At 59.3% G+C, this 110704-nt stretch carries 102 protein-coding genes, 2 tRNA genes, 6 pseudogenes and 1 riboswitch (1 of these 111 cut by a window edge); of the genes and pseudogenes, 53 read left to right on the top strand and 57 right to left on the bottom strand.

Translation table 11 applies throughout. The annotated features are described in order from the left end of the window. Window positions 1-527: 527 nt before the first annotated feature. Complete coding sequence (locus tag PSEUDOMOFG3G_RS19810; RefSeq protein WP_139050933.1) at window positions 528-1739, top strand: hypothetical protein; 1212 nt, start codon at window positions 528-530, stop codon at window positions 1737-1739. A gap of 94 nt (window positions 1740-1833) precedes the next feature. Here PSEUDOMOFG3G_RS19810 and PSEUDOMOFG3G_RS19805 read toward each other — a convergent pair whose 3' ends face one another. Further along, window positions 1834-2826 carry a TerC family protein gene (locus PSEUDOMOFG3G_RS19805; RefSeq protein WP_139050932.1) on the bottom strand — a complete coding sequence of 331 codons (993 nt, stop codon included), beginning with the start codon at window positions 2824-2826 and terminating at the stop codon, window positions 1834-1836. 208 nt (window positions 2827-3034) lie between these two features. Between PSEUDOMOFG3G_RS19805 and PSEUDOMOFG3G_RS28150 the strand changes: the two are divergent. Next, window positions 3035-3649: pseudogene (locus tag PSEUDOMOFG3G_RS28150) on the top strand (tyrosine-type recombinase/integrase). Between the two features lie 294 nt (window positions 3650-3943). On the opposite strand, the gene PSEUDOMOFG3G_RS19795 reads toward PSEUDOMOFG3G_RS28150, so the two are convergent. Then, the gene (locus tag PSEUDOMOFG3G_RS19795; protein ID WP_139050930.1) at window positions 3944-4723 is read right to left on the bottom strand and encodes a nucleotidyltransferase domain-containing protein; all 780 of its coding nucleotides are present in this window, start codon (window positions 4721-4723) and stop codon (window positions 3944-3946) included. Between the two features lie 125 nt (window positions 4724-4848). After that, window positions 4849-5470 (bottom strand): annotated as a pseudogene (locus tag PSEUDOMOFG3G_RS19790) (tyrosine-type recombinase/integrase). Between the two features lie 115 nt (window positions 5471-5585). On the opposite strand from PSEUDOMOFG3G_RS19790, the gene PSEUDOMOFG3G_RS19785 reads away from it, so the two are divergent. Continuing rightward, window positions 5586-5891, top strand: a complete 306-nt coding sequence (locus PSEUDOMOFG3G_RS19785) for a hypothetical protein (RefSeq protein WP_139050929.1) — start codon at window positions 5586-5588, stop codon at window positions 5889-5891. Window positions 5892-6346: 455 nt separating this feature from the next. After that, complete coding sequence (locus PSEUDOMOFG3G_RS19780; protein WP_139050928.1) at window positions 6347-6793, top strand: NUDIX hydrolase; 447 nt, start codon at window positions 6347-6349, stop codon at window positions 6791-6793. Window positions 6794-6839: 46 nt separating this feature from the next. Here the strand turns inward: PSEUDOMOFG3G_RS19780 and PSEUDOMOFG3G_RS19775 are convergent, their stop codons facing one another. From PSEUDOMOFG3G_RS19775 to PSEUDOMOFG3G_RS19715, 13 genes and pseudogenes are all read right to left on the bottom strand, one after another. Further along, on the bottom strand, window positions 6840-7202 hold the full coding sequence (locus PSEUDOMOFG3G_RS19775) for a DUF6124 family protein (RefSeq protein ID WP_139050927.1): 363 nt from the start codon (window positions 7200-7202) through the stop codon (window positions 6840-6842). Window positions 7203-7736: 534 nt separating this feature from the next. Next, window positions 7737-7810: transfer RNA gene (locus tag PSEUDOMOFG3G_RS19770), tRNA-Gly, on the bottom strand. 162 nt (window positions 7811-7972) lie between these two features. Then, on the bottom strand, window positions 7973-8857 hold the full coding sequence (locus PSEUDOMOFG3G_RS19765) for an alpha/beta fold hydrolase (RefSeq protein ID WP_139050926.1): 885 nt from the start codon (window positions 8855-8857) through the stop codon (window positions 7973-7975). 309 nt (window positions 8858-9166) lie between these two features. After that, a complete protein-coding gene (locus PSEUDOMOFG3G_RS19760) occupies window positions 9167-9859 on the bottom strand; it encodes a pseudouridine synthase (protein WP_139050925.1) in 693 nt (230 codons plus the stop codon). 36 nt (window positions 9860-9895) lie between these two features. Beyond that, a complete protein-coding gene (locus PSEUDOMOFG3G_RS19755; RefSeq protein ID WP_047227993.1) occupies window positions 9896-10114 on the bottom strand; it encodes a cysteine-rich CWC family protein in 219 nt (72 codons plus the stop codon). Then, window positions 10107-10712: pseudogene (locus PSEUDOMOFG3G_RS19750) on the bottom strand (GGDEF domain-containing protein); the annotation flags it as partial. The gene PSEUDOMOFG3G_RS19755 and the pseudogene PSEUDOMOFG3G_RS19750, both read right to left, overlap by 8 nt. A gap of 307 nt (window positions 10713-11019) precedes the next feature. Further along, window positions 11020-12804, bottom strand: a complete 1785-nt coding sequence (gene atzF, locus PSEUDOMOFG3G_RS19745; RefSeq protein ID WP_139050924.1) for an allophanate hydrolase — start codon at window positions 12802-12804, stop codon at window positions 11020-11022. 22 nt (window positions 12805-12826) lie between these two features. Next, entirely contained in the window at window positions 12827-16456 is a 3630-nt protein-coding gene (gene uca / locus PSEUDOMOFG3G_RS19740) for an urea carboxylase (protein ID WP_139050923.1), read from the bottom strand. A 292-nt stretch (window positions 16457-16748) separates the two neighbouring features. Next, entirely contained in the window at window positions 16749-17390 is a 642-nt protein-coding gene (locus PSEUDOMOFG3G_RS19735; protein ID WP_139050922.1) for an urea amidolyase associated protein UAAP2, read from the bottom strand. 11 nt (window positions 17391-17401) lie between these two features. Beyond that, window positions 17402-18127 carry an urea amidolyase associated protein UAAP1 gene (locus PSEUDOMOFG3G_RS19730; RefSeq protein WP_107322079.1) on the bottom strand — a complete coding sequence of 242 codons (726 nt, stop codon included), beginning with the start codon at window positions 18125-18127 and terminating at the stop codon, window positions 17402-17404. A gap of 13 nt (window positions 18128-18140) precedes the next feature. After that, entirely contained in the window at window positions 18141-18929 is a 789-nt protein-coding gene (locus PSEUDOMOFG3G_RS19725; protein ID WP_047227987.1) for an ABC transporter ATP-binding protein, read from the bottom strand. After that, window positions 18926-19741, bottom strand: coding sequence for an ABC transporter permease (locus PSEUDOMOFG3G_RS19720; RefSeq protein WP_047227986.1), 816 nt, complete (start codon window positions 19739-19741; stop codon window positions 18926-18928). The genes PSEUDOMOFG3G_RS19725 and PSEUDOMOFG3G_RS19720 overlap by 4 nt, the downstream gene beginning before the upstream one ends. Before the next feature lie 15 nt (window positions 19742-19756). Next, the gene (locus tag PSEUDOMOFG3G_RS19715) at window positions 19757-20824 is read right to left on the bottom strand and encodes a putative urea ABC transporter substrate-binding protein (RefSeq protein WP_139050921.1); all 1068 of its coding nucleotides are present in this window, start codon (window positions 20822-20824) and stop codon (window positions 19757-19759) included. 60 nt (window positions 20825-20884) lie between these two features. Continuing rightward, window positions 20885-20986: riboswitch (guanidine-I (ykkC/yxkD leader) on the bottom strand. Window positions 20987-21291: 305 nt separating this feature from the next. Between PSEUDOMOFG3G_RS19715 and PSEUDOMOFG3G_RS19710 the strand changes: the two genes are divergently transcribed. Next, window positions 21292-21696, top strand: a complete 405-nt coding sequence (locus tag PSEUDOMOFG3G_RS19710) for a hypothetical protein (protein ID WP_107322081.1) — start codon at window positions 21292-21294, stop codon at window positions 21694-21696. Between the two features lie 215 nt (window positions 21697-21911). On the opposite strand, the gene PSEUDOMOFG3G_RS19705 is transcribed toward PSEUDOMOFG3G_RS19710, so the two are convergent. Then, window positions 21912-23024 carry an enoyl-CoA hydratase/isomerase family protein gene (locus tag PSEUDOMOFG3G_RS19705; RefSeq protein ID WP_047227984.1) on the bottom strand — a complete coding sequence of 371 codons (1113 nt, stop codon included), beginning with the start codon at window positions 23022-23024 and terminating at the stop codon, window positions 21912-21914. A gap of 131 nt (window positions 23025-23155) precedes the next feature. Between PSEUDOMOFG3G_RS19705 and ung the strand changes: the two genes are divergently transcribed. Next, the gene (gene ung / locus PSEUDOMOFG3G_RS19700; protein WP_047227983.1) at window positions 23156-23848 is read left to right on the top strand and encodes a uracil-DNA glycosylase; all 693 of its coding nucleotides are present in this window, start codon (window positions 23156-23158) and stop codon (window positions 23846-23848) included. A 111-nt stretch (window positions 23849-23959) separates the two neighbouring features. Here ung and PSEUDOMOFG3G_RS19695 read toward each other — a convergent pair whose 3' ends face one another. From PSEUDOMOFG3G_RS19695 to PSEUDOMOFG3G_RS28145, 5 genes are all read right to left on the bottom strand, one after another. Further along, window positions 23960-24997: an AbrB family transcriptional regulator gene (locus PSEUDOMOFG3G_RS19695; RefSeq protein WP_047227982.1), complete on the bottom strand. Its 1038-nt coding sequence runs from the start codon at window positions 24995-24997 to the stop codon at window positions 23960-23962. Next, window positions 24990-26504: a tripartite tricarboxylate transporter permease gene (locus PSEUDOMOFG3G_RS19690; RefSeq protein WP_139050920.1), complete on the bottom strand. Its 1515-nt coding sequence runs from the start codon at window positions 26502-26504 to the stop codon at window positions 24990-24992. The genes PSEUDOMOFG3G_RS19695 and PSEUDOMOFG3G_RS19690 overlap by 8 nt, the downstream gene beginning before the upstream one ends. A 1-nt stretch (window position 26505) precedes the next feature. Further along, the gene (locus PSEUDOMOFG3G_RS19685; RefSeq protein WP_092397315.1) at window positions 26506-26964 is read right to left on the bottom strand and encodes a tripartite tricarboxylate transporter TctB family protein; all 459 of its coding nucleotides are present in this window, start codon (window positions 26962-26964) and stop codon (window positions 26506-26508) included. Between the two features lie 57 nt (window positions 26965-27021). Continuing rightward, window positions 27022-27999 (bottom strand): tripartite tricarboxylate transporter substrate binding protein, encoded by a 978-nt coding sequence (locus tag PSEUDOMOFG3G_RS19680; protein ID WP_047227979.1) that lies wholly within the window; start codon window positions 27997-27999, stop codon window positions 27022-27024. Window positions 28000-28090: 91 nt separating this feature from the next. Next, complete coding sequence (locus tag PSEUDOMOFG3G_RS28145) at window positions 28091-28216, bottom strand: hypothetical protein (RefSeq protein ID WP_256676726.1); 126 nt, start codon at window positions 28214-28216, stop codon at window positions 28091-28093. 235 nt (window positions 28217-28451) lie between these two features. Between PSEUDOMOFG3G_RS28145 and PSEUDOMOFG3G_RS19675 the strand changes: the two genes are divergently transcribed. After that, window positions 28452-29123 (top strand): response regulator, encoded by a 672-nt coding sequence (locus PSEUDOMOFG3G_RS19675; protein WP_047227978.1) that lies wholly within the window; start codon window positions 28452-28454, stop codon window positions 29121-29123. Next, window positions 29116-30507, top strand: a complete 1392-nt coding sequence (locus PSEUDOMOFG3G_RS19670) for a sensor histidine kinase (RefSeq protein ID WP_047227977.1) — start codon at window positions 29116-29118, stop codon at window positions 30505-30507. The genes PSEUDOMOFG3G_RS19675 and PSEUDOMOFG3G_RS19670 overlap by 8 nt, the downstream gene beginning before the upstream one ends. A gap of 135 nt (window positions 30508-30642) precedes the next feature. Here PSEUDOMOFG3G_RS19670 and PSEUDOMOFG3G_RS19665 read toward each other — a convergent pair whose 3' ends face one another. Together PSEUDOMOFG3G_RS19665 and PSEUDOMOFG3G_RS19660 are read right to left on the bottom strand one after the other, a co-directional pair. Then, entirely contained in the window at window positions 30643-31464 is an 822-nt protein-coding gene (locus PSEUDOMOFG3G_RS19665; RefSeq protein ID WP_047227976.1) for an HDOD domain-containing protein, read from the bottom strand. 36 nt (window positions 31465-31500) lie between these two features. Continuing rightward, entirely contained in the window at window positions 31501-32442 is a 942-nt protein-coding gene (locus PSEUDOMOFG3G_RS19660; RefSeq protein ID WP_139050919.1) for a folate-binding protein YgfZ, read from the bottom strand. Between the two features lie 149 nt (window positions 32443-32591). On the opposite strand from PSEUDOMOFG3G_RS19660, the gene PSEUDOMOFG3G_RS19655 reads away from it, so the two are divergent. Together PSEUDOMOFG3G_RS19655 and PSEUDOMOFG3G_RS19650 are read left to right on the top strand one after the other, a co-directional pair. Then, the gene (locus tag PSEUDOMOFG3G_RS19655; protein WP_007930227.1) at window positions 32592-32846 is read left to right on the top strand and encodes a succinate dehydrogenase assembly factor 2; all 255 of its coding nucleotides are present in this window, start codon (window positions 32592-32594) and stop codon (window positions 32844-32846) included. Next, entirely contained in the window at window positions 32830-33282 is a 453-nt protein-coding gene (locus tag PSEUDOMOFG3G_RS19650) for a protein YgfX (protein WP_107322084.1), read from the top strand. The genes PSEUDOMOFG3G_RS19655 and PSEUDOMOFG3G_RS19650 overlap by 17 nt, the downstream gene beginning before the upstream one ends. On the opposite strand, the gene nadB is transcribed toward PSEUDOMOFG3G_RS19650, so the two are convergent. Beyond that, the gene (gene nadB / locus PSEUDOMOFG3G_RS19645) at window positions 33251-34867 is read right to left on the bottom strand and encodes an L-aspartate oxidase (protein ID WP_139050918.1); all 1617 of its coding nucleotides are present in this window, start codon (window positions 34865-34867) and stop codon (window positions 33251-33253) included. The two genes, PSEUDOMOFG3G_RS19650 and nadB, sit on opposite strands and share 32 nt — an antisense overlap. Window positions 34868-35421: 554 nt before the next feature. Here nadB and rpoE point away from each other — a divergent pair. The 4 genes from rpoE (at window position 35422) to PSEUDOMOFG3G_RS19625 (ending at window position 39232) form a co-directional block, all read left to right on the top strand. Continuing rightward, a complete protein-coding gene (gene rpoE, locus PSEUDOMOFG3G_RS19640) occupies window positions 35422-36003 on the top strand; it encodes an RNA polymerase sigma factor RpoE (protein ID WP_003172477.1) in 582 nt (193 codons plus the stop codon). 30 nt (window positions 36004-36033) lie between these two features. Further along, window positions 36034-36621, top strand: coding sequence for a sigma-E factor negative regulatory protein (locus PSEUDOMOFG3G_RS19635; protein WP_047227972.1), 588 nt, complete (start codon window positions 36034-36036; stop codon window positions 36619-36621). 9 nt (window positions 36622-36630) lie between these two features. Further along, complete coding sequence (locus tag PSEUDOMOFG3G_RS19630; protein ID WP_139050917.1) at window positions 36631-37578, top strand: MucB/RseB C-terminal domain-containing protein; 948 nt, start codon at window positions 36631-36633, stop codon at window positions 37576-37578. A 226-nt stretch (window positions 37579-37804) separates the two neighbouring features. Further along, entirely contained in the window at window positions 37805-39232 is a 1428-nt protein-coding gene (locus PSEUDOMOFG3G_RS19625) for a DegQ family serine endoprotease (RefSeq protein ID WP_076385959.1), read from the top strand. A gap of 63 nt (window positions 39233-39295) precedes the next feature. Here the strand turns inward: PSEUDOMOFG3G_RS19625 and PSEUDOMOFG3G_RS19620 are convergent, their stop codons facing one another. After that, on the bottom strand, window positions 39296-40729 hold the full coding sequence (locus tag PSEUDOMOFG3G_RS19620) for a M48 family metalloprotease (protein ID WP_076385958.1): 1434 nt from the start codon (window positions 40727-40729) through the stop codon (window positions 39296-39298). Window positions 40730-40827: 98 nt separating this feature from the next. Here PSEUDOMOFG3G_RS19620 and PSEUDOMOFG3G_RS19615 point away from each other — a divergent pair, with 98 nt between their 5' ends. Both PSEUDOMOFG3G_RS19615 and PSEUDOMOFG3G_RS19610 read left to right on the top strand, forming a co-directional pair. Continuing rightward, complete coding sequence (locus PSEUDOMOFG3G_RS19615) at window positions 40828-41067, top strand: sulfurtransferase TusA family protein (RefSeq protein WP_047227968.1); 240 nt, start codon at window positions 40828-40830, stop codon at window positions 41065-41067. A 29-nt stretch (window positions 41068-41096) separates the two neighbouring features. Beyond that, entirely contained in the window at window positions 41097-42167 is a 1071-nt protein-coding gene (locus tag PSEUDOMOFG3G_RS19610; protein WP_139050916.1) for an AI-2E family transporter, read from the top strand. A gap of 135 nt (window positions 42168-42302) precedes the next feature. Here PSEUDOMOFG3G_RS19610 and PSEUDOMOFG3G_RS19605 read toward each other — a convergent pair whose 3' ends face one another. Together PSEUDOMOFG3G_RS19605 and PSEUDOMOFG3G_RS19600 are read right to left on the bottom strand one after the other, a co-directional pair. After that, entirely contained in the window at window positions 42303-42776 is a 474-nt protein-coding gene (locus tag PSEUDOMOFG3G_RS19605) for a peroxiredoxin (protein ID WP_139050915.1), read from the bottom strand. Window positions 42777-42786: 10 nt separating this feature from the next. Beyond that, window positions 42787-43347, bottom strand: a complete 561-nt coding sequence (locus PSEUDOMOFG3G_RS19600) for a glycine cleavage system protein R (protein WP_047227965.1) — start codon at window positions 43345-43347, stop codon at window positions 42787-42789. A gap of 316 nt (window positions 43348-43663) precedes the next feature. On the opposite strand from PSEUDOMOFG3G_RS19600, the gene dapA reads away from it, so the two are divergent. The 5 genes from dapA (at window position 43664) to PSEUDOMOFG3G_RS19575 (ending at window position 47353) form a co-directional block, all read left to right on the top strand. After that, window positions 43664-44542 carry a 4-hydroxy-tetrahydrodipicolinate synthase gene (gene dapA / locus PSEUDOMOFG3G_RS19595; protein WP_076385956.1) on the top strand — a complete coding sequence of 293 codons (879 nt, stop codon included), beginning with the start codon at window positions 43664-43666 and terminating at the stop codon, window positions 44540-44542. A gap of 17 nt (window positions 44543-44559) precedes the next feature. Continuing rightward, window positions 44560-45675 (top strand): outer membrane protein assembly factor BamC, encoded by a 1116-nt coding sequence (gene bamC, locus PSEUDOMOFG3G_RS19590; RefSeq protein ID WP_047227963.1) that lies wholly within the window; start codon window positions 44560-44562, stop codon window positions 45673-45675. Window positions 45676-45679: 4 nt separating this feature from the next. After that, complete coding sequence (locus tag PSEUDOMOFG3G_RS19585; RefSeq protein WP_047227962.1) at window positions 45680-46438, top strand: MBL fold metallo-hydrolase; 759 nt, start codon at window positions 45680-45682, stop codon at window positions 46436-46438. A gap of 28 nt (window positions 46439-46466) precedes the next feature. Beyond that, complete coding sequence (purC, locus tag PSEUDOMOFG3G_RS19580) at window positions 46467-47180, top strand: phosphoribosylaminoimidazolesuccinocarboxamide synthase (RefSeq protein WP_025212375.1); 714 nt, start codon at window positions 46467-46469, stop codon at window positions 47178-47180. Between the two features lie 83 nt (window positions 47181-47263). Continuing rightward, window positions 47264-47353: transfer RNA gene (locus PSEUDOMOFG3G_RS19575), tRNA-Ser, on the top strand. A gap of 170 nt (window positions 47354-47523) precedes the next feature. Here PSEUDOMOFG3G_RS19575 and PSEUDOMOFG3G_RS19570 read toward each other — a convergent pair. Then, entirely contained in the window at window positions 47524-47940 is a 417-nt protein-coding gene (locus PSEUDOMOFG3G_RS19570) for a type II toxin-antitoxin system YafO family toxin (RefSeq protein WP_047227961.1), read from the bottom strand. Between the two features lie 286 nt (window positions 47941-48226). Beyond that, the gene (locus PSEUDOMOFG3G_RS28140) at window positions 48227-48493 is read right to left on the bottom strand and encodes a hypothetical protein (RefSeq protein WP_047227960.1); all 267 of its coding nucleotides are present in this window, start codon (window positions 48491-48493) and stop codon (window positions 48227-48229) included. Between the two features lie 496 nt (window positions 48494-48989). Between PSEUDOMOFG3G_RS28140 and PSEUDOMOFG3G_RS28440 the strand changes: the two are divergent. The 3 genes and pseudogenes from PSEUDOMOFG3G_RS28440 to PSEUDOMOFG3G_RS19560 form a co-directional block, all read left to right on the top strand. Further along, a pseudogene (locus tag PSEUDOMOFG3G_RS28440) lies at window positions 48990-49766 on the top strand (MCP four helix bundle domain-containing protein); the annotation flags it as partial. Between the two features lie 69 nt (window positions 49767-49835). Beyond that, entirely contained in the window at window positions 49836-50624 is a 789-nt protein-coding gene (locus PSEUDOMOFG3G_RS28435) for a methyl-accepting chemotaxis protein (protein ID WP_373685099.1), read from the top strand. A gap of 14 nt (window positions 50625-50638) precedes the next feature. After that, complete coding sequence (locus PSEUDOMOFG3G_RS19560; RefSeq protein ID WP_257220851.1) at window positions 50639-51409, top strand: phytanoyl-CoA dioxygenase family protein; 771 nt, start codon at window positions 50639-50641, stop codon at window positions 51407-51409. 32 nt (window positions 51410-51441) lie between these two features. Here PSEUDOMOFG3G_RS19560 and PSEUDOMOFG3G_RS19555 read toward each other — a convergent pair whose 3' ends face one another. The 3 genes from PSEUDOMOFG3G_RS19555 to PSEUDOMOFG3G_RS19545 all read right to left on the bottom strand — a co-directional run bounded on the left by PSEUDOMOFG3G_RS19555 (window position 51442) and on the right by PSEUDOMOFG3G_RS19545 (window position 53058). Further along, window positions 51442-51813 carry a cupin domain-containing protein gene (locus tag PSEUDOMOFG3G_RS19555; protein ID WP_076385948.1) on the bottom strand — a complete coding sequence of 124 codons (372 nt, stop codon included), beginning with the start codon at window positions 51811-51813 and terminating at the stop codon, window positions 51442-51444. Window positions 51814-51915: 102 nt separating this feature from the next. Next, complete coding sequence (locus tag PSEUDOMOFG3G_RS19550; protein ID WP_139050912.1) at window positions 51916-52722, bottom strand: AraC family transcriptional regulator; 807 nt, start codon at window positions 52720-52722, stop codon at window positions 51916-51918. A 144-nt stretch (window positions 52723-52866) separates the two neighbouring features. After that, window positions 52867-53058, bottom strand: coding sequence for a DUF1508 domain-containing protein (locus tag PSEUDOMOFG3G_RS19545; protein ID WP_047227955.1), 192 nt, complete (start codon window positions 53056-53058; stop codon window positions 52867-52869). 337 nt (window positions 53059-53395) lie between these two features. Between PSEUDOMOFG3G_RS19545 and PSEUDOMOFG3G_RS19540 the strand changes: the two genes are divergently transcribed. From PSEUDOMOFG3G_RS19540 to PSEUDOMOFG3G_RS19520, 5 genes are all read left to right on the top strand, one after another. After that, complete coding sequence (locus tag PSEUDOMOFG3G_RS19540; protein WP_139050911.1) at window positions 53396-54364, top strand: glycosyltransferase family 2 protein; 969 nt, start codon at window positions 53396-53398, stop codon at window positions 54362-54364. 2 nt (window positions 54365-54366) lie between these two features. Next, on the top strand, window positions 54367-55074 hold the full coding sequence (locus PSEUDOMOFG3G_RS19535; RefSeq protein WP_139050910.1) for a bifunctional 2-polyprenyl-6-hydroxyphenol methylase/3-demethylubiquinol 3-O-methyltransferase UbiG: 708 nt from the start codon (window positions 54367-54369) through the stop codon (window positions 55072-55074). Further along, entirely contained in the window at window positions 55071-55454 is a 384-nt protein-coding gene (locus PSEUDOMOFG3G_RS19530) for a GtrA family protein (protein WP_076385942.1), read from the top strand. The genes PSEUDOMOFG3G_RS19535 and PSEUDOMOFG3G_RS19530 overlap by 4 nt, the downstream gene beginning before the upstream one ends. Continuing rightward, window positions 55451-57535 carry a DUF6311 domain-containing protein gene (locus PSEUDOMOFG3G_RS19525; protein WP_139050909.1) on the top strand — a complete coding sequence of 695 codons (2085 nt, stop codon included), beginning with the start codon at window positions 55451-55453 and terminating at the stop codon, window positions 57533-57535. Before PSEUDOMOFG3G_RS19530 ends, PSEUDOMOFG3G_RS19525 begins: the two co-directional genes overlap by 4 nt. A 228-nt stretch (window positions 57536-57763) precedes the next feature. Further along, a complete protein-coding gene (locus PSEUDOMOFG3G_RS19520; RefSeq protein WP_047227950.1) occupies window positions 57764-58129 on the top strand; it encodes a 5-carboxymethyl-2-hydroxymuconate Delta-isomerase in 366 nt (121 codons plus the stop codon). 106 nt (window positions 58130-58235) lie between these two features. On the opposite strand, the pseudogene PSEUDOMOFG3G_RS19515 reads toward PSEUDOMOFG3G_RS19520, so the two are convergent. Next, window positions 58236-58538: pseudogene (locus PSEUDOMOFG3G_RS19515) on the bottom strand (LysR family transcriptional regulator); the annotation flags it as partial. Window positions 58539-59060: 522 nt separating this feature from the next. On the opposite strand from PSEUDOMOFG3G_RS19515, the gene PSEUDOMOFG3G_RS19510 reads away from it, so the two are divergent. The 8 genes from PSEUDOMOFG3G_RS19510 to PSEUDOMOFG3G_RS19475 all read left to right on the top strand — a co-directional run bounded on the left by PSEUDOMOFG3G_RS19510 (window position 59061) and on the right by PSEUDOMOFG3G_RS19475 (window position 67570). After that, window positions 59061-60443, top strand: a complete 1383-nt coding sequence (locus PSEUDOMOFG3G_RS19510) for a glutamine synthetase family protein (RefSeq protein ID WP_139050908.1) — start codon at window positions 59061-59063, stop codon at window positions 60441-60443. Between the two features lie 191 nt (window positions 60444-60634). Then, on the top strand, window positions 60635-62284 hold the full coding sequence (locus PSEUDOMOFG3G_RS19505) for a phosphoethanolamine transferase (RefSeq protein WP_139050907.1): 1650 nt from the start codon (window positions 60635-60637) through the stop codon (window positions 62282-62284). A 70-nt stretch (window positions 62285-62354) separates the two neighbouring features. After that, window positions 62355-62996 carry a class I SAM-dependent methyltransferase gene (locus PSEUDOMOFG3G_RS19500; protein WP_047227946.1) on the top strand — a complete coding sequence of 214 codons (642 nt, stop codon included), beginning with the start codon at window positions 62355-62357 and terminating at the stop codon, window positions 62994-62996. 121 nt (window positions 62997-63117) lie between these two features. Beyond that, a complete protein-coding gene (gene rnd, locus PSEUDOMOFG3G_RS19495; protein WP_139050906.1) occupies window positions 63118-64251 on the top strand; it encodes a ribonuclease D in 1134 nt (377 codons plus the stop codon). Then, window positions 64248-64541 (top strand): YcgL domain-containing protein, encoded by a 294-nt coding sequence (locus PSEUDOMOFG3G_RS19490; RefSeq protein ID WP_047227944.1) that lies wholly within the window; start codon window positions 64248-64250, stop codon window positions 64539-64541. The genes rnd and PSEUDOMOFG3G_RS19490 overlap by 4 nt, the downstream gene beginning before the upstream one ends. A gap of 123 nt (window positions 64542-64664) precedes the next feature. Continuing rightward, complete coding sequence (locus PSEUDOMOFG3G_RS19485) at window positions 64665-65597, top strand: D-2-hydroxyacid dehydrogenase (protein WP_047227943.1); 933 nt, start codon at window positions 64665-64667, stop codon at window positions 65595-65597. A gap of 262 nt (window positions 65598-65859) precedes the next feature. Continuing rightward, complete coding sequence (locus PSEUDOMOFG3G_RS19480; protein ID WP_047227942.1) at window positions 65860-66309, top strand: YcgN family cysteine cluster protein; 450 nt, start codon at window positions 65860-65862, stop codon at window positions 66307-66309. A gap of 31 nt (window positions 66310-66340) precedes the next feature. Next, on the top strand, window positions 66341-67570 hold the full coding sequence (locus PSEUDOMOFG3G_RS19475; RefSeq protein ID WP_139050905.1) for a hypothetical protein: 1230 nt from the start codon (window positions 66341-66343) through the stop codon (window positions 67568-67570). A gap of 98 nt (window positions 67571-67668) precedes the next feature. Here PSEUDOMOFG3G_RS19475 and PSEUDOMOFG3G_RS19470 read toward each other — a convergent pair whose 3' ends face one another. From PSEUDOMOFG3G_RS19470 to PSEUDOMOFG3G_RS19455, 4 genes are all read right to left on the bottom strand, one after another. Further along, window positions 67669-68046, bottom strand: a complete 378-nt coding sequence (locus tag PSEUDOMOFG3G_RS19470) for a DUF2892 domain-containing protein (RefSeq protein ID WP_047227940.1) — start codon at window positions 68044-68046, stop codon at window positions 67669-67671. A 76-nt stretch (window positions 68047-68122) separates the two neighbouring features. Further along, a complete protein-coding gene (locus PSEUDOMOFG3G_RS19465) occupies window positions 68123-68593 on the bottom strand; it encodes an RNA methyltransferase (RefSeq protein WP_003198862.1) in 471 nt (156 codons plus the stop codon). Between the two features lie 253 nt (window positions 68594-68846). Further along, the gene (locus PSEUDOMOFG3G_RS19460; RefSeq protein WP_003184246.1) at window positions 68847-69221 is read right to left on the bottom strand and encodes a YajD family HNH nuclease; all 375 of its coding nucleotides are present in this window, start codon (window positions 69219-69221) and stop codon (window positions 68847-68849) included. Window positions 69222-69269: 48 nt separating this feature from the next. Beyond that, window positions 69270-69956: a spermidine synthase gene (locus PSEUDOMOFG3G_RS19455; RefSeq protein WP_047227938.1), complete on the bottom strand. Its 687-nt coding sequence runs from the start codon at window positions 69954-69956 to the stop codon at window positions 69270-69272. 78 nt (window positions 69957-70034) lie between these two features. On the opposite strand from PSEUDOMOFG3G_RS19455, the gene PSEUDOMOFG3G_RS19450 reads away from it, so the two are divergent. Next, window positions 70035-70319, top strand: a complete 285-nt coding sequence (locus PSEUDOMOFG3G_RS19450; protein ID WP_076385928.1) for a hypothetical protein — start codon at window positions 70035-70037, stop codon at window positions 70317-70319. Between the two features lie 160 nt (window positions 70320-70479). Here PSEUDOMOFG3G_RS19450 and PSEUDOMOFG3G_RS19445 read toward each other — a convergent pair whose 3' ends face one another. Continuing rightward, window positions 70480-70953 (bottom strand): cyclic nucleotide-binding domain-containing protein, encoded by a 474-nt coding sequence (locus tag PSEUDOMOFG3G_RS19445; protein ID WP_047228036.1) that lies wholly within the window; start codon window positions 70951-70953, stop codon window positions 70480-70482. A gap of 150 nt (window positions 70954-71103) precedes the next feature. After that, the gene (locus PSEUDOMOFG3G_RS19440) at window positions 71104-73158 is read right to left on the bottom strand and encodes a S9 family peptidase (protein ID WP_139050904.1); all 2055 of its coding nucleotides are present in this window, start codon (window positions 73156-73158) and stop codon (window positions 71104-71106) included. Window positions 73159-73337: 179 nt separating this feature from the next. Between PSEUDOMOFG3G_RS19440 and PSEUDOMOFG3G_RS19435 the strand changes: the two genes are divergently transcribed. From PSEUDOMOFG3G_RS19435 to PSEUDOMOFG3G_RS19425, 3 genes are read left to right on the top strand one after another with little or no spacing between them, the layout of a single operon-like run. Further along, window positions 73338-73835, top strand: a complete 498-nt coding sequence (locus tag PSEUDOMOFG3G_RS19435) for a hypothetical protein (protein ID WP_047227934.1) — start codon at window positions 73338-73340, stop codon at window positions 73833-73835. 33 nt (window positions 73836-73868) lie between these two features. Continuing rightward, window positions 73869-74645 carry a class II glutamine amidotransferase gene (locus PSEUDOMOFG3G_RS19430; RefSeq protein ID WP_047227933.1) on the top strand — a complete coding sequence of 259 codons (777 nt, stop codon included), beginning with the start codon at window positions 73869-73871 and terminating at the stop codon, window positions 74643-74645. Window positions 74646-74658: 13 nt separating this feature from the next. Continuing rightward, window positions 74659-75201, top strand: a complete 543-nt coding sequence (locus PSEUDOMOFG3G_RS19425) for a DUF2937 family protein (protein WP_047227932.1) — start codon at window positions 74659-74661, stop codon at window positions 75199-75201. A 109-nt stretch (window positions 75202-75310) separates the two neighbouring features. Here PSEUDOMOFG3G_RS19425 and PSEUDOMOFG3G_RS19420 read toward each other — a convergent pair whose 3' ends face one another. The 3 genes from PSEUDOMOFG3G_RS19420 to PSEUDOMOFG3G_RS19410 form a co-directional block, all read right to left on the bottom strand. After that, window positions 75311-76489, bottom strand: a complete 1179-nt coding sequence (locus tag PSEUDOMOFG3G_RS19420) for a VWA domain-containing protein (RefSeq protein ID WP_076385924.1) — start codon at window positions 76487-76489, stop codon at window positions 75311-75313. Between the two features lie 36 nt (window positions 76490-76525). After that, complete coding sequence (locus PSEUDOMOFG3G_RS19415; protein ID WP_003184225.1) at window positions 76526-77371, bottom strand: MoxR family ATPase; 846 nt, start codon at window positions 77369-77371, stop codon at window positions 76526-76528. A 141-nt stretch (window positions 77372-77512) separates the two neighbouring features. Further along, window positions 77513-78589: a DUF748 domain-containing protein gene (locus PSEUDOMOFG3G_RS19410; RefSeq protein WP_047227930.1), complete on the bottom strand. Its 1077-nt coding sequence runs from the start codon at window positions 78587-78589 to the stop codon at window positions 77513-77515. 129 nt (window positions 78590-78718) lie between these two features. On the opposite strand from PSEUDOMOFG3G_RS19410, the gene cysK reads away from it, so the two are divergent. Next, window positions 78719-79693: a cysteine synthase A gene (cysK, locus tag PSEUDOMOFG3G_RS19405; protein ID WP_047227929.1), complete on the top strand. Its 975-nt coding sequence runs from the start codon at window positions 78719-78721 to the stop codon at window positions 79691-79693. A gap of 169 nt (window positions 79694-79862) precedes the next feature. Here cysK and PSEUDOMOFG3G_RS19400 read toward each other — a convergent pair whose 3' ends face one another. Further along, window positions 79863-80780 carry a DMT family transporter gene (locus PSEUDOMOFG3G_RS19400; protein ID WP_076385920.1) on the bottom strand — a complete coding sequence of 306 codons (918 nt, stop codon included), beginning with the start codon at window positions 80778-80780 and terminating at the stop codon, window positions 79863-79865. A gap of 130 nt (window positions 80781-80910) precedes the next feature. Between PSEUDOMOFG3G_RS19400 and aceK the strand changes: the two genes are divergently transcribed. The 7 genes from aceK to PSEUDOMOFG3G_RS19365 all read left to right on the top strand — a co-directional run bounded on the left by aceK (window position 80911) and on the right by PSEUDOMOFG3G_RS19365 (window position 92064). Further along, window positions 80911-82632: a bifunctional isocitrate dehydrogenase kinase/phosphatase gene (gene aceK / locus PSEUDOMOFG3G_RS19395; RefSeq protein WP_139050903.1), complete on the top strand. Its 1722-nt coding sequence runs from the start codon at window positions 80911-80913 to the stop codon at window positions 82630-82632. A gap of 207 nt (window positions 82633-82839) precedes the next feature. Further along, window positions 82840-86751, top strand: coding sequence for an ATP-dependent RNA helicase HrpA (hrpA, locus tag PSEUDOMOFG3G_RS19390; protein ID WP_139050902.1), 3912 nt, complete (start codon window positions 82840-82842; stop codon window positions 86749-86751). 324 nt (window positions 86752-87075) lie between these two features. After that, window positions 87076-88197 carry a beta-ketoacyl-ACP synthase III gene (locus tag PSEUDOMOFG3G_RS19385; RefSeq protein WP_047227926.1) on the top strand — a complete coding sequence of 374 codons (1122 nt, stop codon included), beginning with the start codon at window positions 87076-87078 and terminating at the stop codon, window positions 88195-88197. A gap of 163 nt (window positions 88198-88360) precedes the next feature. Then, window positions 88361-88972 (top strand): RNA polymerase sigma factor, encoded by a 612-nt coding sequence (locus PSEUDOMOFG3G_RS19380; RefSeq protein ID WP_047227925.1) that lies wholly within the window; start codon window positions 88361-88363, stop codon window positions 88970-88972. After that, entirely contained in the window at window positions 88966-89202 is a 237-nt protein-coding gene (locus PSEUDOMOFG3G_RS19375) for an anti-sigma factor (protein ID WP_139050901.1), read from the top strand. The genes PSEUDOMOFG3G_RS19380 and PSEUDOMOFG3G_RS19375 overlap by 7 nt, the downstream gene beginning before the upstream one ends. A gap of 284 nt (window positions 89203-89486) precedes the next feature. Then, window positions 89487-90797, top strand: a complete 1311-nt coding sequence (locus PSEUDOMOFG3G_RS19370; protein WP_139050900.1) for an OprO/OprP family phosphate-selective porin — start codon at window positions 89487-89489, stop codon at window positions 90795-90797. Window positions 90798-90939: 142 nt separating this feature from the next. Next, window positions 90940-92064, top strand: coding sequence for a GNAT family N-acetyltransferase (locus PSEUDOMOFG3G_RS19365; RefSeq protein WP_139050899.1), 1125 nt, complete (start codon window positions 90940-90942; stop codon window positions 92062-92064). A 16-nt stretch (window positions 92065-92080) separates the two neighbouring features. Here PSEUDOMOFG3G_RS19365 and aqpZ read toward each other — a convergent pair whose 3' ends face one another. The 5 genes from aqpZ to PSEUDOMOFG3G_RS19340 all read right to left on the bottom strand — a co-directional run bounded on the left by aqpZ (window position 92081) and on the right by PSEUDOMOFG3G_RS19340 (window position 97309). Next, the gene (aqpZ, locus tag PSEUDOMOFG3G_RS19360) at window positions 92081-92770 is read right to left on the bottom strand and encodes an aquaporin Z (RefSeq protein ID WP_047227921.1); all 690 of its coding nucleotides are present in this window, start codon (window positions 92768-92770) and stop codon (window positions 92081-92083) included. Window positions 92771-93082: 312 nt separating this feature from the next. Next, entirely contained in the window at window positions 93083-94915 is a 1833-nt protein-coding gene (locus PSEUDOMOFG3G_RS19355; protein ID WP_076385916.1) for an ABC transporter ATP-binding protein, read from the bottom strand. An 84-nt stretch (window positions 94916-94999) separates the two neighbouring features. Next, complete coding sequence (locus tag PSEUDOMOFG3G_RS19350) at window positions 95000-95563, bottom strand: peptidylprolyl isomerase (protein ID WP_047227919.1); 564 nt, start codon at window positions 95561-95563, stop codon at window positions 95000-95002. Between the two features lie 4 nt (window positions 95564-95567). Further along, window positions 95568-96371, bottom strand: coding sequence for an alpha/beta fold hydrolase (locus tag PSEUDOMOFG3G_RS19345; RefSeq protein ID WP_047227918.1), 804 nt, complete (start codon window positions 96369-96371; stop codon window positions 95568-95570). Between the two features lie 14 nt (window positions 96372-96385). Then, window positions 96386-97309 carry a LysR family transcriptional regulator gene (locus tag PSEUDOMOFG3G_RS19340; protein ID WP_107322098.1) on the bottom strand — a complete coding sequence of 308 codons (924 nt, stop codon included), beginning with the start codon at window positions 97307-97309 and terminating at the stop codon, window positions 96386-96388. A gap of 50 nt (window positions 97310-97359) precedes the next feature. Between PSEUDOMOFG3G_RS19340 and PSEUDOMOFG3G_RS19335 the strand changes: the two genes are divergently transcribed. The 3 genes from PSEUDOMOFG3G_RS19335 (at window position 97360) to PSEUDOMOFG3G_RS19325 (ending at window position 99640) form a co-directional block, all read left to right on the top strand. Further along, window positions 97360-97674 (top strand): hypothetical protein, encoded by a 315-nt coding sequence (locus PSEUDOMOFG3G_RS19335; RefSeq protein ID WP_047227916.1) that lies wholly within the window; start codon window positions 97360-97362, stop codon window positions 97672-97674. 151 nt (window positions 97675-97825) lie between these two features. Further along, complete coding sequence (locus PSEUDOMOFG3G_RS19330) at window positions 97826-98425, top strand: FMN-dependent NADH-azoreductase (protein ID WP_047227915.1); 600 nt, start codon at window positions 97826-97828, stop codon at window positions 98423-98425. A gap of 348 nt (window positions 98426-98773) precedes the next feature. Next, the gene (locus tag PSEUDOMOFG3G_RS19325) at window positions 98774-99640 is read left to right on the top strand and encodes a carboxylate/amino acid/amine transporter (protein WP_139050898.1); all 867 of its coding nucleotides are present in this window, start codon (window positions 98774-98776) and stop codon (window positions 99638-99640) included. 117 nt (window positions 99641-99757) lie between these two features. Here PSEUDOMOFG3G_RS19325 and PSEUDOMOFG3G_RS19320 read toward each other — a convergent pair. From PSEUDOMOFG3G_RS19320 to PSEUDOMOFG3G_RS19285, 8 genes and pseudogenes are all read right to left on the bottom strand, one after another. Next, a pseudogene (locus PSEUDOMOFG3G_RS19320) lies at window positions 99758-100363 on the bottom strand (mechanosensitive ion channel family protein); the annotation flags it as partial. A 327-nt stretch (window positions 100364-100690) separates the two neighbouring features. Continuing rightward, the gene (locus tag PSEUDOMOFG3G_RS19315) at window positions 100691-102091 is read right to left on the bottom strand and encodes a hypothetical protein (RefSeq protein ID WP_139050897.1); all 1401 of its coding nucleotides are present in this window, start codon (window positions 102089-102091) and stop codon (window positions 100691-100693) included. 229 nt (window positions 102092-102320) lie between these two features. Beyond that, window positions 102321-103127, bottom strand: a complete 807-nt coding sequence (locus PSEUDOMOFG3G_RS19310) for a hypothetical protein (RefSeq protein ID WP_139050896.1) — start codon at window positions 103125-103127, stop codon at window positions 102321-102323. 33 nt (window positions 103128-103160) lie between these two features. Beyond that, entirely contained in the window at window positions 103161-103490 is a 330-nt protein-coding gene (locus PSEUDOMOFG3G_RS19305; RefSeq protein ID WP_139050895.1) for a hypothetical protein, read from the bottom strand. Window positions 103491-103592: 102 nt separating this feature from the next. Next, the gene (locus tag PSEUDOMOFG3G_RS19300; protein ID WP_139050894.1) at window positions 103593-105734 is read right to left on the bottom strand and encodes a DEAD/DEAH box helicase; all 2142 of its coding nucleotides are present in this window, start codon (window positions 105732-105734) and stop codon (window positions 103593-103595) included. Window positions 105735-105835: 101 nt separating this feature from the next. After that, window positions 105836-107467, bottom strand: a complete 1632-nt coding sequence (locus tag PSEUDOMOFG3G_RS19295; protein ID WP_171061407.1) for a dsDNA nuclease domain-containing protein — start codon at window positions 107465-107467, stop codon at window positions 105836-105838. A gap of 402 nt (window positions 107468-107869) precedes the next feature. Further along, the gene (locus PSEUDOMOFG3G_RS19290) at window positions 107870-108805 is read right to left on the bottom strand and encodes a hypothetical protein (RefSeq protein WP_139050893.1); all 936 of its coding nucleotides are present in this window, start codon (window positions 108803-108805) and stop codon (window positions 107870-107872) included. Window positions 108806-108942: 137 nt separating this feature from the next. Then, window positions 108943-110247, bottom strand: a complete 1305-nt coding sequence (locus tag PSEUDOMOFG3G_RS19285; protein ID WP_139050892.1) for an FRG domain-containing protein — start codon at window positions 110245-110247, stop codon at window positions 108943-108945. A gap of 222 nt (window positions 110248-110469) precedes the next feature. Here PSEUDOMOFG3G_RS19285 and PSEUDOMOFG3G_RS19280 point away from each other — a divergent pair, with 222 nt between their 5' ends. Beyond that, window positions 110470-110704: the 5' portion of a hypothetical protein gene (locus tag PSEUDOMOFG3G_RS19280; RefSeq protein ID WP_139050891.1), read on the top strand. 167 nt of this gene lie beyond the right edge of the window; the window shows 235 of its 402 coding nt (coding positions 1-235); its start codon is at window positions 110470-110472; its stop codon lies off the right edge, out of view.

Genomic DNA, 110704 nt, shown 5'->3' with positions numbered 1-110704 from the left:
AATCTAGAGAGAATTGCCACGTGCGTCAACCCATTTTCTGCTTGTTAGCCGAGGGCTGACGCGAGTGGGGCATTGCATCTCACCTTCACCATCTGGACTGGTGAGCCTTGACTCTGATTATCATCCATCACAGTACCTTTTGGCGTAGTGACTCACGGCCTTTAAGGGCCGAGCGGATAGCCTTCAGTCTGGCGCTACGGTACTGAAGGTTCTGATTGAGCACGGTGATGGTTTTTCGACTGACCGGAACCGTGCAAACAATAGGATCCAGCACCCTGCGCATGTTGGCGATGTGTGGCCGGCCCATTTCGCGTCATGCCGCTTGCGCAGGCGGCTTCTTGCAGGCATCCGCGTATTCCCCCTGAATGCCCCTGAGCGCCCGTTACACCGGTTTTGAATTCAGACTCACACTCCAGACACAGTGTTCTATGCTGCTATCAAGCCCCGCGTAGTGATAGTGACCGTAAACGACCGTTCACTGCGGCTCTGTATCCGGCCTTTACCCTTGCCAACGGACGGCGCCTGATATGAACCAGCTGACAAGTTATACCGACACCAACGACCAGCTGAATCAACGCATCTTGAACAACCTGGAAGCGGGGCGGCCTGGCGGTCTGAAAGTAGATCTTTATCTGGGCGACCAACCTACGCTGGATCTGACCACGAATAACCTGACGCTTTTATCGAGCCAGCAATACCCTTACACAGCCCTCGGAACGATAGGCATACGAAAGTTGCTGGATCCGCCCGAGAGTAGCCTGGTCAGCCAGATCGTGAACCGTCACACCGTCCTTCCGAGCAATTCCAGCGCCGACCAACTCGTTCTACTCGACATGCAGGGCCAACTTGAAATCTCACAGGCACTGAGGCGGGATGCGCGTCATACCCAAGGTAGCGCCCATAGTCATCCGCTGTTCGACTCAACTAATCAGCATGTGCAGTGGATTCGGACGCATCGTGCGCAGATGTTGCTGGCATTCGAGGATATACGGCAGCAAGGGATCGTGCGTCGGCAGGCAAAAGAAGCGTGGGATCACTACGACGCCGTTTCCAGGCTCGACGCCACGACCAGGGAAGCGGTGAACACCTGGCTTCGGGGGGAGGATCACAGCCTCGGCTGGGACCGGTTCAAAAGAAACGATGTCAAATCTGGAAATCGCTTGAGCACCCACTACACGAACCTTCGTGGAGATCTGAATACCCCGCAGTCTATAACGTCGGCCCGCGGGGAATATGCAGCAAGCAAACTCCTGATCACCGCGTATGGCACGGACTACCAGATGAAAATGGGGAAGTCCGCAAACGGGATGCGCCCCAATGGAATAGACCAGATTTGGGTCAAACGCGACATGCGCACAGGCAACGTAATTGAGTACCTGATTGTTGAAGCGAAAGGAAGCGTCAACGCGACACTGGGTCATCCCAGCACCGGCCAGCAAATGTCACCCAAATGGTTGTTCTGGTGCCTTATCAATATGGCAAGCAAAAACGCATCGTACATAGGGCCTGAAACGAAGACGGATTTACCTGTAAAAATCCTCAACGCATTAATCAACCCAGGGGGGATTCCCGTTCGAGGCATTGTCTTTCACTCGCTCCACGGATCGGCGAATGAAAGCAAGGTCGTGCAGATGAACGATATCGGACTCTACCAATTCGCGTCTGCATTCGAGAACGCATCGAAGGGGGGCGGACTATTCACCAACGCGCCTACACAACAGTACATCGCGTTTAAGTGACGAGGGACGGCTCACTTTCGGCTGCCCCTCACCCATTCAACGACATCGGCCTATGGCCCCCGATGGCAGGCGCAAATATTGCGCCTGTTTGGATCTAAACCTGCGAGCGAGCAGAGGCCTGGTCGCGGGTTTTCCAAAGCGATAGCAGCACACCGCCCAGCAGCAAAGCCAGGGTCACGCTCAGGGAAATCACCGGCGCAATCTTGCCGATGATGCCGACCAGGAAGATCTTGCCGCCGATAAACACCAGCACAAGCGCCAGGGCGTACTTGAGATAGGCGAAGCGGTGAATCATTGCCGCCAGAGCGAAATACAACGCACGCAGGCCAAGGATGGCGAAGATGTTAGAGGTGTAGACGATGAAGGGATCCTGGGTAATGGCAAAGATCGCCGGCACGCTGTCCACAGCGAACACCAAGTCGGCACATTCAATCAGCACCAGGGCCAGGAACAACGGCGTCGCCCAGAGCACGGACTTCCCACTGGCATCCGCCTGGCGGACGAAGAAGCGCCCTTCATGCAAGCGATCAGTCACCCGCATGTGCTTGCGCAGGAACTTCACCAGCAGGTTTTCACTAAGGTCCGGATGGTCATCGATCTTGCTGAACAGCATCTTGGCCCCGGTCAACAGCAGGAAGATGCCGAACACATAGAGAATCCAGCTGAACTCGGCGATCAGCGCCGCACCTAGGCCAATCATGATCGCGCGCAGCACTATCACACCGAGAATGCCCCAGAACAGCACCTCGTGCTGATACTTACGCGGGATTGAGAGAAAGCTGAAGATCATCGCCATAAGAAATACGTTGTCCATCGACAACGATTTCTCGATCAGAAAGCCTGTGTAGAAATCCATCCCGGCATCACCGCCCTTGACCTGCCAGACCCAGAGCCCAAACAGCAAGCTGGCCGTGATATAGCCAGCAGACAGCAGCAGGCTTTCACGAACGCCGATTTCTCGATGCTCGCGGTGTAGCACCCCGAGGTCGAAGACCAACAGGCTGATAACGATGCTGATAAAAACGAGCCACAACCAAGTGGCGGTGCCGAGAAACTCGGCAAAAAAGAACGGTTCTAGGGCAGTCATAAGCCCCTCCTCTCAGTGTCGAAGTTGTACAAACTGCAACTCCGACATGGCAGCGATTCGCTGTCAGAGGGGCCCGGCGTTGTGGGAAAAAATTTAGAGAGACGCGTGGGATTTCTCAATCAGGCAAGGGTTGCAAGGTATTTCAGTGTGGGAGGGCGTCGCTGAAGTCGGAATGTCGATTGAGGGAAATTGAAGAAACCCTGCGTCCATCATCGCAACCTGCAACCGTCAGCCCTGGAACAAAGGTAAATTGGTCGTGCAGAAACCCCGCTACGACTGAGAGATATCTGGGCCATCCGAGTAAGGCTTCAAATTGCAGAAAAAACTCCGGATCTGGCTCTCTTCGATCTGGCCATCGACAGCAAGCTTCGAGCTTGCAATTTAACCAAGCTCGGCGTGCGCGACGTTGCCCATGGCGAGTACGTATCATCACGAGCCATGGTGATGCAGCAGAAAACGCAGCGGCCAGTGCAGTTCGAGATCACTGAGCAAACACGGTCCGCTCTCACGGCCTGGATACATCAGGCCCATCTACGCAGCGAAGACTGCCTTTTTCCTAGCCGGCTACATACCTCAAACCATCTATCCACTCGTCAATACGCTCGTATCGGCAAAAAAATGGGTGAAAGCCGTTGGCCTTGAACCAGCCATGTATGGCACTCACACGATGAGACGTACGAAGGCATCGCTCATCTATCGCAGGACGAAGAACTTGCGGGCGGTTCAGCTGCTGCTCGGCCATACGAAGCTGGAGAGCACCGTTCGATATCTGGGGATTGAGGTCGATGACGCCCTGGAGATGGCGGAACAAACTGAGATATGACCATGCATGGCGACGGTCGAAGTCAGGTTGTCGCTAACCGGCCGATTCTGTTGAAAAAGTCGGCTTCGGTTCCCACGGTAGAAAAGTACGCGCCTGAGATTGAAATCTGTGTTTTGCGTAGAAGGTTCAGGACTCGGATTTCACGTAGCAGCGTGCAAAAAAGGTGTTTTCACCCATTAATATTCGAGCATTTTGGGCAAACCGACTTTTTCAACAGAATCGACCCAAAGCGGACATCATTTATCTATGTAGGCGGACTCACCTGGCTTCTACAAGGTGTTCCTGCACAACATATCATCCCCAAGTTTCTTTGAGCACCGAGCGAAAAAGTTCGGAAAGCAATGGTTCAACTTCTTTACGTTCGCTACGGGTCGGCTTAATGGATTCGAGTCTATTGAGCTCTCGCTCAATGAATTGCTGGATGGGCGTGATCTGAGGCGATAACCCCATTTCTGGAGACTCACGCTTGACGGCAAGCAAGTCATCAATGGTCCGCTGGAATTCGGGCTCCCTTTCGATGACACCGCGCAGCTTGTCAAACTCTATAGGAGCAGGCGTTTCAAACTGCTCTAGCCACCGTATCGATAACAAAGGACGCAGTACATAAAAGTATTTTTTCAAAGGGACATAAGGTGCCTGCAAGTACCCCCTGTAGTTGGTTTTAGCCATGCTGCGATAATGGTAGATGCCGCTTTCTACCGAATACACCTGCGGCAGTAACTCCTTGGCGCGCCTGTGAAAGGAACCGATATGCTCGTAGATGATGGGCGATTGTATCCACTCAACAAAGCCTGGATTGGACTTCCAAAATAGCCTAAGTGCCTTTCGTAGATCCCAGCCATTGATGTCCATGTCGTCAATGATGGGGTATTCGATGACGTCGCGCTGCTCCTCAAGACCGACAGAGAGATACCACTCAGGTTTATTCACATAGATGAAGCGTGCGTCATAGTCGCTGTTGGGAGAGGCGAACCCCCAAGCACGACTTCCTGATTCAACAGCTAAAATTATTTTCACATCGTGCTCGTCTTCTGCACGGCGTAGCCGGCCTCTAACTTCTTCCAGAACGTCCATAGAAACCACGAGGGAACTCCAACTAGTGTCATTTAGATTGCACGCTACTTTTCCAGGGGCAAACTGTCCAGTGATCGCTTCTGGCCGGTGAGCGACGGTCTGACTTCGACCGTCGCTATACATGATCAAACCGCGGTCTGTTCCGCCATCTCTAGGGCGTCATCGACCTCAATCCCCAGATATCGAACGGTGCTCTCCAGCTTCGTATGGCCGAGCAGCAGTTGAACCGCCCGCAGGTTCTTGGGCCTGCGATAAATCAGTGATGCCTTCGTATGTTTCATTGTGTGAGTGCCATACATGGCTGGATCAAGGCCAACGGCTTTCACCCATTTTTTTGCCGATACGAGCGTATTGACGAGTGGATAGGTGGTCTGAGGTATACAGCCGGCTAGGACAAAGGCAGTCCTCGCTGCGTAGCTGGGCCTGATGTATCCAGGCCGCGACAGCAGGCCGTGTTTGCTCAGTGATCTCGAACTGCACTGGCCGCTGCGTTTTCTGCTGCATCACCATGGCTCGTGATGATATGTGGTCGCCATGGGCGACGTCGCGCACGCAGAGCTTGGTTAAGTCGCAGGCTCGAAGCTTGCTGTCGATGGCCAGATCGAAGAGAGCCAGATCCCGAGTTCTTTCTGCAATTTGAAGCCTTGCTCGGGTGGCCCAGATATCTCTCAGTCGGAGTGGGGTTTTTTGCCCGACCAATTTTCCTTTGTTCCACGGCTGACGGCTGCGGGTAGCGATGATGTTCATGACATGTCGTCCATGTGTGGAAGGACAAGGATGGCTAACCAGAGCGGTCGCTAACCGGCCAGAAGCGGTCATATAGAATGCCGTAACCCATCATCAATTAAATGCAGCCGACGCCATGCCCCAGCCCACAAGCCATCTGTTTGCTTATGTAAGGACAGTCAGTGATTTCCGGCCTGACGTTACCGCTATCGTGCTTTTCGGCCTGGAGGTAATAGACGATGACCCGGTGTATCTGCTAATACGTTTTGAGGACTACGGAAAACTCCAGATTGAAGGCGACCACTTGATACTTGGATTGGATGAGGCACTGGAAAGCGCTGAGTTCGAGTACGGTATTTTGCCAAATGATTGGCGAGTGATGAGCGAGGCGGAAATTCAGCGAATCGATTCGAACATCCGTTCTAGTGATTTACCCGCTTAGGGTCGGAAGCGGATTCTCACGAAGGGCTCCTCTTGGCCGTTTACGGCCTTTCGCGCCGGACAGCCATCGTCGGACAAACTATATAGCAGAGGGTAATCGGCAAACCGTCCGCCCGTCATACTACCGCTCACCAGCCTATCGACGCTTTGAGGTGCCTGCTGTGCGCAACCTGCGGCGGGTGGCGCGTTGCTGGCGGGGCTGGTGGTGGGTGTTGTGACTCTGATCAGCCACTGGCTTTGTCGGCCAGTTCGAGCCAGCGATTGATTTCGCGCTCACACACGGGGACAAGTGAAATTGGCGAGCTGCTTGCGCATAATTGGCAGCCAAGCTCCGCTTAGAATGTCTGTTCGCACATTGAGTATTGTGGGTCGCGATCTGACCGCTACTGGATTTCTGCCTCAAGTTGAGGGAATCCAGTGCCGTCAGCTCATCAAGTCAAAAAGGGAATTTTACTCATGTCAGAACCACGCATTCGTGCCCTCGCGCTCTGTATCTTTCATCATCACGGAAAAATACTGGTTAACCAATTCTATGACTCCGTTGAACAGCGAACCCTCTTTCGCCCTATTGGCGGCGGCATTGAGTTCGGCGAACGAGGTATCGATGCCATCGTCCGTGAAGTGCAAGAAGAACTGGCTCTTTCGATCAGTGATGTTCGATTGATTGGCACTTTGGAAAGCATTTTCACCTACGCAGGCAAGCCAGGACACGAAATAGTCCAGGTCTACGATGCAAGGTTTGATGATGTAGACGTCTATGAGCGATCTTGGTTAGACGGTCATGAAAGCAATGGTGCTTCGTTCAAAGCCACGTGGTGCCTGGGTTCCAGCTTCACCGCTACGTCTGCGCTAGTCCCTGAAGGACTTTTCGAATTGCTCAAACAGGCTTCGTTGTTGGACTGAATGACTGTTGGGGGGGCGCAAGTGCCCCCACAACAACCCCTGGCGATTAGCCAGGCTTGTGGTTATCCAGTACTCGATTGACCGCTAACTCACCCAACATGATGACCCGTTGCAACACCAGCATCGTTTGGCGTTGTGGGCCGTCCGTCAAGTCGGTGAGGTCGCTGACCATCACGCTGGCGGATGCCAAGGATTCGCACGCCTCAACGAGCAACGTTTCGTCATCCACCGCTGCGTCGATGGTGAAGATCGTGCTGGGCTTGCGGGGCCGTATCTGCGTTTTCGGCGCCCCCGGGTTCAGGTAGTGCTTGAGTGCGCGGTCTGCCGCCTCTTTCAACTTTTCAGGGTCGAGAGAGTCGCCGTAGAGTACCGAATCGATATCCGGGGGGTTGGGGGTAACCTTGAACATATGTCTAATTCCAGAGTTGGGGCCGCAACCGTTCTCGACTAAAAGAGGGTGGCGGCTGTACGCAGGTTAGTCGACCGGTGGAATTAGCAAACCCGGCGCGCCCAAGGGCGCCCTGCGCACAACCACCATCAAGTGCAGGAATAGAATGACCTGACTGAATGGTACTCATGCACTTTACTAAAACCGACCGAGCGACTAAACCCGACCACTGATGGGCAGTGGCAGGTAAACGATAGGGGCCGGGGGGAAAGCGCACAAGCCGGCGGATTCTGACGCACGCGTAAGTAAGGACGCAAGGTCTCGTAGCCTCTAGGGCGTAACGTGGAATGTATTTAAACGTGTCTTCGCCGGATGTGTTTACGAAAATTAAACAGGTCGAGTTTTCTTCGCTCTTATCCTGGGTCGGTATTACTGCAAGCACTGTGCTTTAAGGGCGGAGCCCAACAAACTGCGGACGAAAAAAAACCGGCCACCAAGAGCCGGTTTTTTTCGTATCCCCCGCCAAAACCACACGGCGTGAGACCAGAATTCGATTGGAGCGGGTGAAGGGAATCGAACCCTCGTTATCAGCTTGGGAAGCTGGAGTAATGCCATTATACGACACCCGCTCAGAGCGGCTGACTTTGTACCAGATGTGGGCGCGGATTTGAAGTTTTTCTTTACGGGCGCAGCGGTGATGCGTCTACGCAAACTTCAAACCAGAGCGGTCGTTCGCGGGCAAGCCCCGTGTCTGTTGGGGCAGGGCGGGGCTTGCTCGCGAGGACTCGGTTTCACATAGCCAGGGCATGGTAGTCCTGCACATAGTTGTAGCGCGGTCGGCTTTCTTGATGGGGCGACTTGAGGAAACCCAGCAGGGCATCGCGGCTGTCGCGGCAGGCGGCTTTGTGTTCCATGTCCAGGAAATGCCCCGTGGCTTGCAGCGTGCTGAAGGTGCTGTGTTGCACGTGGTCGGCGAAGACCTTGGCATCGCTGGCTGAGGTGTATTCGTCCCATTCGCCGTTCAGGAACAGCACCGGCACGTTGATTTTTTTCGCTGCGTTGACGTAGCACAACCGGTCGCTGTGGAGCACGTCGTTGATGTGGAAATGCATCTGGCCGTATTCGTGCTCGGCCAGGCTGCTGACGTGGCGATAGTTGAAGCGCTTGAACAGCGGCGGCAAGTGTTTGCCGATGGTGCTGTTGACCAGGTGTCCCACGCGGTCGCCGTCCAGGCTGCCCAGGTAATCCACGCCGCGTTCCAGGTAGTCGCGCATCGGTGCATTGAGCACTGGGGAGAACGAGCTGATCACCGCTTTTTCGATGCGCCGTGGACGCTGGGCCAAGGCGGTGAGGGTGGCGGCGCCGCCCCAGGAAAAAGACAGCACATGCTCTGCGGCGAAGTGATCGATCAACTCCAGGAGGATCTGGCCTTCGATCTCTTTGGTCAGCATTTTTTCATGGCGGTTGTGGGGCTTGGACTTGCCCGCATAGGGTTGGTCGTACAGCACGACGTTGAATTGCGGGTAGAGGTTTTTGGCGGTCTGTGCAAACGACGCGGTGGTGGCCATCGAGCCGTTGACCAGGATGATGGTCTTTTGCGCGGCGTCTGCGCGATAGAACTCCGTGTAAACCCGATACTGACCCTGTATATCCAGCACAGCGATTTCTGGCCTCATGTCATAAGACTCCTGGCAAGCGGGTATGCGCGCAATGAGATTGCACGAGCAATGTGACAGGTAGGCATACGCCTGAAAGATAAGGCCCATGTCGATCCACGAAAGCCGGTCGACGGGTATTGTTATGGCGGGCAGTTTGCCGGAGTTAAGAAGGAACCCGAGGAGGCTCCGGCCGGCAAAAAGTTTCTTGGAAGTATGTGGTGACTCATCGGTCACATTTCGGCCGACGGTTTGATTCAAGCAGTGGACCGGCCGTCGCGCAAGTGTTGTTTGACAATTGTCCGACACTTCTGCCGAGCGGTCATACGATCAGATCAGTTGGATCTCTTCAGGGCTCAGGGCACGGTATTGGCCTGGCTCAAGCTCGGCGTCCAGCAGCAGCGGTCCCATGCGTTCACGGTGCAGGCGCAACACCTTGTTGTCGAAGTGGCCGAACATGCGTTTGACCTGGTGATAGCGGCCTTCAACGATGCTCAGTCGCGCCGATCTTGGCCCCAGCAGTAGCAGTTCCGCAGGCTGGGTGGTGAGGTTTTCGAAAGCGAAGTACAGCCCGCGCGCGAAGGTAACGGCGTATTCGGCGGTGATGAGTTGCTCGGTCTCGACGTAATAGACCTTGGGCAGTTTGGTCTGCGGTTGGGTCAGGCGCCGTGACCAACTGCCGTCATTGGTGATCAGCATCAGCCCGGTGGTGTTGAAGTCCAGCCGCCCGGCGATGTGCAGGTCGTCCTTGTCTGGCTCATCCAGCAGGTCCAGCACGGTGGGGTGTTGCGGGTCGCGGGTGGCGCTGACGCAACCGGGCGGTTTGTGCAGCATGAAATACCGGGGTGGGCGACCGGCCTGCAGCACCTGTTCATCGACTTCGACCCGGCTGAATTCGCGCACCTGTGCGTGAGGGTCGCTGATGATCTGCCCGTCGATCCGCACCCGGCGTTCCACCAACAACAACCGGACTTGTTGGCGATTGAAACGCGGCAGATTACTGAGGAAGCGGTCAAGGCGCATGGGGCAGGTCAGGCAAGAGAGCGAAGGGCAGGCATCTTACGCGATCGGCTGCGGCTTGGCCCGCAACTGGGTTTCGACCTGGGCGCAACGTGGACACAGGCAGGACTGATCGCGCAGCTCGGCCGGCAATGCTTCCAGCACGGCCGGGTCGATGCTCACGCCGTAACACCAGCAGGCGCGGTCGGCGGTTCGTGGGTCGGCCAGGGTGCAGTCATTGCTGGCGCCACAGGCCGGGCACAAGTCGGGTTTATTCATAGCTGGAATGAGGCATCTGTACACAGGTTCGGTTGTTCCCGGTTTGCCGGGCGCGTTGCAGCGCATGATCGGTCCGCGACAGCAGGCTGTGCAAGGTGTCTTCACCCTGCAAGGTGGTGAGGCCGATGCTGACGGTGACCCGCAGCTCTTTGCCACTGCAGAAATAACGTTGTTGTTCGATCCGTTGGCGAATTTTCTCGGCGATCTTCAGACCGTTCTGCCCGTCGGTGTCCTTGAGCAGCACGATAAACGTCTCGCCACTCCAGCGACACACAATGTCCGAGTGCCGCAGGCTGTCGGTCAAGTCGCGGGCGAACCCGGTCAACAACTGGTCGCTGGCGATGTGACCATGGGTGGAGTCCAGTCGCTTGAACTCGTCCAGTTCCAGCAGCAGCGCCGCCAGGGGTTGGGGTTCACGTTGGGCTTCGTGCAGGGCTTGTACCGCCAACAGGTCGAAGCCACGGCGGTTGGGAAGTTCAGTCAGGCTGTCGAGGGTCGCCTGGGCGTCGATGCGGCGTTGGTAGCTGCTGATCAATTGATAAAGGATTGCTAACACCGCCAGCGTCACGAGCAGGCCGATCAGCAGGTTCAGGTACAGCATCCTGAGCGTGTGGTCCCGTACCGAAGTGTTGGCAGCGTGGTAGCCCAACAATGAAATGATCAGAAAGCCTGCACCTAGCAGCCCCGCCACGAGCAGGAGCGGCTTGCGCTGGGAATACAACGGCGAACGGAGCGACATGGCGATTTCCTTGGCGCAGACCCAATGAAATCAGTTTAGTGGCCTTGTAGGAAAAGGTGCTCGGATTTGCAGGTTTGTAAAGGGTGGCGAGGGATTTACCGAAGTGCAGCGGCCGCAAAAGCGTCTGCTTCGCAGCCGAGCGGGAGCAAGCTCCCTCGCCACACAATCACAACTGTTTCAGACTATCTAAATAGGCCCGCCATCCCCCCAAATGGCTGATGTCCTGCGCGCCCGTCAAACCATACGGCTCACAAATGAATCCGCTTTCCCAGCGACCGTCGGCCAGTTGTACCTTGCCCAGCCCAAGCGGCGCGGGGATGGCGGTCAGGAACGAACCGAGTTCGCTGCTCGGCAATTCCCAAACCTCCACCTCGATAGCCACGCCGCCTTCACTGACCCGCAGCATGCCGGGGCGCAGAGGCGGGCCGCCGGCCAGTGCGTAGAGACGGTAATCGGCTGAGCTGTGGGTGGCCTCGATCAGACGGGCTCCGCGTTGCTGGAGCTGCCAGTTCAGCGCCAAACCGTCCAGATGCGCCCCGCATACCACCAGCCGCGCCCGGTCATGGCGAGCCGGGTTGGCCGGCGCTGGCACGGCTGGCTCTTGCTGGCGTTGCAAGGCATCGGCGACGCTTAACAGGTATTGATCGGTGAAGGCCCGACCGAACAGCGTCACGCCCCAAGGCAAGCCGTTAGCCATGAATGCGCTGGGAACAGCGACGGCAGCGTAGTCCAGCAGGTTCATGAAGTTGGTGTAATAACCCAGCTCCGAGTTGCGCAGCACCGGTTCGGCGGCCAGTTCGGCGAGGGTCACCGGGCGACCGATGGTCGGGGTGAGGACGCAATCGAGCGTTTCCATGACGCGATCGCATTGGGCTTTGAGCACTTGCAAACGGTACTGGGCACGGAAGGTTTGTACGCCATCCACGGTAGGCGCTTTCGCCAATACGGCGCGGATAACTGGCAGTACGGCGTCGGGCTCGCGCTCCATCAACTCCCCGGCAACGCTGTAGCGCTCAGCCACCCAAGGCCCTTCATAAAGGAGCCGGGCGGCTTCGAGAAACGGGGACAGGTCCAGTTCCACCGCTTCGCCGCCCAGGCCCTTGAGGCGCTCGATGGCCGCTTGAAACAGTTGTGGACCTTCGTGGCAGCCGAAAAAAGCCAGGTCTTGCCGACGAGGCACGCCGAAGCGAAAGCTGCGTGGCGCGCCGAACGCTGTGCCGTCGTTCCACTGCGGGTTGCGGCGGCTGTACTCATCGCGTGGGTCGAGACGGGCTGTCAGCGCGAGTAACTGGCTGGCTTCCCGGGCTGTAGCGGTGAAGGTCGTGACGCAGTCCAGCGTGCGACAGGCCGGCACCACACCCGCCGTGGAAATCAATCCCTTGGTGGCCTTCAGCCCCAGCAGATTGTTCAGCGCCGCCGGCACCCGACCCGAGCCTGCGGTGTCGGTGCCCAGGGCAAAGCTTGCCACACCTAGGGCCACCGCCAGTGATGAGCCGGCGCTTGAACCGCCGGCCGGATAATCGGGCAGCACGCTATTGCGACAGGCACCGTAAGGCGAGCGGGTGCCGTTGAGCCCGGTGGCGAACTGGTCGAGATTGGTCTTGCCCAGAGGAATCGCGCCCAAGGCCAGTAGCTGCTCGACAAGGGTGGCCGAACGTTGCGGCACGTAGCTGAACGCCGGGCAGGCGGCCGTGGTGGGAATGCCTGTCAGGTCGATGTTGTCCTTGATCGCGAACGGCACGCCATACAGCGGTAGGTTTTCCAGATCCTGGCCCTCCAGCGCGACGAGGTAAGGTTCCAGCTCCTCGGGCGTCAGCAGGTGGATGAACAGGTGGTAGTCCGGGTTCAGCGCCGCGGCTTTTTCCCGCAGGCTCAACAGTAGATTACGGGGTGTAAGTTCACCGCTGCGGTAGGCGTCGCGCAGATCGTCCAGGCGTAAAGATGGGGTCATGGCATTAATCCTTTGATTGAGTTCAGTCACGTTCCAGCACCACCACACGTTGTCCGGCGCGCACCGCCGAGCCGGGCTGTACACGAATCTGGCGCACCACTCCGGACACGGGGGCGAGGAGTGGGATCTCCATCTTCATCGACTCCAGAATCACCAGTACGTCACCCGCGCTGACCCGAGCATCCACCTGCACCTGGACCTGCCAGAGATTGCCAGCGATGTGGCTATCGACACTGAGTTGATCTTCGCTCAGTAGCGAATCTTCGCTGGGCGCGGGTGCCGGTTCTTCGCTGTCGAAGTGCGCCTGGCCACTGGCGATCCACCGCTCGCGCTCGGCATTGAAGGCGCCTTGTTGCTGCGCCCGGAACGCGGCGATGCTGTCCGCCTCCTGCGCCAGGAAGCGCTGGTAATCAGCAAGGTTGAGTTGACCGTGTTCGATGTTCAGGTCGAAGCGGCCCAGCGGGAAGTCCCGGCGGATGCGCAGCAGTTCATCGGCGCTGACCGGGTAGAAGCGGATCTGGTCGAAGAACCGCAACAGCCAGGGTTTGCCGTCGAATGCGGCGACCTCGCGATAACGATTCCACATCTGCAACGTGCGCCCGACGAACTGATATCCACCTGGGCCTTCCATGCCATACACACACATGTACGCGCCGCCGATGCCCACCGAGTTTTCCGCAGTCCAGGTGCGGGCCGGATTGTATTTGGTGGTCACCAGCCGATGCCGAGGGTCCAGTGGCGTGGCGACCGGCGCGCCGAGGTAGACATCCCCAAGGCCCATCACCAGGTAGCTGGCGTCGAACACCGTGCGTTGCACTGCGTCGAGGTTGGGCAGGTCGTTGATACGGCGGATGAACTCCAGATTGCTCGGGCACCAGGGCGCGTCCTTGCGCACCGTGGTCATGTATTTTTCGATGGCCAGCTGGCAAGCCGGATCGTCCCAGGACAGCGGCAGATGCACGATGCGTGACGGCACCTGCAGATCCTGCGCGGCGCACACCGCGTCCCATTCACCGCTGAGGATTTGCAGTAGTTCGGCCAGCGGCAGTTGTTCGGGTTGGTAATGCACTTGCAACGAACGAATGCCCGGCGTGAGGTCGATTACGCCGGGCAACTGTTTGTGCTCCAGCGCCTGCATCAAGGCATGGGCGCGAAAACGCAGCACCAGATCCAGTTCGGGAGCGCCTATCTCCAGCAGCAGGTGCGTGTCGCCGGCCAATCTCGCCACCAGACGGGTATCGTCCTGACCGATATCCAACACCACTGGCGACCCAAACCCCTGTGGGAGCGAGCTTGCTCGCGATGGGGCCAGATCAGACTCCGCATCCACTTCATCGCGAGCAGGCTCGCTCCCACATTGATTCCATTCCAAGGTCAGAGAGCGGGCGGTCTTCAGGTCTACCGGCACAAACCGCACCCTGTCCCCGGCCTTCAGTTGCCCCAGTTGCCAAAGATCCGCCTCGATCACCGTCACCGGGCAGACGAAACCACCCAGGCTCGGGCCGTCGGGACCGAGGATGACGGGCATGTCGCCGGTGAAGTCCACGGCGCCGATGGCATACGGGTTGTCATGGATGTTGGAGGGGTGCAGTCCGGCCTCGCCGCCGTCGGCGCGTACCCATTCGGGTTTCGGCCCGATCAGGCGCACGCCGGTTCGGCTGGAGTTGAAATGCACTTCCCAGGCCGTGTCGAAGAAGGTATGGATGTAGCGCTCGGTGAAGTATTCCGGCGCGCCATGGGGGCCGTAAATCACGCGGATCTGCCGCACGTCGGGCAGTTCCAGAGTGGGCTCGCTCGTGTGCGCCACGGTCGCGCGCTCATCCAGGGGCGCCAGGTGCAACACGTCGCCGGTACACAAGGCCCGCCCCCCATGGCCGCCGAACTGGCCGAGGGTGAAGGTGCTTTTACTGCCCAGGTAATCCGGCACTTGCACGCCGCCTTGCAGGCACAAGTAACTGCGCGCCCCGGCGCCGGCGATGGTGCCGATCGCCAACGTGGAACCGGCAGGAATCGACAGGGCAGTGTTCATCGGCACAGCTTCGTCATCGAGGGTCAGCGCAATGACCGCGCCGGTCACGGCCACCCTGGCAGCGCAGTTGAAACGCAGCAACGGCCCGCTCATGGTGATTTCCAGCGCCGCGGCGCCTTCTTCATTGCCCAGCAGGCGATTGCCCAGGCACAGCGAGCGGCTGTCCATCGGTCCCGATGGCGGAACACCCACCGCCCAATAGCCGAGTCGGCCGGGGTAGTCCTGAATGCTGGTCTGGGTGCCGGGGCTGAGCACTTCAAAAGTGTGGGCGCGATAGACCAGCGCCTCAAGGCAGCGAGTCCAGGGCTGGCCGCTGGCAAAGGGTGCATCGAGGAGAATCTGTTGCAGGTAGTCGCGGTTGGTTTCCACGCCGTACAACAGGCTTTCATTCAGCGCTTGATGCAAGCCCAGGCGTGCCTGCTCACGGGTCGGCGCCCAACGAATGACTTTGGCGATCATCGGGTCGAAGTAGGGTGGAATCTGGCAGCCGGCCTCGACCCAGGTGTCGATGCGCAGTTGTTTGCCGTCGGCTGGCGGCCATTGCACAGCGGTCAGCAGCCCCGGGCTCGGCTGGAAGTCCCGGCCTGGATCCTCGGCATACACGCGCGCCTGAATCGCATGACCCTGGGCTCGCAACCCCTGGCTCAACTCGCTCAGGGGCGGCAGGTCCCCGGCGGCCAGTTGCACCATCCAGCGCACCAGGTCGACGTTCCACACTTGTTCGGTGACGCCGTGCTCCACTTGCAAGCGGGTGTTCACTTCCAGAAAGTAAAAGCGCCCGGCGTCACTGTCGAACACGAACTCCACGGTGCCGGCGCTGCGGTAGTTGACCGCCTGGGCCAGTTGAATCGCTGCTGCGCAGAGCTCCTCGGCCATACCTTCGGGCAAGTTGGGCGCAGGGGTTTCTTCGATGACTTTCTGGTTGCGCCGCTGCACCGAGCAGTCGCGCACGCCCAGTGCGATCACCTGGCCCTGGCCATCGCCGAATACCTGAACCTCAAGATGTCGAGCCCGCTCGATGTACTTCTCGATGAACACGCCGGCATCGCTGAAGTTGTTCTGGCCCAAGCGCTTGACCGCTTCGAATGACTCGCTCAACTCGGCGGCATCGCGACAGACACGCATGCCGATGCCACCGCCCCCGGCGGTGCTTTTGAGCATGACCGGATAGCCGACCTGGTTGGCGGCCAGTAGCGCGGCGTCGAGGCTGTCGAGCAGTTCGCTGCCTTCGAGCAGTGGCACGCCGTGCCGGCGAGCCAGGTCGCGGGCGGTGTGCTTGAGGCCGAATACACGCAGTTGCTCTGGCGTCGGGCCGATGAAAGCGATGCCGGCGGCCTCGCAGGCCTGCGCGAAGGCGGCGTTTTCCGAGAGAAAGCCGTAGCCGGGATGGATCGCCGTCGCGCCGCTGCTTTTGGCGATTGCCAGCAGCTTGTCCACCGCCAGATACGTACCGGCCGCCGCACCTTCGCCCAGGCAGTGGGCTTCGTCGGCCTGCAGGATATGCAAGCTGGCCGCATCGGCCTGGGAATACACCGCGACGCCTTCGACCTTCAGCTCACGCAGGGTCCGCAGGATCCGGCAGGCGATGGCGCCACGGTTGGCGATGAGGATTTTTTTGAACATGGCGTAACCCCCTCAGGCATGACTGTCAGCCTGAACTGGGATGCGGGCCGTCCCGCAGTTTTCGATGGCCGCCGGGGTCGTCCCCGTGAGCGAAACCTTCCTTAAATAACACCGCTAGACCCTGTGGGAGCGAGCTTGCTCGCGATAGCGGCGGCTCATCCAACCTTGATGTACCTGACAGATCGCTATCGCGAGCAAGCTCGCTCCCACAGGGGATCAGGGCGTTATTTGATGCACTGCCCCGACCGGCTCTGGCACAACGCAAACAGCCAGCGGCGCAGGCGGGTGAGTTTCAGTTCCATATCAAAAGCTCCGCTGGCGTGGGGTTGTAGGCGTTGCACGGGTTGTTCAGTTGCGGGCAGTTGGAGATCAGGACGATCACGTCCATCTCGGCCCGCAGGTCGACGTATTTGCCGGGCGCCGAAATCCCGTCCTCGAACGTCAGGCCGCCGTCGGCGGTGACCGGCACGTTCATGAAGAAGTTGATGTTCGGCCCGATGTCGCCCTTGCCCAGACGACCGTCGTGGGCGCAGGCCCGCAGGTAGTTGTCGCGGCAACTGTGCATGTAGCGTTTTTCCAAGGCGTAGCGCACGGTGTTGCTTTCCTGGGCGCAGGCGCCACCGAGGGTGTCGTGGCGCCCGCAGGTGTCTTCAACGATGGTCAGCATGGGCTGGCCGAGGTTGGAATACAGCACGCTGCCGGTGCTCAGGTACACGCTGTTCTGCCGGCGCAGGGTGCGCTGCACGTCGTAGCGTTCCTTGGGATTGGCCAGGCTGTAGAACAGCGTATCGATCGCCTGGTTGCCTTCCAGGTCGAGGATGCGCAGGGTCTGGCCGGCCTTGACCTCCACCAGCCAGGGTTCCCCGGCGGGGATGGTGGCGCGGTAGATGGCGGCGTCGGGCTGCTTTTGCAGGGTGGCGATGGCAAGTGACATGGCAGCGATCCTCAGGCGAACAGGCGGTCGGTGTTGATGAAGCCGCGCTGGTTTTCCGGGCGCGAGTTGCGGCAGTGCTCGGCCACGCTGGGCTCGGCGTTCATCCAGCTGAGCTTGAGCGGTTGCGGGGCGTATTGGGGGTTCGGGTCCATCGGGTGTTGCAGCGCAGTCAGTACCACCAGGGTATCCATCGGTGCGTAGAGCTCGATGTAATCGCCGGCCTTGGAATGGCCTTCAACGAAGTGAAAGTTGCCGGCCTCATCGACATCGACCCGGCTGAACAGGTTGAGGGTCATCAGCAGGTCGGACAGGCCCAACCCCCATTTGCCCAGCTCCACCAACAGGTTGTCGGTGCCGTTGCGAAAGAACCCGTTACGCAGTTCCTGATAGCGGCCCTGGCCGTATTTTTCGGCCACTTCCTCGGCGCAGAGCACACCGCCTAGGCTATCGCTCCAGCCGCACGTGTCGGCGGTGATCGCCGCCAGCACCCGGCCCATGTCCGAGTACAGGCAATGGCCGGTGGTGAGTTTGGCGGTGTGTTGGCATTTGAGGCTGTCGGGCAGGTTCAGGCGCTCGGTTTTCTCATTGGCATTGAGCAGCGTCAGGCTCACGTTGGCCCCGCCGCGCAGATCGGTCAGGCGCAGCAGTTGACCGCGCTTGAGCACGAAGGAACGGTGGCCGCCACCGGGCAGCAGCTCTTCGGCGAAGGGAGGAAACAATTGGGTCGAATCGGTCATGGGAAAACTCCTTTCAAGCGATACGCAATGCGCCGGCCAGTTCGGCGGGCAGGGCGTCGACGGCGGCACGGGCGGTGCGGCGGTCGCTGTTCAGTGGAATGTCGTAGGTGATGCGCGCGCCATAGGCGCCGGGGGCATGGGGATCGACGCGAACCTTGTCGAACACCAGCAGGCGGGTGCCGAGGCTGAATCCTTCGGACAGGTCATGGGTGACCATGAACACCGTCAAGCGGGTTTCGCGCCACAGCTCCAGCAACAGGGCGTGCATGTCTTTGCGAATGCCGGGATCGAGTGCGCCGAAGGGCTCGTCCAGCAGCAATACACGGGGTTTCATGATCAGCGCCTGGGCGATGGCCAGCCGCTGTTGCATGCCCCCGGACAACTGCGCCGGGTATTTGTCCAGTGCATGGCCGAGGCCGACCTTGTTCAGCAGATGCGCGGCCTCTTCACGGGCCTGGCGTTTGGCGCTGCCGAACAGGCGTCCCAGCAGCGGCGAGCGCGGCAGTTCCAGGCCCAGGGCAACGTTGTTCAGCACCGTCAGATGCGGGAACACTGAGTAACGCTGGAACACCACGCCACGGCTGGCATCCGGCTCACCAGCCAGAGGCTCACCGTCCAGCAGAATCTGCCCGCGACTGGCGCGCTCCTGGCCCAACAGCAGCCGCAGAAAGGTCGATTTGCCACAACCCGACGCCCCCACCAGCGTGCAGAACTCGCCTTCGGCGACGCTCAGGTTCAAGCGTTCGAGCACCACCTGATCGGCGTACTGCTGCCAGACGTTATTGACCTTGATGAAGCTCATGCCTTCGCCCCCTCATACCAGGGGAACGCTCGCCGGGTCAGGTGCTTGAGACCCCAGTCCATCAGCCAGGCGAGCAAGGTGATCCACACCACGTACGGCAAGATCACATCCATCGCCAGGTACCGGCGCACCAGGAAAATCCGATAGCCCAGCCCATCGGTGGAGGCGATGGCTTCGGCGGCGATCAGAAACAGCCAGGCCGAACCGAGCATCAGCCGCAGGGAAATCAACAGGCGTGGCAGCAATTGCGGCAGCACCACCCGCAGCATCAGGGTCCAGGTCGAAGCGCCGAGGGTCTGGGCCTTGATCAGCAGCTCGGGCGGAATTTCCCGGGCGCGCTGTTCCAGGTCCCGGGCCAGACACGGGGTGATGCCAATGACGATCAGCATCACCTTCGACAATTCTCCCAGACCGAAGACGATGAACAGAATGGGCAGGATCGCCAAGGGTGGCACCATCGACAGCACGGTGAGCAACGGCGACAGCGGCGCGCCGAACAGCGGCAGCGTGCCGGCGGCGATGCCCAGGCACAGGCCGGCCAAGGCGCTGATGCCCAGGCCGATTGCCAGTCTGCGCAGGCTCGATGCGGTGTCTTGCCAGAGCAGGTAATCGCCACTGCGCACGTCAGCGGTGAAGGCCAGGCGTTTGACCGCATCGGCCATCTGCACCGCGCTGGGCAGCAGCTTGTCGTTGGGGTTGTCCGTCAACCGTTCGGCCGAGCCCATAAAGTAGGCGAACAGCACCAGCGCGAAGGGCAGGATCACCAACAACAGGCGGCTGGGGCGATCCGGATAGCGGTTGATCAGGCGCATGCCAGCTCCTCCGGTTTACAGCTTGGCGTCGGCGGCCAACTGCACGTAGGTCGGGTCAAAGCGCAGTTTGAGGTTGGCCTTGTCGCCGCTGGTCACGCCATTGGCAAACGTCATGCCGACCGCGTCGGTGTCCTTGGCGCCTTCGCCGAGCAAACCGTGCTGGAACGAAAACTCGGCGACCTTGCGCATGGTGGCGGGCAGTTGCTCACTGGTGGCGAAGCTCAGGGCCTCCTTGGGCGTGGCGAACAACTTGGTGGTGTCCAACTGCGACTGGAATCCGGCCAGATCGGTGCCCGAGGCTTTGGCCATGTGTTCGAGTGCGGTCTTGCTGGCGGCGTTTTTTGCATCCATCAGCGCCACCACTTCAAACCAGGCACCGGTCAATGCTTTGCCCAGGGCCGGGTTGTCCTGCAGGGTCTGGGTGTTGACCACCATCATGTCCATGATCTCTCCCGGGATCTGGCTGGAATTGAACACCTCGCTCACGCCGGGCTGGGCCTTGATGTCCGAGAGCATCGGGTTCCAGGTGGTGACGGCCTTGACCTGGTCGGTATTGAAGGCCGCGGAGATATCGGCATCGGAGGTGTTGACGACTTTCAGGTCTTTCTCGGTCAGACCGACCGAGTCCAGGGCGCGGGCCAGCAGGTAATGGGAGACCGACAGCTCCACCAGGTTGACGTCCATGCCCTTGAGGTCGGCGACTTTCTTGCCGTCACCCTTGAGCACGATGCCGTCATTGCCGTTGGAAAAATCGCTGACGATCAGCGCGGTGCTGTCCACGCCGCCGGCGGCGGGAATGGTCAGGGCGTCCATGTTGGTCATGGTGCAGCCGTCGAACTGACCGGCGGTGTATTGGTTGATGGATTCGACGTAGTCGTTGAGCTGCACGACATCGATGGTGATGCCGTATTTTTTCGCCCATTTATCGACAATGCCTTGGCTGCCGGCGTACTCCCAGGGCATCCATCCGGCGTAAATGGTCCAGCAGACGCTGAAATGGTCTTTTTGCGCGGCAGGGGACGAGGGGCTTACGAGGGCCGAGAACGTAGCGAGGAGCAGGGCGCAAAGACGAAGCTTGAGCATGGTGGTTCTCCAGTTGATCAAGGGCGGACAGGAGCAACGCGGCACCGCGAACGGTGGCTTGTCTCCCGGGCTTTTGTCCCGCCGTGTAACCTCAACTGGAGGTCGCCAACTCTCGGACCAGCCACTCGCCAGAGGCGAGCCGGAACCCTAGTCAGCCATTGCAAATTGTGGTGCCGCGAACCTGTGATGACTCCTGCACGGAGTTTGTTAAAGCGAGAGCCGTGCCAAGTAGCGTAAAGGCCCGGTCCAAAGCGGGTGGGGAGAGATCAGCGCGGCGTCGCCAGTGGGTTTGTGCATGGTTGTGGTGCTTTGCTGCACCGGGATGAGGCGCGGAGCACATGTTTCAACTTATTGCCGGGGCGCACCAGATTCGGATTTCGCTGTCAGATTAATCGTCAGTCACCCAATAGATGACTGCCGCCCGCCAGCGTCGCTGATGTGGCTCATTAGCGGTCCAGGAGGCCGCCATGTATCGACGACTTCTGCTCATTGCGTTTCTGGGTTTGACACTTTCGGCATGTGTTCCTTACGACGGAGGCTCAAGCTACTACCGTTCCGAGGTCTACACCTCACCGGCGCCGGTCTATTACGGTGGCGGGAGCTACTACTCGGCACCGCGCGGCTATTACGCACCGCGGTATTACTCGGCACCGCGTTATTACCAACCGGCACCACGCTATTACTCGGCGCCGCGCTACTACCAACACGGTCCACGCTATTACTCGCCACCGCGCACGGCATACCGGTCTCATCCACACCGGGGCGGCTGGGACGGCCATAACCGGGGCGGCTGGAATGACGACCGTCGTGGTCGAGGCGGACGGGATCATCGGGGACGCGGTGATCATGATGGACGGCGTAACCACCGCTGATTCATCGGCAGCAAAAAGCGGCGCATTGAGCGCCGCTTTTTTGTGCCTGTAACAAACCCGATGGGATAACGCTTGTGGGAGCAAAGCTTGCTCGCGATGACAGGGGACCAGTCAGCTTCCCGGTGACTGGCATATCGCTATCGCGAGCAAGCTTTGCTCTCACAGAATGTCGCTCTCACAGAATGTCACTCTCACGGGTGTGCCACCCAGGTTCTTTACTCGTTAGACAAATCCGCCAGCGGATGCCGCCCTTCCCAGGCCTTGTGAAAATGCGCCTCGACCGCTGCTGCGGGGACATGGTTGATGTCCGGCCAGTGCCAGCGGGGCTTGTGGTCTTTGTCGATCAGCCGCGCCCGCACGCCCTCGCTGAATTCAGGGTGTCGGCAGCAGTTGAGGCTCAAGGTGTACTCCATGCGCAACACACTTGCCAATGACAAATGCCGGGCTCGGGCGATCTGTTCCCAGACCAGATGAGCAGTCAGCGGGCAGCCTTCGGTCATGGTCTTGGCCGCCCGGGCGATCAATGGGTCTGAATGGTCCACCAGCAGGCTGAGGGTTTTCCAGGCGCAGCGCACATCGCTGACATCCAGCCATTCGTCGATTTTCTGCCGGCGCGGTAGCCATTGCGCCTCGGGTAATTGGGCGACGGCTTCCTGTTGCAAGGCCTTGAGCAAGCTGTTGAGCTGCATGGGCGTCTGTTCCTGCCAATTGAGTTGCAGCAGGCCTTCGATCAGATCGTCCTGTTGTTCATCCAACAGGAAACGGTCGGCCAGACCCAGGTCAATGGCGTCCCGGGCATTCATATGGGCGCCCGTCAGGCCCAGGAACAGGCCAAGCTTGCCGGGCAGCCGCGACAGGAACCAACTGGCGCCGACATCCGGGTACAGGCCGATGCTGATTTCCGGCATCGCCAGGCGCGTGCTCGGTGTGACGATCCGAATATTCGCGCCTTGCAACAGCCCCATGCCGCCGCCAAGCACGTAGCCATGGCCCCAGCACACCAAGGGTTTGGGAAAAGTGTGCAGGTTGAAGTCCAGTCGGTACTCCGCGGCAAAAAATTGCGCCGCCAAGGGCGGTACTTCACCTGGTTGAGCGCGGCAGGCCTCTACCAGGCTGCGCACTTCGCCGCCGGCGCAAAACGCCTTGGCGCCGTTGCCACGCAACAATACACAGACGATTTGCGGTTCTCTGGCCCAGGCGTCGAGACGATCGCGCAGGGCGTTGATCATCGGCAAGGAGAGGGCATTCAAGGATTTTTCAGCATCCAGGGTGGCGATGCCGATACGGGCGCCATTGATGCCAGTGAGTTCTTCGAAGTGCAGATTCATCGTGACCTCGATCAGAAATTTGAATGATCAGTATGACCGCTGCGTAGGAAAGTGCCGGTTCTGCGTCAGATCAATTGACAAGCCATGTAGGCTTTCCTAGGGTGCGCCCATTGTTTTTACCGGGTGCAACCATGACTGCTGACGACCGTATCAAACTCGAACCGAGCTGGAAGCAAGCCCTGCGTGCCGAGTTCGACCAGCCCTATATGGCAGAGTTGCGTGAATTTCTGCGTCGGGAGTACGCCGCCGGCAAGGAAATTTACCCACCGGCATCGTTGATTTTCAATGCCCTCAACTCCACGCCGCTGGACAAGGTCAAGGTCGTGATCCTCGGCCAGGACCCTTATCACGGCCCAGGCCAGGCTCATGGTTTGTGCTTTTCAGTGCAGCCGGGCGTGCCGGCGCCGCCCTCGCTGGTGAACATCTACAAGGAATTGAAACGCGATCTGAATATCGACATCCCGAATCACGGCTACCTGCAAAGTTGGGCCGACCAGGGGGTGTTGCTGCTCAACACCACCATGACCGTGGAGCGTGCCAATGCCAATTCCCACGCGGGCAAAGGATGGCAGCACTTTACTGATCGGGTCATTGAAGTGGTCAGTGAGCACCAGCCGCATTTGGTCTTTCTACTGTGGGGCGCCCATGCCCAGGGCAAGCAGAAGCTGATCGATGCCACCAAACACCTGGTGCTGACCTCCGTCCACCCGTCGCCGCTGTCGGCTTACCGCGGTTTCCTGGGGTGCGGGCATTTCAGTCGGGCCAACAAGTTTCTTGAGCAACAGGGCGAAGCGCCGATTGATTGGCGGTTGCCGCCGGTTTAATGCGCCCAACTGACGGGCCCCATCGCGAGCAGGCTCGCTCCCACACTGATTTGTGTACGCCGCAATATTCTGTGGGAGCGAGCCTGCTCGCGATGAAGGCGCCGCGGACGATCAGACCGAACCCGGCTTGCGAATCCAATACCTGAACAACGGCTCCGCCAGAAACAGCACAAACAGCAGCCGCATCACCTGCAACGCCGTCACCAGCGGTACCGACAGTTGCAGCGTCTCCGCCGTCAGGCTCATTTCCGCAATACCGCCGGGCATCATGCCCAAGGTCAGTGACCGCAAGTCCAGGTGGGTCAGCGTGCTTAGGCCCAGGGCCGCGAGGGTTGCGATCAGCATCGTCAACACCGTGCCGATCAGCGTACGTCCCATGAACGACGGCGCGCGGCGGAAGAACTGCCGGTTGAAATGACAACCCAATCCGCTACCGATCAGCCACTGGCCGATCTGGCTGCCGCCGTCGGGCAGGCCGATGTGCAGATCCCAGCCGATGCTCACCGCCGCACTCACCAGCAACGGTCCGAACAGCCACGGGTTGGGTTGGCGCAAACGCTCCCAGCCCCAGGCGAGCAGGGCGCCTGCCGGGAACAGCAGCGCCAGCCACAGCCAATCCACCGTGGCAGCGTGCTGCACCGGGGCGCCTTCGCCGAGCAAGTATTTGAAAGCGGCCGGTACGCACAGCACCACCACCAGTACCCGCAGGCTCTGGCCGGCAGCGACGCGGCTCAGGTCGGCGCCATTGCGGGCACCGAGGTTGACCATCTCGCCGGAACCGCCCGGCATGCTGGAGAAAAAAGCGGTGGCGCGGTCTTCGCCGGTGCGGCGCATCAGCCACACACTCACCACGCTGGACACGCTGGTGATCAGCGCGCCGAAGAAGATCAGGCCAAAATGGCTCAGCACCTGCTCCATCACCACCGGGGTGAAGTGCAGGCCGATACCGATGCCGACCACCCACTGGCCGCATTTACGGCCGCCAGGGATTTCCATCAGTTGCCACGGTGTGAGGCAGCGCACCAGGATGATCGCCAGTAACGAGCCAACCATCCAGGGCAAAGGCCAGCCGATCAGGCTGGCCAGATAACCGCCGGCCAGACCGACCAGCGGTGTTCCCCACCATTGTCTGAGTGTTGCTTTAGACATTGGCCAGGGCGCGACGTTGAGCCGAGCGACGGCGCCAGATCCGCAGCAATGGCATCAGCAGCATGATGACGGTCAATACCCAGCAACCCAGGGTGATCGGGCTCGACCAGAGGATTTCCAGAGCACCGTTGGAAATCGACAGCGCACGACGCAGGTTCTGTTCCATCAGGCCACCGAGGATGAAGCCCAACAGGACCGGCGACAACGGGAAGTCCAGCTTGCGCAGGATGTAACCGAAGATGCCGATACCGATCATCAGGAACAGGTCGAACGTGGTGGCGTGCACCGCGTAGACGCCGATCCCGGTGATGATCGCGATGACCGGTACCAATGCCCAGTTCGGCACGGCCAGGATACGGGTGAAGACGCGGATCATCGGGATGTTGAGGATCACCAGCATGATGTTGGCGACGAACAACGAAGCGATCAGACCCCAGACGATGTCAGGTTGTTGCTGGAACAGCAGTGGACCTGGGGTGATGTTGTACAGCGACAGCGCGCCGATCATCACCGCCGTGGTGCCGGAACCCGGAACACCCAGGGTCAGCATCGGCACCAACGCACCGCAGGCGGCGCCGCCGATGGCGGTTTCCGGGGCGGCGAGGCCACGCTTGTCACCTTGGCCGAACGTACCGCTTGCACCGGCGATGCGTTTTTCCGTCATGTACGCCACGGCACTGGCCAGCGTCGCACCGGCACCTGGCAACACGCCCATGATGAAGCCAAGCACGCCGCATCGCATGTTCACCCAGAACACCGACGCCGCTTCCTTGACGTTGAACATCATCCGCCCGGTGGCTTTCACCGCTTCCTGGCCGCGATGGGTCTTTTCCAGCAGCAACAGAATTTCACTGATGGAGAACAGGCCCAGCACCAGCACGACGAACTGGATGCCGTCGGTCAAATGGATATTGTCCCCGGTGAAACGGTAGACGCCGCTGTTGGCGTCAATCCCGACGCAGGACAGGAACAGCCCGATCAGCGCCGCAATGAAGGTCTTGAGCGGGCGGTCTCCGGCCATGCCGCCGAGACAGACAATGGCGAACACCATCAGCACGAAATATTCCGCCGGTCCGAAGGCAATCGCCCATTTGGCCAGCAGCGGGGCGAACAGCACCATGCCACAGGTGGCAATGAATGCACCGATGAACGAGCTCCATGCCGACAGCGAAAGGGCGACGCCGGCCATGCCTTTGCGGGCCATCGGGTAACCGTCCAGGGTGGTCATGACGGTGGAGGCTTCACCCGGGATGTTGAGCAGGATCGAGCTGATTCGTCCGCCGTATTCGCAACCCAGGTATACGGCCGCCAGCAGGATCAGGGCCGACTCCGGTGGCAGACCGAGGGCGAATGCAATCGGGATCAGCAACGCCACGCCATTGATCGGGCCCAGGCCCGGCAGCAGGCCGACCACGGTGCCGATCAGGGTGCCGCTCAGGGCGGTAACGAGGTTGTAGGGGGTCAGTGCAACGCCAAAACCCTGGCCGAGATAATTCAGGGTATCCATATCAATTCTCCAGGACGTCGAGCAGGCCCAGGGGCAGCGGCACGTCCATCAGCTTGTCGAACAACAGATAGAGACCGATGGCCATCAGGCTGATGATCACCACGCTCGGCACCCAACGACCGCCATACAGGCGCGCCATCGGAACCCCGACCACAATGCTGGCGAGGATGAAACCCAGGGGTTCGAAGGTCCCGGCGAATATCAGCAGCAGCACTACGCAGATGCCGATTTTCTGCAGGGTCTCGCGATCCAGTTGCGGATCTTCGTCGCTGTGCACGATGGGCGTCGGACGAAACACCATATAAAGCAGGGCCAGGCTCAGCAGCCCGATCATCAGCAAGGGGAAGGCGCGCGGCCCGACCGGTTCATAGGAAAAGGCTGCCTGGTAGGGCCAGGCCATCAGCGCGAGGCCGACGCAAACCAGCAGCAGCACTGAAGCGAAAATACGTTGGATGAGCATGACTAACTCCTGGGCGGCGCCGCAGTGATGCAGGCGCCGCCGCGAGAACAGAGGCGATTACTGGACCAGGCCAAACTCTTTGGCCAGCATCTTGTAGTCGGCCACTTGCTTCTTCACGTAGGTGTCCAGTTCCGGACCGGTCATGGCGAACGGGAACAGTTCGCGCTGGTCACGCAGCTTGGCGAAGTCTTCGGAAGCCAGCAGCTTGTCGAATGCGTTTTTCCACCAGGCGTAGTCTTCATCACTGACCTTCGGCCCGAGGTAGAAGCCACGAACCACTGGCCAGACGATCTCGTAGCCTTGTTCACGGGCGGTCGGGATGTCTTTCATTTCCGGCTCATCCAGGCGCTTCTCGGCGAACACCGCCAGCAGGCGCATGTCGCCGCTCTGGATGTGTGGCATGGAGTCGGAGATGTCCGTACTGCCTACCTGAATATGGCCGCCCAGCAGGGCCGTTGCGATCTCGCCACCGCCTTCGAGCGCCACGTAGCGCAGTTTGCGCGGGTCGATACCGGCGGCCTTGGCGATCAGCGCGGTTTGCATCCAGTCCTGGCTGCCCACGGTGCCGCCGGAACCGATGACCACGGAACCTGGATCTTTCTTCAGTGCCTGTACCAGATCATCGAGGTTCTTGTAGGGCGAATCGCTCTTGACCGCGATGGCGCCATAGCTGGTGCCAACGGCTGCCAACCAGCGAACGGCGTTTTCGTCGAAACGCCCGAATTTGCCTTGGGCCAGGTTCAGCAACGAGCCACTGGACCAGGCCACCAGCGTGCCGGCGTCGGCCGGGCGCTGCGCGACCACTGCGTTGTAGGCCACTGCACCGACGCCGCCGGGCATGTAGGTCACGCGCATCGGTTTGGTCAGCAGTTTTTCGTTCACCAGGGCGCTTTGGGCCAATTTGCACGTCAGGTCAAAACCGCCGCCAGGCGCGGCCGGGGCGATGCATTCCGGACGCTTGGGTTCGGCGAGCAACTGCCCGGCGAACATCAGGCAACCAGCGGCCAGGGCTACTTTACGCAGTGATAGGTTCATTTTTGTCTCCACAGGAGTTGTTGTTGTGTGTTGCACATTTGCCGTTGTCGGACCCTTCGGGAATCGACAGCGGGCCATCAGGAGCGATAGGTCACGTGGCATAGACGCACAGGGACGACGGTGCAAGACCGGCGAAAGCGGCGGCGCAAGTGAAGGCGATCTGGTTGAGGCGGGAAGGGCGAGCAGGCGTCGGGGCCTGGGGCTGTATGGACAGCATGGTGAATACTCCGCTCTATTGTTCTTATTTGGCGAAAACGCTTCGGGGCGTTTTTCGTTCGCGAGGTGCCTCGCGACCGGCAGTCGAAACTTGCCGTTGGAGGACTGTAACCGGCCAACCTTTCGCTAACCTTTCAAAAGCTTTCACGATGTTTTTGGCTTCACAGAGGTGGATGCGGCTGTAAACTCCGCGCCACAGAATGGTGCCGACCATCCCTGAATCGAGGTGAAATCCAATGCGTGTCCTGCTCGTCGAAGACCATCTCCAGCTGGCCGAAAGTGTAGCCCAGGCGCTCAAGAGCACCGGTTTGACCGTGGATGTGCTGCACGACGGGGTGGCGGCTGACCTGGCTTTGAGCAGCGAGGAGTACGCGGTCGCGATTCTCGATGTGGGGCTGCCACGCATGGACGGTTTCGAGGTGTTGGCCCGGCTGCGGGCCCGCGGCAAGACCTTGCCGGTGTTGATGCTGACTGCCCGTAGCGACGTCAAGGACCGGGTCCATGGTCTGAACCTGGGCGCTGACGATTACCTGGCCAAGCCGTTCGAGCTCACGGAGCTGGAGGCTCGGGTCAAGGCACTGTTGCGCCGTAGCGTATTGGGGGGCGAACGCCAGCAGCGCTGTGGTGGGTTGATTTATGACCTGGACACCCGCCGCTTCACCCTCGACGACGAATTGCTGACCCTGACTTCTCGCGAACAGGCCGTGCTGGAGGCGTTGATCGCCCGGCCAGGGCGGGTGATGAGCAAGGAGCAGCTTGCGGCCCAGGTGTTCGGCCTGGACGAAGAGGCCAGCCCCGATGCCATCGAAATCTACGTCCACCGCCTGCGCAAGAAACTCGACGGCCATGCCGTGGCGATCGTGACATTCCGTGGCCTGGGCTACCTGCTGGAAACCCGCGATGCATAAGCCCGACAGTTTACGTTGGCGACTGCTCTGGAACCTCGCACTGCTGTTGGTGGTACTGATGCTCGCCAGCGGCCTGAGTGCTTACTGGAACGGTCGCGAAGCCGCGGACACGGCCTACGACCGCACGCTGCTGGCCTCGGCCCGGACCATCGCCGCCGGCCTGTCGCAACGCGACGGCAGCCTCAGCGCGGATGTGCCTTACGTGGCCCTGGATACCTTTGCCTACGACAGCGCCGGGCGTATTTACTACCAGGTCAATGACATCCACCAAAAGCTGATTTCCGGCTACGAAAACCTCCCAGGTCCCCCGCCCGGTACGCCGCGTACCGACGATTACCCGGCCCTGGCGCGCTTTTATAACGCCAGCTATCAGGGGCAGGATGTGCGGGTGGTCAGCCTGCTCAAGGCGGTGAGTGAACCGAACATGAATGGCATGGCGGAGATTCGCGTGGCGGAAACCGAAGAGGCGCGGATCAGCATGGCCCGCGGCTTGATGGCCGACACACTGTTGCGCCTGGGTATGCTGGCGGTGGGCGCGCTGCTGATGGTGTGGTTCGCCGTCAGTGCCGCCTTGCGCCCCCTGGAGCGCTTGCGCACGGCGGTGGAGGAGCGTCAGCCGGATGATTTGCGGCCATTGCCCCTGGTGGAGGTCCAGCATGAACTCTGGCCACTGGTGCGGGCCCTCAACCATTTCACCGAGCGTCTTCGCGGGCAATTCGAGCGTCAGGCGCAATTCATCGCCGACGCCGCCCATGAACTGCGCACGCCTTTGGCTGCGCTGAAGGCCCGGCTTGAGCTGGGGCTACGCGCCAGCGAGCCGGCAATCTGGCGTGAAACCCTGGAAACCGCGGCCCAAGGCACGGATCGGTTGACCCATCTGGCGAATCAGTTGCTGTCCCTGGCGCGTGTCGAAAATGGTGCCCGGGCCATCGCCGAGGGCGGCGCGCAGTTGCTTGATCTCAGCCAATTGGCACGGGAGCTGGGTATGGCCATGGCCCCGTTGGCCCATGCCCGTGGCGTGGCGTTGGCTTTGGAAGCCGACGAACCGGTATGGCTGCGAGGTGAGCCGACCTTGTTGAACGAGTTGTTGAGCAACCTGGTGGACAACGCCCTGGCCCATACCCCATCGGGCGGCAATGTGATCCTGCGAGTCACAGCGCCTGCGGTGCTTGAGGTCGAGGACGACGGGCCGGGCATCCCGCCGCATGAGCGAGACCGCGTGTTCGAGCGCTTCTATCGACGCAATCAGCAAGTGGCCGGTTCGGGTCTGGGGTTGGCTATCGTCGGTGAAATCTGCCGTGCGCACCTGGCGCAAATCACGCTGCATGATGGGCAGGAGGGTGGTTTGAAAGTTAGGGTGAGCTTTATCCCCGGTTCAGATTGAGAGTCGAACACTATCTTGTGGCGAGGGAGCTTGCTCCCGCTCGACTGCGCAGCAGTCGTACGCTGATGGGGCCGCTTCGCGGCCCAGCGGGAGCAAGCTCCCTCGCCACAAAAACGTTTCTTGCCTCCGGACGTTCTAGTAAAACATCGACCGCGCTTCTTCGATCTCCGCGCACCGGGCTTTGTTTTCCGGGTCGATGCCCAGCTTATTGAAGGCCGGTACCCCGAAGGCATCGATCCTGCCCAGAGGGTGGTCGGAGTCCTTGTAGCAATACAACGCAGCAACCTGCACCAGGTCGACGTAATCGAGTTGCTTCGAATCTCGGGTGAAGTCCAGATACAGCCCCGGCAGCTTCACCAGTCTTTCTGGAAACTCCCAAACACTGAGCAACTTGTCTCCCAGCACCGGGTGAATCGTCTCGATGACGTGATTGAGACTGACCGGGTCAGACAGCAATTCATTGTTGTCTTCGGCGTAGGTGAGAATCGGCAGTACGCCGATCTGATGCACCAGCCCACCCAGCGCGGCCTGATCGGGTTTGAGTTGCGTATAGATCCGGCACAACGCATAGCAGACACCGGCGATTTCCAGGCTTTTACGCCAGACTTCGCGCATCTTCTGTTCCACCACTTCGGAACGGGCATGGAAAATCTGCTCCATGACCAGGCCGATGGCCAGGTTGCTGCTGTAGTTGACTCCCAGCCGGGTGATGGCTGTGTGCAGGTCAGTGACTTCCTGGGTCGCACGCAGCAGTGGGCTGTTGACCACTTTTATCAGGCGCGCCGAAAGCGCCGTGTCACGACCAATCACCTTGCTCAGGTTGCTGACGCTGATTTCCGGGTCTTCGGCGGCCCGGCGAATCTGCAGGGCCACTTCCGGTAATGTTGGCAGAACCAGGTCATCGTTATCGATGGCCTCCACCAAATCCCGTTGGACCTTATCCGCCAAATCGCTCATTTCGTTTCTCTAGGGTATTACGACAAAATGCTGCGATCAGCGCTGGATTTCGCGGTCGCGGTCCAGTTCGTAAGGCAGGTCGAGCAATTGCAGGCCCGGGCCTTCCAGCGCGCCGAGGTGCAAATTGTCATCTTCTGCAGCTTCGGCCTGTACCACCGCCAGCAGTTCAATGTTTCGTTCGGCGTGAGCGGCCATCACCACTTCACCGATAGAACTGCCGTGCGTGGGTGAAAATAAGGGGGTGCCAGGCTCGGGCAGTTCACCGGCATCCATTTGCAGCCGATACAGGCGCCGCTTGAGTTTGCCCAGGTACTGCATGCGGGCGACGATTTCCTGGCCGGTGTAGCAACCTTTCTTGAAGCTCACGCCGCCAACGGCTTGCAGATTGAGCATCTGCGGAATGAACAGTTCGCGGGTAGCCGGCATGACCTGGCCGATCCCGGCGCGGATCTGACCCAGCAGCCACTGGTTCAGCTCGCCCTCGGTCAACTGTTCGCGCAGCCGGGCTGACAGCGGGGCGGCCTGTTCGGCGGGCGCCCAAAGTTCGGCGCGGTTCGGAGAGACGCGAATGGCAATCAGGCCATCATGACGAACGACGCTGTCGGTCTCGGCCGGCAGCTCAAGGCCCAAGGCTGCGAGCGCCGTGTCGGCGTTCTCCAGGCCGAAGCGAGCCCAGGCGGTGCTTTCATCGGTCAGTCTGGATTTAGAGAACACGGCATACTTTTTCAGGTCCGCCAGTTGCGGTTCGAGCAATTCGCTGGCCATTGCCATCAGTACACCATCGCCTTCGAGCAGGATGCGGAAACTCGATTGCATCCGGCCCTTCTGGGTGCAGCGGGCACCGAGGCTGGCCCGGCTTTCGCTCAGGTAGTTGAGGTTGCAGGTCAATTGGCCTTGCAGGAATTTGCCAGCGTCCACGCCGCGGACCGCGAGAACGCCTTCGTGGGACAGGGTGCAGAAAAAAGCGGAATCAGCCATGGGTCATCGCAGGGTAAAAAGTCTGGTGGACATCATAAGGGGGCGCCCTTGAAATGGGTAGTTCACAAAGGATCGGTGGTGCCTGACCCGAGCCGTCTGTTCCATCGCGGCGGGGCCTGTATACTTGCGCTCTATTTGAGGAGCGCTCCATGGTCGAAGATGTTGAACTGAATCGCCTTTACTGGCACAGCCGCCGCGGCATGCTTGAGCTTGACGTGTTGCTGGTGCCGTTCGTGAAAGAAGTTTATCCCCACCTTAACGACGTCGACCGTGCGTGCTACGTGCGTCTGCTCGAGTGCGAGGATCAGGACATGTTCGGCTGGTTCATGGAACGCAGCGAATCCGAAGACCCGGAGTTGCAGCGCATGGTTCGGATGATTCTGGACCGTGTCCAGCCCAAGTAATCGCTTTGAATGCCGCTGGCAGGCTTCCGGGCAACTGCTGGCGGCCTATCTCCTGGCCCAGGCGTTTGCCTTGGGTTCGTTGTTGCTGTTGTCCGTCCCGTTCTGGTTAATCAGCCTCGGCGTGCTGCTGTGCCTGGCCCATGGTGCCTGGACGCTACCGCGGCATCTATTGTTGACCCACCGTCAGGCTTTTTGCCGGTTGCGTCGTGACGCCGATGGCTGGCAGCTGTGGAACAGGGCATCTGGCTGGCAGGCGGTGCAATTGCGCCCTGACAGCCTGGCGTTGCCGATGATTATCGTGCTGCGCTTTCGCCTGCGGGGGGAGTGGCGGGTCCGCTCGCTGTGTGTGCCCCGCGATGCGCTGGCGCCGGATCTGCATCGGCGCCTGCGGGTTCGGCTCAAGTTCAGCCGGCGTAGGTGGGCGGCACCAGAATAGTGTCCAACGCTTCGGGCAGCAGGTTCGGGTAGTCGAGGGTGTAGTGCAACCCGCGGCTTTCCTTGCGTTCCATGGCTGAGCGGATCATCAGTTCAGCGACCTGGGCCAGGTTGCGCAACTCGATCAGGTCGCGGCTGACCTTGTAGTTGCTGTAGAACTCATCGATTTCATCCAACAACAGCCGCACCCGATGCTGCGCCCGTTGCAGGCGTTTGTTGGTGCGCACGATGCCGACGTAGTCCCACATGAAGCGCCGCAGTTCGTCCCAGTTGTGAGCGATGATCACATCTTCGTCCGAGTCGGTGACCTGGCTGGCGTCCCACGAGGGCAGGGCGGATGGGGCGACGATCTGCGGCAATTGCTCAAGAATGTCCGCTGCCGCCGAGCGGGCGTAGACGAAACATTCCAGCAACGAGTTGCTGGCCATGCGGTTGGCGCCGTGCAGGCCGGTGAAGCTGGTTTCGCCAATGGCATACAGGCCCGGTACGTCAGTGCGCCCTTGTTGGTCGACCATCACCCCGCCGCAGGTGTAATGCGCCGCTGGTACCACCGGAATCGGTTGCTTGGTGATGTCGATGGAAAATTCCAGGCAACGCTCGTACACCGTGGGGAAATGGCTCTTGATGAACGCTTCGGGCTTGTGGCTGATGTCGAGGTAGACGCAGTCGATGCCCAGGCGCTTCATTTCGTGGTCGATGGCCCGGGCGACGATATCCCGGGGCGCCAGTTCGGCACGGGAATCGAAGCGCTGCATGAAACGCTCGCCGTTAGGAAGTTTCAGGTGAGCACCTTCGCCGCGCAAGGCCTCGGTGATCAGGAAACTCTTGGCCAACGGATGGTAGAGGCATGTGGGGTGGAACTGATTGAACTCCAGGTTCGCCACCCGGCAGCCTGAACGCCAGGCCATGGCAATGCCGTCCCCGCATGCGCCGTCGGGGTTGCTGGTGTAAAGGTAGACTTTCGCGGCACCGCCGGAGGCCAGGATCACGAAGCGGGCGCCGTAGGTGTCGACCTCCCCGGTGCCACGGTTGAGCACGTAGGCACCCAGGCACCGATCACCGTCCAGGCCCAAGCGTTTTTCGGTAATCAGATCGACCGCGACGCGTTGCTCCAGAAGCTCGATATTGGGCCGCTGGCGGGCTTGGGCCAGCAACGTCTTGAAAATCGCCGCACCGGTGGCATCGGCAGCGTGAATGATGCGCCGATGGCTGTGACCGCCCTCGCGGGTCAGGTGAAACTCGAAACCACCGTCTTCGGTACCGGATTGCTCGTCACGCGTGAAGGGGACGCCCTGGTCGATCAGCCACTGTATGGCTTCCCTGCTGTGTTCGACGGTGAAACGCACGGCTTCTGGATTGCACAGGCCGCCCCCGGCATTGAGGGTGTCATCGACATGCGATTCAATAGTGTCGGTGTCATCCAGCACGGCCGCGACGCCACCCTGGGCCCAGAATGTCGAACCGTTGGCCAGGTCGCCTTTGCTCAGTACTGCGATGCGCAGATGCTCAGGCAGTGTCAACGCCAGGCTCAATCCGGCGGCGCCGCTGCCGATTACCAGAACATCGTGTTGGAACTGTTGGCTCATTCGAAAGGTTTCCGCTCAAAACGACCCGGGTCGGGGTTGGCGCAAGACTTCCATTTCAATGGGTCAGGCAGCCATGCAGCCCACTAGTATATAGAGAGGGGGATCGGCACAATAGCGGCGTATTCATGGCAATGTGAAACCAGAATGACACAATGGTGACGCTTCGTCGGATCACGATTTTGGTGGATGGGCGACAAGGCGACCGTTTCGAGGATGAAAGGCTGTTTATCTCGTCAGGGTTGCTCGATGTTCCACACACAAGGCTATAAATAGTTGGAACTTTTGCCGAGCGACTGGGTTCAATAGACGGTTGTCTGCAAAAGGGAACAGCGTCGGGTTGGTGCAAGATTAGGATTTGAATCTTTGCCGACAGGCCCGGCGACAGATTATTCGCGCAGCCGGGGAATCTCGTGCTGCGTTTTTCGTGCGTGCCGGATCAGAGCGCGCCGGAAACTTGCTTGGAGGGGAGAACTTTTGCGAAAAGCCCGAGTCTATGGTTGCAAGCCCGGTCGATTAGTAATGCAAGCCTCCTTCGAGCTTATCGAGGAGTGTTCATGCTAACCCAGGAAGAGGATCAGCAACTGGTCGAGCGCGTTCAACGCGGCGACAAGCGAGCTTTCGATCTGCTAGTGCTGAAATACCAGCACAAAATTCTCGGGTTGATCGTGCGTTTTGTGCACGACACCCATGAAGCCCAGGATGTTGCTCAGGAAGCCTTCATCAAGGCTTACCGTGCGCTTGGTAATTTTCGCGGAGATAGCGCGTTTTACACGTGGCTTTACCGCATCGCCATTAACACGGCGAAAAACTATCTGGTTTCACGCGGCCGCCGGCCGCCGGATAGCGATGTGAGTTCTGAAGATGCAGAGTTCTATGATGGCGATCACGGCCTCAAGGATCTTGAATCACCGGAACGAGCGTTGCTGCGGGATGAGATCGAAGGCACTGTCCATCGGACCATCCAGCAACTGCCCGAAGATTTGCGTACGGCTCTAACTTTACGTGAATTCGACGGTCTGAGTTACGAGGACATTGCCAGCGTCATGCAGTGTCCGGTGGGTACCGTGCGCTCCCGGATTTTCCGCGCTCGGGAGGCCATCGATAAAGCCCTGCAACCTTTGTTGCAGGAAAACTGAGACAGCGGCGACAGCCAAGAGAGGAACGCCATGAGTCGTGAAGCCCTGCAGGAATCGCTGTCCGCAGTGATGGATAACGAAGCGGACGAATTGGAATTGCGTCGGGTACTCAATGCCTTCGACGATGTTGAAACCCGTGAGACCTGGGCTCGTTACCAGATCGCCCGGGCTGTCATGCACAAGGACCTGCTGCTTCCGCGTCTGGACATCGCTGCGGCTGTATCTGCTGCTCTGGCTGATGAAGCTGTTCCGGCCAAAGCCTCCCGCAGCCCTTGGCGCAGCCTGGGTCGTCTTGCGGTTGCCGCTTCGGTTACGGTGGCCGTGCTGGCCGGGGTTCGCCTCTACAACCAGGATGAGATCGCCGGTGTGCAAATGGCCCAGCAGTCCAATCAGCCTGGCTTGGCCGCTCCACAGGTCAAGGGCCCGGCAGTGTTGGCCGGTTATAGCGAAAGCTCGGAAGTCGCCGGTCCAATGGCCAACGGTGTGCTGCAAGGCCAACCAGGCTGGCATGATCAGCGTCTGCCCAACTACCTGCGTCAGCATGCCCAGGAAGCAGCCCTGAAAGGTACTGAAAGCGCGCTGCCTTACGCCCGTGCAGCCAGTCTGGAAAACCGCTAAGGAGGACCATTGCGCGCCATACCTCTATTTTCGCTTCTGTTGGGTGGCTGGTGCGTTATCCCAGCCTATGCCGGTGAAGCTCAGGACTGGCTTAATCGTCTGAGTCAGGCCGAGCAACAGCAAAGCTTCCAGGGCACTTTCGTTTACGAGCGTAACGGTAGTTTTTCTACCCATAACATCTGGCATCGTGTCCAGGATGGCAAAGTCCGCGAGCGGTTACTCCAGCTCGATGGGTCGGCACAGGAAGTCCTGCGCATTGATGGACGTACTCAATGCGTAAGCGGCTCCTTGATCGCTGGGGTGGGGAATACGCCTGAAGGCACGGCACGTGCGCTCGATCCGCAAAAACTCAAGAATTGGTATGATCTTGCCGTCATTGGCAAGTCGCGCGTGGCCGGGCGCCCTGCGGTGATTGTGGCGCTGACGCCCAAGGACCAGCATCGTTATGGTTTCGAACTGCATCTGGACCGAGAGACCGGCCTGCCGCTCAAGTCTCTGTTGCTCAATGACAAGGGCCAGCTGCTCGAGCGTTTCCAGTTCACACGTTTGAATATCACGGCACCGTCCGACGCTGATCTGCAAGCCACTGCCGAATGCAAGGTAGTAGCGCAGACCCCAGCTAAAAGTGCCATGGCGAAAACTGCATGGCGTTCGGACTGGCTTCCACCGGGCTTCGAACTGACCAGCAGTGCGCTGAGAAAGGATCCGGAAACCAACGTTCAGGTCAATAGCCTGATGTACGATGATGGCTTGGCTCGTTTCTCGGTGTTTCTGGAACCGTTGAACGGCGCGACCGTCACCGACACGCGTACGCAGCTCGGCCCGACAGCAGCTGTTTCGCGTCGACTCACGACGCCCCAGGGCGAAATGATGGTCACGGTGGTCGGCGAAATTCCCATCGGCACAGCGGAACGGATCGCGCTCTCCATGCGTTCCGATGCCACGGCGACTCAATAGCTGCCAGGGTGGTTCGATTGGGCAAGAGGCTTACAGCGTCGGGACTTGATCGAAATGCCGAAACTTTCTGTCAGTATTTTCATTTGCAAAACTTCAATTTTTTTTCTATAGGTCAGAGCCGCTCGGCTCTGGCCTTGCCTGTTTGCGGAACAAAAATACCGGCGTATCTTCCTCTGGTATTTCTTGCTCCATATCGCTTAACCACGCTCGTCGTAACGGGAGCCGTATGTCGATACCACGCTTGAAAACCTATCTTTCCATCTTTGCCACTGTGCTTGTGCTCGGTCAGGCCGTTCCCGCTATGGCGGTCGAATTGCCTGACTTCACTGAGCTGGTCGAGCAAGCCTCGCCTGCGGTGGTGAACATCAGTACCACCCAGAAATTGCCGGAACGCCGGGTGATGGATCAGCAGATGCCGGACCTGGAAGGTTTGCCGCCGATGTTGCGCGAGTTCTTCGAGCGCGGGATGCCGCAACCGCGTTCGCCCGGCGGTGGCCGTCAGCGTGAAGCGCAGTCCCTGGGCTCGGGTTTCATTATTTCGCCCGACGGTTACATCCTGACCAATAACCACGTGATTGCCGATGCCGACGAGATCCTGGTGCGCCTGGCAGACCGCAGTGAGCTCAAGGCCAAGCTGATCGGCACTGACCCGCGTTCTGACGTGGCGTTGCTGAAGATCGAAGGGAAAGATCTGCCCGTGCTCAAGCTGGGCAAATCCCAGAACCTGAAAGCCGGCCAGTGGGTCGTGGCCATCGGTTCGCCGTTTGGCTTCGACCATACCGTAACCCAGGGCATCGTCAGCGCCATCGGTCGCAGTCTGCCAAACGAAAACTACGTGCCGTTCATCCAGACCGATGTGCCGATCAACCCAGGCAACTCCGGTGGGCCGTTGTTCAACCTCGACGGTGAAGTCGTGGGGATCAACTCCCAGATATATACCCGTTCGGGCGGCTTCATGGGCGTGTCCTTCGCGATTCCGATCGACGTCGCCATGGACGTGTCCAATCAGCTGAAAACCGAAGGCAAGGTCAGCCGCGGCTGGTTGGGCGTGGTCATTCAGGAAGTGAACAAGGACCTGGCCGAGTCGTTCGGCCTGGAGAAACCAGCCGGTGCGCTGGTGGCGCAGATTCAGGATGGTGGTCCGGCTGCCAAGGGTGGCCTGCAAGTGGGCGACGTGATCCTGAGCATGAATGGCCAGCCGATCGTCATGTCCGCTGACTTGCCACATCTGGTGGGCGCCCTCAAGGCCGGTTCCAAGGCTAATCTGGAAGTGATTCGCGAAGGCAAGCGCACAAACGTCGAATTGACCGTCGGCGCCATCCCTGAGGAAGGCAAGGAGCTGGACTCGCTGGCCAAGTCAGGCGTGGAACGTAGCAGCAATCGTCTGGGCGTGGCTGTGGCGGAGCTTACGCCAGAGCAAAAACGGACCCTGGAGCTGCAAGGTGGTGTAGTGATCAAGGAGGTGCAGGAGGGGCCTGCGGCCATGATCGGCCTGCAACCAGGCGACATCATCACTCACCTGAACAACCAGGCAATCGGTTCGGCCAAGGAGTTCACCGACATCGCCAAGGCGTTGCCGAAGAATCGTTCAGTCTCGATGCGGGTTCTGCGTCAGGGCCGTGCGAGTTTCATTACCTTCAAGCTGGCCGAGTGATCGCTTAGCTGTCCCCAAAAAAAACCGCCTCGAAAGAGGCGGTTTTTTTGTGTCCGAAAAGACTCAGCCCATCATGTCCTTGACCATGCGCTCCTGCTCCATGAGCTCGCGCTGCCTGGCGTCGATGCGTGACGACAGCGGGAAATTGCTGCCCGCGCGCCGTTTGGCGAAGTCCAGTTGCTGGATGGCCTGCCGGTAGTCGCCCACCAGGGCGAAGTATTCGGCGCGGGCCTGGTGCAGGCCGATGATGTTGCCCGACAGTCCGCGGGTCTCTGCCACCATGTACCAGACATCCGGATCGTCCGGACGAGTCTTGAGCAGGTTCTCCAGAGCCTTCTCGGCGTCGGCGGGGCGGTTCTGCTTGAGCAGCAAGTCGACGCGCACCTGATTCAGCGGATAGTTGCCCGGGTACTGGGTCAGCATCCGGTCGACGCGAGCCTGAGCGTCTGGCAGCTTGTTGCTTGTGATATCCAGATCGACCTGGGCCAGGTTATAGATGATCTCGTTGGGCGATTTGGCCAGGAGCTGCTTGAGGTTTTCCCGGGCCTCATTCAGCTGGCCACCCTTGATCTGCGCGATCGCCAAGCCATAGCGGGCCACGTCGTTCTTCGGATTTTCATCCAGTTGCGCCCGGAAGCGCTTGGCGCCCAGCCCCGGAGTTTCTTCGTAGATCAACTTGACCCGTGCGCGAATCAACTGATAACGCATGCTGTCCTCGATGCCACCTGGCCTTGCCTGTTCGGCGCGGTTGCGGGTGTCGGCGATTCGGGATTCAGTCACCGGGTGAGTCAGCAGGAATTCAGGGGGCCTGGCGTCGAAACGGTACTGGCGCATCAGCCGTTCGAACATGGTCGGCATGGACCGCGGATCATAGCCGGCCTTTTCCAGGTTCTGGATGCCGATGCGGTCGGCTTCCTGTTCGTTCTGGCGAGAGAAACGTCGTTGTTCCTGGATGGCTGCTGCCTGGGTGCCGGCAATGGCCGCGATCCCGGCGTCACCCCCACCGGCGGCGGCGATCACAATGCCGGCCAGCAGAGCTGCCATCATAGGCACCTGCATGCGTTGTTGAGCTTCGACGCCCCGGGCAAAGTGGCGTTGTGACAAGTGCGCCAGTTCGTGGGCCATGACCGAGGCGTATTCACCTTCGGTCTGCGCATTGAGGAACAGTCCACCGTTGACCCCGACGATTCCGCCTGGTGCGGCGAAAGCGTTGAGCTGCGGGCTGTTGATCAGGATGAACTCCAGGCGTCGGTCGTTGACCTGGCTGGTCTCCACCAGTTTGTAAACGCTGGACTCGACGTAGTCCTTGAGCTGTGGATCGTTGAGCTGTGAGACCTGACTGCGCAGCAAGGCCAGCCAGGCGCGACCCAACTGGTGCTCCTGTTGCGGCGAGACGATGGCAGAACTGGCGTCGCCAAGTGACGGCAGGTCGTCGGCGAAGCCCGGTGAGGCAAGCAGGCAAGCGAGCGTCAGCAGGGTGGGGCGCAGAAATGTCATGCACGAAGCCTTAGTCGACAAAGACCCTACTGTAGCCGGACACCAGGCCCGGGACCAGATATTCTAAGTCGCTCAACGACCTGCTGCGGAGTGAACCGATGACCGATGCTGTAGCCCCCGATGCCGAACTGGACGCCAGCGGCCTGAATTGTCCGTTACCACTGCTCAAGGCCAAGCTGGAACTCAATCGCCTGGCCAGCGGCGCCGTGCTCAAGGTGACCGCAACGGATGCGGGCTCCCAGCGCGATTTTCGCACCTTTGCCCGACTGGCCGGTCATACGCTGCTGCGTGAAGAAGACGACAACGGCGTCTACCGTTATTGGCTGAAGAAAGCCTGAAAATCAACAGCGGCCCTTAAGGATTTTTAATGTTCAAAGTGTTACGCGACTGGATCCAGCGCTACTTCTCCGACGAAGAGGCGGTGGTGCTGGCAGTGTTGCTGTTCCTGGCCTTCACGGCAGTCCTCACGCTGGGCGGCATGCTCGCGCCGGTGCTGGCAGGGATGGTGCTGGCGTACCTGATGCAGGGGCTGGTCATGACACTGGAACGGATGCGGCTGCCTGGCGCCATGGCGGTAGGGCTGGTGTTCGCCCTGTTCATGGGGTTGTTGGTGGTGTTCGTCGTCGTGATCATGCCGCTGCTCTGGCATCAGTTGGTGACCTTGTTCAATGAATTGCCCGGGATGCTCGTCAAATGGCAGTCGCTGTTGTTGCTGTTGCCGGAGCGCTATCCGCATCTGGTGTCCGATGAACAGGTACTGCAGGCCATAGAGGTGGTGCGCGGCCAGATCGGCAAGTTCGGCCAGTGGGCGCTGACGTTTTCTTTGTCCAGCCTGCCGCTTCTGGTGAACATCATGATCTACCTGGTGCTGGTGCCGATCCTGGTGTTTTTCTTTCTCAAGGATCGGGAAATGATCGGGCGCTGGGTCCGTGGCTATCTGCCTCGCGAGCGGGCGCTGATCACCCGGGTGGCCCAGGAAATGAATCGCCAGATCGCCAACTACATTCGCGGAAAAGTCATCGAGATTTTCATCTGCGGCGGCGTGACCTACATCGGCTTCGTGGCCCTGGGGCTCAATTACGCGGCATTGCTGGCGCTGCTGGTGGGCATTTCGGTGGTGGTGCCGTATGTCGGGACCGTGGTGGTGACCGTGCCCGTGGCGTTGATCGCGCTGTTCCAATGGGGATGGAGCGATCAGTTCATTTATCTGATGGCCGTCTACGGGATCATCCAGGCGCTTGATGGCAACGTGCTGGTGCCGCTGCTGTTCTCCGAGGCGGTGAACCTGCATCCGGTGGTGATCATCTGCGCGGTATTGCTGTTTGGCGGGCTGTGGGGGTTTTGGGGCGTGTTCTTTGCCATTCCCCTGGCAACACTGTTCAAGGCTGTGCTGGATGCGTGGCCGAGCCGTGAGCCGGTGGTGGCGCCGTTGCTGTAGCAGCCGCTACTTATCCGGTGAGGCGGGTGGCCTCATCGCGAGCAGGCTCGCTCCCACAGGGGATTTGTTAACGCCGAAAATCCAGTGTGGGAGCGAGCCTGCTCGCGATAGCGCCAGAACAGGTAACAAAAAACTTCAGGCCTGATTCAGAGCCTGCGCCGCCGCCAACACCGCATCCACATGCCCCGGCACCTTCACGCCGCGCCATTCCTGGCGTAGCACGCCATCCTTGTCGATCAGGAACGTGCTGCGATCAACGCCCAGGTATTCCTTGCCGTAGAGTTTTTTCAACTTGATCACGTCGAACAGCTGGCAGACGGCCTCGTCCTTGTCGCTGATCAGCTCGAACGGAAACTCCTGCTTGCACTTGAAGTTCTCGTGGGACTTGAGGCTATCGCGCGATACGCCGAACACTTCGGTGTTGGCAGCCTGGAACTGGGCGTACTGGTCACGAAAACCCTGGCCTTCGGTGGTGCACCCCGGGGTGCTGTCCTTGGGATAGAAGTAAATCACCACCTGCTTGCCTTTAAGGGCCGCGAGGCTGACGGTGTGCCCGCTGGTGGCGGGCGCCTGGAAATCGGTAACCGGTTGGTCGATGGCAACGGCCATGAACGCTTCCTTACATTGGGTTTTGGGGGCGCCACGGTTCGATCAGGGCATCGAGGTTCATCGCGTCGGCGAAATCCAGGAACTGATCGCGCAGCCAACTGATCTGGGTGCCGGCCGGCAGTGTCACGGTGAACGTGGCATTGAGCATGGTGCCGCCTGTCTGCGGGGCCTGGTAGGTGTCGCAGGTCAGGTTTTCCAGCTCGACATGGTGGTCCATGAAGAACTGGCACAGCTCGTTGATGATGTCCGGGCGATAGGCCGAACTCACATACGCCACGTAGGGCAGGGCCTGGGGGCGGTTCTCCAGGGCGGCGCTGCGCACCACGTTGACGGTGAAGGCGTGTTTCTTGGCCAGCACCGGCAGGCTCGCTTCCAGGCGGGCCAGGGCGTCCCAGCTGCCGGAAATCTCAAGCACGAGCGCACTGCATTCGCCATGACGGGTCAGGCGTGAAGTTACGACGGCGCAGCGATTTTCATGGCTGGCGCGGCACAGGACGTTAGTCAGCTCCATGGGGTTGGCGCCAAGGGCACTGATAACAAGGAATTGTTCGCGGACTGTGGGGGTGGACATGCAGCATTCCTAAAGCGATGAGCGGTCGGCACTTTTGCAGCTCGGCACGGCGACAGACCGGGATAAACGAACGACTCAAGCCCTGTGCCTGGGGTTGCGCTGCATTCCGGGACGGCGGGAATGCGGCAGGACAAACGCAGGAATGGGGCTTGTGGCGACGAATAACGGAGGCTGGGAACCGGCGTATGAGCTTATCGGTACCGATCAAAGCCTGAAGGGTAGCGAAAACCATCGCCAAGGGGAATGGTAGTTCGCTTGTACAAGCATCTTGGCGCCAGTACCATTACCGCTCTCTTTTTCCGGCAGGAGCGGTTTCATGATTGCGGGCAGTATGGTGGCACTGGTCACACCCATGGATGCACAAGGGCGTCTTGACTGGGCCAGCCTCAGCAAACTCGTGGACTTCCACCTTGAAAACGGCACCCATGCCATTGTCGCCGTCGGTACCACTGGCGAATCGGCAACCCTCGATGTCAACGAGCACATCGAAGTCATCCGTGCCGTGGTCAAGCAGGTCGCTGGCCAGATTCCTGTTATCGCCGGTACCGGCGCCAACTCGACCCGCGAAGCCGTCGAGCTGACCCGCAACGCCAAGGAAGCCGGTGCCGACGCGTGCCTGCTGGTCGTGCCGTACTACAACAAGCCAACCCAGGAAGGCTTGTACCAGCACTTCAAGCACATTGCCGAAGCGGTCGACATCCCGCAGATCCTCTACAACGTTCCCGGCCGCACTTCCTGCGACATGCAGGCCGAGACCGTGATTCGCCTCTCCACCGTGCCGAACATCATCGGTATCAAGGAAGCCACCGGCGACCTGGACCGCGCCAAGGCCATCCTCGCTGGCGTGAGTGATGACTTCATCGTGCTGTCCGGCGATGATCCGACCGCGGTCGAGCTGATCCTGCTGGGTGGCAAGGGCAATATCTCCGTCACCGCCAACGTCGCTCCGCGCGAAATGGCCGACCTGTGCGAGGCTGCGCTCAAGGGCGACGCCGAGACCGCGCGGGCAATCAACGAAAAACTGATGCCGTTGCACAAGGATCTGTTCATCGAAGCCAACCCGATTCCGGTGAAGTGGGCTTTGGTTGAAATGGGCCTGATGCATCAAGGCATCCGCCTGCCGCTCACCTGGCTGAGCGAAGCCTGTCACGAACCGCTTCGGCAGGCCATGCGCCAGTCGGGCGTCCTGGTTTAATTGAGGAAGTACAACGCATGAAGCGAATGGCCGGACTTTCCGCACTTGCCTTGATTATCTCCAGCACCAGTGGCTGCGGATGGGTCTGGGGCCCGGAAGGTTACTTCCGCGACCGTGGTAGCGATTACCTGGAAGCGCAACAGACTGCACCGATGCAACTGCCTCCCGATGTGAATGTCGCCAAACGTCTGGATCCGCTGTTGCCGATCCCGCGTAATGTGGCCGACGACAGCGTCAAGGGCGAATACATCGTCCCCCGTCCACAGCCGCTCTCGGCCATGGCCGATGCCAGCGACTACACCCTGCAGAAGAGTGGCGATTCAAGCTGGGTCATGGCCCAGCATCCACCGGCCGAAGTCTGGCCCGTGGCGATCCAGTTCTTCCAGGACAACGGTTTCCGCCTGGATGAGCAGCGCCCGCAAACGGGCGAATTCACCACGACCTGGCAACGTGCCGATGAGCTGTCCGCCGCCATGGCCAAGCGCCTGAGCGCCGCCGGTGTCGGTGCCGACAGCGAAAGCCGCGTGCGGGTTCGCATCGAGCCGGGCGTGCAGCGCAACACCAGTGAAATCTATGTGGTCAGCGCCGAACGTCCTGCCGGCAGCACCGCCGATGTGGCCTTCACCAACCGTTCAGTCAACACCGGCCTGGACGCTGCGCTGGTGGACGACATGCTCGCCAGCATGAGCCGTACCGCAGAACAGGGCGGTTCGGTTTCGATGCTTGCATCCCGGGACTTCGACGTCCCGAGCCGCGTCAGCTTGAGCGAAGACGGCAGCGGCAACCCGGTGCTCAACGTCGGCTCCGACCTGGATCGCGCCTGGTCGAGCGTAGGTCGTGCGCTGGAACAAGGTGAGTGGCGGGTTGAAGACATCAACCGCAGCCTGGGCCTGTACTACATCAACCTCGCCGAAAAGGCCGAGAAGAAAGATGAGAAGCCTGGCTTCTTCAGCGGTCTGTTCGGCAGCGCGCCGGACAAGGAAGAAATTGAAGCCCGTGCCGAGCGTTATCAGGTTCGCCTGAGCAAGGTGGGTGACAACGTTCAGGTGACCGTCGAGAAAAACATCAACACCGTGGCGCCGGCCGATGTGGCCCGCAAGGTATTGAGCGTGATTCAGGACAACCTGGGCTGATCCGATGCGTTTTGCCGTTCTCGGCAGCGGTAGCCAAGGGAACGGCACGCTGATAGCCAGCGCCGGCACGTATGTGCTGGTCGATTGTGGTTTCTCTTTGCGAGAAACCGAGAAACGCCTGTTGCGCCTGGGTGTGCACCCGGCGCAATTGAGCGCGATACTCGTAACCCACGAACATGCCGACCACGTGCATGGCGTGGGTTTGCTGTCTCGGCGCTACAATCTGCCGGTGTACCTGAGCCGTGGAACACTGGAGGGGCTGCGTAAGCCCATCGAACCTGCTGGCTTCGTCGCCGGTGGCGAGCAACTGCGCATTGGTGCTCTGGAAGTCAGTGTGGTCAGCGTGGCGCACGACGCCCGGGAGCCAACGCAGTATGTGTTCAGCGACGGTGAGCGGCGCTTTGGGTTGCTGACCGACCTGGGTTCGTATTGCGACAGGGTGATGGACAGCTACCGGGATCTCGATGCATTGATGATCGAGTCCAACCACTGCCGTGACATGCTGGCGCGCGGGTACTACCCGTACTTTCTCAAGCAGCGGGTAGGCGGGGAACACGGACATTTGAACAACCACCAGGCGGCGTTCCTGGTGGCCGAGTTGGGCTGGCAAGGCCTGCAACACCTGGTCCTGGCCCATCTGAGCAGCAAGAACAACCTGCCGCAGCTGGCCCGGCAATGTTTCGTCGACACCCTCGGGTGCGACCCGGACTGGCTGCAACTGGCCGATCAAGATTCAGGGCTCGACTGGCGACATATCGCCTAGCCCATCTACTTAGCAAGCGGAGCCCATCATGGAAAAACGTGAAGAACTCTACCGCGGCAAAGCCAAATCGGTTTACAAGACCGACGACGCAGACCGCTTGATCCTGCTGTTTCGCAACGACACCTCGGCGTTCGACGGCAAGCGCATCGAACAGCTGGACCGCAAAGGCATGGTGAACAACAAGTTCAACGCCTTCATCATGCAGAAGCTCGAAGCCGCTGGCGTGCCGACCCAGTTCGACAAGTTGCTGGGCGACAACGAATGCCTGGTCAAGAAGCTGGACATGATCCCGGTCGAATGCGTCGTGCGTAACTACGCCGCCGGCAGCCTGGTCAAGCGTCTGGGCGTGGAAGAGGGCATGAAGCTCAACCCATACACCTTCGAGCTGTTCCTGAAGGACGACGCCAAGGGCGACCCGTTCATCAACGAATCCCACGTTGTGGCGTTCGGTTGGGGCACCGCCGAGCAACTGGCGCGCATGAAGGAGTTGTCCCTCAAGGTCAACGAGGTGCTGACCAAGCTGTTCGACGACGCCGGTCTGCTGCTGGTGGACTTCAAGCTTGAATTCGGTGTGTTCAGCGATGGCTCCATCGTCCTGGGTGACGAATTCAGCCCGGACGGCTGCCGCCTCTGGGACAAGGACACCAAGAAGAAGATGGACAAGGACCGCTTCCGCCAGGGTCTGGGTGATGTCATCGAAGCCTACGAAGAAGTTGCCCAGCGTCTGGGCGTGCCGCTGTAATCGACGCAAGCATCTGATAGCACGGAAAAAATTTCGCCCGGGGGTTCGCTTCCGGCGAATGTGCTGGTATGATGCGCGCCACTGGAGAGATGCCGGAGTGGCCGAACGGGACGGATTCGAAATCCGTTGTACTGGCGACAGTACCTAGGGTTCAAATCCCTATCTCTCCGCCATTATTGAATACGACTAAGCCCCTGAAATGGTTGAACATTTCAGGGGCTTTTTCGTTTCTGGGGTAGCATTTTTAGGGCCAAAAGGCTCGCTATGATGTCGTCCGATGCTAAAGGTCCGAGGGCTGGTCAAATACTCATGGTGAGCCATTTTTGATTAGAGCTATGCGGCGTCACTCATCTAGGTCGGGAAAAATGATTTTTCCTACGATCCAAGGTTCCACAATGTCGCTATGAACCGTACGTAAAAACGATCCCCATTCCTTCCGATTGTGAGCATCTGGTCCAATGATCGTCAGCATTAGGTACGCATCTTTGAAATCATCATAGGCATAGATAAGCCAGAAGTCGTTGTCAGGGTCTTCTGTTAGGGCTGTGCGGTAGTACTGGCGGCCGATTTGAGTCCAACGAGCTTGTGTTTCTGCAGTGCTCGCCAAATGGATGTGACACATATCGCTCAGATCGAGCTGTTCATCTCTGCCAAAGATAGCCGGAAGCTCGCCGCACACCTTGTAGTTATAAAAGTGTGCGGCAATATTTTTCCAGTTCTGTGTTTGTTCAAAAAGTGCGGAAATTTTAACGGCTGGCATCCACGCCTACTTTGTAATAGGAAGCTTGCCAGTGATTACAAAATTATCGAACACTTTCTGACCATCACGTGCAGCTTGTCGAACGTCAAGAAATGTCAGCTCTTCGTGAGTGACTTTTCTGCGCGCTTTCTCGACTTTTTTTGTGGTAGCCATCGGAGCCTCCGAGGTGTGTGTATTCATGCTGATCAGCTTATGTGATTAATCGAGTCCGGGCAAACCGGAGGGTTTCAGTGTCATCGAACCATGCTCGTTTCGACGAAATGGGCCCCGTCAGGGGCCCTTTGAACTAGGCCGGCTCTGCATCCAATCGTCGGGCTATGACATCGAGCACGTCACAGCCATCTCTCAAGGGGATACAGCACAGCTGTGCAAAGTCCTGAAGGATTACCGAGTCGCTGGGAATGTCCCCGCGCATTGCGAGGTTCTCTAAAAGCTGGGTAACTGCGCGAATTCTATAGCCCGCCGTGTCAAGCAGTATGTGCAAAGGCGCAGAGGTATCGACGAAGAGGGGTTGATCGTCGGCATTACTGGTAAGAGCCATGTATCTATTCATTTTTTAAATTCCATTTGATTGAGGACCTTCTTAATCGTCGCCAAACGAATAAGGTGGTAGCTGTACGCGGGTTGGCGAACCGGACAAATAGAAAAACCGGCAGATCCAAAGATCTCCCACGCACAGCTACCGAAAAGCAGCATATTGCGCACGGTAGCGTTCCGCAATCCGCGAGAGGTTCCTGCATATTTGTCATGGGTCGCCAAACCCAAGCCGCTCCTACGAACGACGCTTGGACTATAGGGCCCTTCTGTAGAAATCATCAATCAGATGATGCGTAAGAAGATTCCCTGAATTATGTGGCCGGGAAATGTCAGAAAAGTCCCCGCAGCAATTGCGTCTCCCCACTTTTTTCGATCCCGGCCAACCCCCTCCACGACCTGCATAACCACAGTGTCTTCCAGGCCGAAAGCTTTGTGTCAATTCGACTAATGGTCTATAGCTCAAGGCATGCCTGCCGATAAGAAGGCTAACCCCCATAGAAGGAGTGCCCCCCATGATGCGGTTCTTTGCCGACCTGGGCTTTCGCTGGAAAATTACCCTGCCGATTGCTTTTCTGGCGCTGTTGTTGGTGTTGATGGGGTGGTCGGGCATGCGAGGCATCGACCAGGTGACGGCGTCCAGCACACAGCTGACCAAGCGTTACTTGCCGGCCATCAGCTTGCTGCTCAATGCCGATCGCGATCTTTACCAGGCTTTTGTTGCCGAGCGTAGTCTGCTCGATGGTCATGCGGACGAGCATCTGACAGCGCTGAGCGCCAGTCATGAGGAGAATGCGAAGCAGGCTTATGATCGCGTGCAGCAATATGCCGCGATGCAGCCCGGTGCCGAGGCGCTGGCGTTGGTCAGTCAGTTCAATGACGCTTTTGTAAAGTGGAAGCAGGTTTCGAGGCGCGTAATGGAGCTGTCCGTGGGGGATATGGAGGCGGCCAGCAAACTGAGTTTTGGTGACGGCGAACGCCTGTTCGAGGCCATGCGTGATCCCATCGACAAACTTGGCGAGCTGGAAGACCAGGCGTCCCACCGCGAGGGAGACGCGGCGATAGAAAATGGCGAGGAAGTGGGGGTGCATCAGGGCGGCATTCTGTTGATCGGTCTGCTTGGCTGCATTCTGGTCGTTGTTGCCCTGCCACTGGTCGTGCTGCGTCCTATGCGTCGCTTGCTCAGCCGCGTCGAGCAGATTGCAGAGGGTGGCGGTGATTTGAAGGCGCGTCTTGAGGTTCGTTCGGCTGACGAGCTGGGCCAGCTCGGCAGCGCATTCAACCGCTTTCTCGACAAACTGCAGCCGCTGATCGCCGAGGTGGGCCGGGTGACCGGAGAGGTCGATGCCGCGGCACGCGCCATGGCCAGCATGGCTGCGACCAATGACCAATTGATCAGCAGCGAGCATGCGGCACTCGATCAGGTCAGCACCGCCGCGACCCAGATGAGCGCCGCCGTGCATGAAGTCGCCCACAACGCGCTGAATGCCTCGGATGCTGCACAACAGGCCACCAGTCAGTCCCGTGATGGTGCCGACGTTGTCAGCAGCACCATCGAATCGATCCGCCAACTGGCCCAGGAAGTGGAAAGCGCGTCGGGAACCATCGAGGCCTTGGCCCAGGAAACCTCCAGTATCGGCGCGGTCCTCGAGGTGATCCGTGGCATCGCTGAACAGACCAATCTGCTTGCACTGAACGCCGCCATCGAGGCTGCGCGAGCCGGCGAGCAAGGCCGCGGTTTTGCGGTCGTGGCTGACGAAGTCAGGGCGCTGGCGGCGCGGACCCAGGATTCGACCAAGGATATCCAGGTCCGTATCGAGCGCTTGCAGTCGGGTGTCGCCAAGGCCGTTCAAGCCATGCACGTCGGTAGCACCAAGGCCCGTGACAGCGTCGAGCGGGCAGCGAGTGTCGATCAGGTGCTCAGCGGCACGGGCGGTTCCATACAGCGGATCAACGATATGGCCGCGCAGATCGCCAACGCTTGCGAAGAGCAGAGCAGTGTCACTGAGGAAATCGCCCGCAACATCTCCGACATCCGCGACCTGTCCAACGAGGCGGCGCAGAACTCTGCCCAGAGCATGCATGCCAGCCAGCAGCTTTCCGGGCTGTCGAGGACATTGGCGGAGTTGACCGGCCGTTTTCGCACCTGAGTCCAGGCGCGATGGTGAGCACCCTCCCAGCCTTGGCGGCGCTCACCAGCGAGCGCTTGCGAGCCCTGCATCAGGACGGTTTCGTCCTGATGCCTGCGGTGTTGAGCAGCGCGCAAATCACCGACCTGCGCCATGCAATCGATCGCCTCAAGCCTCAGCACTGGGACTACAGCGGCGTGATCGATCACTACAAATGCGTGTTCAATCGCGATCCGTTCTGGTTGCCGTTTCTCGATATGGACGGGGTGATCGAGCTGGCCGAGGCGGCTCTGGGGGATGATTGCCACATCATTGGGCAGACTGCCTGGCGGTGCCATCCCGGTTTTGTCGGCGCCCCGTTGCACCTGGATTACCTGGCAATGGCATTGCCACCTCAGCTTCTGGCCGATCCAGCTTTCGAGTTGCCGATGCAGATTTTCACCGCACAGTTTTACCTCGACGACATCAATGCCGAACTGAGCCCCACCTGCGTCATTCCCGGCAGTCATCGGGCGGGGCGGGCGCCCGTGGCGGGCGAAACGCAATGGCAAGGGCGCGTCGCGCAACCGGTATTGTGCCGGGCGGGGGATGTGCTGGTGCTGCGTAGCGAGTTGTGGCATGCCGGCAGCGAGAACCGCAGCGTCGATCGTTCACGTTATATGCTGCAGGTTCACTATGGCCGGCGGATGATCGCGCAGAAGTTCTCGCCTTATCTGTACTGGCAATTCAACCCTGCTGTGCTGGCCGCCGCGACACCTCGCCAACGGCGCCTGTTGGGCGATCACCAGGAGGCTGAGTACGATTGACCTCCTGGCATCGGTTACGTCACGGGGCGACGTCAGATCCAGACATCATTGACCGCTGTTCGCTCATTGGTTTCATCGCCCGTGTTAATGACACCGCGAGGTTCGATCAACAGCAATTTCACTTCCAGTGCGGCGCTGGGCTTGTGCTCAACACCTTTTTTCACCACGTACATCTCGCCTGGGCCAATCGTCACCGCGCCGTCCCGAAAATCAATGCGAAGCTCGCCTTCCAGCACGATGAAGGTTTCATCGGTATCGGCGTGGGTATGCCAGACGAAGTCACCTTCGAGCCGGACGATCTTGAACTGGTAGTCGTTCATTTCGGCCACGACTTTCGGGGCCCACTGTTCCTGGAAGAGTGTGTATTTCTGAGCGAAATTGATGGGGGAGTAGTGAGTGCTCATGGGGAATGCTCGTCTTGTGAAGGGGGTGAGCGCGACCTTACTGCCTGAGCCTGAGCAGGTATTGGATGATTGTGCAGCTTTTGTGGGGGCTGGCGCCCGACGTCAGCGCAGCATTTTCAGCCAGCGTGCTGGTGAAATGCCGAAAGCCTGGGTATGTAGCCGGGTCATGTGGCTCTGATCGAAAAAACCGCACGCCAGGGCCGCTTCACTTAATGGCATGCCCTGGATAACCAGAAGACGGGCTTTATTCAGGCGTCGCTGGTTGATATACCGATAGGGGCTGGTGCCATACAGAGCGCGAAAGTCCCGGGACAGGCTCCATCGATCCCGGCCACTGGCCTGGACCAGATCATCCAGACTGATGGGCTGGTCAAGGGCATCATGAATGAACAGTCGTGCGCGCTCTGCCGCCGAGTAGTCGATCAATCGCCGCCCACGCCGGTTACCCGCTGCGCTGTCCAGTGCCTGGGCCACATCGTAGATGCCGTCCTCCTCTTCCAGCGGATCGAGTGGATGATCCATGCAGCGCAACAATCTGCGCGTAGCCACATTGAGGTGAGGATCGTTCGACAAACCTCCTTCGATGAAGGGCAAGGGTTTGCCGCCCAGCACTTGCTGGATCACGGAGGGCTCTACATAGAACATCCGGTAACGAAAGCCGTCGCTCGTGCCTGCTTCGCCATCGTGAACTTCGTCCGGGTGCAGGACGATGGTTCCGCCGGGCTGGCTATGGCGTTTTCTATGGCGGTAGTTGAAGCTCTGAACACCGCAAAGCGTGACGCCGATGGCGTAGGTGTCATGCCGGTGGGTGGTGTAACCATGGCCACTGAAATAGGCTTCGATGCGTTCCATTTTCCGCGATTCAGGAGCCCGCACCAGCCAGTCGCGATCACGATTTGATTGAGTCATTTAGACCGGCCTCTCGCTTTTGTCTGCACACGATACCTGCCTGATATGCCTTGGCGCAGTAAAAAGCGAGACCCGGATTCTTCAGGACGCAGAAAGCTGCTCGTTACGCAGGGCGGCTTACTGGTCGTACAGTGCGTCGCTGTTTCAGATTTCTTTCACGGGTGTCTCACCCTGGGCACTCTTGATCAGCCCGATGACGTGAAGGCAGTCAGCCTTGTTCACATAGGATTCGCCGCTGGCGATCGTTTCGTGGTTGCCGGCTCTCAAGCGCCACCGCCATTGGCCTTTTCCAGTGCTCTGGGTGCCTCGGGTCTGCCTGTAGATCTCAAAATACATCGGTTCGCTCCCTGCGATTAATTCATTCAAGACATGCTTTGCACATGTCGCTCCAAGCCTAGCCAAGCTGATAGTTTTGGCTATGGGAAATTCGTTTCCATTCGTTATCAAATATTGCCGATGTGGATTCGGATTTGCTCCGGCGACCCTTTTCAGGAAACAGGTCATCTTGGGGGCGCGGGGCTGGATAAAGTTCCGGTTTCGTTCTTGCGTTGCCTTGTGCGGTCCTGCTTAATACATTCCGATTCAGACGTTTGTCATTGACGTCCGGTCCGGGGAACCCGGGGGCTGGGAGCCCGATGGGACTGGAAAAACCTATAAGAAAAAGAGCCATCAAGTGACTGAATATCCAGGAGCGGATCTGCAAGGATGTCTAGCGCTTTCGCTTGTCATTCCAGTTTTCAACGAAGTCCAGTCCATAGATTTGTTTATCGCCAGAGTCGATCGGGTTTTTGCGAACGAGCCGCTGGTGACCCTGGAACTGGTGTTCGTCAATGACGGCAGTGTCGACGAAACATTGGTGCTGTTGCTGGAAAAACAGCGAGCCGACCCGCGCATCCGGATCGTTGACCTGAGCCGCAATTTCGGCAAGGAAGCGGCGCTGAGTGCCGGTCTGCAAGCGGCTCGTGGCCAGGCGGTGGTGCCGATCGACGTCGATCTGCAGGACCCGCCCGAGGTGATCCTGCAAATGATCGCCCACTGGCGCAACGGTGCCGAGGTGGTACTGGGCCATCGCATAAACCGTGACTCCGACTCTTGGGCCAAACAGGTTTCCGCCAACGGGTTCTATCGGCTGCACAATAAAATCGCCGACCATAAGCTACCGGAAAATGTCGGTGATTTTCGGCTGATGGATCGTTGTGTGGTCGATGCGCTGCAGAGCCTGCCCGAGTCCCGACGCTTCATGAAGGGCTTGTTTGCCTGGGTAGGATTTCGAACCACCGTCGTGGATTACGTCAGGCCCGAGCGTGCGGCCGGTGAAAGCAAATTCAACGGCTGGCGGCTGTGGAACTTTGCCCTGGAGGGCATCACCAGTTTCAGCACCGAACCGCTGCGTATCTGGACCTACCTGGGGCTTAGCGTCTCGCTGGTGTCCTTTTCGTTTGCCGTGTTCATCGTGCTACGGACGCTGATTTCCGGGGTCGATCTGCCAGGCTATGCCTCCCTGATGGTGGCCGTCACGTTCCTGGGCGGGTTGCAACTGATCGGCATCGGCGTACTGGGTGAATACCTGGGCCGGACCTATATCGAATCCAAACGCCGACCGGTTTTTCTGGTACGGCGCATCTATGACGCCAAGGACTGACAATGGATCTCAAGGAAACCGACATCCTGGGGCCCGATATCGGGCAGCATTGGTACTATCGTTCCAAGGCGCGCGCCATGCTCCACATGCTCAAAGGCACATCGGCCAAAACACTGCTGGATGTGGGGGCCGGATCGGGCTTTTTTTCCCATCACTTGTTGTCCCATACCGAGACGGCACGGGCCTGGTGCGTAGACATCAGTTACCCGGCCGACTCCGATGCCAGCACCGCCGGCAAACCCGTCCACTACCGGCGCGCCATCGACGCGCTGGACGCGGATCTGGTGTTGTTGATGGATGTGTTGGAACACGTGGACGATGACATGGGCCTGCTCAAGGCTTATGTCGACAAGGTGCCCTCTGGCACCCGCTTCCTGATCACCGTGCCGGCGTTCCAGTTTCTCTGGAGCGGGCATGATGTGTTTCTGGAACACAAACGCCGTTACACCCTCGGGCAACTGGAGGGGGTCGTGGCCCAGGCGGGTTTGCAGGTGCACAAAAGCGCTTACTATTTCGGCCTGGTGTTTCCGATCGCCGCCGCCGTGCGCCTGTTGCAACGCAACACGTCCGGCGCGCCGGCCAGCTCGCTCACTCGGCATCATCCGCTGGTCAATGGCGTGTTGAAGTCGCTGTGCAGCCTGGAGCTTGCGTTTATGGGCGCCAATCGCGTGGCCGGCCTGACGGTGTTCTGTCTGGCACAAAAACCATGATCTGGACGCGTTCGCCGTTGCTGCGACGTGGGCTGCGGTTCGCCATGACGGGCTTGTTCGTGACCGCTGTGCATGTGCTGGCTGCCGTGTTGTTTGTGCACCTGATCCTGGCCAGCCCGCCGTTGGCCAACGGTTTTGCGTTTGTGGTGGCAACCGTGGTGTCTTACCTGATCAACACGCTCTGGAGTTTCTCCAGCCGATTGCATGGCCGCACGCTCGGCCGTTTCGTGGTGGTGTCGATCGGCGGATTCTGGCTGGCGATGCTGGTGGCCTGGGTGGCGCAGAGCGCGGGGCTGAATTACCTGGCGGGCATTGCTGCCGTGGCGCTGATCATCCCGGTGTTTACCTTCATCTTGCATAATTTCTGGACGTATCGATGACCGTTCGTGGCGAGCGTTATCTGGTTTCCCTGTTGCCCGTATTGTTGGGCGTGCTGGCGTTTCTGATGGTCATCGGCCCTCGGGTGTTGAACCCGACGAATATCGCCTGGCTGGGGGAGGGCGATGCGGCGACTCATTATCTGGGATGGGCGTTTTTCCGTGATTCGCCCTGGACCTTTCCGTTGGGCATGAACCCTTCCTATGGCTTGGAGTTGGCCAACGGGATCATTTTTTCCGATTCCAACCCGCTGCTGGCGTTCATATTCAAGCCCTTCAATGCTTGGCTTCCCGAGACGTTCCAGTATTTCGGGCTGTGGCTGCTGGCGTGTTTTGTCCTGCAGGCCTGGTTTGCCTGGAAGCTGGTGGGGCTGCTGACGCCTTCGGTCTGGATCAGGTTGTTGGGGGCCGGGTTGTTCGTGTTTTCGCCCCCGATGTTTCTGCGCATGGGAGGGCATCTTTCCTTGTCCGGGCATTTCCTGATCCTGGCGGCGCTGTACCTGGCGTTGCGGCCCGGTCTTCAAAAGCGACGCCTGGCCTGGGGCGTGCTATTGGCCGCGACGGTGCTGGTGCATGCCTATCTGTTGGCGATGGTGGCATTGATCTGGCTGGCCGATCTGGCCAGCAAAGCCATCAAGGGCCGGTTATCCCGGCGCAATGCCTTGATCGAGCTGGCCGGGCTGTTTCTGCTGGTCGCATTCTGCTGCTGGCAAGCGGGTTATTTCAGTGTGGGCGGCGGGACCGTGGCGGGTGGTTTTGGCTTGTATCGTCTGAATCTCTTGTCGGTGGTGAACCCCAGTGGCTGGTCATACGTATTGCGCGACATGCCCCAGGGACCCGGGGACTACGAGGGTTTCAATTACCTGGGGTTGGGGGTGCTGATGCTGGCCATCTGCGCCGGCGTGGCACTGCTGCAAGGCAACACCGGCCTGGCGGAGGCCGTGCGTCGCAGACCTCTATTGCTGTTGGCGCTGATCGGGCTGACGCTTTTTTCACTGACCAACAAGCTCGGTATTGGCATGCTGGATGTGCATTACTGGTTGCCGAAAACCATCGAGCAGTTGGCGAACGTCTTTCGCGCGGCCGGTAGGATGTTCTGGCCGGTGTTCTACATTCTCGTGTTTACGCTGATCTTTTTGGTGGTCCGAGGCAATAAGCCACGAGCTGCGGTGTGTCTGCTGGCGGTGGCCCTGGTGGTGCAGGTTCTGGATACCCGCAGCGGGTGGGCAGGCCTGCGCAAGAGCCGGATGATGCCGACCGCCGCGAGCTGGCCGACGCCCCTGGCCGACCCGTTTTGGGCCAGCGCGGCAAATCACTACGCCAAGGTCCGGTCGTTGTTGCCGCAGAATCAGCCGGACAACTGGCTGTTGATCAGCCAATACGCCCAGAACCATGGTCTGGAAACCGATAGCGTGTACTTGGGGCGGATGGGCACTCGGGAGATCGAACACGCTCAACGGCACGCAGGCCAAATGCTCGCCACCGGTCAGTATGAAGCGGATTCCCTCTACATTCTCGACAGCCGCACCGCGCTCGAAGCGATCAAAACCGTTAATCGCCAGACCGATCTGCTGACCCGTCTTGATGGCCTCGTGGTGCTGGCACCGGGATGGAAGACCTGTACCCAATGCCCACCGATAGCGCAGGAGACGCTGGACGTGCAGGTCAAGCCAGGTGAGCGCCAGGTGTTCAACCGAATAAACGCGATGTTGGTCAGCGGCTGGGGGCGCGTCGAAGATTGGGGCACCTGGTCGGAAGGTGCTCAGGCAGAGCTTGTATTGCGTGTACCCCCTGAGGCCCGCGCCCTCTCGATCGAAGCTGCGGCGTTCGTACAGCCCCTGCATACCAGGCAGAGAATCGAGGTCTCGATCAATGGCGTTGCGGCCCTGTCGACGCAACTGACCCGCATGCAGGAGAACACCCTGGAGCTGTCATTGAGCCCGGCCATCCGCGAAGCGATTGCCGCAGATGGGCAGGTGCGTGTGCAGTTTCATCTACCCGACGCGGTCAGTCCCAAGGCGCTGGGGTTGGGGAGCGACGAGCGAGTCATGGCGTTGGGGCTGAAGTCTCTGACGGTGAATTAAGCCGGACGTCTTTATCGTGTGCTTCAAGGTTTTTTGCGCAGCGCTGAATGCACAATTTGAGGCTGTTTTTCGAAACGCTGATACGGCTGGAAGCGTTCATGCGTGAGCGCGCCGGCGCGGTGCAAATTCCGCTGCGCGAAACAAAAACCTGCGTCAGCCAAGTAAAGTCGAGGTATGGTTGCGACGGCTGAAACCACATCGTCATATTTTCGAACAGGAGTCGAACACATGCCTCACCTGCACATGGAGTACACCGCCAACCTGCCCAAGTTTGACGAGGGTGTCGTACTGCTGCGTCTGAATAATACGCTGGTGGCCTCCGGTCAGTTCGCTGCCGAGTCGGACATCAAAAGCCGGGCTGTGAAAATCGAGAATTTCCTGGTGGGCACCCTTTTCGAAAAGCGCGGTTTCGTGCACGTGAAGCTGGCCTTGTTGAGCGGCCGTTCGCCAGAGGTCAAGAAGCAGTTGGCCGAAAAACTGTTGGAGGTGATCCAGGAGGTGGGCGAATGGCCGGCTGACGTTTCCGTGCAACTGTGCGTGGAAATCCTCGACATCGACCGAGGCCCCTATGCCAAGGCTGTCGTCGGCGCCTGAGGGTCAGGTGCTTCGCGTCTTGACGATCCGCTCGCGCAGCCAGGTGCTATCAGCGGCCTGGCTGCACGGGCGTTCACGGTGAATCCCGACAAGCCTTCAAGCGCTTGATGGTTTGCCGGGCGGGATCAACCGTGGCCGCACCGGCATGGCACAGGTTGATACTCTGCAAGATGGCGCGCACATGCTTGTACATGCCCTCGGCTTTATAAGTGGGGCGCATGCCAGTGCGGGTGTTGATGAACAACTCGTCGTCGAAACAGGTCCGCAGTTTCTTGAGGCAGTAGCTGACCGTTGACTGGCTGACACACAACGCCTCGGATACACCGGTGACGCTGCTTTGCTCGTACACAGCGTTAAACACCATGAGGTCTTGCATATCGAGTTTTCTGAGGGAGTTACTGTTCAGCATCCGTTCTGTCTCTCTCTGTGCTCCTTGCGCGGATCTTGCGCAAACCAGACCTTTGATCCTAACGGAACGATCGTCCCAGGAGAATGCCAGGCGAGCGGTTTCACGGTCGCGAGTGGGACAGATAATGTAATGAACACGACGGATCGTTCAGCATTCGATTCTCTGGCCGATTGTTTAGCTCGTTGCGATCCAAGCTCCATCAAATCAAGGTTTAACCGGCTTTGGTGACGTGGGACTCTGCCAGGGTGTGTTTCCTGTGATGTCTTTTATGGACGGTTGGCCCGCAGCAATCCAATACCCTTCATTCGCCGCAATGGGGCCGGTGGGCAGGTTTATGTCCGGGGTCTCTCCCACGCTGTGTGCGCTACCCTCTGAACTGGCTTTTTGGGCACTCTGGCATTGTCGCCACGCCCGTCCTCCAGATACTTGTATTTCCTGTTGATCCTAAACAGTGTTCGTTGATCGCGAGCACAGGCTGACGGTGCTTTGTCGCCCGTCCGACATGAAAATACGAGCGTTCTCATGAGTTCTGCCCACCTCTCTTTTGCCCCCCTGCATCAAGCCCAGGCGTTCCTGGAGCAAAATCCGGATATTGAGCTGTTCGAGCTGTTTATTCTCGACAGCAACGGTGTGCCTCGGGGCAAACTGCTGCACCGGGATGAGTTGCTGGCGCTTTACGAAAGTGGGCGGCCCTTGCCCAGTACCATTCTCGGGTTGACCATCAATGGCGACGATGTGGAAAACTCCGGGCTGGTGTGGGATGTTGGCGACATCGATTGCCGGGCTTATCCCATCAGCGGCAGCTTGCAGCGAATGCCCTGGCGGCTGATCCCCACTGCGGCAGTGCAGGTCAGCATGCATCCTCAGGAAGGCATGCCCGCGACCATCGCCGATCCGCGTTATTTGCTCAGCCAAGTGATCGACGCTTTGCAGGCCGATGGCTATTACCCGGTGATGGCGGCGGAGCTGGAGTTCTATCTGTTGGACGCGCAGCGCGACAGCCAGGGCCGGCCGCAACCGGCGCGGGACGCTGATGGCGGCCGACCCGGTGCCACGCAGGTCTATGGCTTGCGCGAGCTGGAACAGATCGAACCGTTCCTGGCGGACCTCTATTCCGCCTGCAAGTCGCAGGGGATCCCGGCTCGAACGGCCATTTCCGAATACGCGCCGGGCCAGGTGGAAATCACCCTCGAACACCGCACCGATGCCTTGCAGGCCATGGATGAGGCGGTGCGCTACAAACGTCTGGTCAAAGGCGTGGCGCATAAACACGGCATGCAGGCGTGTTTCATGGCCAAGCCTTTCGCGGAACTGGCAGGTTCGGGCATGCACATGCACGTCAGCCTGGCGGATAGCGAGGGCCATAACCTGTTTGCCAGCGAAGCCGCCGATGGCACGCCGCTGCTGCGTCATGCGGTGGGCGGGATGCTCGACACGTTGCTCGACTCACTGCTGATGTTCTGCCCGAACGCCAATTCCTACCGACGCTTCCAGAGCAACAGCTACGCGCCGCTGGCGGCAACCTGGGGCGTGGACAATCGCACCGTGAGCCTGAGGATACCGGGCGGGCCAGCATTTTCGCGGCATATCGAACATCGTATTTGTGGTGCCGACGCCAACCCGTACCTGGCCGCCGCCGCGATACTGGCCGGCATCCATCGCGGCATTCGTGAACAGTGCGATCCCGGTGCGCCAGTGGCGGGCAACGGCTATGCCCAGGCGAGCGAATTGCTGCCCACCGACTGGCTCACCACCTTGCGCACGCTTGAAGCCTCGACCTGGGCCAGGCAAGCCTTCGGCGATGAGTTCCTCAGGGTGTACCTGGCGGTCAAACGCGCCGAATACCGCCAGTTCATGGGCGAGGTCGGAGAGCAGGACTGGCGTTGGTACATCCATCAGGCTTGAACTGAGCCCACAAGCTGCACGTCGGATCGGACGTGCGGCTTGCTACTTGAAAAATTATTTAATGGCAACTTTTTCACGAAAAATTGATAGTGACCTGCCTAAAGTTTGTGTTGCCGTAGCACAGTAGTTTTTCAAACTTTCCTGCGGTATTTGCTTTCCCTAGCGCAACTTCCAGGAAACTTTAAAACCTCATGCTGACCATTAAACCCGTGCGCCCCGAGTGGGTGACGCTGGTCGCCAGTGTCTTTTTATTAGTGGGCTTCAACGTTGTGCTCTGGCAGCACCTGCATACCATTACGGCAGGTGACGGCGGGGGCGTGCTGATCGGCGTGGCGTTTGCGGTGCTGGTGTTGTTCGCCTTCAACCTGATGCTGACAATGGTAGCGTTCCGTGGGCTGCTCAAGCCTGTGCTGATATTGCTTTTTCTGATCAGCGCCGGTGTGGCGTATTTCATGGCTCAGTATGGCGTGCTGATCGATGCCGGCATGTTTCGTAACTTTGCTGAAACCAATGCCACAGAGGTGCGTGATTTACTGTCGTTAAAGTTGTTTGCCTACCTCGGTTTATTAGGCGTGTTGCCGTCCTGGTTGTTATTTAAAACGCCGATCAGCTATCGCCGCTGGCCCAAAGAACTGTTAAGCAAGTTAGTGGTGAGTGGGGTGTCGGCGGCGGTGATCGGCATGGTCGCCCTGGCCAATTACCAAGGGTTGTCTTCATTGTTTCGCAATCATCATGAATTGCATTTGATGGTGGTACCGAGCAACTACATCGGTGCGTCGATCGGGTACTTGCGTGAACAGGTCGCGTCGGCCAAACAGCCCTTCATCACCTTGGGTGAGGATGCGAGTCGTAATCCGGTCTGGCAAACACATGCCCGCAAGTCCCTGACCGTACTGGTGGTGGGGGAGAGCGCCCGTGCCGAGAACTTCGGCATTCTGGGCTATAACCGCGATACCACGCCGCAACTCAATCAAGAAGCCGGCCTGATCGCCTTCACTGATGTGCACTCCTGCGGTACGGAAACCGCGGTATCGGTGCCGTGTATGTTTTCCAACATGGGCCGCAAGAACTACGACGCCAGCAAGGCCAGGAACGAAGAAGGCCTGCTCGATGTGCTCAAGCGCGCCGGGCTGGAGGTGATCTGGCGTGACAATCAGTCGGGCTGTAAAGGCACTTGCGACCGGGTCACTGTGCAGGATGTCAGCAATCTCAAAGACCCGGCCCTGTGCGCCAACAGTGAGTGTCGCGACGAAATTCTGCTCCAGGGCCTGCAGCATTTCATCGACACCCTCGACAAGGACACCGTACTGGTGCTCCACCAAATGGGCAGTCACGGCCCGGAGTACTTCAAGCGCTATCCCAAGCAATACGAACATTTCACCCCAGTGTGCCAAAGCAATGCGCTGAACAATTGCAGCCGCCAGAGCATCGTCAACGGCTACGACAACACGCTGGTGTACACCGACCATGTGTTATCGACCCTGATCGACCTGCTGCGGGCCAATCAGGACAAGGTCGACACAGCGATGCTGTACCTGTCCGACCACGGCGAGTCCCTGGGCGAGTACAACCTGTTTCTCCATGGCACGCCCTACATGCTCGCCCCGGAACAACAGAAACACGTGGCGATGCTGGCCTGGTTTTCCGACAGCTATCAGAAGTCCTTCTCCGTCGACACCCATTGCCTGCAACTGAGCCGGGACAAGCCCTTGAGCCAGGACAATCTGTTTCATTCGATGCTCGGGCTGCTGGAAGTCAACAGCAAGGTCTACAACCGGGACCTGGACCTGTTTGCCGGTTGCCGTGGCGCGGTCATTGACGGGGTATTGGCCCGGCAGTGAGCGCCTCGACTTTTTTTTCACGTACGGGTGGTTAGCCTGTTCCTATTCATCTTTCCCAAGAGCGGTTGGTATGTCTGGGCAACCCCCATCCCCCGTAGAGATCGAGTTCGCCAGGCATCATGACCGGGAACACGCGCGCATTTGCCGTCAAGCGGCGCCCAGGCGACTGCGCCTGGCGTTCTGGCGTGACGAGCAATTGGTCCGCAATGCCTTGAAAGCCGCCGGTGAACCGGGGCTGGTGCTGGATGTGACCTGTGGCGCGGGCCGGTTCTGGCCGGTGCTGGCCGAACATGCCAACCGGGTGATCCTGGCGGCGGACCCCTCGCCAGACATGCTCGATCACGCCCGCACCCACCATGGCGGCGCGTTGCTGGAGCGGGTCACGACCTTTCCCAGTTCGGCATTCACCCTCGGCCTGTCGGCTAACGCTGTGGACTGTATTTTGTGTCTGCAACTGTTTCGGCACGTCAAGGCCAGTGAGCATCGGCTGGCGCTGTTGCGCGAATTTCATCGGGTCAGCCGTGACACGGTGATTGTGTCGGTGCAAATTGAAGGTCGCCTCAACATCGGACCTGCGCCGCACCGCGGCCTGGCGGACAAGGCTGAAGTTGAAGCCGAGTTCCGCCAGGCCGGTTTCACCCTGCTGTGGTACCAGGATTTTCTGCCCGGGTTTGCGCTGACGCGGGTTTATGCGTTGTGCAAGGCCGGTTAATTCCCGATGTAGGACTATTCTTGCCTTCGCGCAGGCGATTTCTCTCAGGCTCCCGCTCTATGGATGCTCGCAATCGCTGACGGCGATATATACTGCGCGCCATTCTTCAAGGGAGAGCCGTGTGGCCATCGATATTCACTGGATTCGCGACAACGATAGCCTCGGTCAGTTTTGCGCCCAATGGCAGCAGTTGCCATTCGTCGCCCTCGACACTGAATTCATGCGGGTCGACACGTTTTATCCCATTGCCGGTTTGTTGCAGATCGGCGACGGCGAGCGTGCCTATCTGATCGACCCCTTGACCATCGACAACTGGAAGCCCCTGGCCGCGTTGCTGGAGAACCCGGCAGTGCTCAAGGTGCTGCACGCCTGCAGCGAAGACCTTGAAGTGCTGCTGCGCTTGACCGGCAGCCTGCCTGCGCCGCTGTTCGACACTCAATTGGCCGCCGCCTACCTGAACCTGGGTTTTTCCATGGGTTATTCCCGGCTGGTACAGGACGTGTTGGGCATCGACTTGCCCAAGGGCGAAACCCGCTCTGATTGGTTGCAAAGACCCCTGTCGGAAACGCAGATCAGCTACGCCGCTGAAGATGCAGTGCATCTGGCGGAAGTTTTCGTACAGCTACGCCCGAAGCTTTCTGACGAAAAATACGCCTGGGTCCTGGAGGATGGCGCCGAGCTGGTGGCCAACCTGCGTCGCGAAGTCGACCCCTATGAGGTTTATCGCGAGGCCAAGCTGGCCTGGAAACTTTCCCGTGCCCAACTGGCCGTGCTGCGCGAGCTATGCGCCTGGCGCGAGCGGGAAGCGCGGGCTCGTGACCTGCCGCGTAACCGGGTCATTCGCGAGCATTCGCTGTGGCCCCTGGCCCGCACTCAGCCGGATAACCTCGGTGCGTTGGCGAAAATCGAAGACATGCACCCGCGTACCGTGCGCCAGGACGGCGAGTTCCTGCTGGAGCTGATCAAACGCGCCGCCAGCGTGCCGCCCGAACAATGGCCGCCAGCCGTGGCCGAGCCCTTGCCCATTGAGGCTTCGGCGCTGGTCAAGCGTCTGCGGGCACTGGGGCAGGTTGAGGCCGAGCGCCTGGGAATCGCCCCTGAACTGATGCTGCGCAAGAAAACCCTCGAGGCGCTGATCAAGAGCGGCTTTCCCGAGGGCCCTTACCAATTGCCCGATTCGCTGCGTGGCTGGCGCCGCGAATTGATGGGCCAGGCGCTGCTCGACAGCCTGGCCACCGCCGGAGAACAGCCTTGAAACGTATCTGCTCGATCTACCGAAGCTCGAAGAAAAACGAGATGTACCTGTATGTGCTCAAAAGCGATGCCCTGGAGCGTGTGCCCGAGCCCCTGATGGCTGCCTTTGGCAAGGCGATCCATGCCTTTGACCTGGTGCTGAGCCCCGAGCGCAAGCTGTCGCGGGAAGACATCAACCTGGTGCTGGAAAACCTCGATACCCAGGGTTATCACTTGCAGATGCCACCGGCTGAAGACGAATACATCGAGCATCTTCCGGAAGAGTTGCTGCGACGCAACGACCCGGTCTGACGGTACCCCGAGGCACCTTTCCCGGGCCTCTTGAAACACTGGAATGGTTTATTGGCGATGGCCGCAAGGATGGAGCGACACTCTGTCGGCGGTCGTCTGCATAGTTTTTGAAAGGTTTGATCCATGCGCGTTCTGATTGCCGAACACGATCACGCGGTGTACGCCCAGCTTCTGCGACAGGCTGCACCCGATATCCAAGTCCTGACCAGTGGCGACTCCGCCGAACTGTCGCGACTGGCCGCCGACTGCCCGGTCTGGCTGGGCCAGCCCGATCTGCTGGCCACCCTGTTGCGTCAAGGCCATCAGCCCCAGTGGCTGCAATCGACCTGGGCGGGCATCACGCCGCTGCTGGCCGAGGGCTTGACGCGTGATTATCGCCTGACCCGTGCGGTGGGCATTTTCGGCCAGGTGATGGCCGAGTACGTCCTTACCTATATGCTCGGTCATGAGCGCGAGGTGCTGGCGCGGCTGGTCAGCCAAGTCGAGCGCAAGTGGGACAACCGTCAGGGCCAGAGTCTGGCCGGGCGCAAGGCACTGATCGTCGGGACCGGCGATATCGGCCAGCGGGTAGCGCAGTTCCTACTGCCGTTTGGTGTGCAGCTGTATGGCATTGCCAGCGAGGCCCGTGAGCTGGCGCCGTTCATCGAGGTCGGGGCGCTGAAGGATCTGCCGCGCATGGTGGGGGAGGTGGATTATGTGATCAACCTGCTGCCCAACACGCCGGACACCCACGATATATACGACGCGACGCTGTTCAGGCAATTCAAGCCCACCGGGCTGTTCATCAATGTCGGGCGCGGCGTGGCCGTGGTCGATGCCGATCTGGTGCAAGCCTTGAAGGAAGGGCACCTGGCCGGCGCCGTCATTGACGTTTGCCGCCAGGAGCCGTTGCCACAGCGGCATCCTTTCTGGACGGCCTGGGGCCTGCTGTTGACCGGCCATAGCTCGGCACCGACGTCGCCGGCGATGATGGTGCAGTTGTTCCTGGAAAACCTGCGGGCCTACCAGGCCGGCGAAACCTTGCGCGGGGAAGTGGATTTCGATCGGGGATATTAGACCGAGCCAATCAACTTGTGGGAGCGAGCCTGCTCGCGATAGCGGTTTGCCGGTCGGCATCAATGCTGGCTGATCCGGCGCTATCGCGAGCAGGCTCGCTCCCACAGTGATCTTCAGCGGTCACCCCATCGATGTTCTCGGCCAATCCATTTACGGACTTCGCCAACACAACGTCCTACCGACAGTCGCCCATGCTTGGCCTGAAGAGGCCCCGGCACTAGACTGACGGCCTTTTCACCATCTGATGCTGATTGCTTGAGCCATGGCCGCCAAAGTCGAACCGTTCTGGATACGTAAAACCCTCGATCAGCTTGATGCGCAGGAATGGGAATCGCTGTGTGACGGCTGTGGCCTGTGCTGCCTGCAAAAACTCGAAGACGAAGACGACAACAGCGTCTACTACACGCGCATCGCCTGCAAATTGCTGGACTTGAAAACCTGCCAGTGCACCGACTATTCCCGGCGCCGCGACTTTGTTCCCGATTGCATCCAGCTCACACCGGGCAAGGCCGATGAGTTCAAATGGTTGCCACCGACCTGCGGTTATCGCCTGGTCAGTGAGGGCAAGGATCTGCCGTTATGGCACCACCTGGTCTGTGGCGATCGCGATGCCGTGCACCACGAACGCATTTCCCAATCCGGGCGCATGCTGGCCGAAGGCAGCGTGCCCGAGGACGATTGGGAAGATCATCTGATTTTTCGCGCCGGCTGAATGCCGGGCATCGCACCATCAGGGAGAATCCATGGCAGCAGGATTGAAAAGGATGCTCGCAGCCGGGCTGTGGGCGGTGTGCGGGCCGCTGTGGGCGGCGCAGAAAGTCGATCTGGATTATCACGTGCACCTGTTGCCGCAAAGCGATCAGGCCGAAGTGCGCCTGACCCTGGCTCGGGGTTCGGCAGTGCGCAGCCTGGACTTCGACCTCGGCGATGGCAGCCGCTACAGCCACTTCAAGGCCGACGGTCAATGGCAGCTCATCCCGGGCAATGAGACACGCGGCGTTTGGCGTCCCAGTGCCGACAAGGCGAGCCTGAGCTATCGCGTGCGCATCAGTAATACTCGCAAGAACGGTACGTTTGAAACCCGTATGACCCCGGGATGGGGGCTTCTGCGCGGCGACGATCTTGTGCCGCCGGCCAAGTTGGATCAGCAGGATGGCACTGAGCTGGTGTCACGTTTGCAATTTGAACTGCCCGACGGCTGGAAAAGCATCGAAACGGCCTGGCCGCGCATCGGCAAGCAACGCTTTCGCATCGACAACCCCGCGCGGCTGTTCGATCGTCCCACCGGCTGGATGCTCGCCGGCAAACTCGGCAGCCGGCGCACACGCCTGGGAGAGACCGAGGTGACGGTGGCCTCACCCCAAGGCCAGGGCATGCGCCGGCTGGATGTGCTGACGCTGCTGACGTTCGTCTGGCCGCAAGTGCAGGCGTTGGTGCCGCGTCATCCCGGCAAGCTGCTGATCATCGGCGCGTCAGACCCGATGTGGCGTGGCGCCCAGGCCGGGCATGAATCGATTTATCTGCACAGTCGTCCGCCGCTGGTCAGCGAACGCGGCAATAGCCCGATGTTGCGCGAGTTGGTGCAGATGCTGGCGCGGGTCAACGATCGTGAGCGCAGTGACTGGATCAGCGAAGGGCTGGCCGAGTATTACGCCATCGAATTGCTGCGTCGGGCGGGCGGCATGAGTGATGAGCGCTACCAGAGCCTGAACGACCGGTTGGCTCGGGACAGCAAAGGCGTCAGCACCTTGCGTGGCGAGCAGGTCCGCCCGGCGACGGTGGCCAAGGCGGTGTTGCTGTTGCAGGAGCTGGACCGCGAGATTCGTTTGAAAACCCGCAACAAGCGCTCGCTCGATGACGTGCTGCACGCCGCCATGCGTCTGGAGACGGTTGATACCCAGGAGTTTGTCCAGCTCAGCGAGAGCGTTCTGGGGGAGAGTTCTACTGTGCTGGATACTCGGTTACTTCAGTAATACCGCTATCGCGAGCAGGCTCGCTCCCACATTGACCAGCGTTGCACTCAAAATGTGGGAGCAAGGCTTGCCCGCGATGGGGCCATCAGCCAATAAAATCAAAGCCCAACCTTCGGCGAACTCAACGAATCATTCCCCGTCACTGTAGCCGTGCTGGTCGCGGCCTCGGCGCTGGCTTTCATGCGGCTCAGCTCATCACCGGCCTGCTCGATGCGGGCACGGGCGTGGTGCAGGTTCTGACGATTCTTTTCCAGCAAGGTCTTGGCCGAGCAGTGCCCGGTGATGCCGCGCGCCAGGGCCATGCCGCCGATCGCCAGTTGGGCCAAACCGATCACGCCGCCACGGCGCAAGCCCTTGCCCATCATCAGGACTCCGCCGGCCAATGAGCCAATGCGTTCCCAGCCATGCACGTTTTGCGGCGGATGAGATTGGAAAGGGGTGGTCTCAATCGGCTCGAACGGGTTGTTATCGCTCATGATCTGTCTCCGGTGTGGGGTTGGTATAAAACTGACTGCCCGAGCGATTCCCTTGTTCAATCCAATTGCGCACCGATCAGCGGAATTGCGGCCCCGAACGGGTGTTATTGCCTTTGGCCATGCGGTCGTACAACACGACGTTGACCGTGGCCGCCAGGTTCATGCAACCGGTGGTGGGGATGTACACCACGTCTTCGCACCAGTCACGGATGTCTTTATCCAGCGAGCCATCTTCCGGGCCGAAGATATACAGCGCCCGGTCCGGGTGAGTGTATTCGGGCAAGGGACGAGCACCTTCGACCAGTTCCACGGCCACTGGCACACAGCCCAGGGGCAGGATTTTTTTCAGGTCATCGATGCCGATCAACGGGATGTCGTAGTGGACTTTCTTGGTGTCAGTGACGAAGTCCGCGGCGCGCTCATAGCGTTTGCCGGTGTAGAACACCGATGCCACGCCGTAGCAGCCGGCGGCGCGCATGACCGAACCGACGTTTTCCGGAGACTTGGGGTTGAACAGACCGATGCAGCTGTAGCGTTTGTTGGCCACGGGCGGGGTGCCTTTGGGGAAAAGGCGCGATTATACGGGGATTGGAAGAGGGGGGGCAGCTTGTAGATTGATGGTGATCGTTTGATTGCCATCGCGAGCAGGCTCGCTCCCACAGTGGATTCGTGTTGTTCGCAAAATCCTGTGGGAGCAAAGCTTGCTCGCGAAACAGCCGGCTCGGTTTCTGAAAGACCGCATCGGCTTCATCGCGGGCAAGCCTTGCTCCCACATAAATCCTCTCGCCACAAATGGCTGGCTACTCGTCCTTTTTCATCAACCCGGCCAGTGCGGCGAACGGGTTGTGGGTCGCCTTGGCGATTTTCGGGGTGCTCAGGGAGCCGTCGCCGAAATATTGCTGGTCGGTGTAACGCGAGTGTTCGTTGTCGTGGCAGTACAGGCACAGCAGTTCCCAGTTGGAACCGTCCTGTGGGTTGTTGTCATGGTTGTGGTCGCGGTGGTGAACGGTCAGTTCACTCAGGCGCTTGCCGGAAAACTCACGGGCGCAGCGGCCACAGACGTGGGGGTACATTTTCAGGGCTTTGTCGCGGTAACCCATTTCCCGGTCACGCTGGGCATCGGCCAGGATGCGATCCAGCTTGGCGGTGTTGGACGGTGGCGTTGACGAACTCATGGGTTCACCTTTGTAAAAAAGACTGATGACGGTTGAACAGAGTTTAGCTCAGCCCTTGAGCTTCTCGGCAATCCAGATGGTGTGGCGGGTGCCTTTGTTGCCGTGGGCGAAGACTTGCACCTCTTCGGCCTTGAAACCGGCCTTTTTCAGTTTGTCGGAAAACTGCCGGTCGGCGCTGGCCGACCATACTGCCAGCACACCCTTGGACCGCAGGGCCTTGGCGCAGGCGGCCAGGCCGCCGGCTGAATACAGCCAGCTATTGGCTTTCTGCGTCAGGCCTTCGGGGCCGTTGTCGACGTCCAGCATGATGGCGTCGAAGCCCTGGGGTTCGGCTTGCAGCACCTTGGCCACATCTTCCATGCGGATCACGGTACGCGGGTCCGACAGTGGGCGACCGGCCTTTTCGCCCAACGGGCCACGGTTCCACTCCACCACGCCGGGCACCAGTTCGGCCACCACCACTTCGGCATTTTTGCCCAGGTGCTTGAGGGCCGAGGCCAGCGTGAACCCCATGCCGAGGCCACCGATCAGTACGCGCGAGCCGGGACGGCCGGCAACCTTGCGGCAAGGAATCTCGGCCAGGGCGTCTTCGGAGCCGTGCATGCGCGTATTCATCAACTGCCCACCGTCACCGCCCTGGATCTTGATGACGAAGTCGTCGCCGTACTCGAACAGGCACAGGGCGCCGCCATTGTCAGGGATGGGGGTGGTGTCCAGTAGAACGAAACGTTTCATGGATGTCTCATGCAAAGGAAGGGCAAAGCGGCGCGGTAAGGACTAGCCTGAAGACAGACAATCGCCACGGAGCCATTGATGAAGCGCACCATTCTAACGGCCATTGCCCTGGCAGCGCTCTCGATAAGTTGGGTGCAGGCCCAGCAGCCCACGATTCCGGTGAGCCCACCGAGCATTCCCGGTTCGCCCGGCACCCCCACACCGATGCCATACCCGCCGGTCACGCCCAGCGGCGTACCCACGCCCAGCCCCGGAAGCGGACCGCCGTTGCTGCCGCCAATCGAAATGCCCAAGCCGCCCAAGGACCAGCCGATACCAGGGATGGAGCCAAAACCACCGAAGGCCAAGTCGCCGGGGGGGTAGGCCCAATGCTTGTTAATGAGATCACTGAATGGCAAAAAACTTGTGGGAGCGAGCCTGCTCGCGATAGCGATAAACCAGTCAACATTGATGTTGGCTGATCCGACGCTATCGCGAGCAGGCTCGCTCCCACAGGTTCTGCATTTCAACTGATAGAGGAGAGCTAAACCTGCTGCGACAACAACTGCCCATCGGCCATGCGCAGGCGCTTGGACAGGGAAACGGCGAGGGCGCGGATGATCTTGGCGGCGATCTTCGGTGCATCGTTGAGCATTTTTTCCAGGGAATCCTTGCCCAGGTTCAGCAATTGGCAATCACTGGCGGCGATGCAACTGGCCGAGCGCCGTTCTCCGTCCAGCACCGCCATTTCCCCGAATGCCCGGCCGCTGCGCAGCGTGGCGATGGTGACGGGTTGACCGTCGGGGCCGGTTTTCTGCACGGCCACTTGCCCTGAATGGATGATGCACATGAAGCTGCCGGCATCGCCCTCGCGGAAAATCGCTTCCCCTTGGGCAATGGCGCTGATGCTGAAGTAGCCCGACGCCGCGGCGAAGTCGACAGGCTGCAACTGGTCGAACAGGCCGCAGTCCATCAGCCAGTCGCGGATTTCGTTGTTCAGTAAGGTTGGTTCTGACATGTCGTCACGGTCTTTTTCTTGTGTCTGGGGCGGTTGCAAGGGTTTGGATGTAAGGCGATTCCTTTGTGGGAGCAAGGCTTGCTCCCACATTGGGTGGTGGTATCAGAGCCCTGCGCATGCAGCTAAGACCCGGCCATCCCACGGAGTTCCTCAGACCAACCCCAAAACCTTCAAAACAAATGCATATTCGAGGGCTACGTCACGTAACCCCTGGTAGCGCCCGCTCATTCCGCCGTGGCCGGCGCCCAGTTCAGTCTTGAGCAGCAAGGGATTGTCATCGGTCTTGGTGGCGCGCAATTTCGCCACCCATTTGGCTGCTTCCCAATACTGCACGCGGCTGTCGTTGTAACCGGCGATCACCAGCAGCGCCGGATACGCCTGGGCGCTGACGTTTTCGTACGGGGCATAGGCCCTGATCCGATCATAGACGGCGGGCTCCTCGGGATTACCCCACTCGTCGTATTCGGTGACGGTCAGCGGCAAGTCCGGGTCGAGCATGGTGTTAAGCACATCGACGAACGGCACTTCGGCAATCGCGACCTTGAACAGATCCGGGCGTTGATTGAGCACCGCACCGATCAACAAGCCACCGGCACTGCCGCCGCTGATCGCCAGTTGATCGGCGCGGGTGACGCCATTGGCGATCAAATGCTCGGCGCAGGCGATGAAGTCGCTGAAGGTGTTGTGTTTGTGCTCCTGCTTGCCGGCGCGATACCAGGCTTCCCCCAGCTCACCGCCACCACGCACATGGGCAATGGCAAACGCCACGCCGCGATCGAGCAGGCTCAGGCGCCCATGGGAAAACCACGGATCGAGGCTCTCGCCATAGGCGCCGTAGCCATACAGGTACAGCGGCACCGGCTGGCCGAGGGCCTGGCGCTTGACCACCAGGCTGATGGGCACCTGCGTGCCGTCTGGTGCCGTCGCCCACAGCCGCTGGCTCACGTAGTCATCGGCATCGAATGGACCCAGGACCGGGGTTTGCTTGAGTACGACCTGTTCGCCGCTGGCCAGGTCCAGCTGGCGAATCTGTGCCGGACGGTTCAGCGCCTCGTAGCGCAAGCGAATGCGGGGGCTGACGAACTCCAGGCTGTTCTGCACATGCAGGCTGTAGGCCGCGTCCGGCAGTTGCACCCGATACGCCGGCAAACCCTGTGGGTGAACTTCGATGATGGGCAGGCCGCCTTCACGCAGGCTCAGGGTCATGGCGCTGGCGTTCAGGCTCAGGCCGTCGATCATCACCGTGTCGCTGTGGGGGATCAGGTTCTGCCAATCGGCCTCGGTCGGCGCCAGGCCCGTGTCGGCAGCCTGGTACAGCGCGAAGTTGATCCCGTCGCGGTTACTGCGGATCAACCAGCTCCACTGACCGTCGAGCAAACCATGGTCGACGTCGTATTCATGGTTTTCCACCCGTGGCGCCAGGCAGGTGAAAGGCTGGTCTGGCTGTGCGGCGTCCAGGACCCAGACTTCACTGGTGGTTTTGCTGCCCAGGGACAGGATCAACTGTTTTTCCGAACTCGAACGGTAGCAATGCAGGAAAAAACGTCCGTCCGGCTCATGGAACACTTCTTCGGCCGCCGTTCCGTCCAGGCGATAGCGCCACAGTTTGTGCGGGCGATGGGTGTCATCCAGCTCACCAAAGAACAGCGTCAGGCTGTCATTGGCCCAGGTCATGCTGCCGTCGCAATCCTCAAAGGACAGTTCACTGACTTTGTCATTGGCCAGCTCTTTGACGAACAGGGTGTAAATCTCGTCGCCAGTGGTGTCCAGGCTGTAAGCCAGACGCTGGTGGTCGGGGCTGATGCTGAAGGCACCCAGGGAAAAGAAACCGCCGCCAGCCAGCACGTTAGGGTCCAGCAACAATTGCTCGCGGCTTTCATCCACCGTCAGGCTGTCGTCCACCGGACGCGGGCAGCGGTAGTGACGTGGGTATTCGTCCCCGGCCGTGGTGCGGGTGTAGTACAGGTACGGACCCCAAGGCGAAGGCAGGGACAGATCCGTCTCCAGGATCCGGCCCTTGATTTCCTGGAACAGGGTTTCGCGCAGTTCGGCCTGGTCAGCCAGTTGCGCGTCCTGATAGCTGTTTTCAGCCTTGAGGTAGTCGAGCACGGCGTCGGTGTCGCGCTCCTGCAGCCAGGCGTAGGGATCAACACCGGGGTCCCTGCGGGCAATCGGGGCGTTGCAAACGTGGGCAGATAGGGGCATGAAAGGCTCTCGAACGTTGTACGAAATAGGGACTGATGGCCGGTGTGGTTAGTTCGGTCAGCCACCTGCGGCGGCAGAAATTAACCGACAGATACTGCGGCACAGACCACTCGACAGACGCCGGGGCAGCCTGACGAGCGAAAAGCCGTTACTATAAGCGCCTATTTGCCTGCCTTGCCATGGACACCATGACCGAGAACGACTATCTGATCGCCTGGGGCCTCTATGCCTTCGCCGCCCTGGGCTGCCTGCTGGTATGGATGCGCATGACCCGCTGGATCTGGCGCTGGTTGCGCGAGCCCCTGCGCCTGTTGATGGCGGTGTTGCTGTTCAGCCCCACTATCGTCGACCCCGTGAAGGAACAGGTTGCTCCGGCCCTGGCCATCGTTGCCCTGGACGTGCTGTTCAAGGTCGGCAACAACGCCTGGCGTGCGGTATCCGATCTGTTCATGTACGGCATGATCGTCTTTGGTCTTTATTTGATCTTCGTGCTGATCCGCTTCCCCATCGAGCGTGCAGCCAGCGCTCGCAAGGAAAAAGCCGCTGCCGCCAAAGCCGCCGCCGCTGCCGATGAACTACAGGATGAGCAGCCGTTCGGCGTGGCGGGTGATGACCGTTACGGTCGCCCGCCAGTACCGAGCAACCCTCAGCGTTCGCGCATCGAACCGCGGCTGTAGCCAGGCTTGTCCCATTGAAGCGAGGGTCCGAGCATGTGTGAGTTACTGGGCATGAGCGCCAACGTGCCGACCGATATCGTGTTCAGCTTCACCGGGCTGATGCAGCGTGGCGGCAAGACCGGACCGCACCGGGACGGCTGGGGCATTGCCTTCTATGAAGGTCGTGGCCTGCGCCTGTTCCAGGACCCGGCCGCCAGCAGCGAGTCGGAAGTGGCGAACCTGGTGCAGCGCTATCCCATCAAGAGCGAAGTGGTGATCGGGCACATTCGCCAGGCCAATGTCGGCAAGGTCTGCCTGTCCAACACCCACCCGTTCGTACGTGAGTTGTGGGGCCGCAACTGGTGCTTCGCTCACAATGGCCAACTCGCCGATTTCCAGCCGGGCGCAAGCTTCTATCGTCCGGTGGGCGATACCGACAGCGAGGCGGCGTTCTGCGATTTGCTCAATCGCGTGCGCCAGGCGTTCCCGGAACCGGTGGAGGTGGAGCAACTGTTGCCGTCGTTGATCCAGGCCTGCACCGAATACCGCAGCAAGGGCGTGTTCAATTGCATGCTCAGCGATGGTGACTGGCTGTTCTGCTTTTGCTCGACCAAACTGGTCCAGATCACCCGTCGCGCGCCGTTCGGCCCGGCGCGGCTCAAGGATGTGGACGTGATCGTGGATTTCCACGCCGAAACCACGCCCAATGACGTGGTCACGGTAATTGCCACCGAACCCTTGACTGAAAACGAAACCTGGACCCGCTACGAACCGGGCCAATGGAGCCTGTGGCGGCGCGGCGAATGCGTCAGCCATGGCCAGACCGAATAAGGACTTCACGATTATGTTGCTCAGTTATCTACGGCTGGTGTTGTTCGCGGTAGGCCTGTTGGTGGGGGTGCAGGTGCCCGGTTTCATCAGCGATTACGCCAAGCGGGTCGAGGCGCACCTGATCGAAGCGCAGACAGGACTGAAAGGCTTCCAGGGCACCGCCAACCAGTTTTTCAAGGGCGACATGCAAGCGCTGGTGGCTCACTACCGTGCCAGCGAAGACCCGATCTTTCGCAGTGATGCTGACAGCCTGAACACCTTGCTCGTCCGTCAGCAGGCGTTGGACAAGCAATTCCAGGCAATGCAGGGGCCGTGGTACATCCGTTTGCTGCAAGTGGCACTGGCCGCTGACCCGGAAATTCGCAAGGAAACCTGGAACGGCTACAGCTACCAGATTCTCCTGACCCCCGAAGCGATGATCTGGGGCCTCAGTGGTGCCATGTTGCTGTCGTTTGGCCTGGAGTGCCTGTTCCGCCTGATCGACTGGGTGGTGCTGGGCGGCAGGCGTCTGCGCCAGAGCCGACCGATTGAAGAGCGCGATTTGCGCGGGCTGTAACATCGCTCGGAGGCTGAAAGCATCGCGAGCAGGCTCGCTCCCACATTGGACTCGAGACCCTGTGGGAGCGAGCCTGCTCGCGATGAGGCCCTAAAGGGCAGAAAAAATCTTACTTGGAAAGAAACCGCATCCCTTCTTCCAGCCCTCGCAAGGTCAGCGGGAACATGCGGTCCTCCACCAGTTCGCGCACGATGTTGGTCGACGCGGTGTAGCCCCAGGTGTCCTTCGGGTATGGATTGATCCAGATGAGTTTCTTGTACTTCTCCATGAAGCGCTGCATCCAGACATACCCCGGTTCTTCGTTCCAGTGCTCGACGCTACCGCCGGCCTGGGTGATTTCATACGGGGCCATGGCGGCGTCGCCGATGAAGATCACTTTGTAATCGGCGCCATACTTGTGCAGCAAGTCTTGGGTCGAGGTGCGTTCGGAAGTGCGGCGCAGGTTGTTTTTCCACACTGATTCATAGACGAAGTTGTGGAAGTAGAAGTACTCCAGGTGCTTGAACTCGGTCTTGCAGGCCGAGAACAGTTCTTCGCAGATTTTTACGTGGGCATCCATCGAGCCGCCGATGTCGAACAACAACAGCAACTTGACGGTGTTGCGTCGCTCCGGGCGCATCTGGATATTCAGAAGGCCGGCGTCCCGGGCGGTGTGGTCGATAGTGCCATCGATGTCCAGTTCTTCGGCGGCCCCCTGGCGGGCAAACTTGCGCAGGCGGCGCAGGGCGACCTTGATATTACGGGTGCCCAGTTCCACCTGGTCGTCCAGATTCTTGTACTCGCGCTGGTCCCAGACCTTTACGGCTTTGCCCTGGCGCTTGCCGGCGTCACCGACGCGGATACCTTCGGGGTTGAAACCGCCGGAGCCGAACGGGCTGGTGCCGCCGGTGCCGATCCATTTGTTGCCGCCGGCATGGCGTTCCTTCTGTTCTTCCAGGCGTTTCTTGAACTCCTCGATCAGCTTGTCCAGGCCGCCCAGGGACTGGATCTGCGCCCGCTCTTCGTCGGTCAGCGAGCGCTCGAACTCCTTGCGCAGCCAGTCTTCGGGAATCAGCGCCTGGAGATGATCATCGAGTTTCTCCAGGCCATTGAAGTAGGCGGCGAACGCCCGGTCGAATTTATCGAAATGCCGTTCATCCTTCACCAGGATCGCCCGGGACAGGTAATAGAACTCGTCCATGTCGGCGAAGATCACCCGCTGTTTCAGGGCGTTGATCAGGTCCAGCAGTTCACGCACCGACACCGGCACCTTGGCGGCGCGCATTTCATTGAACAGGTTAAGCAGCATGGCAATCGCCCTCGCTCTTGTTGAAACGAAGAGGGTTCAGCGGGTGCCACGGCGGCTCATGAACGCCAGGCGCTCGAGCAGTTGCACGTCCTGTTCATTCTTGACCAGGGCACCGGCCAGAGGCGGAATGGCCTTGGTTGGGTCGCGCTCGCGCAGCACCGCTTCGCCGATGTTGTCGGCCATCAGCAGCTTGAGCCAGTCCACCAGTTCGGAGGTGGAAGGTTTTTTCTTCAGGCCCGGCACCTTGCGCACGTCGAAGAACACGTCGAGCGCTTCGCTGACCAGGTCTTTCTTGATATCCGGGTAATGCACGTCGACGATTTTCTGCAGGGTGACGCGGTCGGGGAAGGCGATGTAGTGGAAGAAGCAGCGGCGCAGGAAGGCGTCCGGCAGTTCCTTTTCGTTGTTGGAGGTAATGATGATGATCGGCCGCTGTTTGGCCTTGATGGTTTCATCGGTCTCGTAGACGTAGAACTCCATCTTGTCGAGTTCTTGCAGCAGGTCGTTGGGGAATTCAATGTCGGCCTTGTCGATCTCGTCGATCAGCAGAATCACCCGTTCTTCGGACTCGAACGCTTCCCAGAGCTTGCCCTTCTTCAGGTAGTTGCGCACGTCGTGCACCTTGTCCACGCCCAACTGCGAGTCCCGCAGGCGGCTGACCGCATCGTACTCGTAGAGGCCTTGATGGGCCTTGGTGGTGGACTTGATGTGCCAGGTGATCAGGCGCGCGCCGAAGGATTCAGCCAGTTGTTCGGCCAGCATGGTCTTGCCGGTGCCCGGTTCGCCCTTGACCAGCAAGGGACGTTCCAGAGTGATGGCGGCGTTGACGGCCAGCTTCAGGTCATCGGTGGCCACGTAGGCGCTGGTGCCTTCGAACTTCATCTGTAATTTCCTCGAACGTGACGCCGGCCTGACGAGGCGGGGCGCGCGAAATAAATGTCGTGCCCGACTATAACGCGGTGCCCCGCCGACTGTGAACGCAGACGCTGTATTCAGTCTCTGAATGGAGCGTCACATGTTGACTCAGTCGGCCGACGGCGGCGGCTGCTCATACCGGGCATTGAAGGCCTGGACGAAACCGTTGCGCAGGATCTGCAGGAAGGCTTCGAAGGCGCTGATGTCCTGCTGATGGACATTGCCGCTGAGTTCCACCCGGGTGGCAAACTGGTTCTTGCGCTGGTTCTTCAGGGCCGTTTCGCCCGCGCCCACCAAGGCCTCCCAGACCGAACGGAAGATGTTCTTTTTCTCGTTTTCCACATCCTGCTGCCAGTCGAACACGTCAACGTCGCGCAATAGCGGTTTGATGTAGCCGCTGAGCTGGGCGTTCTCGGCTTCTGCCTCCACCACCAGATCGCCATGGCCGGCATTGAAATCGAATTTGCCATAGGCCGCGGCGAAATCGTTGAGGCGCTTGAGTTCGATGTCCCTGGCGCGCAAGCGGAAGTCGAAATCCTCGAAGTCGCTCAACGGGTCGAAGGTCGCCTGCACCTCCAGCGGCGCATGTTCGGCCACCAGGGCCTTGCCCTCGAAACGGGCGTCGCGCTTGCCTTCGGTGTCGACCACGTTGGTCAGGTTATAGAAGCTGGCATTGACGTCGGTAGCCCGCAGGTTCACGGGCGGCTTGGAGTTGAAGTTGCGGAACGTCACCTTACCGTCCCGGATCCGCACTTCGTTGAAGGTAATGGGCAGCAACTTGCTCAGTTGCTCGCGCCAGTTGGTGCCCCGACCGGTCTGGGAGTTCTGCCGGTCGGCTCCGCCGTCGACGAAATTCACTTCGGGACGGACGAACTCCGCCTCGGCCACCACCGCATGGTCGTACCACAGCGAATGCCAGCTGACCGACAAGTCGATCAGTGGCGCCTCGACAAATGGCACAGGAACCTTGCCGTCGACCTTGACGATCTCCAGGCCGTTGATCCGGTAGGCCCCGCGCCAGAGCGCCAGGTCCACATCGGTCACCTGGCCGCGGTAGTCACCCATGTCGGCCAGTTTGTCGTTCAGGTAGTCGCGCACCAGGAACGGCAAGGTGAAATGCAGGGCCACCAGCACCGCAACGATGGCGGCGAAAGTCCACAGTGGCCAGCTGTATCGACGCTTCATTTCAGTCAGTCTCCCGCGTTGTTAAAACATTGACTGTTGTAACAACTGGAACGTTCGGTGCAACTGGACGCCCATGGGCAACAGGCATACCTTTAAGCGCTAAATCCCCGCTGCATTAAGGACCCAGTCATGAGCCGCATATTCGCTGACAACGCCCATTCCATCGGCAATACGCCACTGGTGCAGATCAATCGCATTGCCCCGCGTGGCGTGACCATCCTGGCCAAGATCGAAGGGCGCAACCCAGGTTACTCGGTCAAGTGCCGGATCGGCGCCAGCATGATCTGGGACGCCGAAAGCTCGGGCAAGCTCAAGTCCGGCATGACCATCGTCGAGCCGACTTCCGGCAACACCGGGATCGGTCTGGCGTTCGTAGCCGCCGCCCGCGGCTATAAGCTGATGTTGACCATGCCGGCCTCCATGAGCATCGAGCGGCGCAAGGTACTCAAGGCCTTGGGCGCGGAGCTGGTGCTCACCGATCCGGCCAAGGGCATGAAGGGTGCCATCGAGAAAGCGGCCGAAATCCTCGCCAGCGACCCCGCCAAATACTTCATGCCGCAGCAGTTCGATAACCCGGCCAACCCGGCCATTCATGAAAAAACCACCGGCCCGGAGATCTGGAACGACACCGACGGCGCTGTGGATGTGCTGGTGGCGGGCGTCGGCACCGGCGGGACCATTACCGGGGTTTCGCGATACATCAAGAACACCTGCGGCAAACCGATTCTGTCGGTGGCGGTGGAGCCTGTGGTTTCGCCGGTGATCACCCAGGCGATGGCGGGGGACGAGATCAAGCCCAGCCCCCACAAGATCCAGGGGATCGGTGCCGGTTTCGTGCCGAAAAACCTCGATCTGTCGATCGTCGATCAGGTCGAGCGGGTTACGGATGAGGAGTCCAAGGCCATGGCCCTGCGCCTGATGCAGGAGGAGGGAATCCTGTGCGGCATTTCCTGTGGCGCGGCGATGGCTGTAGCCGTGCGCCTGGCGGAAAAGCCGGAAATGCAAGGCAAGACCATTGTCGTGATCCTGCCGGATTCGGGTGAGCGCTACCTGTCGAGCATGTTGTTCAGTGATCTGTTCACCGAGCAGGAGACTCAGCAGTAATCGTGCCCCCCAGCGACTGGTGAGCGAAGGTTATTGTGGCGAGGGGATTTATCCCCGTTGGACTGCGCAGCAGTCCCCAGAACAGCTCAGTCACCTCGAGGTGTCAGTTATGGGGGGCGCTTCGCAACCCAGCGGGGATAAATCCCCTCGCCACAAGGGTGGGGGATGTTCAGTTGCGCTGGTCTGGGAGCGGCTCCTTGGTCGCGCTCGCCGCTGGTTTCAATACCAGCCACAGCGCCGCCGCAATCAGCACCCCGCCATACAGGTGCGCCATCCCCAACGGCTCATCCAGCAGCAACGCCCCCCATAACACGCCAAACGGCGGGATCAGGAAGGTCACGGTCATGGATTTGACCGGGCCAATGGAACTGAGCAGGCGGAAATAAAGAATGTACGCCAGCGCTGTACACACCAGGCCCAACCCCAGCAGCGACAGCCAGACGCTCCAGCCACCCCAGCTGGCCGGAGGGTGACTGATGACGCTGTAGCCAAACAATGGCAACAGCAACACCGTGGCGCCGAACATGCTGCCCAGGGCCGCGAGACGGCTGTCCAGCCCGCCTTGATGATCAAGCCAGCGGCGGGCAAGGAACCCGGCGAAACCGTAGCAGGTGGTGGCGAGCAGGCAGGAGAGGGCGCCCATCAGCAATTGCAGATCGAAGGCCACCGGCCCCGCGCCGGTCAGGATGCCGACGCCGAACAATCCCAGGAACACACCGCTGACCTTGGTCATGGTGAGTTTTTCGCTGAAGAACAGCGCGCCGATCAACACCCCCATCAAGGGTGTGGTGGCGTTGAAGATTGCCGAGTAACCGGCCGGCAGCACCTGGGCCGCCAGCGAATAAAACGTCGCCGGAATGCCCGAGTTGATCAGGCCCAGCACCATCACGATTTTCAGCTTGCCGCGAAAATTCCAGTCGATACGCATCAACGCCAGGATCACCAGCAAGCCGACAAAAGCGATGGACACGCGAAAAAATGCAGTGGGGATTGTGCCAATGACAGGGGCGATAATGCGCATGAACAGGAAACTGGCTCCCCAGATGGCGGCCAATGACAGCAAACGCAGGATATCAACGGGGTTCACAGCGCATTCCTTCCTTGATCGGGTCGCAAGTGTCGCCTCGCTCAAGACCGATGGCAATGGTTGCGTTGCCGCGCGATTGGCCTCTAAGCTCAGTCGCCAATAACAAGCATGACCCGCCGAGGTTTACCCTATGCCGCAGCCATGGCCCGCCGCCGATATCGCCCGTTCGATCCTCGAAGGCTTTGACGATTACCGTGAGCATTTCCGGCAGATCACCGATGGCGCCCGCGCCCGGTTTGAGCAGGCCCGTTGGCAGGAGGCACAAGAGGCGTCTGCGGCGCGGATCAACTTGTATGAAGAAAAGGTTTTCGAAACCGTCGCCCGCTTGCGCAAGGCTTTCGAAGCCGAGGCGCTGATGGACGTCAGTTGCTGGCCGCTGGTCAAAAGCGCCTACATCAGCCTGATCGACCTGCGTTTCGACGATGAGCTGTCCGAGACCTGGTACAACTCGATCTTCTGCGGGCTGTTCAGCCATGACCTGATCAGCGACGGCACCATGTTCATCCATACCACCCGGCCCAGCCTGCGCCGCGCCCGAGCCGCCCAGACCCGTACCTACAAACCCGAGGGCCAGCTGGACCGGATGCTGGCGGCGATTTTCGCCGATTACCGTTTCAGCGAGGATTACGCCGACTTGCCGGGCGATTTGCAGCGCCTTGAAGCCCAATTGCGGGAGAATCTGCCCGACTGGGTCTGCAAGGACCCGCAACTGACGGTGGAATTGTTTTCGTCGGTGCTCTATCGCAACAAGGGCGCCTACCTGGTGGGCCGGATCTATACGCAGGACGACCAATGGCCGTTGGTGATCCCGCTGCTGCACCGCGAAGGCCGGGGCATCCAGATCGATGCGCTGATTACCGACGAGGCGCAGGTGTCGATCATTTTCTCGTTCACCCGCTCGTACTTCATGGTGGACGTGCCGGTCCCGGCGGAATTCATCGGCTTTCTCAAGCGCATCCTGCCGGGCAAGCACATCGCCGAGCTGTACACCTCCATCGGTTTCTACAAACACGGCAAATCCGAGTTCTACCGCGCGCTGATCAACCATCTGGCGAACACCGACGACCAGTTCATCATGGCCCCTGGTGTACGTGGCATGGTCATGAGCGTATTCACCCTGCCGGGCTTCAACACCGTATTCAAGATCATCAAGGATCGTTTCTCGCCGTCGAAGAACGTCGACCGCGCGACCGTGATCGAAAAGTACCGGCTGGTGAAAAGCGTCGACCGGGTCGGGCGCATGGCCGATACCCAGGAATTCGCCGATTTCCGCTTTCCCCTGAGCAAGTTCGAACCGGCGTGCCTGGAGGAACTGCTGGACGTGGCGCCGTCCACGGTGTCGGTGGAAGGCGACACGGTATTGATTCGTCACTGCTGGACCGAACGGCGCATGACGCCACTGAACCTCTACCTGGAAAACGCCAACCAGGACCAGGTGCGCGAGGCGCTGGAAGACTACGGCCTGGCGATCAAGCAACTGGCGGCGGCCAACATCTTCCCTGGCGACATGCTGCTCAAGAACTTCGGCGTGACCCGCCACGGCCGCGTGGTGTTCTACGACTACGACGAAATCTGCTTTCTCACCGAAGCCAACTTCCGTCACATTCCCCAGCCGCGGACCCCGGAAGACGAAATGGCCTCCGAGCCGTGGTATTCCATCGGGCCGCTGGACGTTTTTCCCGAAGAGTTCCCACCTTTCCTGTTCGCCGACGCGGGGCAACGCAAACTGTTCGATCAACTGCACGGCGAGTTGTACAACGCCGATTACTGGAAGGGCCTGCAAGAGGCGATTCGGGCGGGCAAGGTGATCGACGTGTTCCCCTATCGGCGTAAAGATCTGGACAGCGAATAACCCCGAAGTCAGCGCAAAACCTCTGTGGGAGCGAGCCTGCTCGCGATGGCGGTGGATCAGCCAGCATTAATGTCGACTGACCCACCGCTATCGCGAGCAGGCTCGCTCCCACAAGGGAACAGCGGGCAGGCTGCCATGGGTCGGCGCAGCCTGCGCAAATCTGCGACAATCGGCCCCCTGCACAAACCGACGACCCTTGCGTACCTGATGACTGACCAAGCCCCCGCTATCGACAAGCTGCTGAAAAACCTCGACCACGCCATGCTCGCCGACCGTCACCGGTTGCGGCGTCAGTTGCTCGAGCTGCGCAAGAAACCCGACGAGGCCAAGCTGGCCCAGTGGGTGACGCGCATGCAGGCGTCGTGTGATCAGGTGTTGGCGCGCAAGGCCAGCCTGCCGGTGATTCGTTACGACGACAGCTTGCCGATCGCCGCCAAGCGCGACGAAATCAAGGACGCACTGCTCAAGCACCAGGTGCTGATCATCGCCGGCGAAACCGGCTCGGGCAAAACCACGCAACTGCCGAAAATCTGCCTGGAAATCGGTCGCGGCCAGCACGGTTTGATCGGCCATACCCAGCCGCGCCGGATCGCCGCGCGCAGCGTGGCAAGCCGGGTCGCCGAGGAGCTGGCCACGCCGCTGGGGGCGCTGGTGGGTTACCAGGTGCGGTTCGAAGACCAGAGCGACGCCAACACCCTGATCAAGTTGATGACCGACGGCATCCTGCTAGCCGAAACCCAGAACGACCGTTACCTGGAACGCTACGACACGATCATCGTCGACGAAGCCCACGAGCGCAGCCTGAACATCGATTTTTTGCTCGGCTACCTCAAGACCCTGCTGCCGCGTCGCCCGGACCTCAAAGTCATCATCACCTCGGCGACCATCGACCTGGAGCGTTTTTCCAAGCACTTCGATGACGCGCCGATCGTGGAAGTCTCGGGTCGCACCTTCCCGGTGGACACCTGGTATCGCCCGTTGACCCTGGAGCAGGACGAGGAGGGCAACCGCGTCGAGGACGACTTGACCGTCGACCAGGCGATCCTCGCCACCCTCGATGAAATCGCTGCCTATGAGCGTAGCGAACGCCGCAGCCCCGGTGACGTGCTGGTGTTCCTGCCGGGCGAGCGGGAGATTCGCGACGCGGCGGAAATGCTGCGCAAGGCCCAGCTCAAGCACACCGAAATCCTGCCGTTGTATGCGCGATTGTCACCGGCCGAACAGCAGCGAATCTTCCAGTCCCACCCGGGCCGTCGCGTGGTGCTGGCGACCAACGTCGCTGAAACGTCGCTGACCGTGCCGGGCATCCGCTACGTGATTGACAGCGGCACCGCGCGCATCAGTCGCTACAGCTATCGCGCCAAGGTCCAGCGCCTGCCCATCGAAGCCATTTCCCAAGCCAGCGCCAATCAGCGCAAGGGCCGCTGCGGGCGGGTCGAGCCGGGGATCTGCGTGCGGTTGTACAGCGAGGAGGATTTCCTCGGCCGGCCGGAATTCACCGACCCCGAGATCCTGCGCACCAACCTGGCGGCGGTCATCCTGCAGATGTTGCACCTGCGCCTGGGGGAGATTACCGATTTCCCGTTCATCGAACCGCCGGACGGCAAGGCCATCAGCGACGGCTTCAACTTGCTGCAAGAGCTGTCGGCGGTGGACCGCAACAGTCAGTTGACCCCGCTGGGCCGCCAGTTGGCGCGCTTGCCGGTGGACCCGCGCATGGGCCGTATGCTGCTGGAGGCGGCGAAACTGGGCAGCTTGCAGGAAGTGCTGATCGTCGCCAGCGCCATGTCGATCCAGGACCCGCGCGAGCGTCCACCGGAGCGTCAGCAGGCGGCTGACCAGGCCCACGCCCAGTGGAAAGACCCCGACTCGGACTTCGCCGGGCTGGTCAATCTGTGGCGCGGTTTCGAAGAGCAGCGCCAGGCCCTGACCGCCAGCCCGCTGCGCAACTGGTGCCGCAAGAATTTCCTCAACTACCTGCGCCTGCGCGAGTGGCGCGATTCCCATCGCCAGCTGAGCTTGATCTGTCGGGACATGCAGTTGAGCCTCAATAAAGAGCCGGCCGATTTCCCGAAGCTGCACAAGGCGGTGCTTTCCGGCCTGCTGAGCCAGATCGGCCAGAAAACCGAAGACGGCGACTACCTCGGTGCCCGTCAACGACGGTTCTGGGTTCACCCCTCGTCAGGCTTGGGCAAGAAGCGTCCGCAATGGCTGATGACCGCCGAACTGGTGGAAACCACCAAGCTCTACGCGCGCATGGTGGCCAAGATCGAACCGGACTGGATCGAACCGCTGGCCGGGCACCTGATCAAGAAAAACCACTTCGAACCCCATTGGGAGAAAAAGCGCGGGCAGGTGGTGGCGTATGAGCAGATCACCCTGTTCGGGCTGATCGTGGTCGGTCGCCGGCCGGTGCATTACGGGCCGGTGGACCCGGTGGTGTCGCGGGAACTGTTCATCCGCGAGGCGCTGGTGCGCGGCGAGATCCAGTCCCGGGCCAAGTGCCTGAGTGCCAATACCCAACTGCTGGAGCAACTCGACGAACTGGAAGCCAAGGCCCGCCGTCGCGACATCCTGGCGGACGAGGAAACCCTGTTCGCCTTCTACGATGCGCGCTTGCCGGCCGAGATCCACCAGACCGCGACCTTCGACAGCTGGTACCGGATCAACAGCCAGAAAGACCCGCAACTGCTGATCATGCGCGAAGAAGACGTGCTGGCCCGCGAGGCCAGTGAAGTCACTGCCGCGTACTACCCCGACACGTTGCGCGTCGGTGAGCTGACCTTGCCGCTGAGCTACCATTTCGAACCCAACCATCCCCGCGACGGCGTGACCTTGCGCGTGCCGGCACCGCTGCTGCCCATGTTGCCGCCGGAGCGTCTGGAATGGCTGGTGCCCGGGATGATCGAAGCCAAGTGCATCGCCCTGGTGCGCAACCTGCCCAAGGCCCTGCGCAAAAACTTCGTGCCCGTGCCGGATTTCGTCAAGGCCGCGCTGCAACGCATCACCTTTGCCGAGGGCTCGTTGCCGCAATCCCTGGGCCGCGAGCTACTGCGCATGACCGGCGCGCGGGTTAGCGACGAAGCCTGGACGGAAGCTGCGCAGCAGGTGGAAAGCCATCTGCGCATGAATCTGGAAATCGTCGATGGCCAGGGCAAGTTTCTCGGCGAAGGCCGCGACCTGGCCGAGTTGACGGCACGCTTTGCCGAAGCCAGCCAGGCCGCCTTGGCCGTGCCGCACACGGCGAAAAGCCAGGCGCCGGTGGAAGCGAAAATCTTCGCCCCGGTGGCCGAGAAAACCCAACAGAAGATCGCCGGGCTGTCGATGACGGTGTACCCGGCGCTGGTGGAAGAGGGCGGTGTGGTCAAGGAAGGCCGCTTCCCGACCCCGGCTGAAGCCGAGTTCCAGCACCGTCGCGCCTTGCAGCGGTTGCTGATGCAGCAATTGGCAGAGTCGGCCAAGTTCCTGCGCGGCAAACTGCCCGGGTTGACGGAACTTGGCCTGCTGTACCGCGAACTGGGACGCATCGACAGCCTGGTGGAAGACATCCTGCTGGTCAGTCTCGACAGCTGCGTGCTGGAAGGCGAGGCGAGCCTGCCCCGTGATGGCGCCGCACTGGCATCTCTGGCCGAGCGCAAACGCGGCGGCTGGACCGAACACGCCGAACGCCTGGCGAAGCTGACCCTGGAGATCCTCAAACTCTGGCACGGCCTGCAAAAACGCTTCAAGGGCAAGATCGACCTGGCCCAGGCCGTGGCCCTGAACGACATCAAGCAGCAACTCAGCCATCTGGTGTACCCGGGATTTGTGCGCGAAACCCCGCATCAGTGGCTCAAGGAGCTGCCACGCTACCTCAAGGCCATCGAGCAGCGCTTGGAGAAACTCGGCAGCCAGGTGCAGAAGGACCGGGTCTGGAGCGGTGAACTGTCGAACCTCTGGGTCCAGTACCAGACCCGCGCCAGCAAACACGCCCAGGAAGGCAAGCGCGACCCGCAACTGGAGCTGTACCGCTGGTGGCTGGAAGAGTACCGGGTGTCGCTGTTCGCCCAGCAACTGGGCACCAAGGTGCCGATTTCGGATAAGCGCTTGAGCAAGCAGTGGGGGCAGGTGGAGCCCTGACCCCGGCGCAAGACCTGTGGGAGCGAGCCTGCTCGCGATAGCGGTGGGTCAGTCAACATTGATGCTGGCTGATCCAGCGCTATCGCGAGCAGGCTCGCTCCCACAGGGTTTGGTTTTGTAATTCACTGAGAATGGGCCAAACGCCAGCGTTTATGGCAAACTTCGCGCCTATAAATGCCGGTCCCGTGGTTTTTAGCGTCGATGATCACGGGCGGATCGGAATAAAGCGCTGCCAGGTCTGCTTCCCCTGGATGGGAAAAGACCCCTTGTGTGTTGGTACGTCGGTGCCAACGCTTTCTGCCTGAACAGATCAGAGACACGACCATGCATAACGTCGTCATCAGCGGCACCGGCCTGTACACCCCGGCCAACAGCATCTCCAATGAAGAGCTGGTGCAGTCTTTCAATACCTACGTCGCGCAATTCAACGCCGACAATGCCCAAGCCATCGAGCGGGGGGAAGTCGAGGCGTTGACCGAATCCAGCGCGGCGTTCATCGAAAAAGCCTCCGGCATCAAGAGCCGCTTTGTCATGGACAAGGATGGCATCCTCGACCCGCAACGCATGACCCCGCGCCTGCCCGAGCGCTCCAACGACGAGTGGTCGGTGCTGTGTGAAATGGCTGTCGGCGCGGCGAAACAGGCCCTGGAACGCGCCGGCCGCACCGCCGCCGACATCGATGGCGTGATCGTCGCCTGTTCCAATCTGCAGCGTCCGTACCCGGCCATCGCCATTGAAGTCCAGGAAGCGCTGGGCATCGAAGGTTTTGGTTACGACATCAACGTGGCCTGTTCCTCGGCGACGTTCGGCATCCAGGCCGCGGCCAACAGCGTACAACTGGGCCAGGCCCGGGCGATCCTGATGGTCAACCCTGAGGTGTGCACCGGCCACCTGAATTTCCGCGACCGCGACAGCCACTTCATCTTCGGCGACGCGGCCACCGCGGTGATCATCGAACGGGCGGACCTGGCGACCTCGCCGTATCAGTTCGACGTGGTCAGCACCAAGCTGCTCACCAAATTCTCCAACAACATCCGCAACAACTTCGGCTTCCTCAACCGCGCCGGGGAAGAGGGGATCGGCAGTCGTGACAAGCTGTTTGTCCAGGAAGGTCGTAAAGTCTTCCGCGATGTCTGCCCGATGGTGGCCGAACTGATTGGCGTGCACCTGGAAGAAAATCAGCTGAGCGTCGGTGAAGTGAAGCGTTTCTGGCTGCACCAGGCCAACCTGAGCATGAACCACCTGATCGTGCGCAAGCTGCTGGGTCGCGAAGCCACCGAAGAAGAAGCGCCGGTGATCCTCGACCGCTACGCCAACACCAGCTCGGCGGGTTCGGTGATTGCGTTCCACTCCTACCAGGATGATTTGCCCAGCGGTTCGGTCGCCGTACTCAGCTCGTTCGGCGCCGGCTATTCGATTGGCAGCGTGATTCTGCGTAAGCATTGATCCTCTGGCGGCGACGAATTTTTTGTGGGAGCAAGGTCATGTGGGAGCAAAGCTTGCTCGCGAAACAGGCAGCTCGGTTTATGAAGGACCGCATCGCGGGCAAGCCTTGCTCCCACATCAGCCCCCTCGCCACAGCCGCAATCTATTCAGCAATGGGCGTTGAATGACCGTCACCGACGACACACAACTGCTCCAACGCCTCCTGGCCGGTGAGCAGCAGGCCTTCAAAGAGCTGGTCAGCACCTACCAGAGCCCGATGCGCGCCGTGGCCTACGCCATCGTGGGCAGTCGGCATGCCGATGAAGTGGTGCAGGACGCCTGGTTGTCAGTGGTGCGCAACCTCAATGGCTTCCAGGGCCGCTCCAGTCTCAAGACCTGGCTGCTGACCATCACCGCCAACGCCGCCAAGGGCCGCTACAAGCAGAACCGTCGGGAGGTGTTGCTCGATGATCTGCCGTCGCCCCACGGGACCCTGGGCGATGATCGTTTCGCCGCGGATGGCCATTGGCTGCTGGCACCGTTCGCCTGGCATCAGGACACACCGGAGGCGCTGCTCACGATGAGTGAGCTGCGCGAATGCCTCGAGCACACGCTGCTCAGTCTGTCGCAACTGCAAAGCAGTGTCTTGACCCTGCGCGAACGTCAGGGCCTGGAACTGGAAGACATCTGTAATCTTCTGGACATCTCGCTCTCCAACGTACGTGTGCTGTTGCATCGGGCACGGCTGAAGGTCTTTGCGACCGTGGAACATTTCGAGGAAACCGGCGAATGCTGACCTGCAAGGAACAAGTGGCGCGCTCCAGCGATTTTCTCGACGGCCAACTGAGTTTTCATGAGCGCCTTATGGTGCGCCATCACCTGATGTTCTGTGCCACGTGCCGGCGTTTCATTCGCCAGATGCGCCTGATGCAGGCCACGCTCAGAAAGCTGCCTGAATCGCCGGTTCCCGACCTGGATCAGTTGGCTGAAAAACTCGCGGCCGAGCGCCGTAAAAATATTCGCTGAGTCCCAGACACCCCTACGCCCCTGTGGGAGCGAGCCTGCTCGCGATGGCATTGTTTCATTCGACATCAATGCCGGCTGATTGACCGCTATCGCGAGCAGGCTCGCTCCCACTGGTATTGGTGCATCGGTTATTCCCTTTCGAAGTAAAAAGTTCCCCTGTCATAAAATCTTTATCTGACAGCAACTGCGCTGACACAACCCATCGCCAAGATCCCCTCCAACACCAGCGGGCTCAGTTCCGCGTGTTTTCTAACGGCATAGACTACCAACAGGGGAATTCTTCGATGATCCGTAAGCACTTCGCAGGTGTTGCCGCCAGCGCACTGGCAATGGCAGTAACCGCCCAGGCTTTCGCCGGCACCGTCACCACCGATGGCGCCGATATCGTGGTCAAAACCAAGGGCGGCCTTGAGGTCGCTACCACCGACAAAGAGTTCAGCTTCAAGCTTGGCGGTCGTTTGCAGGCTGACTACAGCCAGTTTGACGGTCTCTACACCGATAATGGCAATTCGGCCGACGCCGCTTACTTTCGTCGCGCTTTCCTGGAACTGTCCGGCGTGCTGTACACGGACTGGGCCTACACCATCAGCTACGACTTCTCGCATAACGCCGGCAGTTCAGACGACGGTTACTTTGACGAAGCGTCCATGGCCTACAACGGCTTCAAGCCGGTCTCGATCAAATTCGGTCGTTTCGACCCGGATTTCGGCCTGGAAAAAGCCACCAGTTCCAAGTGGGTGACCGCGCCGGAGCGTAACGCCGCTTACGATCTGATCGACTGGGCCAACGGCCACCAGAACGGTCTGGGTCTGCAAGCGTCCAGCACCTTCGCCGATTCGTTCTATGCCTCCGCTGGCGTATTCGCCAAGGACAACAACGACACCGACGGCGACAGCGTCAAGCAGGTCAACGGTCGCTTCGTATTCGCGCCGATGCATGACTCCGGCAACGTCCTGCACTTCGGTGTGAACGTCGCCTCCCGTGACGTCTCCGACACCGTATTCGATGCACGTTATCGTTCCCGCCTGGGCATGCGTGGCGTCGAAACGCTGGGTGGCAACGATGCCGGCCCTAACGGCAACCGTCCGTTGCTGGGTGGCGCGAACAACTCGCCGGCCGGTTCGTACGACACCGACACGGCGTTCGGCCTGGAAGCCGCTTTCGCCATGGGGCCTGCGTCGATCCAAGGTGAATACATTTCGCGTAAAACCAAGGCTGACAGCGACGCCTTCGAAGACATCAAAGGTCACGGCTTTTATGTCCAGGGTGCCTACACCCTCACCGGTGAATCCCGCGGCTATAAGATCGGCAAGTTCGACGCGATCAAGCCCGCCAACAAGTCCATCGGCGCCTGGGAAGTGTTCTATCGCTACGACAGCATGACCGTCGAAGACGACAACATCACCACTGCCTCCGCGACCCGTGACGTGGGCGATGCCGAAGCCAAGGTGCACAACCTGGGTGTGAACTGGTACGCCAACGAAGCGGTGAAAATCTCCGCTGCCTACGTCAAGGCCAAGGCCGACAACGTGACCAATGCCAACGGCGACGACGATGGTGACGGTTTTGTCATGCGCGCCCAGTACGTGTTCTAAGTCGTGCTGATTTGATTCAACGCTTCATGTTTCATCCGTTATAGCTCCTTTGAACCCCGCCTCTGGCGGGGTTTTTTTTACGTCCGTCCGCTCAGGATCGGCGATACTCGCCCCATCCGCATTCTGGATATCGGGGAGCCGCATGCCGCTACACGTTCTGGACAGCCTGTCCGCCATCGCGCCGCAAGAGTGGGACGCACTGGTGCCCGTCAATCAACCTTTCCTGCGCCACGCTTTCCTCACGGCCCTGCAAGACAGTGGCAGCCTGGGCCCGCAATCCGGTTGGCAGGCCGAGCATCTGCTGCATATTGAAGACGGGCGTGTGCTGGCGGCTCTGCCCAGTTATCGCAAGTGGCATTCCTACGGCGAATACGTGTTCGATCACGCCTGGGCCGACGCCTGCGCCCGGGCCGGGATCGACTATTACCCCAAGCTGTTGACGGCGGTGCCGTTCAGCCCGGTCAGTGGCCCACGACTGCTGGCGGCAAGTGGGGAAGACGGGTTGGAGTTGCTTGCCAGCCTGCCGGGTTATCTGGAAATCGAATCGCTCTCCAGTGCCCACATCAACTTCACCGATGCCTTTACCGACGCAGCGCTGGCCGGGCAGGAGGGCTGGCTGCAGCGGATTGGTTGCCAGTACCACTGGCGCAATCGCGGTTATCGGGACTTTCAGGATTTTCTCGACGCGCTCAGTTCCCGCAAACGCAAGCAGATGCGCAAGGAACGTGAGCAAGTGGCGGGGCAGGGCATCGATTTCCAATGGCTGGAAGGTCATCAACTGGACCAGGCCCAGTGGGATTTTGTCTACGCCTGTTACGCCAATACTTACGCGGTGCGTCGGCAAGCGCCGTACCTGACCCGGACGTTTTTCAGTCTGCTGGCCGAGCGCATGCCCGAGGCCATTCGCGTGGTGTTGGCCAAGCAAGGTTCACGGCTGGTGGCGATGGCGTTCAGCCTGGTGGGCGGTGACAGTTTTTATGGGCGTTACTGGGGTTGCCTGGCGGAATTCGACCGTTTGCACTTCGAGACCTGTTTTTATCAGGGCATGGATTACGCCATTGCCCACGGCTTGCAGCGTTTCGATGCCGGTGCCCAGGGCGAGCACAAACTGATTCGTGGTTTCGAGCCGGTGATCACCCGTTCCTGGCACTACTTGCGCCATCCTGGCCTGAAGGCGGCGGTTGCAGACTTTCTGGTCCGGGAGCAGGAGGGCGTGTTGGCGTATGCCGAAGAGGCGAAGACCGCACTGCCTTATCGACAGTGCTGATCTTCGCCGGCGTGACTCAGCTGTTTTCCTTGCCCAGCCAGCGGTAAGCAACACCGCCAACGATGGCGCCGAGCAACGGTGCCACCCAGAACAGCCACAATTGCTCGATGGCCCAGCCGCCGACGATCAGTGCCGGACCGGTACTGCGGGCCGGGTTGACGGAGGTGTTGGTGACCGGGATCGAGATCAGGTGAATGAGCGTCAGGGCCAGGCCGATGGCAATCGGTGCCAGGCCGGCTGGCGCACGTTTGTCGGTGGCGCCGAGGATGATCAGAATGAACATTGCCGTCATGACCAGCTCCGTCACAAAGCCGGCCACCATGGAGTACTGACCGGGCGAATGTTCGCCGTAACCGTTCGCTGCCAGGCCGGAAGCGGCCAGGTCGAAGCCTTCCTTGCCGCTGGCGATGAAGTAGATCAACGCGGCGGCGAGCACCCCACCAATGAGCTGGGCAATGATGTAGGCAGGCAGTTCCTTGGCCGGAAACCGCCCGCCCACGTACAAGCCCACCGACACGGCCGGGTTCAGGTGGCAACCTGAGATATGGCCGATGGCGAACGCCATGGTCAACACCGTCAGGCCGAATGCCAGGGCAACCCCCAGCACGCCAATCCCGGAAGCGGCCAATACAGCGCTGCCACAGCCGCCCAACACCAGCCAGAACGTACCCAACAACTCAGTCGTTGATCGTTTGAGTAAAGACATAAGCATCCTTGATAGAACAGTCGTGATAATCGGTTATGCATCCAGCAGAGTTACGACAGGTTCATCTCCAGAACCTGGGCTGAGTACAGCAGAACGTTGCGACAAATCCAGCGGCATTAAAAAACCGCCAGAGTCATGGACTGTGGCGGTTTCGGCCTTGGACGGTGGGGAGTATGCGGTTGCGGTGTGGGTCAAATCGATCCTGGACAGAATTTTTCAGAAAGGTCTTACTGCACTGACCTTGCGGTTTAAACCCGGTCCTGTGGCCAGGAGCAAGCTCCCTCGCCACGGGTTAGGTGGAGCCTGGTTGATTCAATCAATCCCCACAAACCCACCCGTCTGATGCTGCCACAGCCGCGCATACAACCCGCCATGGGCCAGCAGTTCGGCATGGCTGCCGGTCTCGGCGATGCGGCCGTTTTCCAGCACCACCAGCCGGTCCATTCGCGCGATGGTGGAGAGGCGGTGGGCGATGGCGATCACGGTCTTGCCTTGCATCAGGGTCTCGAGGCTTTCCTGGATCGCCGCTTCGACTTCCGAGTCAAGTGCTGACGTCGCTTCGTCCATAATCAGGATCGGCGCATCCTTGAGCAGCACCCGTGCGATGGCAATACGCTGACGCTGGCCGCCGGACAGCTTCACTCCGCGTTCACCCACATGGGCATCAAAACCGCTGCGGCCTTCAGCGTCCGACAGCAGCGGGATGAACTCATCGGCCCGGGCCTTGTGCACCGCCGCCCAGAGTTGCGCATCGGTGGCGTCGGGTTTGCCGTAGAGCAGGTTGTCGCGAATGGAACGGTGCAGCAGCGACGTGTCCTGGGTGATCATGCCGATGCGCTCGCGCAGGCTTTCCTGGCCCACTTCTGCGATGTCCTGCCCGTCGATCAGAATGCGCCCGCCTTGCACGTCATACAGACGCAGCAGCAGGTTCACCAGCGTGGATTTGCCCGCACCGGACGGGCCGATCAGGCCGATCTTTTCCCCCGGCTTGATCACCAGGTTGAGGTCGCCGATCACCCCGCTTTTCTTGCCGTAGTGGAAATCCACATGCTCGAAGCGCACTTCGCCACGGGCCACCGCCAAAGGCTTGGCCTGGTCGCGGTCGGTAACGCTGACTGGCTGGGCGATGGTCTGCAAACCGTCCTGGACCATGCCGATGTTTTCGAAGATGCCATTGACCACCCACATGATCCAGCCGGACATGTTGACGATACGGATCACCAACCCGGTCGCCAGGGCAATCGCGCCCACGCTGATCAGCGACTGGGTCCAGAGCCACAGGGCCAGCGCCGTGGTGCCGACGATCAGCAGCCCGTTCATGCTGGTGATGACCACGTCCATGCTGGTGACCACGCGGCCGGCCAATTGGGCTTTCTCGGTCTGCTCCTGGATGGCTTCGCGGGCGTATTGCTGTTCGAAGTTGGTGTGGGCGAACAGCTTCAGCGTGGTGATGTTGGTGTAGCCGTCGACGATCCGGCCCATGAGTTTGGAGCGGGCATCGGACGATACGACGGAGCGCTCCTTGACCCGCGGCACGAAGTAGCAGAGTGCACCGATGTAGGCGGCGATCCAGATCAGCAGCGGGATCATCAGGCGCCAGTCGGCTTCGGCAAACAGCACCAGTGAGCTGATGGCGTAGATCAGCACGTGCCACAGCGCGTCCACGGCCTGCACCGCTGAGTCGCGCAAGGAGTTGCCGGTCTGCATGATGCGCTGGGCGATGCGTCCGGCGAAGTCGTTCTGGAAAAAGTTCAGGCTCTGCTTGAGCACGTAGCTATGGTTTTGCCAGCGGATCAGGCTGGTCATGCCGGGGCTCAAGGTCTGGTGCACCAGCAGGTCATGCAAGGCCACGAAGATCGGCCGGAAAACCAGCGCCACCACCGCCATCCACGCCAGCTCCAGGCCGTGGAGCTTGAAGAAGTCCACGTTCGGCGTGCCCTGGGTCAGGTCGATGATGCGGCTCAGGTAGCTGAACAGCGCCACCTCGATCAGTGCGCCGATCAGGCCCACCACCAGCAGCACGGCGAAGCTGGGCCAGACTTGTTTCAGATAATAGGTGTAGAAGGGCAGGACGCGGTTCGGTGGTGCCGAGGTAGGGGCGTCGCGGAAAATGTCGATCAGTGTTTCGAAACGGCGATAAACCATGGGTACATAGCCCGGGCCGGGCTCTCCTTTTTTCCTGTGAGCGGCGCGGGATCGCCGCCGCCGCTCAGGCTTGCCCTGTGCTGTTTAGTCGATGCGCTTGGCCGACTTGATGATCACAGGATCGATCGGCACGTTTTGCATGCCTTGTTTGGTGGTGGTCTGGGAGTTGACGATGATGTCCACCACGTCCATGCCCTTGACCACTTTGGCGAACACCGCGTAACCGGCGTCACGGCCCGGGTCGAGGAACGCATTGTCGGCCACGTTGATGAAGAACTGGCTGGTGGCCGAGTTCGGGTTGGAAGTACGCGCCATCGACAAGGTGCCACGAACGTTATGCAGGCCATTGCTGGCTTCGTTCTTGATCGGTGCCTTGGTGTCTTTCTGTTGCATCTGTTGGGTGAAACCGCCGCCCTGGGCCATGAAGCCCGGGATCACGCGGTGGAAAATCGTGTTGTTGTAGAAGCCGCTGTCCACGTACTCAAGGAAGTTCTTGGTACTGATCGGCGCCTTGACCGGATCCAGCTCGATTTCGATCTGACCGTTGGTGGTGTCCAGCAATACGTGGGGCGCCGTGGTCGGCTGTGCGGCCATCAGGTTGGCGGCAAACAGGACGGAGCCGGCGGCGAGGGCGATTTTTTTCAGCATGGGTTCAGTGATCCTGAGTAGTTGAGTCGATTGCGGTCAAAAATTCGAGCAGGGTTTGGTTGAAGCGCTCGGGTTGATCCAGCGGGGTCGCGTGCCGTGAGTCGGCAATGACCACCAGCCGGGCATCGGGCAGCAGTTTCACATAGGCCTCTTTCAAGGCCACGGGGGTGTAGTCGTGGTCGGCGCAAATGACGAGGGTTGGACAGGCCACCTGCGACAGTCGTTCCTGAACCCCCCAACCCACAATGGCATCGAAGCTGGCGAGATAAGCACGTTTGTCGTTTTTTGCCCAGCGCCGGGCCATTTCCAGGCGTAACTCGGTCTGTTGCGGTTTGGGGAACAACTTGGCGCCCAGGGCCTTGCCAATGGTTTCAAGGCTCAGAAGGCGCATCAGGCTCCAGCGCTTGAACCATTGCCAGCAGTCATCAGGCGTGCGGACTTTGACTTGCGGCGCGCTGTTGACGATGCACAGGCTCTTGACCCGCCCTGGCTCATCCACGGCCAGTTGAAAACAAATCATGCCGCCCATGGACCAGCCCACCAGATGCACCGGGCCCAGGTCCAGGTGTTCGAACAGGGCGATCAGGTCGGCGCTGAAACCTTCGATGCTGTAAGGCCCGCGAGGTTTGTCGGAACGTCCATGGCCGCGCACGTCCACTACGATCAAACGGTAGTGGGCGGACAATACCGGGATCTGTTTTTCCCAGTCGCGGGTGCTCGAGCCCAGCCCGTGGACCAGAATCAAGGGCGCGCCGTGGCCATATTCCTCGTAGTGCAGGTTGCAATCTTCGTGGGCGAAATAGGCCATTGGCAAAATCCTTGTCAGGCTTGTTCAGGGGCGGCGAACGGCGCATCCAGCGGCGCGGTGTCGAAGGTGCGCAGCAGTTCGATGAGGATTTGCGTGGCCGGGCCCAAGGGTTTTTCCTTGTTGGAAAAAAGATAGAAGGTGGAGTTGCGAGTGCCGCCTTGTTCCAAGGGTAGACGCTTGAGCAAGCCCTCCTTGAGTTCCCGCTCGATCATGTGCCGCGGCAGCCAGGCGAAGCCCAGGCCGCTGCCGACGAACGTCGCGGCGGTGGCCAGGCTGCCGACGGTCCAGCGTTGCTCGGCACCCAGCCACCCGACGTCGCGGGGTTGCTGGCGACCGGAGTCGCGGATCACCACCTGCAATTGGCTTTCCAGGTCCTGGAAGTTCAGTTCGCGGTTGAGGCGATGCAGGGCGTGTTCGGGATGGGCCACCGCGACGAATTCAACATCGCTCAGTTCGGCGCCCAGGTAACCGGGAATGCTGAAGCCGCTGATGGCCAGGTCCGCCACGCCTTCGAGCAGCACTTCCTCGACACCCGATAGCACTTCTTCGCGCAGGCGCACGCGACAGCCACGGCTTTGCGGCATGAACGCGGTCAAGGCACGTACGAGGCGGGCGTTGGGATAGGCGGCATCGACCACCAGCCGCACTTCCGCTTCCCAGCCTTGCTCCATGTGATGGGCCAAGTCTTCCAGTTGGCTGGCCTGTTTCACCAATTGACGGGAACGACGCAGCAATACGCCGCCGGCTTCGGTCAACACGGCCTTGCGCCCATCGATACGCAGCAACGGCACGCCGAGCTGGTCCTGCATGCGGGCCACGGTGTAACTCACCGACGACTGGGAGCGGTGCAGCACCTCGGCGGCCTGGGCGAAGCCGCCGTGGTCGACCACCGCTTGCAAGGTTCGCCATTGATCCAGGGTCACGCGGGGCGCTTTCATATTGAGCTCCTCTTGTCCTAAGCTGGCGGTCCCTTGGTGGAGACTGCCTAATGAAAAAAATCTGTTGTGTGGTGCTGGCCCTGTTGCCGCTGACTGCGTTCGCGTACCCGATCGATGTGGAAAAACACCTCAACGGCCTGAGCATCGACTACACCGCCTATGACACCGACGCCGACATCGGCTCCATTCAGGTCAACAACTACGGCGGCACCGACGCGGCCTGCACTGTGGTGTTTCGCAACGGCCCTGAAGCACCACGTACCCGCAAGATCGAAGTCGCCGCCGGCAAGTTCAAGAACGCCACCGCCAAGTTCAACCGCAACATCATCAAGCTGCGCATCACACTGACCTGCCAGCCGAAATAAGTCGGTGACACAGGAGCGAGCCAATCCTTGCTCCGCTTATAAACGAATTTATCGATGTTTTGCAGCAATTATTTGCGCTTTTTGATCGATGTAGCCATGTTTAAGCTTCACTCCATCGACTGACAACATTCTCCGATGGAGGCTACAACCCATGTCCCGCGTTCTGATCATCGAAAGCAGTGCCCGCCAGCAAGACTCGGTTTCCCGTCAACTGACCCAGACCTTCATCAACCAATGGAAAGCTGCGCACCCGGCCGATGAAATCAGTGTTCGTGACCTGGCCATCCATCCGGTACCACACCTGGACGCCAATCTGCTGGGGGGCTGGATGAAGCCCGTCGAGCAGCGCAACGACATCGAAAACGCTTCCCTGGAACGCTCCAACCAGTTGACCGATGAATTGCTGGCCGCTGACGTGCTGGTGATGGCTGCGCCGATGTACAACTTCGCCATCCCGAGTACCTTGAAAGCCTGGCTGGACCACGTACTGCGTGCCGGTGTGACCTTCAAGTACACCCCCACCGGTCCCCAGGGCCTGCTGACCGGCAAACGTGCCTTCGTCCTGACCGCTCGCGGCGGCATTCATGCCGGCGCCAGCTCCGACCATCAGGAACCCTACCTGCGTCAGGTCATGGCCTTCATCGGCATCCACGACGTGACCTTCATCCATGCCGAGGGCATGAACCTGGGAGGTGATTTCCAGGAGAAGGGCTTGAATCAGGCCAACGCCAAGCTGTCCCAGGTCGCCTGATCCGTTAATCCTCAGGTAATCGCCAGGTGGTCTAGTGGCCTGGCGCTCCCTTCAAGCTGTTTTGCGCATCGAACCTCCCTTGGCACTTGTTGCTCCTGAGTGCAGTCGCCCGATTGAACGCTTTAGCGAGATCGGGCTTTTTTTTGCCTGCAATTCCAGGCCAGCCACACAACCCTGTGGGAGCGAGCCTGCTCGCGATTGCAGTGTGACTGTGTAAGAGAAATCACCTGACACTCCGCCATCGCGAGCAGGCTCGCTCCCACAGGGTTCAGTGCCTGGGCTGGCTACTGCGGTTAGCGACAACCGGCAAAAACCGCTATCTTCGCCGCCATCCGAAACGAGGGGCGTATGGGCTATCTACTTTTTGTCACGCTGATTCAGGCGTTTTCCTTCAGTCTGATTGGCGAATACCTGGCCGGGCATGTCGACAGTTACTTCGCGGTGCTGGTGCGGGTTGTGCTGGCGGGGCTGGTGTTCATTCCGCTGACCCGCTGGCGTCAGGTGGAACCGTCGTTCATGCGCGGCATGCTGTTGATCGGCGCCTTGCAGTTCGGCGTGACCTACGTGTGCCTGTACTTGAGCTTTCGTGTGCTGACGGTGCCCGAGGTCCTGCTTTTCACCATCCTGACGCCGCTGCACGTGACCTTGATCGAAGACGCGCTCAATCGTCGCTTCAATCCCTGGGCCTTGATCGCGGCGCTGGTGGCAGTGGCTGGCGCGGCGGTGATTCGTTACGACCGGATCAACCCGGATTTCTTCATGGGCTTTTTGCTGCTGCAACTGGCCAACTTCACCTATGCGGCCGGGCAGGTGCTGTACAAACATCTCGTCGCTCGCCATCCCAGCGACCTGCCGCACTACCGGCGTTTCGGCTACTTCTACCTCGGCGCACTGGCGGTGGCGTTGCCGGCCTTCCTGATGTTCGGCAAGGCGGATTTCTGGCCAGAAGCACCGCTGCAATGGGGCGTACTGATATTCCTCGGCCTGGTCTCCACCGCTTTGGGGCTTTACTGGTGGAACAAAGGCGCGTGCATGGTCAACGGCGGCACGCTGGCGGTGATGAACAACCTGCATGTGCCGGTGGGGCTGCTGGTGAACCTGCTGATCTGGAACCAGCACGAGGCGCTGGGGCGGTTGCTGCTGGGTGGGTCGGTGATATTGGCGGCGGTGTGGATCAGTCGGTTGGGGGTACGCCAGCCGCTGCCTGCACACTGAACCCCTGTGGGAGCGAGCCTGCTCGCGAAGGCGTCGTATCAGTCGCTGTATCTGTTGTCTGACACTGCGCTTTCGCGAGCAGGCTCGCTCCCACAGGGGATCTCTGCGACTTGAAGGTCAAACCACCTGCTTCTGCGGCTCCGGCAGAGGACTGGCCCCCAATGCCGCGGGCAACAGCCCCGAACGCAGATCCATGCCACTGGGCTGTTGATACAGGTTCAAGCCGAACTCCGGCATCACCGCCAGCAGGTAATCAAAAATATCCCCCTGGATACGCTCATAGTCGGCCCACGCAGTGGTGCGGGTGAAGCAGTAGATTTCCAGCGGGATGCCCTGGGCCGTGGTCTGCATCTGGCGGACCATGCAGGTCATGTTTGGCTGGATGTCCGGGTGGCTTTTCAGATACGCCAAGGCGTAGGCGCGGAAGGTGCCCAGGTTGGTCATGCGCCGGCGGTTGGCCGACATCGCCGCGACGTTGCCCTGGGCTTCGTTCCAGGCCTTGAGTTCGGCCTGTTTGCGGCTGATGTAATCGGTCAGCAGATGAACCTGGGTCAGGCGCTCTTCTTCCTCGTCCTGCAAAAACCGCACGCCGCCGGCGTCGATGAACAGGCTGCGCTTGATCCGCCGCCCGCCGGATTGCTGCATGCCGCGCCAGTTCTTGAACGACTCGGACATCAGGCGCCAGGTGGGGATCGAGACGATGGTCTTGTCGAATTGCTTTACGTGTGAGCTAACGCTAGAAATGGACGTAAAAATCCAATATAAATCAGTAGGTTAAATTTTTTTGCCCATTGTCCATTTTTCTTTTGATCGATGGACATCTCTGCCAATCATCAAAAGTACAATGCTTGTACATATCCCTCAGTCCCCAAGGGCCCCGCACGACCCGCCCATTCAACCTGCCAGGTGGTGCCTTGGATTCTCACCAAAGCACAATGAAAGAGAATTGTGCGGTTGCTTGGGACGCCCGGATACCTAGCGATGCCTACCAAAAATTAGGACGCAAAAAACCCGGCAGGGATCCGCTATCCACAAGAACGCGGACAGACTTCACATCGGTTTTTGCCATCCGGACTTTACGTAACGGAACCTCGGTTCCTGAACCTTGGGGCCACCGTGATCTTCGCCCTCAATCCTGAAAGACTTGGCCATCAGATCTCGCAATCCCCCCAGGCGCTCCATTGAGGTGAGCTCCTTGGTTATGTCCTTCACGACGGTTGTGAAGGCTTTGGTCGATTCAGATTTCATGAACTCAGGTGTCGAGAGAGCGAAATCGCGGTCAGGTAGTGAGACCCCGAATAGGCTGGTGACCGAGCTTGCCGTTTTAATGAGGAAGCTCCCCTGAATGCCCTGAGTAGACCTTACACCGTAGCTGCGCCTAAGGTCGCCGCAAATCTTGTCGACGTCGTCCATGAGCTTCGTAATGCGCTTGTTGCCGCTCGCAATACCCTGCTCGTCGAATGCAACGCGAATGGCTTTGAGCGTTTCGCGCATGGTCACGAAATGGCTTTCGTCGCGTAGCTGCCTGGCAGCCTCAATGGCATTGGAGACGCTACCAGTAGATTGAGTCAGCCACGCCGAGAACAAGGGCAGATCCAATGCAACAGTTTGGGTTGCTCCGTGTGATTGGATTTCCGAAATGCTCGTTCTTGTCTTGTCCGCCAGGTTGGCCAGGAGTCGGGCGGTGAAATCATGGCCAAAGGCGCCGACTTTTTTCATCCAGTGCACCTGATAAGCGTGCCGGATGGGGTGGATGAATGAGTCAGCTTTCAAGTGTTTGGCGGCAGTCGAGTAATAAATGGATTTATAGGCAAGCCAATTTAGGGAGGCTACGAACATCTCCAACTGCCTTGTGGGGCCACCATAGTCGCCCCGGCTGCTTTCTGAGAACTCTGACTTGCTGAACACATGACCATCCGAGCTTACAAGCTTGACGTCCTTCGACCAGCGCCCGCGCGTTTCGCCTGCATCACTCAACTCTGCGAAGATAGCTGCACTTAAAGCGCTGTACTTGCTGTATTCCTCAGAGCCACGGTAGCCCAACATCCTCATTGTCAGGTAATACACGCTGGAGGCTTGATCCCAGGTGCACACCATGTTCATTTTTAATTGCTCCAACAGGGCGCTGAAGTCATCATCCACAAATTCTCCACCCCGGATTTCGGGACGGATTGATGCCGCTTCCTTTTGCGCGACCGAATCAACCTCCTCAAGACCAAATTCGGTAGGCGCCAAGAAACGGAGGTAAGGAAATTGCTGTTTCCGACTGTCTCTATGCTCAGGCTTGTAGTTGTCTATGCAGAGAAGATCATCGTAGAAGAGATTGCCTTGCAGAAAGTTCTCCAAAGCGCACAGATCCCCGTTGATCGTGTCGCTGGTCTTGACTGCTACCGCTCCGGTGGCGCGCTGGACGGCTGTGAGTGTGGCATTGTCTATCAGTGCGTACGTCATGGATTGGTAGCCTGTCGTGCTTGAACACAAAAATCGTCGAGGCATCAGCTGCCCGCATGGATTCCGGATTTGCCATGTCCCTATGCCAGTGTGTTTCAGGAAAATTCATTTTTTCCTATAAACTTGGCAGAGAGGGCAATGGAGTTCTAAGGTCATGTGCGTTCATGACTGCATGCCGCGAAGAGAACTTTGCCACACAACCTCAGACGCTGATAAAAACCAACGCTAATTAATCCTGAATGAGGTCTCCCTCGGGAAAGATTTTATTCCACCACCGGATAAGTTTTTTTTCTTTCGTTGCAAACGCTCCTTCTTGAATTCCTACGATTAGGTAGCCAGCATCTAACGCGTCGTGTCTAAATCGCTCTAGCTGTTTTGATTCAGTAGTAAGGTCAATTTCCTGAGTGTAACGAGTCCAAAAATCTAGCGCGAATAAAAGATTTACCTGTAGCCAGCGATAGCTAATCCATGACTTATCAACTTCGCTACTATCCGGCTGGGGGGGAGACATGATTGTATTGACAGCGCCTTTCAAGAAAACTTCGTCGCTTGCTATTTTTTCTTCGAGGTTCTCCTGTACTTGTTTTCTGTCTTTTGGATGGATGTCTCTAGTTTCGGGTAGTATCTTGTCGATATTTCTAGTCAGTAAGAAGAGATAGTTTACATCCTCGTCCACTTGGCTTTTTCTGTTGTCTCTTAGGGCGGACAGCTCAGTTGGGACGATGAATTCTGGGTTGCGGTAGTTTTCCGTCGCTGCGTGATCAATAGTTCGTACATGTAGACTGGGCAGTCCACAGCTACGGAGATTTTCTTTCTCGTAGCGAAGTAAATAACCGTGATTTCGGGATAGCTCAAATGGCCTGACTGTCGATGGCAGTCTATAAAACCATTTTGCTCTATCCTCAGGAACGCCTTTGGATAATTCATACAGCATCTCTTCAGGCATTAGAAGTCTGTATGAGTTATCCAGCTCATCAATTCGTCTCTTCGAAACGCCCTGAAGGAAGGATTTGTCAAGCACTAGGAATTTTTTCATGGCATTCTTTTCAAGTTGGATAGTTAGCAACAACTACGTTGCCACAGCCTTAACGGCTTTCTTTACGGAAAGTTCCTGCTCGCTACCATCACTGAATTTCACGACAAAGCCCTGCGTAGTGCCACCGTGGGCGCCAACCCCACGCGCTATATTGCGCGCGTAAAAGGCAACAGGCTGTCCTGGCGTTGGCCAGTTGGTCGCTTTGCAATACCGGACGTACAGGTCTTCGAGCAGACCAAATTCTGTGGAGTCTTGAATATCTCCACCCTCAACGAGATTTTTGTCACGCATGGCATAAAAAAAGCGCTCCGCTTCCGTCTGGGATGGAAAAAGTTGACCTTTGATGACCAGTTGGTTTGGCATTGTGGTTCCGCTCCGTAGGGTTAGTCGGCAAACTCGTCGATCGCTGGAAGACCGGAATCTCGGCCCGCTCTGCTGCAGCGCTCGCGTGCATCGCTTCCATCTTTACATTTCAGCGACCGCCCATTGCATTAGGCCTTTCTCGAAGGCGGTAAGCTGCAGGCTCTCCACCCGAGGGGCAAGCGATCGCAGTTTTGCCAGCAGATCGTTCAGGCGCTCTGATGGCAAAATCAGGTGCTTGATCTTGGTTGAGATCTGAGTGGGGATTCCATATTCGTCCAGTGCGGTGAGCAGTGGGTCAAGGAACATGTTCTCCAGTTGCTCAGCGAAGAAGCTAAAGTCTCCAGGCTCGTACCCGTGTTGCTCCAGCACGTCGACCTGAATTTTGTGAATCGCCATGATGTCCCGAGGTAATCTGAAGCACATCATGTTTCTAATGAATTTCAGGCGCAGGTTAATGGCTTCACTCGCCGAGATATTCTCCCACCGATTTTCCACCGCTTCGCTCAAATAGGCGGGTAAGTTTTTCTGATTTCGAAGTTCATTGATGTGCCAAGCCAACTGAGAACTGGACGAGATCAGGTAATCCATCAGGTTCTTACCTTCTAGTATGTAGACCATCTCGCATAAGTAGTTCAGTTGGTTTGGCTCAGGTATGCCTTTCCAGCCCAACAACTCCTGACAGTCAGTAAGGTCACTGATGATAGTTTTCGCCACTTCGACCTGACGCTCGATAGGAATGTGGCGGTTTTCGATCAGGGTGGCAGGTGACAGCAACGGGTTGGCATACGCCTCCTGAAGGCGGCCTCGCGAGATATCCGTGAGGTATTCGTTTTCCAGCTGCATTAAGAGGCCGATAGGTGAGGTTTCATCCTGATGGCCGATGGGGTACTCGACCGTCAGGCCCTGCTCAATGGGCGGGGCTTCGAGCATGAACACCTTGCCGATGAAGTATTTATTCATGCGGCCAGCGCGCCCAGAAATGTTCTTGTAAGTGAAGTAGTCGAGCGTTGACATCTTGAGGCGACGATCGTAAATAATCACGTTCTCAGCCGACGTGTTGACGCCCTCAATCATCGTTGATGTACAGATGATTCGCTTGATGACCCCCTCGTTGAACAGCTTGACGATGTACTGCTGCAGCGCGCGAGGCACCCCTCCATGGTGGATCCCGATGCCCAGGGCGATCGCCCTGGCAACGTTCCATTCTGGGTGGTAATGCTTGGAGATCCATGCAGCGATTTCCTGCGTCTCCGACACTGGGGTCAACCCGGCATCCTGGATAAGATACTCAGCGACCCTGTTTGCGCTTGCCGGCGCCTGACAGTAGATCAGGGTAGGGGACTCCAGCGTCCTGACCAGTTCCAGGAGCTTCTGTGTGCGCTCCTCTGAGCGCATGCCCAGATTGAAATTCTGGATATCGACCGCGACGGTGCTGAAGTCGGACGGGATGAAATGATACTCGTAACCGTCTAACCCAGAGATTTTCTGAATGTGCGGCCCGAGCATGTAGAACTGTGCTCCGGTCTTTGCGAGCTTGTGGAACGCCAAGCTCAGATCAACGGCGCGCGAGCTCTCATCCTTATCGCTACCCAAATCGATTTTGTAAAATTCGTCTAGCACGAAGAACTCCACATCATCCAGATCAGGACGCTGAATAACGCGCTCCTGCGTCAGGAGGTAGACGTTGGTGACGTCGGGCACGGCTTCTTGGCTGGGGTGGGTGATCAGGTTGAAGTCTCTGAACCGCTTGACCAAGCGGCGGCGGGTTTCATCAATCAGCGCGATGGTAGGAACAATCACCACCACCTTCTTGAACCGGCGCTGGGCAAGTACTGCGTCGATGACCAGGCTTTTGCCGACGCTGGTGGAGGCGCTCAGGACGACGTTTTTCCCCTGCATGATCAAGCTGAAAACGTGTGCCTGGAGGTGATGAAACACCATGCCAGGTTCCACACCTTCAACTCTGTGAGCCTCGTAAGCCAAGCGGTCAGACAGGGCCATGTTGTTTAGGTGTGGCGTGATGTAAGGAAATAGCCCAACGGCTCGCACCATATTGAGCAGGAGCGATTGTTCGACTGCGTCGAAGAGTGCGAACTTGTCGAGCGCACGGATCACCAGATCCCGTCCCTCCCACTCGGCGTTGCTTCGGTTGACGATGGCGTTAATGGCAAGCAGCACATCGACCGTCGAAACGCCCTCATTACTGAGTTTCGCTAGGCTGTTCTTGATCGTTTCGTAGTTCATTAACGCTTCATTCCTTGAGATGGCCGAAGCCGGCTTGGCCAGTTCGGAATACCTTCACCCTGTAGTTTTCTCAGCACTGCAAATCGACCACATGCCTTAGCTTATACCTGCAAGTCTTCAAGTGTTTTGCAGCGGGCGTTGAAGGCATTTGTCAGCTTCTCGATGCTTTCCATTGGCACGAGGAAGACCATGACCTTCACTTGCTTGATGTTCTCTGGCAGCTGGGTGGTGAAGGTGCTGAAGTGAGCCTCGATTTCTTTTCTAAGGTTGTTCACGTAATCAGCGAGCCAACCTGACGAGAGTGCGTGACTGTCGTAGGTCAGCAGGATGGGAAAGCACAGGACGTTCAGCATGTCATCGACTGACGAGTTCCGGTGCAGTGCCTGGTTGAAGGCGTCCGCTTTCGGTTGATGGTGCAGGGGCTCGCGCAGGTTGATGATGATCTCCCTTTCCGACGAGAGCACCGTCTCCGAGATGGTTGCGTCCAGGACGCCGCAGATCTGCGCCAACGTCGCGTCCATGGTGTCTGCTTCAATCAGGCGCGCTAGCCCCAGCCATAGCTGATCGTCCTGGCCGGGTATCTGGACGATGTGGGCGTTGCCAAATTCGGAGAGCTTGCCACCGGATTTATAGAAAACCTTGCACGCCACGGGCTCACTATTTTGGCGGCTACGCAGGATAGCGTGGAGGATTAGTTCGGCGATCAGCCTGTCGCGGGGCAGCTCGCAGTCGCTGAATGCATTGATGGAACGTGCGAGCATGGCTTCGGCATTGTGCGCGAGGATGTTCACGATCTCGCTCGCCTTGAGTGAAAATTCTGGGAGCCATTCAACTAGGTGTTTAGCAAAACCATCGTGCCGCCACGCTTTCAGCGCATACCGTACGTCAAAGCCGGAAAATGAGTGCAGTAGGCCCTCATCGGTGCTTGCGTGAAATTCGATTAGGAAGGGATCTGGCCGCTTTTTGTAGGGTTTGGCTGTGGCCGTTGACTGGTCATCAGCTGCATCTAGCAGCTGCTTGAGCTGGGCCAGAGCCGGTTCCCGCAGAATGATTTTTGTCGATGCAGCCGTTTTCACGTTGGCCGTGGCAGCCTTGTCAGCCATCTCCAAGAACTCATCGTAAATGGCCTGCATCTGAGTATTATTGGGACGGTTCCCGAAATCCTCAGCAAGCTTGGAAAGGGCTTTGATGTTAACCGCTTCCAGTGCCTCCACATCCCCATAGACCTGCCAGACGCAGTTCTCCGCCCAATAGGAGAAATTCCGATTTTGTGGTGAGGTGAATGTCTTGAATTTCTTGAGCAGGCCTTTGCCTCGGGCCGTGGTGGTGTCAGGCAGATTCCGTTTATCCAGCTCCGTTTTAAAGCCGTCAAGAACCTTCGCTACGTCGCGCTTGGTCACAATGCGGAAGCGGGCAGGGCCAGGGCGCACATCGCAATTCAGCGATTTATGGAGCAAGGACGAGTTGGCTTTTGTGCCATCCAGCTTGGTCACCTCATCCACATTCCATTTGTGGTCACCCTCTGTCGTCTTGACCTGGATGTACTCATTGACGAGCTGCCCCGCGTACTGGAATACGGCCACGATATCGTCGGCGGTCTCGCACTCTACCTGGGTGTAACTGCTATCGCGCAGCATCTTGAAAATGAAGCTGACGGCTACATGGTCTTGATACTTGAAGCCTTGCCTCGCAGCGGGCCCACCTTTGTTGGATGGGCTAGTAATACGCACCATGACATCCCTGTATTGCGAGAAATTTCCAGAAATGGGCATCCGATTGATCAGCCTCGGTGACAAATACGGAGCCTGCTAATAGCGTAAAGCTACCACTAATGGCAAATAGCCCGCTATTGGCAATATTAAGCAATCCGACGATCGTCCACACCGATTCAGCGGGTATCTACTACGCTAGCAAAGTCCGCCACGGGGAGCGGGGCGGGTGGCATATTCGGTGAGTGCCGGCACCCAATTTGGACTCAAACCGAGTTTAATGGACTCGACCTGTAAACGTAGAAAATGACTTGTTAACCAAGGTGGTTTACAGGTCATTTTTCTGGTTTACACCCTCTCCAGGCTGGGGTGCCGCAAGCCCTGAATCAAGGCGTCGTGTCATCTTTCGCATGGTAAAGCTGGTCGTCAGACTTTGGCGATCTGAGATTTAAGGGCCAACGTCAGGGTCAGGCGCCGGTTAGTGAAGGTCTTGAAGAACCCCGCCTTGGTGGCCTTGCTCTGGGCCGGGGGAGGTGCTTTCCACAGACCAAATATGATGACCTCGTCGTTCTCGCTTAGCCCATCAAACCAGCTTGCCTTGGCCGCCCACACACCCACTTCGAGGCTTATACCGTTTGTGGGTTCGTTGGGATCCTGGGTGACCTTTAGTCGTTCAAGGTTCATGACATTGAGCGTTGGATCGTCCTTGACGCCCCGCTTGATCTTACCGACGCGTCCATGGATGGCGATCGGGTATTGAGTCGAACTCTTTGAGACGGCGTAGTGGGCCTCCATTTGCCGGGCGTGTTCGAAGTAGAACTGGTTCCAGCCGACGGTATTGCCTGCAAACACTAATTCCAGGTGCTCCTCGATGTCAGCGTCTTCGTCGCACATTGCGCGCAGTCTAAGGACGCGTTGTGCGGTATTGATGTAGGAAGACAGCCGATTGGATGATGGTGTGTAGGTTCTGGAGGCAGTAGGGGTTCGCTCGCCACCGTCATTTTCCTTGGGCCGCTTCGCAGTTGCCTTCAACTCTTCTGTCACCGCGACCAGGCGCATGCGGAAACGGTTTTTCTGGACGCTTTCGACCAGGCCGTCGGAGGTGCTGGCGAGCTCAACGATTTGCTTATCAACGCCGAATCGGCAGCTAGGGCCATGCGCTCCGTTCGCTTGCAGGCGGAAGAAGGCACGAACCTTAGAGGGGTTGTCGTAGCAGTCCCGAGTGAAAGAATTCACATGGATTACTGTGGCGTCGCAGCGTTCACACTTCAGAGGAGCTGTACCCATGCCCTTGGCATAGGTGTCTGCAGCCCATTTGACGCTTTTTTTGTCATAGGCATGGGTCATCTTAATACCGGCCATACAAATCCTTATGCGCATATCGCTACCTGACTGCGGCAGCGTAGTGAGTCGGTTACAGCGATAAGTCGAGATTCATCTCTACATTGGTCGAGGCTGACAGTCGTTGCTTCTTACTGATCGGCACGGCTTGTGCTCCGTCACTCAAAGCCTTTGGGATCCCTGAGGAACTCCTCTGCGATGTGCAGTGCGCTGATGTGCTGTGCATGGACGATGGGATTGCCGCATGAGCAGTCTGTGGTCTTCGCTTCCCGTGTCCACACTCCGTTTGCCTGCCTCCGATAAGTCCAGCCCGTGATGAAACCAGCACAAGTCAGTCGAAGTCCTGGGTGGTTGACGGTGAGTTCACAAACCTCAAAAAGGTCGGGCCCGCGAGGTATTACACCGACGCCCTTCTGGTAGAGCGTCAGGTGATCAAGGGTTGGGTGCTTGATCAGCGTGTCCGCTTCGAAAGCTACCGTACCATTTGCATTGATTAGCTTCTCGATCTCAGGGAAGCGAAGGGGCTTATTCGGGTCGGCTGAGCCATAGAGCACCATGTCCGGAATTTCGACGAAGATTCCGCTGTGGGGGTTACCATCAATTGAGTCCTGGGTATCCCGAATCTTTGCACCACGATAGAAGGCCGTCTGCGCCCCTGCGATTTTAACAACGCTTGAATGGTATTCCGGGAGTTCTAGCGTTCGCTTGAACGCAGGCAGATTTTTGAGGCTGGCGTCAGACTTGATCTCCTCCAACGGCAAGCCCAGCAGCGATCTCAAGATCGGATCTTCGGCGGGAGAGGGGAAGAGCGTGTTCGTGGCGGTTAAACCATGGGCAGTGGCATATGCCTGCAGAACGCCGCTCGGGACAGTGATTTGGGCGAGAAAGCAATTCTGCGGGATCGGATTATGCAGAGGGCCGAGAAGCCAAGCAGATTGAGCCACAGTTCGGGGCCTATAGCCCTCAATGGTCAACGTAGCCAAGTTGACCAGGCCTACATTATTAGCGGCCTGCTTATCGAGTACATAGAGATGGCCAGTCCCGATCATAGGTACATACCGGGCCATGCGCTTTCTGACCATCACCGCCTGCTCGTCACAGTCCTCGCCCAGCTCCAGAGTGATCGCTTCGGTGTATTTGTGGCTGGCAAACCAGGCAGCTACAGCTGGGCTAGAGGTGCAGTCCACGTAAAACGAGCGCCATCCGTAGTGCTGAAGGAGAGCCTGTTGAAAGCCAAAGTCCGCTCGATGTTGAGCGATATATGCATCCAACACACTTTGGGAGTAGCGGCACCATTTGAGCATTTCGCTCGGTATACAACCCTTTCTATCGAAGGACGTCCCAATGGAGGGGGCTCCTGCCTCACCGTAATGAGAGGTCTGGCCACGAAACAAAACATCCTCACCGAAGCTCACGATGATCTGGTTTAACTCGTCGACGCTTTTGGCTTCATATTGCCTCATGCTGCTGCCCCGCGATGGCGTACGATTTGGTGACTTCCTGTGTTCCACAGAATCAAGCTAAGACGCATTCTTGCATAGCAATGATGTTGCTGAGGAGGTACCCCAGGCCGTGCGGATCGAGGCAGGTACTATCAGGTTATGCCTTGGAATGCTTTCTCAGTTGCCGGTTTGATATCGTGCCAAGGGTTCGATCCCAGGTAGCCTGTCCAGAAGGAATCAGTAATGTTGATGTTTAGGAAGTACAGCCCGAGGTTCGCCAGTGAGGGAGAAATTGCTGCGCAGCGCTATGCCAATAAGCTGGTGTGGCCGGGTCGTGTGATTTCCTTGCTACTCGCGTTTCCGCTAACGCAGTGGCTTGCAGCGATTCTCGGAATCGTTATGGGGCTGATCGTGTACGCGGTAGGGGGAGACTTTCGCAAGCATGAGAAAATGCTCGCCGGGCAAACCCCTTTCTGGC

This window comes from Pseudomonas sp. FG-3G, assembly GCF_901007645.1.
Lineage (GTDB): Bacteria > Pseudomonadota > Gammaproteobacteria > Pseudomonadales > Pseudomonadaceae > Aquipseudomonas > Aquipseudomonas rhizophila.
Note: the sequence above shows the minus strand (reverse complement) of the source record. Positions and strands in the feature narration are given on the sequence as shown.

Excerpts from the sequence above, each read along its gene's own strand:
- PSEUDOMOFG3G_RS19810 (WP_139050933.1), top strand. The coding sequence starts at position 528 with ATGAACCAGCTGACAAGTTATACCGACACCAACGACCAGCTGAATCAA.
- PSEUDOMOFG3G_RS19805 (WP_139050932.1), bottom strand. The coding sequence starts at position 2,826 with ATGACTGCCCTAGAACCGTTCTTTTTTGCCGAGTTTCTCGGCACCGCC.
- PSEUDOMOFG3G_RS19795 (WP_139050930.1), bottom strand. The coding sequence starts at position 4,723 with ATGGACGTTCTGGAAGAAGTTAGAGGCCGGCTACGCCGTGCAGAAGAC.
- PSEUDOMOFG3G_RS19785 (WP_139050929.1), top strand. The coding sequence starts at position 5,586 with ATGCCCCAGCCCACAAGCCATCTGTTTGCTTATGTAAGGACAGTCAGT.
- PSEUDOMOFG3G_RS19780 (WP_139050928.1), top strand. The coding sequence starts at position 6,347 with ATGTCAGAACCACGCATTCGTGCCCTCGCGCTCTGTATCTTTCATCAT.
- PSEUDOMOFG3G_RS19775 (WP_139050927.1), bottom strand. The coding sequence starts at position 7,202 with ATGTTCAAGGTTACCCCCAACCCCCCGGATATCGATTCGGTACTCTAC.
- PSEUDOMOFG3G_RS19765 (WP_139050926.1), bottom strand. The coding sequence starts at position 8,857 with ATGAGGCCAGAAATCGCTGTGCTGGATATACAGGGTCAGTATCGGGTT.
- PSEUDOMOFG3G_RS19760 (WP_139050925.1), bottom strand. The coding sequence starts at position 9,859 with ATGCGCCTTGACCGCTTCCTCAGTAATCTGCCGCGTTTCAATCGCCAA.
- PSEUDOMOFG3G_RS19755 (WP_047227993.1), bottom strand. The coding sequence starts at position 10,114 with ATGAATAAACCCGACTTGTGCCCGGCCTGTGGCGCCAGCAATGACTGC.
- atzF (WP_139050924.1), bottom strand. The coding sequence starts at position 12,804 with ATGACCCCATCTTTACGCCTGGACGATCTGCGCGACGCCTACCGCAGC.
- uca (WP_139050923.1), bottom strand. The coding sequence starts at position 16,456 with ATGTTCAAAAAAATCCTCATCGCCAACCGTGGCGCCATCGCCTGCCGG.
- PSEUDOMOFG3G_RS19735 (WP_139050922.1), bottom strand. The coding sequence starts at position 17,390 with ATGTCACTTGCCATCGCCACCCTGCAAAAGCAGCCCGACGCCGCCATC.
- PSEUDOMOFG3G_RS19730 (WP_107322079.1), bottom strand. The coding sequence starts at position 18,127 with ATGACCGATTCGACCCAATTGTTTCCTCCCTTCGCCGAAGAGCTGCTG.
- PSEUDOMOFG3G_RS19725 (WP_047227987.1), bottom strand. The coding sequence starts at position 18,929 with ATGAGCTTCATCAAGGTCAATAACGTCTGGCAGCAGTACGCCGATCAG.
- PSEUDOMOFG3G_RS19720 (WP_047227986.1), bottom strand. The coding sequence starts at position 19,741 with ATGCGCCTGATCAACCGCTATCCGGATCGCCCCAGCCGCCTGTTGTTG.
- PSEUDOMOFG3G_RS19715 (WP_139050921.1), bottom strand. The coding sequence starts at position 20,824 with ATGCTCAAGCTTCGTCTTTGCGCCCTGCTCCTCGCTACGTTCTCGGCC.
- PSEUDOMOFG3G_RS19710 (WP_107322081.1), top strand. The coding sequence starts at position 21,292 with ATGTATCGACGACTTCTGCTCATTGCGTTTCTGGGTTTGACACTTTCG.
- PSEUDOMOFG3G_RS19705 (WP_047227984.1), bottom strand. The coding sequence starts at position 23,024 with ATGAATCTGCACTTCGAAGAACTCACTGGCATCAATGGCGCCCGTATC.
- ung (WP_047227983.1), top strand. The coding sequence starts at position 23,156 with ATGACTGCTGACGACCGTATCAAACTCGAACCGAGCTGGAAGCAAGCC.
- PSEUDOMOFG3G_RS19695 (WP_047227982.1), bottom strand. The coding sequence starts at position 24,997 with ATGTCTAAAGCAACACTCAGACAATGGTGGGGAACACCGCTGGTCGGT.
- PSEUDOMOFG3G_RS19690 (WP_139050920.1), bottom strand. The coding sequence starts at position 26,504 with ATGGATACCCTGAATTATCTCGGCCAGGGTTTTGGCGTTGCACTGACC.
- PSEUDOMOFG3G_RS19685 (WP_092397315.1), bottom strand. The coding sequence starts at position 26,964 with ATGCTCATCCAACGTATTTTCGCTTCAGTGCTGCTGCTGGTTTGCGTC.
- PSEUDOMOFG3G_RS19680 (WP_047227979.1), bottom strand. The coding sequence starts at position 27,999 with ATGAACCTATCACTGCGTAAAGTAGCCCTGGCCGCTGGTTGCCTGATG.
- PSEUDOMOFG3G_RS28145 (WP_256676726.1), bottom strand. The coding sequence starts at position 28,216 with ATGCTGTCCATACAGCCCCAGGCCCCGACGCCTGCTCGCCCTTCCCGC.
- PSEUDOMOFG3G_RS19675 (WP_047227978.1), top strand. The coding sequence starts at position 28,452 with ATGCGTGTCCTGCTCGTCGAAGACCATCTCCAGCTGGCCGAAAGTGTA.
- PSEUDOMOFG3G_RS19670 (WP_047227977.1), top strand. The coding sequence starts at position 29,116 with ATGCATAAGCCCGACAGTTTACGTTGGCGACTGCTCTGGAACCTCGCA.
- PSEUDOMOFG3G_RS19665 (WP_047227976.1), bottom strand. The coding sequence starts at position 31,464 with ATGAGCGATTTGGCGGATAAGGTCCAACGGGATTTGGTGGAGGCCATC.
- PSEUDOMOFG3G_RS19660 (WP_139050919.1), bottom strand. The coding sequence starts at position 32,442 with ATGGCTGATTCCGCTTTTTTCTGCACCCTGTCCCACGAAGGCGTTCTC.
- PSEUDOMOFG3G_RS19655 (WP_007930227.1), top strand. The coding sequence starts at position 32,592 with ATGGTCGAAGATGTTGAACTGAATCGCCTTTACTGGCACAGCCGCCGC.
- nadB (WP_139050918.1), bottom strand. The coding sequence starts at position 34,867 with ATGAGCCAACAGTTCCAACACGATGTTCTGGTAATCGGCAGCGGCGCC.
- rpoE (WP_003172477.1), top strand. The coding sequence starts at position 35,422 with ATGCTAACCCAGGAAGAGGATCAGCAACTGGTCGAGCGCGTTCAACGC.
- PSEUDOMOFG3G_RS19635 (WP_047227972.1), top strand. The coding sequence starts at position 36,034 with ATGAGTCGTGAAGCCCTGCAGGAATCGCTGTCCGCAGTGATGGATAAC.
- PSEUDOMOFG3G_RS19625 (WP_076385959.1), top strand. The coding sequence starts at position 37,805 with ATGTCGATACCACGCTTGAAAACCTATCTTTCCATCTTTGCCACTGTG.
- PSEUDOMOFG3G_RS19620 (WP_076385958.1), bottom strand. The coding sequence starts at position 40,729 with ATGACATTTCTGCGCCCCACCCTGCTGACGCTCGCTTGCCTGCTTGCC.
- PSEUDOMOFG3G_RS19615 (WP_047227968.1), top strand. The coding sequence starts at position 40,828 with ATGACCGATGCTGTAGCCCCCGATGCCGAACTGGACGCCAGCGGCCTG.
- PSEUDOMOFG3G_RS19610 (WP_139050916.1), top strand. The coding sequence starts at position 41,097 with ATGTTCAAAGTGTTACGCGACTGGATCCAGCGCTACTTCTCCGACGAA.
- PSEUDOMOFG3G_RS19605 (WP_139050915.1), bottom strand. The coding sequence starts at position 42,776 with ATGGCCGTTGCCATCGACCAACCGGTTACCGATTTCCAGGCGCCCGCC.
- PSEUDOMOFG3G_RS19600 (WP_047227965.1), bottom strand. The coding sequence starts at position 43,347 with ATGTCCACCCCCACAGTCCGCGAACAATTCCTTGTTATCAGTGCCCTT.
- dapA (WP_076385956.1), top strand. The coding sequence starts at position 43,664 with ATGATTGCGGGCAGTATGGTGGCACTGGTCACACCCATGGATGCACAA.
- bamC (WP_047227963.1), top strand. The coding sequence starts at position 44,560 with ATGAAGCGAATGGCCGGACTTTCCGCACTTGCCTTGATTATCTCCAGC.
- PSEUDOMOFG3G_RS19585 (WP_047227962.1), top strand. The coding sequence starts at position 45,680 with ATGCGTTTTGCCGTTCTCGGCAGCGGTAGCCAAGGGAACGGCACGCTG.
- purC (WP_025212375.1), top strand. The coding sequence starts at position 46,467 with ATGGAAAAACGTGAAGAACTCTACCGCGGCAAAGCCAAATCGGTTTAC.
- PSEUDOMOFG3G_RS19570 (WP_047227961.1), bottom strand. The coding sequence starts at position 47,940 with ATGCCAGCCGTTAAAATTTCCGCACTTTTTGAACAAACACAGAACTGG.
- PSEUDOMOFG3G_RS28140 (WP_047227960.1), bottom strand. The coding sequence starts at position 48,493 with ATGAATAGATACATGGCTCTTACCAGTAATGCCGACGATCAACCCCTC.
- PSEUDOMOFG3G_RS28435 (WP_373685099.1), top strand. The coding sequence starts at position 49,836 with ATGGCCAGCATGGCTGCGACCAATGACCAATTGATCAGCAGCGAGCAT.
- PSEUDOMOFG3G_RS19555 (WP_076385948.1), bottom strand. The coding sequence starts at position 51,813 with ATGAGCACTCACTACTCCCCCATCAATTTCGCTCAGAAATACACACTC.
- PSEUDOMOFG3G_RS19550 (WP_139050912.1), bottom strand. The coding sequence starts at position 52,722 with ATGACTCAATCAAATCGTGATCGCGACTGGCTGGTGCGGGCTCCTGAA.
- PSEUDOMOFG3G_RS19545 (WP_047227955.1), bottom strand. The coding sequence starts at position 53,058 with ATGTATTTTGAGATCTACAGGCAGACCCGAGGCACCCAGAGCACTGGA.
- PSEUDOMOFG3G_RS19535 (WP_139050910.1), top strand. The coding sequence starts at position 54,367 with ATGGATCTCAAGGAAACCGACATCCTGGGGCCCGATATCGGGCAGCAT.
- PSEUDOMOFG3G_RS19530 (WP_076385942.1), top strand. The coding sequence starts at position 55,071 with ATGATCTGGACGCGTTCGCCGTTGCTGCGACGTGGGCTGCGGTTCGCC.
- PSEUDOMOFG3G_RS19525 (WP_139050909.1), top strand. The coding sequence starts at position 55,451 with ATGACCGTTCGTGGCGAGCGTTATCTGGTTTCCCTGTTGCCCGTATTG.
- PSEUDOMOFG3G_RS19520 (WP_047227950.1), top strand. The coding sequence starts at position 57,764 with ATGCCTCACCTGCACATGGAGTACACCGCCAACCTGCCCAAGTTTGAC.
- PSEUDOMOFG3G_RS19510 (WP_139050908.1), top strand. The coding sequence starts at position 59,061 with ATGAGTTCTGCCCACCTCTCTTTTGCCCCCCTGCATCAAGCCCAGGCG.
- PSEUDOMOFG3G_RS19505 (WP_139050907.1), top strand. The coding sequence starts at position 60,635 with ATGCTGACCATTAAACCCGTGCGCCCCGAGTGGGTGACGCTGGTCGCC.
- PSEUDOMOFG3G_RS19500 (WP_047227946.1), top strand. The coding sequence starts at position 62,355 with ATGTCTGGGCAACCCCCATCCCCCGTAGAGATCGAGTTCGCCAGGCAT.
- PSEUDOMOFG3G_RS19485 (WP_047227943.1), top strand. The coding sequence starts at position 64,665 with ATGCGCGTTCTGATTGCCGAACACGATCACGCGGTGTACGCCCAGCTT.
- PSEUDOMOFG3G_RS19480 (WP_047227942.1), top strand. The coding sequence starts at position 65,860 with ATGGCCGCCAAAGTCGAACCGTTCTGGATACGTAAAACCCTCGATCAG.
- PSEUDOMOFG3G_RS19475 (WP_139050905.1), top strand. The coding sequence starts at position 66,341 with ATGGCAGCAGGATTGAAAAGGATGCTCGCAGCCGGGCTGTGGGCGGTG.
- PSEUDOMOFG3G_RS19470 (WP_047227940.1), bottom strand. The coding sequence starts at position 68,046 with ATGAGCGATAACAACCCGTTCGAGCCGATTGAGACCACCCCTTTCCAA.
- PSEUDOMOFG3G_RS19460 (WP_003184246.1), bottom strand. The coding sequence starts at position 69,221 with ATGAGTTCGTCAACGCCACCGTCCAACACCGCCAAGCTGGATCGCATC.
- PSEUDOMOFG3G_RS19455 (WP_047227938.1), bottom strand. The coding sequence starts at position 69,956 with ATGAAACGTTTCGTTCTACTGGACACCACCCCCATCCCTGACAATGGC.
- PSEUDOMOFG3G_RS19450 (WP_076385928.1), top strand. The coding sequence starts at position 70,035 with ATGAAGCGCACCATTCTAACGGCCATTGCCCTGGCAGCGCTCTCGATA.
- PSEUDOMOFG3G_RS19445 (WP_047228036.1), bottom strand. The coding sequence starts at position 70,953 with ATGTCAGAACCAACCTTACTGAACAACGAAATCCGCGACTGGCTGATG.
- PSEUDOMOFG3G_RS19440 (WP_139050904.1), bottom strand. The coding sequence starts at position 73,158 with ATGCCCCTATCTGCCCACGTTTGCAACGCCCCGATTGCCCGCAGGGAC.
- PSEUDOMOFG3G_RS19435 (WP_047227934.1), top strand. The coding sequence starts at position 73,338 with ATGGACACCATGACCGAGAACGACTATCTGATCGCCTGGGGCCTCTAT.
- PSEUDOMOFG3G_RS19430 (WP_047227933.1), top strand. The coding sequence starts at position 73,869 with ATGTGTGAGTTACTGGGCATGAGCGCCAACGTGCCGACCGATATCGTG.
- PSEUDOMOFG3G_RS19425 (WP_047227932.1), top strand. The coding sequence starts at position 74,659 with ATGTTGCTCAGTTATCTACGGCTGGTGTTGTTCGCGGTAGGCCTGTTG.
- PSEUDOMOFG3G_RS19420 (WP_076385924.1), bottom strand. The coding sequence starts at position 76,489 with ATGCTGCTTAACCTGTTCAATGAAATGCGCGCCGCCAAGGTGCCGGTG.
- PSEUDOMOFG3G_RS19415 (WP_003184225.1), bottom strand. The coding sequence starts at position 77,371 with ATGAAGTTCGAAGGCACCAGCGCCTACGTGGCCACCGATGACCTGAAG.
- PSEUDOMOFG3G_RS19410 (WP_047227930.1), bottom strand. The coding sequence starts at position 78,589 with ATGAAGCGTCGATACAGCTGGCCACTGTGGACTTTCGCCGCCATCGTT.
- cysK (WP_047227929.1), top strand. The coding sequence starts at position 78,719 with ATGAGCCGCATATTCGCTGACAACGCCCATTCCATCGGCAATACGCCA.
- aceK (WP_139050903.1), top strand. The coding sequence starts at position 80,911 with ATGCCGCAGCCATGGCCCGCCGCCGATATCGCCCGTTCGATCCTCGAA.
- hrpA (WP_139050902.1), top strand. The coding sequence starts at position 82,840 with ATGACTGACCAAGCCCCCGCTATCGACAAGCTGCTGAAAAACCTCGAC.
- PSEUDOMOFG3G_RS19385 (WP_047227926.1), top strand. The coding sequence starts at position 87,076 with ATGCATAACGTCGTCATCAGCGGCACCGGCCTGTACACCCCGGCCAAC.
- PSEUDOMOFG3G_RS19380 (WP_047227925.1), top strand. The coding sequence starts at position 88,361 with ATGACCGTCACCGACGACACACAACTGCTCCAACGCCTCCTGGCCGGT.
- PSEUDOMOFG3G_RS19375 (WP_139050901.1), top strand. The coding sequence starts at position 88,966 with ATGCTGACCTGCAAGGAACAAGTGGCGCGCTCCAGCGATTTTCTCGAC.
- PSEUDOMOFG3G_RS19370 (WP_139050900.1), top strand. The coding sequence starts at position 89,487 with ATGATCCGTAAGCACTTCGCAGGTGTTGCCGCCAGCGCACTGGCAATG.
- PSEUDOMOFG3G_RS19365 (WP_139050899.1), top strand. The coding sequence starts at position 90,940 with ATGCCGCTACACGTTCTGGACAGCCTGTCCGCCATCGCGCCGCAAGAG.
- aqpZ (WP_047227921.1), bottom strand. The coding sequence starts at position 92,770 with ATGTCTTTACTCAAACGATCAACGACTGAGTTGTTGGGTACGTTCTGG.
- PSEUDOMOFG3G_RS19355 (WP_076385916.1), bottom strand. The coding sequence starts at position 94,915 with ATGGTTTATCGCCGTTTCGAAACACTGATCGACATTTTCCGCGACGCC.
- PSEUDOMOFG3G_RS19350 (WP_047227919.1), bottom strand. The coding sequence starts at position 95,563 with ATGCTGAAAAAAATCGCCCTCGCCGCCGGCTCCGTCCTGTTTGCCGCC.
- PSEUDOMOFG3G_RS19345 (WP_047227918.1), bottom strand. The coding sequence starts at position 96,371 with ATGGCCTATTTCGCCCACGAAGATTGCAACCTGCACTACGAGGAATAT.
- PSEUDOMOFG3G_RS19340 (WP_107322098.1), bottom strand. The coding sequence starts at position 97,309 with ATGAAAGCGCCCCGCGTGACCCTGGATCAATGGCGAACCTTGCAAGCG.
- PSEUDOMOFG3G_RS19335 (WP_047227916.1), top strand. The coding sequence starts at position 97,360 with ATGAAAAAAATCTGTTGTGTGGTGCTGGCCCTGTTGCCGCTGACTGCG.
- PSEUDOMOFG3G_RS19330 (WP_047227915.1), top strand. The coding sequence starts at position 97,826 with ATGTCCCGCGTTCTGATCATCGAAAGCAGTGCCCGCCAGCAAGACTCG.
- PSEUDOMOFG3G_RS19325 (WP_139050898.1), top strand. The coding sequence starts at position 98,774 with ATGGGCTATCTACTTTTTGTCACGCTGATTCAGGCGTTTTCCTTCAGT.
- PSEUDOMOFG3G_RS19315 (WP_139050897.1), bottom strand. The coding sequence starts at position 102,091 with ATGACGTACGCACTGATAGACAATGCCACACTCACAGCCGTCCAGCGC.
- PSEUDOMOFG3G_RS19310 (WP_139050896.1), bottom strand. The coding sequence starts at position 103,127 with ATGAAAAAATTCCTAGTGCTTGACAAATCCTTCCTTCAGGGCGTTTCG.
- PSEUDOMOFG3G_RS19305 (WP_139050895.1), bottom strand. The coding sequence starts at position 103,490 with ATGCCAAACCAACTGGTCATCAAAGGTCAACTTTTTCCATCCCAGACG.
- PSEUDOMOFG3G_RS19300 (WP_139050894.1), bottom strand. The coding sequence starts at position 105,734 with ATGAACTACGAAACGATCAAGAACAGCCTAGCGAAACTCAGTAATGAG.
- PSEUDOMOFG3G_RS19295 (WP_171061407.1), bottom strand. The coding sequence starts at position 107,467 with ATGGTGCGTATTACTAGCCCATCCAACAAAGGTGGGCCCGCTGCGAGG.
- PSEUDOMOFG3G_RS19290 (WP_139050893.1), bottom strand. The coding sequence starts at position 108,805 with ATGGCCGGTATTAAGATGACCCATGCCTATGACAAAAAAAGCGTCAAA.
- PSEUDOMOFG3G_RS19285 (WP_139050892.1), bottom strand. The coding sequence starts at position 110,247 with ATGAGGCAATATGAAGCCAAAAGCGTCGACGAGTTAAACCAGATCATC.